The organism is Roseovarius sp. D0-M9 (genome assembly GCF_037083805.1).
In the GTDB taxonomy this organism is placed as follows: domain Bacteria; phylum Pseudomonadota; class Alphaproteobacteria; order Rhodobacterales; family Rhodobacteraceae; genus Roseovarius.
In genome coordinates this window covers 160,819-274,713 of the sequence record NZ_JBAPKZ010000001.1, presented here as the reverse complement: position 1 = coordinate 274,713, position 113,895 = coordinate 160,819, and the positions used below count along the sequence as shown (strand labels likewise).

Below are 113,895 nucleotides of genomic sequence, written 5' to 3'. Positions count from 1 at the left end.
GCGGGGCGGTGCTGGATCCGGCACAAAAAAAGAGCGGACCCGAAGGCCCGCTCTGATACTCGTTAACCAATTTCTGTAGTTCAGGCCGTCCGCGCCGCGGCGATCGATTCCTCTAGTATGTCCATCGCCTCGGCAAAGATCTCGTCCTGGATGGTGATCGGCGCAAGGAAGCGGATCACGTTACCATAGACACCGCAGGTCAGCAGGATCAACCCGCGCTTGAGCGCCTCCATACGGATGCGGTTGGTCATGTCGGGGTTGGGAGCGCTGCCATCGGGCAGGTTGAACTCGGCCGCGACCATGAAGCCGGGGCCGCGCACATCCACCATTTCGGGTGTCGTCGAGCGGATGGATTCGAGCCGCTGCTTGAGACGCGAGCCAAGCTCGTTCGCGCGGTTGCAGAGGTCTTCCTCTTCGATCACGTCCAGCACGGCGTTGGATGCCGCGATGCCCAGCGGGTTACCGCCATAGGTGCCGCCCAGACCGCCGGGATGCGCCGCATCCATGATTTCGGCGCGGCCCGTCAGCGCAGCCAGCGGCAGGCCGCCAGCCAGACCCTTGGCCATCGTGGTGATGTCGGCGGCCACGTCATAGCCTTCCATCGCAAAGAGATTGCCGGTGCGCGCAAAGCCTGTCTGCACCTCATCCGCAATCATCACGATACCATGCTCATCGCAGAGTGCGCGAATACCGCGCATCAGCTCGGCGGGCGCGGGATAGAAGCCGCCCTCGCCCTGCACCGGCTCGATGATGATTGCCGCGACGCGTTCGGGGTCGAGGTCGGCCTTGAAGAGCTTGTGCATCGACGCCATCGCATCCTCGGTCGACACGCCATGCAGGTCGATCGGGAACGGGACGTGGTAAACGTCCGGCATCATCGCGCCAAAGCCCTTCTTGTAGGGTGCGACCTTGCCCGTCATCGACATGGTCATGAACGTGCGGCCATGAAACGCGCCGCCAAAGGCGATGACCGCCGAGCGACCAGTATGGATGCGCGCAACCTTGATCGCGTTCTCGACTGCCTCGGCGCCAGTGGTGACGAAAACGGTCTTTTTCTCGAAATCGCCCGGCACCTTGTCATTCAGGCGTTCGGCCAGCCGGATATAGTTCTCGTAGGGCAGCACTTGGTGGCAGGTGTGGGTGAACTTGGCCACCTGATCGGACACGGCCTGCATCACCTTGGGGTGGCAATGGCCGGTGTTGACCACCGCAATCCCGGCGGCAAAGTCGATGTAACGATTGCCCTCGACGTCCCAGACTTCGGAGTTCTTGGCATGATCCGCATAGACTTGGGTCATCATGCCCACGCCTTGCGAAATGGCGCCGGTGCGGCGTTCAGCGATCTCGGCGTTCAACATGACGCATCCTTTCGAGAAAATGGTTCGGCTTTGGAAAAACCGTGGTTAGGCCCGGCGCGGATTCGCGCGCTCGGGTGATGGTCCCGTCTGTACGCCCTTTCATCACCGCTCAAAAGTCTGTTTCTTGTGCGGGGCAACCCGTTGATTTAATTATGACGGAAATGTAACTGTTCAGGATTGATGATATGCCCGACACCGAAGGTGATCTGGAATTGGGGCCTCGCCTCAAGGCAGTGCGCATGCAGGCGGGCCTGTCACAGCGCGCCCTGGCCAAGAAAACCGGGGTTCCCAACTCCACAATTTCGCTGATCGAGGCGGGCAAGATGAACCCGTCTGTCTCGGCCCTGAAACGCATCCTCGAGGGCATTCCCATAGCCTTGTCGGAGTTCTTTGCCTTTCAGCCAGAGGCCGAGCGCAAGGTGTTCTACGCCGCCGAAGAACTGACCGAGATCGGCAAGAACGGCGTTTCCCTGCGCCAGATCGGCGGCACGCTCTATGGCCGGGCGATGATGATTCTGGCCGAGACCTACGAGATTGGCGCCGACACGGGCCGCACCATGATCGGCCACGAGGCAGAAGAGGGCGGCATCGTCGTGCGCGGGCGCATCGAAGTCACGGTGGGCGATCAGCGCAAGGTGCTCGGCCCAGGCGATGCGTATTACTTCGACAGCCGCAATCCCCACCGCTTTCGCCAGGTCGGCCCGGAGCCTTGCGAGATCATCAGCGCCTGCACCCCGCCCACTTTCTGAGCGCGACAAAAAAAGGCGGGCACACCGGCCCGCCCTCGGATTTTTGCCGTGACATCTGCTGTTCAGAACGGATCGTCGATGCGCATCACAACCGTCATCGTGCCGCGCACCGGCTGCCCGAATTGCAGGCGGACCCAACTGCTGCTTGGCCCCTGCTTGGCCTCGTAATAGGGCGCGACATGCACGATGGCGCCGCTGGAGTTGCGCAGCGGCCCGGCGGGAATGGCCGACGTCACCGTCTGGGCAAATGCGCCGAAAGGCAGGCTGCTGCTTGCGTCGATCGTCCAGGTCTCGGTGGGCGAGGATTGCTGGTGTTCGACCAGAAGCGGGCTGGATACCGGATTGAAGATATTGCCGTAAGTATTGTCTTCAAAAGAGACGTTCTTGATCCGGTTATAGTCGAGGTCGGCAAAGGTGGTGTCGATCCGCTCGATACGGTCGATAGGATCATCGATGATGCGGAACGAATTGCCGCTGACATTGATCCCGTTCAGGAAATGCCCCGCACCATGCGGCTTGACCACGAAGAAGTTGAACCAGGGCGCCACGTTGCCGGCCAAGAACACGTTGTCGACCATGTTGAGGGCGCTGAATGAGAACTCGCTGGCAAATTCAGGCGCTGCGTCATGCTCGTTGGTCCACTCGACAAAGCAATTGTCGACATAGTTGGAGTTGATCGTCGTGCGGCAATTCGTGCGCGTCAGGATCAGACCCGCCGTGCGCGTGCCGTCATTGGACTCGTCACCCTGAAACCAGTGGTTGCCCGAGACGATGTTGCTGGACCCGGCCAGCAGCGCGAAGTGACGAAAACGCACCACACGGTTGTCGCGCAGCTTGACGTCGTTGGCATTGGCGTTGATCGCGATGGCCTTGCGGTCGACGACCAGTTGGTCGCCCTCATCCGACAGGAACTGGCAGCGATCCACGATCATGCCCTGATCGCCGACCGACGGGCTCGAGATGCCGGGATCCTTGGGGCGTGTGAAGAAACAGTCGCGAAAGTGAAATCCGGTGCCCGCACGCGGCAACATCACGCAACTGCAATCACCGCCGGCCTGAAATTCGATGTTCGAAAGGGAAAACTTGCTCAATTTTTCAAATCCGCTGAAATCCAGCATGTATTTGAACCGGCGAAAGGTGAACGTCTGAGTCCCCGCCGCGTCAAAGAGTTGCTGGCTCAAGCTCACCTCCTGCGCGGGGATATCTACCGCCGACACATAGACTTCGCGGCCCACGCCGCTGCCTTCGACCACTGCGCCCACGGGTATATTGGCCACATTGACGACGCCCGTCAGGCGCAGGCTGTTGGTCGGCGAATAGGTGGCGCGCGAGGTGACCACCTCGTCCTCCCAAGCCGCCCGATCCAGAGCCGAGAACTGTCCGTTCTTGATAAGGCGGCGCTGCGAATAGTTCGTCTTGTCAGGCACGGCGGCGGCCATGTCGATGGGCCCGGTCAACGAGATGATGCGACCCTGCATATCCAGCGACACGTGGTCCGCATTGTTCAAAAGCGCTTGGAATGCCTTGCGAAAGCCCTCCTCCTCATCGCCAAAGGCGTCGATGTAGGTAGGCAGGTTGTAGTTGCGCGTCAGTGACAGGATGTGCTCGCGCGCCATGACGACCGTGCCATCGAAGCGGACCGAGGACTGCATCGTGACGCTATCACCCAGACGGTATGTGCCATCAGGCACCAAGACATCACGCCCGTCCGCCGCCGCATCCGCCGCCTCGAAGGCTGCGGCATCATCCTGCACCCCGTCGCCGATGGCGCCATAGTCACGCACATCCACGATATCGATCAGATCGCGCATAAAGACGCGCGTGATGTCCTCGATCACCAGATCGTCGATGCGCACAATGCCACCGTTGCCCCCCGTCAGGTCCAGACCGAAGTGGCCGTATGTGGCGCCGGGGCCCCAGACCATATCGACACCGGGCCGCTGGCCGATACCCACGATTGCGCTGATCTCGACCACCTCGCCGTAGCGCGTCAATGTCACTTGCGGGCCGGTCCCTGCCACACCGGCCACCGCGCCGCCAACCGGCAGCCCCGCGCGGCCCGCGATGCGCACCGTGGGCAGGTTCCCCGAAATCGCCTTGATGCGCGCCGTCACGCGCAGGTAACAGCCCGGCAGGATCGGCGTCTGGCCCATGTAGCGCAGGCGCTGCACGGACTGCGCCTTCAGCAGCTCCAACGCGCCGCCAAAATCCTGATCGGCAGGCACAAAGGCCGCATTTGGCGCATTCAGGTAGGTATCAGACCCCGGAGTGCCATCGCCGCTGGACCAGACATCCAAGCCCTCTGCAAAGCTGGGCGGCATGAAGATAATCCCGTCGGTTACTGCCTTGTTCATCTTGTTTCCCTTTCGCATCCGGCGCGCCCGGCGGGCGGCGGACATCTCTATTGAGGCCAGACCGGGAAGCGCCCGGTTGGCTGAGGGACTTAAAGAGGGAAGGTTAACGCGTGCTGGCAGCACCGTAACGGTGGGGGGTGCAAGGCGCGGTGTCAGGCCGTCCCGGCTGGCGCGCGGCGGATATTCACGCCGTTGATTTTCCAACCGTCGTCGCCTTCTTGCATCTGGTATTCCAGAATATGCAGCGCTCCGTCCAGATCGCGCACGAGAACATCCTGATAGAGCCGCCCGCCCCGCGTCTCGAGTGCCAGAAAGCGCAAGTTATCCGGCCGCCAGACCATCGGATAGCCGCCCTTGACCATGGCGCCAAAATTTTGCGCATTGCCGAACATTCCCTGAATCGTCGGGCTGGCATAGGTGAAGGCCGTGTCGAAATCATCCGCTTCGAAGGCTTCGATCTGCGCCTCTATGACGGCCCGGATCGGCTCTTCCTGCGCGATGCCGGCGCTTGGCAGGCTGAGGGCGGCGGCAGCGCAAAGCGCCAAGATGAAATGTCTCATGTTCATGTCTCCCTGATGGGAAACATATCCCGCACGCCCCTCATGGCAAATGACAAGACCGTCAAGACCGGCTCAGGCCCAGTTCAGGCGTGCCCCGCCAGCCTCTGCAATTGCAACCAAAGCGCATCCGGCACATCGACGCGCGTCGCCTCGACGCGCCCTTGGCCGGGCATCCGCGCGCCCTCATTGGCCGCAACGCCTTCGGCCACTCGCGCCAGCCGCGCGGCGAAATGATCGGACAGGCCGGGATCAATCAGCAGGTAGAACTGGCCCAGATCGTGCGGCGCGCCCTCGGGGGCCTTCAATGGCGCCACATCCTGGCTGGCAAGGCCGCCAGTCAGACCTGCGGCGAGGATCTCGGCCATCAGGCCAAAGCCCCAGCCCTTGTAGCCGCCCATGCTCACCAGCGATCCGGCCAGCGCCGCCTCGGGGTCTGTCGTGGGGCGGCCATCCTTGTCGACGGCCCAGCCCTCGGGAATTGCCTCGCCCGCCGCCTTGGCCATCGTGATCTTGCCCAAAGCGACAGTGGTCGTCGATTGATCAAACTGCATGGCGATGCCGCCCTGCCCGTCGGGCACAGAAAACGCGATCGGATTGGTGCCGATGACGCGGGTGCTGCCGCCCGGCGGCGCAACAATGGGCGTCGCATTCGTCAGGCCCAGCCCGATCAACCCGGCGCGCGCAATCTGCCCGGTAAAATAGCCCAGAGAGGTGCAGGTATGCGCATGGCAGACCGCCAATGAGGCCGTGCCATTCTCGCGCGTGGCGGCAATCGCCTCGGGCAGCGCCCGCTGAAACGCGGCCTGCGCAAAGCCGAACTTGGCATCCACCCGCACCGAGCCGGGACGCGGGCGCGTCACCTCTGGCTGGGCGGCTCCCTTGACCCGGCCGCTTCCCAATTGCAGGCAGTAGCTTTCGAGATAATAGAGTCCGCAGATCCGGTTGCCCGTGGCCTCCGCCTCGCGAATGGCGTCAGCCACGCTGGCGGCGATCCATTCCTCGGCCCCATGGCGCATCAGCGCGGCTTTGGACAGCGCTTCGATTTCAGCGGTTTCGATGACAGGCATTGCGGCGGCTCCTTGCAGGTTTGTGGCCTTTTGCGCTTCGGGAAGGCCCCGCGTCAATCACCCCGCGACGAGGTGCCCCTGATCCAGCTTGACCACCCGGTCCATGCGCGCCGCCAGCTCGAGGTTATGGGTCGCGATCAACGCCGACAATCCGGTATCGCGCACCAGCCCCACCAGCGTGGCAAAGACCTGATCGGCGGTGGCCGGGTCCAGATTGCCCGTGGGCTCGTCGGCCAGCAAAAGACGCGGCTGGTTCGCCAGCGCCCGGCAAAACGCAACGCGCTGCTGCTCGCCGCCCGACATCGCCGATGGACGGTGGCCCGCACGCGGACCGACACCGACATGATCCAAGAGCTCCTGCGCCCGCGCGTTCGCCTTGGCGCGCGACACGCCCTCGGCAAGCTGCGGCAGCACGATATTCTCCAGCGCCGTGAACTCCGGCAGCAGGTGGTGGAACTGGTAGACGAACCCGACATCGCGCCGACGCGCGATGGTGCGACGCCGGTCGCCAAGGCCCGTCATCACCTCGCCCCCGATCGACACCTCGCCTGCGTCGGCGGTATCCAGCAGCCCCGCGATATGCAGCAGCGTCGACTTGCCTGCGCCCGAAGGCGCCACCAGCGCAACAATCTCGCCCCGCGCAATCTCCAGATCCGCGCCGCGCAGCACCGCGATCTCGGCCTCCTTGCCGCGATTATAGAATTTTTCAATGCCATTCAGGCGCAGCACGGGATCACTCATAGCGCAGCGCCTCCACGGGGTTCATCCGCGCGGCCCGGCGCGCAGGAAAGATCGTCACGATGAACGACAGCGTCAGCGACAGGGCCACCGCCGACATCACATCCGCAAATTGCAGCTTGGCGGGCAGGTAATAGATGCCCCGCACGGATGGATCCCAGATCTCGCCCCCCATCGCCCAACTCACGAAGGCGAAAAGCGGGTCGATGTAGAGGGCAAAAAGGCAGCCCAGGATAACGCCCATCGCCGTTCCGATGATCCCGGTGAAGGCGCCGCAAATGAAAAAGATGCGCAGCACCGCGCCTTCGGTCAGGCCCATTGTGCGCAGGATGCCGATATCGCGGCCTTTGTTTTTCACCAACATGATCAGGCCGCTGGTGATGTTCATCGCCGCGATCAAGACAAGGATCGACAAGATGATGAACATCACGTTGTCCTCCACCTCCAGCGCCCGCAAAAACCCGCCGGACTGATCCTGCCATGTCCATAGGAGCGCACTCGAACCCGCAGCCTGCATCAGCGGCACTGACAGCTCGCCGACCTCCTCGGGTTCACTTACCATGACCTCCAGTTCGTCCGCCGCGCCTTCGCGGTTGAAAAACGACTGCGCCTCCTCAAAGGGCATATAGACCCGTGTGCGGTCGATGTCCCAGCGCCCGGCAGTAAAGATATAGGCCACATCATAGGCATTCACGCGCGGCGTTGTGCCAAAGGCGGTCTTGACCCCGCCGGGCGAAATGATCTTGACCCGGTCGCCCACACCGACACCCAGCTCGCGCGCCACGCCCGAGCCTATGGCAATTCCCGACCCGAACTGCTCGATATCACCCTGCCCGGTCTCGGGGTCAGCGACGCGCGGAATGCCCTTGAGATCCTCCAGCGAGATGCCGAACACCTCGACGCCTGCATTGCGGTCGCGCGCATTGGCCATCACCTGCCCCTTGATGAGGGGCGCCACGCGCGTCACGCCCGGCACGGCACGCACGCGCTCGGCCATGGCCGGATAGTCTTCGATCATGCGGTCGATACGGCCTGTGGCAGAATCCACCTCTCCGGCCTCATAGACAGTGACATGCGCGTTGGAGCCGAGGATCGTATCCACGAATTCCGCACGAAACCCCGCTCTTACGGCCAAGGTTGCAATCAGCGCCAGCACCGCAAGCGTGATCCCGATCAGCGAGATCCACGTCATCACACTGACGCCGCCCTCGGCGCGCTTGGCGCGCAGATACCGCCAGGCGATCATCCATTCAAAGGGGGCGAAGGGGGCCGATTTGCCTGCCACTAGTGAAAACCTCTCATCAGATTCCGCGCAACTTGCGCCGGGGGGCTTGGCCCGTCAAGCGATGCGGGCGCCGCGCCGCCGAAAGGGCGCGCGGATCAGGGCCAGCATGGCGCCCATCAGTGCAAGACCACCCAGAAATCCCGCCCCGGCAAAGATCCCGCCCGCCGCAGTCAGCGGCAAGGCGGGCTGAAACTCGTCCCAAGCGGCAGCTGCGATTTCCCCGTCCGCCGCGCTGCGCATCAGATAGGCGCGGGTGAACGGCCCGGCGCTTCGCAGCCGCTCAAGATCTTGCGACAGCCGCTCGTGACGCAGGATGACGCCCGTCATCGTCTCGGCCCGCGCGGCGCCCATCACGCCGCCCGCGCCCAGATCGGCCAACGCTTCCTCCCGGTCCAGACCGGCTCCGGCGGCATCCGCGTCGAAATCGGCCACAAACCGGCCCAGCTCGTCCACAGCGCCGCCCAGCCGCTGCACGTATTGCTGCGAGAACTCGGGGAACTGCGAGGCCCCCACCGCCCCGGCAAGGCCGCCCACCATCGCAAGCGCACGAACCAGCACCTTAGAAGGGCGACGCGCCGCGGTGGGGCGCGTAAATCTCGGCGATGCGCTGAATGGCGTCTTCGGGGGGCATCTCTTCGCTCTCTCCGGTGCGGCGGCAGGTCAGCTCGACCACACCGTTTTTCAGGCCGCGCGGACCCACGGTAATCCGCCATGGCAAGCCGATCAGGTCCATCGTGGCGAATTTGCCGCCCGCCCGCTCGTCCCGGTCATCATAGAGCGGATCGAGGCCCAGCGCGACCAGCCCCGCATAGAGCGCCTCGCAAGCCGCATCCGCCTCGGTGTCACCCTGCTTGAGGTTGACGATACCCGCGTGAAAGGGCGTCACGCCCTCAGGCCAGATGATGCCCTTGTCGTCATGGCTCGCCTCGATGATCGCGCCGACGAGGCGGCTGACGCCGATCCCGTGGCTGCCCATGTGGACCGGCACCGATTTGCCGTCCGGCCCCTGCACCGTCGCGCCCATCGCGTCCGAATACTTGGTGCCAAAGTAGAAAATCTGGCCCACTTCGATGCCGCGCGCGGTGCGCTGGCGCTCCTCCGGGATTTCGGCAAAGAGCGCCGCGTCATGTGTCTCGTCAGTGCGCGCGTAGCGCGATGTGAACTCGTCCAGCACCGCGCGGCAGGCGTCGTGCGAATCGAAATCGACCTCGCGGTCCCCGAATCTCAGATCGGTGATCTCGGCATCATAGAACACTTCGCTCTCGCCGGTCTCGGCCAGAACCAGAAACTCATGCGTGTCATCGCCGCCGATCGGCCCGCTGTCGGCGCGCATCGGGATCGCCTGCAATCCCATGCGCTCATACGTGCGCAAGTAGCTGACAAGGTGGCGGTTATAGGCGTGCAGCGCATCCTCGCGCGTCAGATCGAAGTTGTAGCCGTCCTTCATATAAAACTCGCGGCCCCGCATCACACCAAAGCGCGGACGGATCTCGTCGCGGAACTTCCACTGAACATGATACAGTGTCAGGGGAAGATCCTTGTAGCTACCAACATGGCTGCGAAAAATGTCGGTGATCATCTCCTCATTGGTCGGCCCATAGAGCAGATCGCGCCCCTGACGGTCCTTGATGCGCAACATTTCGGGGCCATAGGCGTCATATCGCCCACTCTCGGTCCACAAATCCGCCGATTGCAGCGTCGGCATCAGCATCGGGATATGCCCCGCGCGCATCTGCTCTTCATGAACGATGGCCTCCAGCTTGCGCAGCACCTTGAAGCCCATGGGCAGCCACGAATAAATGCCGGCGCCTGCCTGTTTTATCATGCCAGCACGCAGCATCAGGCGGTGCGACACGATCTGCGCCTCGGAGGGCGTCTCTTTCAGAACGGGCAGGAAATAGCGGGACAGACGCATGGCGAACCTCTCGGGGGAACAAATACATGCCCCGTTTATGGCTTGGCGCGCGCCCCGGCAAGCACAGCGTGCAGGCGCCGCCGCCCATTTGGCGCAAACCTGCACTTGAAAGCGCCCGCTGCTTGGGCGACATGTGGATAAAGTCCACTCGAAAGGACATCATGGCCTTGCCCGTATCGACGCAACTGAAATACTGGGGGATCGCTGCGGCGATCTTTCTGGGCGTGCTTTGGGTGCTGGGCGACGTGATTTTGCCCTTCCTCATCGGGGCTGCGGTGGCCTATTTTCTCGACCCGCTCGCCGACCGGCTGGAACGTCTGGGCCTTGGCCGCGCGCTGGCGGTTGCGGTCATCACCGTGCTGAGCCTGCTGATCTTCGTTGCCACAGTGTTGGTAGTGGTTCCGACCCTGGCCAATCAGGCCACTGCCCTCGTCGAGAGCGCGCCAGAGTTGTCGCGCAAACTGCAAGAGTTCGTCACCAGAACGTTCCCCGAAATCGCAGATGCCGACAGCGCGCTGCGCCAGTCCCTCACTGCCATTGGCGAGACTGTCAAGGAGCGCGGAGGCCAGATGCTGGAGACGCTGCTCGGCTCGGTCTCATCGCTCATCAGTATCGTCGTGCTCTTCGTCGTGGCGCCCGTCGTCGCGGTCTATCTGCTCTATGACTGGGACCACATGGTCGCGCGCATCGACGACCTTCTGCCGCGCGAACATGCCCCCGTCATCCGCTATCTCGCAGGCGAGATCGACCGCACCATGTCCGGCTTTATCAGGGGCATGGGCACCGTCTGTCTGATCCTCGGCACGTATTACGCCGTTGCGCTGATGCTCGCGGGGCTTCAATTCGGCCTCGTCGTGGGCTTTGCCGCCGGTCTGTTGACCTTCATCCCGTATGTGGGGGCACTCGTCGGCGGCGCTCTGGCAATCGGGCTCGCGCTGTTTCAGTTCTGGGGGGAATGGCTGTCCATCGGGCTTGTCGCGGCCATCTTCGTGCTGGGCCAGACGATCGAGGGCAATTTCCTCACGCCCAAGCTGGTCGGATCGTCCGTCGGGCTGCATCCCGTCTGGCTGATCTTCTCGCTATCGGTTTTCGGGGCGCTATTCGGCTTTGTCGGGATGCTGATCGCGGTGCCCGTGGCGGCGGCCATTGGCGTGCTTGCCCGTTTTGCACTCGGGCAATACAAGCACAGCCAGCTTTACCGCGGAACACCCGGCCAAGACGACCGCTGATGTCGCGCCGCATCGCCCCGCCCCGCCAGCTCAGCCTTGATCTGGTCACCATGCCCGCGCAGGGCCGTGATGATTTCTACGTGTCCTCGGCCAATGCAACCGCCGTCGCCCTTATCGAGGGCTGGCAGGACTGGCCCGCGCGCAAGCTGGTGCTGAACGGCCCGCCCGGATCGGGCAAGACACACCTTGTGCATGTCTGGCGCGACCTGTGCGACGCGGTGATCGTGCCTGCCGCCGATCTGCCCGGCGCGGACATCCCCGCGCTGGCCGCCGGCCATGTCGCGATCGAGGACGCAGACACCATTGCCGGGGCGCCCGAGGCCGAAGAGGCGCTCTTTCACCTGCACAACCTGGCCCTTGCCGAAGGCAATTCGCTGCTCATCACCGCGCGCGCTGCGCCCAATCACTGGCCGCTCGCCCTTCCCGACCTTGCCAGCCGCATGCAAGCGACGCCCACCTGCACGCTCAAGGAGCCCGATGACGAGCTCTTGGCAGCCGTGCTGATGAAGCAGATGGGCGACCGTCAGATCCTGCCGACGCCCGGCACAATCCCCTATCTCGTGCGGCGGATGCCGCGCGCCTTTGGCGAGGCGAGCCGCGTTGTCGCCGCGCTCGACAAGCTGGCGCTGGAGCGGCGGCGGCCCGTGACCCGTGCGCTGGCGGCCGAGGCGCTGGACGAGCTGGGCCTCTGACCGCAAAATCTGTCATACTCGCGCCCAACTGTCATGTTCCCGTCATATCAGGACGTTATCCCGCACTCCATGAGCACCGCAGATTTCCTCTCCTCACCGTTTCCGCCTGCGCAGGAACTCCCGGATCTCGACCTCACTGGGCCGGGCCGTTTCTACAACCGCGAGCTCAGCTGGCTGGGCTTCAACTGGCGCGTGCTCGAGGAGGCGCAGAACCCCCGCGTGCCCTTGCTGGAGCGGCTCCGCTTCCTGTCGATCTCGGCGACCAACCTGGATGAATTCTACAACGTGCGCGTCGCAGGCCTGCGCGAGCTGGCCCGCGCGGGAAATACCACGCCCGCAGCCGACGGGCTGACCCCTGCCGAACAGCTGGTATTGATCAACGAGAACGCCCGCCGCCTTCTGGGGGCGCAGCAGCAGACGTTTCAACAGCTGCGCGATGAGATGGGCACGCAGAACATCACCATCCTGAGCCCGGACGATTTGACCGACGCCGATCACACGTATCTGGCCGATGTTTTCCTGAACAAGGTCTTTCCCGTCCTGTCGCCCCTCGCGATCGACCCCGCCCACCCCTTTCCCTTCATCCCGAACCTTGGCTATTCGCTGGCGCTGAACCTCATCCGCACCCGCGACAAACGCCCGCTTCAGGCCCTTTTGCCCATTCCCCAGCAGATCGACCGCTTCGTCGCGCTGCCCGCCGACGATGGCGCGCACCGGTTCCTGCCTTTGGAAGAATTGCTGATCCTGCATCTGCACAGCCTCTTTCCGGGCTACAAATACAAGGGCCACTGCGCCTTCCGCGTCCTGCGCGACAGCGATCTGGAAGTCGAGGAAGAGGCCGAGGATCTGGTGCGCGAATTCGAGGTTGCGCTCAAGCGCCGCCGCCGCGGCGAGGTGGTGCGCATGAACATCTCCGCAGGCGCACCCGAGGAATTGCGCCATCTTGTCATGCAAGAGCTGCACGTCATCCCCGATGAGGTGATCGAAGTCGATGGCATGATCGGCCTCGCCGACCTCAAGGAGTTGGTGCTGGACGCGCGCCCCGACCTCCTCTGGCCCAGCTTTTCGCCCCGTGTGCCGGAACGGGTGCAGGACTTCGACGGCGACATGTTCGCCGCGATCCGGCAAAAGGACATGCTGCTGCATCACCCCTACGAGACGTTCGACATGGTCATCCGCTTTCTTGCGCAGGCGGCCAATGACCCCGACGTGGTGGCGATCAAACAGACACTCTACCGCACGTCAAACCTGTCGCCCATCGTCGAGGCGCTCTGCGAGGCGGCCGAAAACGGCAAATCCGTCACCGCCCTTGTCGAGCTGAAGGCGCGCTTCGACGAGGCCGCCAACATTCGGCAGTCGCGCCGGCTGGAGCGCGCGGGCGCGCATGTCGTCTACGGTTTTCTCGATCTCAAGACCCACGCCAAGATCAGCACCGTGGTGCGCCGCGAGGGTGAGAATCTGGTCACCTACACGCACTATGGCACCGGCAATTATCACCCTATCACTGCGCGCATCTATACCGATCTGTCATTCTTCACCTGCAACACGGTGCTGGGCCGCGACGCGACCAAGGTGTTCAACTACCTGTCGGGCTACGCGCAGCCCGACCACCTCGAAAATCTCGCCATCTCGCCCACCACGCTCAAGCCGCGCCTGCTGGAGATGATCGCCGGCGAGATCGCCCATGCCGAGGCAGGCAGACCCGCCGAGATCTGGGCCAAGATGAACGCCTTGATCGAGCCCGACATCATTGACGCGCTCTATGACGCCAGCCGCGCGGGCGTGCGCATCAGCCTTGTCGTGCGCGGCATCTGTGGGCTGCGCCCCGGCGTTGTCGGCCTCAGCGAGAATATCCGCGTGAAATCCATCGTCGGACGTTTCTTGGAGCACAGCCGCATCGTCTGCTTTGGCAATGGTCACGGCCTGCCGCATAAGAAGGCGCGCGTCTTCATCTCGTCCGCCGACTGGATGGGCCGCAGCATGAACCGCCGTGTCGAGACGCTGATCGAGATCGACAACCCCACGGTCAAGGCGCAGATCACCAGCCAGGTCCTGGCCGCCAACATGGCCGACACCGCCCAGAGCTGGGTGATGGAGCCCGATGGTGCCTTTATCCGCGCGCCGCTGAACGAGGGTGAATTCGCGTTCAATTGCCACCGCTTCTTCATGGAAAACCCGTCCCTTTCCGGGCGTGGATCGGCGGGTGCGGCAGATGTGCCCAAATTGACCCACGCCGAGGATTGAGCCGCCTCATGTGCCAGACCTCGATCCAATGCGTTGACTGCGGGCGCCCGCGTGGCACATAAGGCGCAAAGTCATGACAAGGGCCGGTGATATATGAGCGGAGCGGTCACCCCGAAGAACACCCAACCGCGCGCGGCCACCGGAGTTGGGGCGCTCAGCCCCTTTGGCCGCTCTTTGTTCGATAAGCCATCCGTGCGAGACCTGCGCCGCGTCGGCGTGGTCGATGTCGGATCCAACTCGGTTCGGATGGTCGTCTTTGACGGCGCGGCGCGCAGCCCGGCCTATTTCTTCAACGAAAAGATCATGTGCGGCCTCGGTGCGGGCATGTCCGAAACGGGCTGCCTCAATCCCGAGGGCCGGGTGCGCGCCCTCAATGCACTGCGCCGCTTTGCATATCTCGCCCGTGCGATGGACACCGGCCCGCTGACCTGCGTTGCCACCGCCGCCGTGCGCGAGGCGATCGACGGCGATGATTTCCGCCGCGAGGTCGAAGCCGAAACCGGCCTTGTCCTGTGGGTGATCGACGGGCGCGAAGAGGCGCGGCTATCGGCGCAGGGCGTCCTCTTGGGTTGGCCCGGCGCTTACGGCCTCGTGTGCGACATCGGTGGCTCTTCGATGGAGCTGGCCGAGATCAACGGCGGCGTCGTGGGCCGGCGCGTCACATCACAGCTCGGTCCGCTCAAGCTGCGCGACATGCCCGGAGGGCGCAAGGCGCGCCGCGCCTATATCGCCAAGACCGTCGAGGCCATGACCGCAGAGCTGGGCGAACAGCGCAATCGCCTCTTTCTGGTTGGTGGCTCATGGCGTGCCATCGCCCGCATCGACATGGAGCGGCGCGCCTATCCGCTGCACGTGCTGCATGAATACAGGATGCGCGCCGCCTCGGTGCGCGACACATTGGCCTACCTTCAGGCGTCAGGCGATCTTGAGGCGCTGCGCCAGCGCGCGAACGTCTCATCGGCGCGTATGTCCCTTGTGCCGCAGGCCGCCGAGGTGCTGCGCGAGGTTGTGCGCATCTTCAAGCCCTATGATATCGCCGTATCGAGCTATGGAATCCGCGAGGGCATGCTCTATGAACAGATGCCCCAGCAACTACGCGACCGCGACCCTCTGATCGAGGCGTGTCGCTTTACCGAGCACAAGGACGCGCGGGTGCCGGGCTTCGGCAAGGTTCTGTATAATTTCATCATCCCGCTCTTCAAGACGGCCAAGCCCGAGCGCGTGCGCCTCATCAAGGCGGCTTGCCTGCTGCATGACGTGAACTGGCGCGCGCATCCCGACTACCGGGCCGATATCTGCTTTGACACCGCGACGCGCGCAAATCTGGGCGGGCTGAACCATGGCGAGCGCATCTTTCTCGGCCTTGCGTTGCTGCATCGCTACTCGAACTCCACGGGTCACACGCGGTTCGAGCACGTCAGCCGCCTTATCGACGAGCCGCAGCGACGCGAGGCTGAAATCCTTGGCAGGGCCATGCGGTTTGGCGCGATGCTGTGGCTGCAACGCGATGCCGAACCCGGAACCCTGCACTTTTATCCCAAGAAAAAGGTTTTGGAGTTGCGTCTCGCACCCGAGGCACATGCCCTCTTTGGTGAGGTCGCCCAAGCGCGGTTCGCCTCTCTTGCCTCATCGCTGGGCGCCACGACAGACGTCAAGGGCGCCTCCGATCCGCTCAGCTAGATCTCGATCTCGCCGTTTGGTTCCTGCTCCGACTCGGGCAAGTCCTGCTCCTCGACCTTGGGCACTTCATCCAGTGGCTCCTTGCGGCGGATGATGATGTCGCCATTTGGCAATTGCTCGGGCGCGGCATAGACGCTTAGATCCTCGACATCCTCCAGGATCTCTGCCAGCGCTGGTCCCATTTCTTCTGCAAACTCCCGCAGTTGCGGGCCAAACCGCTCGGCCAGCATGCGCATTTCCTCCAGTGCCGGCTGGGCCTCTTGCATCAGCCCGTCAAAGAGCATGCGCGCACCATCTTCAATCAAGGAGCGTTCCTGCCCTGGCGCGGGCGTGGGCGCGCCGTCATCCTGGGCTGCGGCGGGCATGGCAAGGCTGGTCGCCACGAGTATGGGAAAAAATATCTTCGTCATGACGGTAATATAGCACACCTGAACCGCAATTTAAGGTATCCCCTGACGTTTCGTGATCATTGAGCCTTGTCATCAGGATGAAACTGCGCGGCGCTCCGCCGGGGGCGCACCGGGACAGCATGTCTAGCGCGCCCTCTACCCTCCAAGCCGCAGGCGCCCTCACGCGCCGCGCTGGCTTTGGATACGCTCCCACGCGTGATTGATGTCCACCATGCGCTTCTCAGCCATCCGCATTGCCTCGACCGGAACGCCGCGTGCAACCATACGGTCAGGATGGGAGGCGCGCACCATCTCGCGGTAGCGCTTGCGCAGCGTCGCCAGATCGTCGTCAGGCGATGCGCCCAGCACCTGATACGGATCCTGCGCGGTTTCGGGCACAAACCGGCAGCGCATCAGTTCGAACTCCCGCCTCGGCACTTCGAATATCTCGGCCACGCGCTCGAGAAAGAGATTTTCATCGGGATGATAATGCCCATCGGCCATCGCGATATGAAAAAGCCCCTCCAGCAGATCGCTCAATGCACCGGTCTGATCGCCAAACATTGCCTTGATCCGCGACGCATACTCCTCGAACCCCGCAACATCCTGCCGCGCAAGGTTGAAGACACGCGCGGCGCCTGCCTCGTCTTCCTTTGCGATCTGGAAAACCTCGCGAAAGGCGAAAATCTCGCCGCGTGTGACCTGCCCATCGGCTTTGGCCATCTTGGCCCCCAACGCGATGACGGCGATGGCAAAGGCGACGCGCCGCTCCGGCGGGGTGCGCAGGCGCTCGAACACATGGCTCAGCCCCTCACCATTGGCGAGGGCCGACACAGCCTCGGTAATTCGGGTCCAGAGCGACATGGGATGATCCTAGTTCGTTTCGCAGGGCGGTGTGAGGGGAATGCAGCAGGCGGCAGGTAAAATGCACGTCATGACATTCACAGGATCTTTTGCAAGAGCACCAGATCCATCCATCGACCGAATTTGCGCCCGACCTCGGCCATGCGCCCGACCTCGGCAAAGCCTAGCGCCTCGTGAAACGCGATTGCGCGCGTATTCTCGCCCGTAACGCCCGCCACCAGAACATGCACGCCCTGCTCTCGCACGTGCTCCTCAAGTGCGGCCATCAGCGCGCGCCCCGCGCCGCGCCCTTGGGCCTCGGGGGCGAGCACGATGGTATGCTCGGCCGAATGGGCATAGCCCGGTCCCTTGCGAAACGGAAACCACGTGGCGAGGCCGATCACGTCGCCGCCGGTCTCGGCCACCAGAAAGGCGCGGCCCTCCTCGGCGCAGGCGGCGATCTCGGCGGCCAGCATCGCCTCGGTCTTTTCGATCGTGGTGAACGTCATGGCCGTCTCGCGGATCTGCGGGTTCCAAAAGGCCATCAGGCGCGGGACATCACCCTGCCGTGCGGGCCGGATCATCATCCAAGGAACCGGCAACCACCGGGCGTGTCGAACTCGGCACGCAATCCCTTGGCACCGGTCTCGAAAACAATGCGGCGATCATTCAAATGACCCTCGAGCCGCGCCTCAAGCGATTGCGCCTCAGGGTGCGTGACGATCAGCCTGCGCAGCGCGATGCCGTGATCGGGCAGCATGGTGGCCGGATGCGCCGGGCAATCCCATTGAATGATCGCAGGATGGCAATTATCGAAGGGCAAACGCCCGTCTTCGGGCACGGCCATCCGCCATTTCAGGTCGCCGCGCTCCAATGCCACCTGCGGCCCCATGTCCGGCAACGCAGCCTCAGCCGCCTCAAGGTCATCCGTGCGGCAAATCCAGTTGGTCAGCCGCGGCGCTCCGGAAAATCTGTCCAGATCGAACCAGCGCGCCCGGCCGGGTGCAGGCGCATCCGGATCGACCGCGATCACCTCCAGATACAGCCCCTTCGACAGCCCCAGAAGCCGGTTGTGCGTGCCGAAGCGCGCATGCTGACCACCCGGCACAGGCCCGGCGTCTACGGCCGCACTCAGCCACTCGCACCCCTCGTCCAGCGTTTCGGCAGAAATAGCGAGGTGATCGAGTTCTAGCAAAAGCCGGGCCCTTTCAAATGATGTGCCTCAGTCGCGGAACATAACCGCGTCTGGCGCGAAAGTTCAATCCCGCACGGGCACAGTTGAGAACCTGCGAAATTACCGCCGCAGAAGTCCCATTTCCGCCTTGACGGGCGCGCGCCGCTGCCTTAGCCACGCGCTCACGGCGTGGTAGCTCAGGGGTTAGAGCAAACGACTCATAATCGTTAGGTCGGTGGTTCAAATCCACCTCACGCCACCAAAACCGCCTTGTGCGGCAGCGCAAATCCCCGAAAATCTGGCAAGTGTGCCGCGCAGTTTCAACAGTCACGGCAGGCGGTCCGCTGTTCGCCTTTGCCAGCAGTGCCCGCCTTGGCACCAGTTTGACTGGCCCACATTCTTTGCATCGCAAAAATTCGGTGCAAATGATCATTTGCGCCCGCTCAGATTAGATTGGCGCGGCGATGGTCCGCCGCGCCGCACCCGCCTATGTCCGCGCATCGCGGATCATCTTGAGGATATCCTGCGCAGCAGTGGGAATGTTCGTGCCGGGGCCGAAAATGGCCTTGACGCCTGCCTTCTTGAGAAACTCGTAATCCCCTTGCGGAATGACGCCGCCGCAAATGACCAGAATGTCGCCCGCGCCCTTTTCGCGCAGCGCCTCGACCAGCTTGGGGGCCAGCGTCTTGTGGCCGGCCGCCTGGCTGCTGATACCGATCACATGGACATCATTGTCGACCGCGTCCTGCGCCGCCTCGTCCGGCGTTTGGAAAAGCGGGCCGACATCCACGTCAAAGCCGATATCGGCAAAGGCGGTCGCAATCACCTTGGCGCCGCGATCATGGCCGTCCTGGCCCATCTTGACCACCAACATTCGAGGGCGGCGGCCCTCTTCCTCGGCAAAATCCTCGACCGATTTCTGGATCGCGGCAAAGCCTTCGTCGCCCTCATAGGCGGCGCCATAAACCCCCGCCAGCGTCTTGACCTCGGCGCGGTGACGCCCGAACACCTTTTCCATGCTCATGGATATTTCTCCTACGGTGGCACGCGCGCGGGCGGCCTCGACTGCCGCCTCCAACAGATTGCCCCCCTCGCGCGCACGGCGCTCCAACTCGTCCAGCGCAGCGTTGCAGGCCGCCTCGTCACGCTCGGCGCGGATGCGCTCCAGCCGGGCGATCTGACTGTCGCGCACCTTGGAATTGTCGATGTCGAGCAGGTCGATCGGATCTTCCTTGTCGCGGCGATACTTGTTGACGCCGACGATCACCTCGGTGCCGCGGTCGATCATCGCCTGACGCGTGGCCGCCGATTCCTCGATGCGCAGCTTGGGCATGCCGCTGGCCACGGCCTTGGTCATGCCGCCCATCTCCTCGACCTCTTCCATCAGCTCCCATGCCTTTTCCGCCAGTTCAGCGGTGAGGCTTTCGACATAATAGCTACCGGCCAGCGGGTCGACGACGGCGCTGACGCCCGTTTCCTCTTGCAAGATCAGCTGTGTGTTGCGGGCGATGCGCGCGCTGAATTCGGTCGGCAGCGCCATCGCCTCATCAAGGGCGTTGGTATGCAGCGATTGCGTGCCACCTAGGACCGCGCTCATCGCCTCATAGGCGGTGCGCACGACGTTGTTGTACGGATCCTGCTCCTGCAAGCTGACACCGCTGGTCTGGCAATGGGTGCGCAGCATTTTCGAGCGTTCGTTTTGGGCACCGAACTCGGTCATGATGCGATGCCATAGAAGGCGCGCGGCGCGCAGCTTGGCCGCCTCCATGAAGAAGTTCATGCCTATGGCGAAGAAAAAGCTGAGCCGTCCCGCGAATTTGTCGACGTCCATGCCCGCCTCGATGGCCGCGCGCACGTACTCACGCCCATCCGCCAGCGTATAGGCCAGCTCCTGCACCAGATTCGCGCCCGCCTCCTGCATATGGTAGCCTGAGATAGAGATCGAATTGAACCGGGGCATGCCGTTCGAGGTGTATTCGATGATGTCGCTGATGATGCGCATGCTGGGCTGGGGCGGATAGACATAGGTGTTGCGCACCATGAATTCCTTCAGAATGTCGTTCTGAATCGTGCCCGACAGCACCGACTTGTCATGTCCCTGTTCTTCGCCGGCAACGATGAAGCTGGCGAGGATGGGGATCACCGCACCGTTCATCGTCATGCTGACGCTGACCTGATCCAGCGGGATCTGGTCAAAGAGGATCTTCATGTCCTCGACCGAATCAATCGCCACGCCCGCCTTGCCCACATCGCCCTCGACGCGGGGGTGATCGCTGTCATAGCCGCGATGCGTCGCCAGATCGAAGGCGACGCTGACACCCTGCTGTCCGGCCGCCAGGTTGCGCCGGTAAAAGGCGTTGGATTCCTCGGCGGTGGAAAAACCGGCATATTGCCGGATGGTCCAGCGGCGCCCCGCGTACATCGTTGCCTTGACCCCGCGGGTAAAGGGCGCGGCACCGGGGATGCCTCCCATATGCTCCAGCCCCTCTACATCCTCGGCGGTATAGAGCGGCTTCACGTCGATGCCCTCAATCGTGTGCCACGTCAGATCCTCCAGCGGGCGGCCCTTCAGCTCAGCCTCGGCCAGCTTGCGCCAGTCTTCTTGCACCTTCTTGGTCATTGTTTCGTCCTCTCATGTCGGCCTGAAACAGTGGTGTTGACCCCACCTGATCCCGGCCCGGTTCTTCTGTCAAAATCGCCAATCCGTCCGCGCCCGCGCGCAGCCAGTATAGATCGTCCGCATAGGCCTCGCGCAGGGCCGCACGCTCTTCGGGCCCGAAGGGCTGCCACATGCCCTCTCCCTGAGGCAGGATGGCAGGATGTCCACCCCGCTCGAAAACCAGATTGCGAAGCGCCGGCAGATCGGGCGCGCGGTTCAGCCATTCTCGCGCATGCGCCTTCGGCACATCTTGCAGCCCAGTCAGCACCTTCAGGCGCGCCTCGGGCCGCGATGCGAACGTCTCGTGCGGCATGACGATCAGCTGGGCCTCTGGCAAGGCGCAGGCCAGATCGGTGATCACATCGCGCCAGCCCCGCGGATCCGCAGCAATGCGCGCCAGCCGCTGAGACGGCGGCACCTGTGCGCTGCGCGCCACCCCATAGGCGATGCAGGAGGCCCACCAGGCATCCTGCGCACGCACCGACAGCGCGATGCGCGTGATGCGCCCGCCGAATGCCGCGGCATAGCGCGCCATCCGTTCGCCGATGGCCGGATAAAGGCGCGCATCGCGCAGTGTGCCGCGCGGTGTGCCGATCATGTTCTCGTCCGAGATGATCAGCTGCCGGATCCCGGAAGCCTCGGCATCCGCAAGCGCCAAGGCGATGCGCCCGCGCGCCCGCGCCGCCTGTTCGGCTGGGCTCAGCATGCCGGGGCGCGCCAGAACACCCTCCATCAATCCCTTGCGCGTCTGCTGCGGCCCCCAGGCGCCGATGCTCGCCGCCGCCAGGCGCGCACCGTTCTTGCGCAGGTAGTATTGAAAGCTGGTCGAGGCGCTGCGATGCGCCCCAAGGTGCAGGATTATTTCCATGTGTCGGCCCGCCTTTGGCTGCGGTGCCGCACCGGTATGGGCGGCACTGGGATATGCCAACCGTGCTAGGGAAGAATGCTGATGATGCTCTTAACGCAAAAAATTGAGGGATATGGGGCATTTTGCGCATCGCAATCGGCGCCCGTCCGCTTATATCATGCCCAAGAGGAGTGCCAATGAAACCAATACTCAGCCTTGTTTTTACTAGCCTTTTGGCCTTTCCGCTGACTGCCCAAGAGACGTCATCGGTTGAAACCGAACCAGCGCCCGAGAGCATCGTCATCGACGGGGCCGATGCGGATTTGAAACAATTTCTATGGAAAAACAGACCCCTTGTGGTCTTTGCCGACAGCCCCAATGATCCCCAGTTCGTCCGCCAGATGAACCTGTTGATGGACGATCTGGAGGAATTGAGCGAGCGCGACGTCGTGATCGTGACCGATACTGATCCCGGCGCCAACACCTCTGTGCGCACGGCGCTGCGCCCGCGCGGCTTCATGTTGGCGCTTATCGTCAAGGATGGCACCATATACCTGCGCAAACCCAGTCCATGGAGCGTGCGCGAGATTACCCGCACCATCGACAAGCTTCCGTTGCGCGAGCAGGAGATCGAAGAGCGGCGCGGACTTGGCAACTGAGACCGGCAAAGCTGAGAGGGGCACATCCTGCTCATTTCGCCCCCATGGCCGCAATCAACACGCCCGCATCCACGTCCATCAACGCCAGAATGCGCTGGTCGCGCCCGACCATCAGAACCGCACGCGGCGCGACCAATGCGGCGCCAAAAGCGCCTTGGGTCTCATCATCCATGCAGGCGCGCGCCTCAAGGCCGGCCATTCGCATCCCCATGCCGGCGGCGCGGTCAGCCTCGATCAAGGCTTCTATCGCATCCTCGGGGCTGAGGCGGACATCGTCGATCGCGACCGCGCCCTGCCCCCGCAGCACCATTGCGGCCTCACGCACACTGTCCGCCACACGCATCTTGGATGCAATGCGCCCATCCACCAACTCAAAGAGCCCTGCCGCACAGCCTCGCTCGGCCGCAAAGCTGATCGTCTCGCCAATTGGTGCCCAGCCTTGCAGCACATCGCGCATGTCGGCTTCGCTGCTGCGCTTGCATGCCGTCAGCGACAGCACTGCGAGGCACAAGAGCACTGACGCGCCATGGTATGATGCGGGCGCCCCCATGGCAGGTTATTCGAACTCCATTATGATCTCATCCACCGCCAGGCTGTCGCCCGGCCCGGCATTGACGGTGCTGACGATGCCGCGCCGCTCGGCGCGCAGGATGTTCTCCATCTTCATGGCCTCGATGGTGCAAAGGGCCTGCCCCTCCTGCACCTCATCGCCCACCGCGACGTTCATTTTCACGACGAGGCCCGGCATCGGGCAGAGCAGCATCTTGGACGTGTCGGGCGGCTGCTTCTCGGGCATCTTGGCGGCCAGTTCGGCCTGGCGCGGCGTGCGCACATGCACCTTGAGGTCCGCGCCGCGGCAGCGCACGCGAAACCCGCCCGAAATCTTGCCGACCTTGAGCACGAGGGGCATGCCCTCCACGTCGATGCGCGCCAGATGGTCGCCCGGCGTCCAGTCGCTCACCACTTCGATATTACCGCCATCGGCGAAATGCACCGTCGCGCCGCCGCGCCGGGCTTCGATGCGCAGATCATAGCTGGTGCCTTGCAGCGCCACGTTCCAATCGTCGCCCACCTTGCGCTCGTGATTGTCCATGCGGCCAGAAATGCGGGTGCGCCTGATCTCGGCAATGCGGTGCATCGCGGCACATGAGGCGGCGATACGGCGCAGCAGCGCATCGTCCAGCACAGCGCCCTCGAAGCCCTCGGGATATTCCTCGGCGATGAAGGCCGTGGTGATATTGCCCGAGACGAACTTGGGGTGGTCCATCACAGCACTCAGGAAGGGCAGGTTATGGCCGATCCCCTCGACCTCAAAACTGTCGAGCGCAGTGCGCATCCCCTCGATTGCCGCCATGCGGTCCGGCCCCCAGGTGCAAAGCTTGGCGATCATCGGATCGTAATACATCGAGATTTCGCCGCCCTCGTAGACGCCGGTATCGTTGCGCACGATAGCGCCCTCGACGGCCACCTCTTCGGGCGGGCGATACCGCGTCAGCCGCCCGATGGAGGGCAGGAAGTTGCGGTAGGGATCTTCTGCATAAAGGCGGGTTTCCATTGCCCAGCCGTTCAGCTTTACGTCGTCCTGGCGCAGGCTCAGCGCTTCGCCATTGGCGACGCGTATCATCTGTTCGACCAGATCGACGCCAGTGATCAGCTCGGTCACCGGATGCTCCACCTGAAGGCGCGTGTTCATCTCGAGAAAGTAGAAGTTGCGATCGCCATCGACGATGAATTCGACCGTGCCCGCACTGGTGTAATCCACGGCCTGGGCCAGGGCGACGGCCTGTTTGCCCATCGCAGCGCGGGTTTCAGCGTCCAGAAACGGGCTGGGTGCCTCTTCGATGACCTTCTGATTGCGGCGCTGGATGCTGCACTCCCGCTCGCCCAGGTAAATCCCGTTGCCATGGCTGTCGCACAGCACCTGGATCTCGATGTGGCGCGGCTGCGTCACGAACTTCTCGATAAAGATCCGGTCGTCGCCAAAACTGCTGGCCGCCTCATTCTTCGAGCTTTGAAATCCCTCGCGCGCCTCGTCGTCGTTCCAGGCGATACGCATACCCCTGCCGCCGCCCCCGGCACTGGCCTTGATCATCACCGGATAGCCGACCTCATTCGAGATCTTGACCGCGTCCTCGGCATCCTCAATCAGGCCCATATAGCCCGGAACGGTGCTGACGCCCGCCTCTTGGGCCAGCTTTTTCGAGGTGATCTTGTCGCCCATCGCCTCGATCGCGCCCTTGGGCGGCCCGATAAAGGCAACCCCAGCAGCCTGTAGCGCCTCGGGGAACTTTGCGTTCTCGGACAAGAAGCCATAGCCCGGATGCACCGCTTCGGCGCCAGTCTGCTTGATCGCGGCCATTACCTTGTCGATGACGATGTACGACTCGCTTGCGGGCGCGGGGCCGATATGCACCGCCTCATCCGCCATGCGCACATGCAGCGCGTTGCGGTCGGCGTCCGAATAGATGGCGACCGTCTGGATACCCATTGCACGGGCCGTCTTGATGACGCGGCAGGCAATTTCGCCCCGGTTGGCGATCAGGATCTTCTTGAACATGAGCATCTTCCCTTATGAATGGGTCTTGAAACGGCAAAGACCACCCGCGCCCGGTGGCACGGATGGTCCGATGAATGTCGTGTCGCAGATCGCGCGCCGCGCGGGCGCGTCAGTTGCAGCGTTCGGGGAAGGCCTGACAATAGGCGACATTGCCCGCAGCGCCGACAACGGCGCCCGTAGCCAGATTGCCATCAAGGATCGCCGACGCGCCAAGCCCGCCGACGCCCCCGATCGCCGCCTGCTCGACGACCGTGTCGCCGCAGGCCGCGACAGATGATAGCGCAAGGAAGGCCAATACAGCCTTTGGTTGTTTCTTGAAGTGTCGATGCATGGTGGGCCGCCTCTTTGTTGAACCGCGCGAAACGCAGTTTTATCAAAGGTCAAAAAGCGGCCCTCGTCAAAGGACGCAACCCCCGTTTTACCCCCATGCGCGACTTGCCGCGCATCCGCCCAAGCCGCTGATACAGGGCAAAAAAAGAGCGACGCTCGCAATGCTGCGACGCGCCGCCCATCAGGGGAAGGGTAACGGTTCGGGCAATATGCCCCGGACCCTTGGGGAAGGCCCGCCACTACGGAAATGACCGTGCCACCGACCAGGCACGCCGCCAAGTCATTTTGGCATGGAATACAAGCATCGGCTGTATTTCGCGCAGATGGCCGGGCAATGGGCAAATTCACGCCAAAGCCCAGCACATACGCGCAGGGCAGGCTCATGCCCCCTCCTCATCATCATCGAAGGCCGCAGGAAAGGATCGCCGCGCCGCCTCGACATCGAGCACCAAAAGCGCTTCGTAGTCCGTGGGATCAAACGGATCCGAGACCGTCAGCACCTCGCGGCCCAAAAGCCACGACAGCCTGCCGGCATCGAGATTGCCCCGCTCGAACGGCTCGTCTCCAAAACATTCGTAGAGGGCGCGGACAAAGCCGGTATCAGCGCGCCGGTCGGGCGTGCGCCGGTCTGCATATCGCTCGCGCCGGACAAGCGGCGTTGCGCCCTTGGGATTGGCGCGGCGTATCGTGAATTGGAAATCGGTCGACGGCAATCTGCCGGGAAACCCGCGATGCTTGATCATGCAGCGCCCTCCGATGCGAGGCGCTGGCGCAAGTTTATGGCATGGTTCGGGACAGGCCAAGCGGCCTGTCCCGGTATTACAATCCGAAAATTCGGATTAGTACTTGCCGCTCTCGACGGGCTCGACCGTAACGGGCTCGACCACGACGTAGTCATCTTCGGGTGCCTGCTGGCAAGCCGAGACGGCAACGACCAGGCCGAGGGCCATGAGGCTTTTGATAGCATTCGACATTGAATTCTCCTGTCACTTATTGAAGGCAGGGTCGGGCACACGCCCAGCCCCCGCCGGATCTTCGAGGTAAGGATTGCTTGGGTGCAATCCAGAGCAAGAATAGAGTAGTTTTCAGCAAAGCGATACGCTGCTGCACGAATGCGGCGCGTATGTGGCCCCAAAGCCTCACAAATCTGTGAAGGTGAGACGGACCGCGCAAGATATTGTGGATGCATCAGAATGCCTCCCAGATGCAGGTGTCGCCGTCGATGGTAAAGGCCTCAAAGCTCTGGCGCACATCGGTATCGAGCACGCCGAATTCAGCAGGCCGGTCGGCAATTGACACGGTGATGCGCGGAGATGTGCCCAGCGCTTCGGCCTCAGGTAGCACACTGTTTTCACACAGAAAAGTCATGTCAGCCAATAAGACCTCCGGGTCGACGCCCAATGGGTCGAACCCGTCCGCCACATAGCGCAGGCGCAGATGCCCTTCCTCGGGCCCGATCACCTCATGAAGCCGTGCAGAAATTCCCGAAGGAAGCACTACCGGATCAGGGGATGCTACCGCGCAGGTTGCGCCCAGCGCAAATGCGACAACCGGGCCTGAAAGCACCCGCACGGACGTCCGAAAGTTCAGTGATTTCGCAGCGCTTTGATCAATTGATCCTTGTTCATTTTCGACCGGCCACTGATTCCAATGTCCTGTGCGCGCTCGTACAGCGCGTCTTTGGTCCATTCCTCGTAGGGGCTGGCCTTGCCGCCCTTTTTGGACGGGTTCATCGCGTCGTTGGCCTGAGCGTTTGCGATCCGCGCTGCCTTCTCCTTGGACGCGCCCTGATCGCGCAGCGCCTCGTAGGTATCCGCGTCCTTGATTCTGGGTTTCGCCCGTTTGGCCATGACATGACTCCTTTACCGCAACGAACGCGGACCGAAGCGGCGCAGTTCCCTGCGCCTTCTGCCATGACGTCAAGATCACGATGATCGCCCCTGCCGCTTGCCACTGCATGTCACAGCGGGATGTTGTCGTGCTTTTTCCACGGCATCTGCGCCTTTTTCCCGCGCAGCGAGGCAAAGGCGCGCGCAACGCGCTTGCGCGTCGAATGGGGCATGATGACCTCATCCACAAATCCGCGCTCGGCGGCGACAAAGGGGCTGGCAAAGCGGTCTTCGTAATCCTTGGCGTGCGCCGCCAGCTTCTCGGGATTGCCCCGGTCGCTGCGATGAATGATCTCGGTCGCCCCCTTGGCGCCCATCACCGCGATCTCGGACGTAGGCCAGGCATAGTTGAAATCCGCGCGCAGATGCTTGGACGCCATGACCACATAGGCCCCGCCATACGCCTTGCGCGTGATGACCGTGACCTTGGGCACCGTCGCCTCGCCATACGCAAAGAGAAGCTTGGCGCCGTGCTTGATAACGCCGTTATATTCCTGCGTGACGCCGGGCAGAAAGCCCGGGACATCCACCAGCGTCAAAAGCGGGATCTCGAAGCAGTCGCAAAAGCGCACGAACCGCGCGGCTTTGCGCGAGCTGTCGATATCGAGGCACCCGGCCAGCACCATCGGCTGGTTGGCCACGACCCCCACGGTCTGCCCCTCGATGCGGATGAAACCGGTGATCATGTTTTTGGCGAATTCTTCCTGAATCTCATAGAAATCGCCCTCATCCGCGATTTTCAGGATCAATTCCTTCATGTCGTAGGGCATGTTGGGATTGTCCGGCACCAGCGTGTCGAGGCTGTCCTCGATCCGGCCAGGCCGGTCAAAGAACGGGCGCACAGGGGGCTTTTCGCGGTTGCTGCTGGGCAGGAAATCGACCAGGCGTCGCACCTCGGCCAGCGCCTCGACATCGTTCTCGAACGCGCCATCGGCGACGCTGGATTTGCGTGTGTGCGTGGTCGCGCCGCCCAGTTCCTCGGCAGTCACATGCTCGTTTGTGACGGTCTTGACCACTTCGGGGCCTGTGACGAACATATAGCTGCTGTCCTTCACCATGAAGATGAAGTCGGTCATCGCGGGGCTATAGACCGCCCCGCCCGCGCAGGGGCCCATGATGACGCTGATCTGCGGCACCACACCCGAGGCGGTGATATTGCGCTGAAACACCTCGCCGTAGCCCGCAAGGCTGTCGACGCCCTCCTGAATGCGCGCGCCGCCCGAATCGTTGATACCGATCACCGGCGCGCCATTCTGCACCGCCATATCCATGATCTTGCAGATCTTCTTGGCGTGCGTCTCGCTGACCGATCCGCCCAGCACGGTGAAATCCTGGCTGAACACATAGACCATGCGGCCATTGATCGTGCCCCAGCCGGTGACGACACCGTCGCTGTAGGGCCGCTCTTTCTCCATGCCGAAATCGGTGCAGCGATGGGCGACGAACATGTCGAATTCCTCAAAGCTGTCCTCATCCAGCAGCAGCTCGACCCGCTCGCGCGCCGTCAGCTTGCCCTTGGAATGCTGCGCGTCGACACGGGCTGCGCCGCCACCCATACGCGCCTCGGCGCGGCGATCCTCGAGTTCCTGCAAGATATCTTTCACGGCGCTCTCCCTGTCTGCATGGCCAGACAAGCCATGTCGCATTTTGGGCAAGATATACTCAATAACGCCAGATGCGACAGGGAATTTCGGCAAATTTGCAAACTCTGGCAACGCAGCACGGTGAATTTTGCAAACCTGCAAAACCGCCGCCGCCTACATGGACTCTCCGGCAGAGCGGGCCTAGCCATTGCGAATGACCAGCAAGAGCCCAGTCAAATTCCTCGACCGCAAGACGCCGCCGCATATCTCGACGTTGATCCTGATGACGGGCCTGTCGGCGCTGGCAATGAACATATTCCTCCCTTCACTGCCGAACATGGCCGATGCGTTCGACGCGCCTTACCGGCTGATGCAACTGTCGGTCGCGCTCTACCTTGCGGTCAACGCGGTTTTGCAGATCCTGATCGGCCCCATTTCGGATAAATTGGGCCGCCGCCCCGTCATTCTGGCGGGCATGATCATCTTTATCCTCGCCAGCGTCGGGTGCGCCCTGTCAACCAGCGCTGGGATGTTCCTGACGTTTCGCATGGTGCAGGCGGGCATCGTCGTTGCCATGGTCCTCAGCCGGGCGGTGGTGCGCGACATGGTCCCGCAGGACCGCGCGGCCAGCATGATCGGCTATGTCACCATGGGCATGGCCATCGTGCCGATGATCGGCCCGATGTTCGGCGGCATGCTTGAGCAAGCCTTTGGCTGGCAGGCGAATTTCTGGGCGCTGGCGGTGGTGGGCATATTGATCCTCGCGCTCACCTGGGCCGATCTGGGCGAGACGGCGCAGGGCAGCGGGCTGAGCCTTGGGCAGCAGTTTCGCGAATACCCCATCTTGCTGAGATCGCTGCGCTTTTGGGGCTATGCGGGCTCGGCGGCGCTGTCTTCGGGTGCGTTTTTCGCCTACCTCGGCGGCGCGCCATACGTGGGCGACCATGTCTTTCACCTCACCCCCGGCCAGATCGGGGTTTACTTTGGCGCGCCCGCCTTGGGCTACTTCGCAGGCAATTACCTGTCGGGGCGCTACTCGGTCGAGATCGGGGTCAACCGGATGGTTTACTGGGGCACGATCGCCAACGCGGTCGGCATCGCCCTGAATCTGGCGCTGTTTTACGCAGGCTACGGCACCGCGATCAGCTTCTTCGGCCTCATGATCCTCATGGGGCTTGGCAATGGCATGACCATCCCCAACGCCACCGCAGGCGCCCTTTCGGTGCGCCCCGAACTGGCCGGTACGGCCAGCGGCCTTGCGGGCGCACTGATGATTGGCGGGGGCGCGGCGCTGTCGGCGCTGGCGGGCGCGTGGCTGACGCCGCAATCGGGGGCCTACCCTCTCTTGTGGATTATGCTGGTCACCGCCATTGGCGCGGTCGTGACGATCGTGCTGGTGATGCGCCGCGAGGCGCGGCTTGCACGCGCGGGTTTGCAAACATAGTCTGCGCTTTAGGCTAACTTGCAAATGAGGCGCATATGGCAACCAGAAAGCTCTATGCCGGGGCCAAACTGCGCGAGACGCGCCAGCGCGTCGGCCTGACCCAGAAGGATTTCGCGGCCCGTCTGGGCATATCCCTGCCCTATCTGAACCAGATGGAGAACAACAATCGCCCCGTCAGCACAACCGTCGTGCTGGCACTGGCGCAGGAGTTCGGCTTTGACGTGACCGAGCTCGGCTCGGGCGAGGCCGAGCGCATGGTGGGTGACATCCGCGAGGCGCTGGCGGATCCCGTCTTTGGCGATCCGCCGGGGCTGGCCGATCTGCGGCTGGTGGCCTCGAACGCCCCCGCCGTTGCGCGCGCGTTTCTGGAACTGCACGCCGCCTACCGCCAGACGCATGAGCGGCTTGCCTCACTCGATGAGGCGCTGGGGGCGAATGATGCCTATGCCCAGCAAAGCCCCTGGACCGAAGTGCGCGATTTCTTTCACTATTGCGACAATTACATCGACGCGGTCGATCGCGCCGCCGAGCGTTTCGCAGGGGCGTCGGGCGCGCCCGAGGGCGCCGGCGAGGCGCTCGCGCGGATCGGGATCACCGTCGTCAAAACGGACGACGGCCCGCTGAGGCGGCTCGACCGGGACAGCGGCATTCTTTATCTCAGCGCGCAGGCCGCACCTGAGACCCGAAGATTTCAGATGCTTCTGCAACTCGCGCTCTTGACGCAGGACAAGCTGCTTGAGGCGACGCTGGATCTGGCGCGATTCCAGTCAGGCGAGGCGCGCGCCATCGCCAAGATCGGGCTGGCCAATTACTACGCGGGGGCCGCGCTGATGCCCTACACCGCCTTCTTGAAGGCCGCGCGTGACTGCCGCCATGATCTGGAGGTGCTTGCCCATCGCTTTGGCGCGTCGATCGAGCAGGTGTGCCACCGCCTCTCGACGCTGCAACGCCCCGGTGCAAAGGGCGTCCCGTTCTTCTTTGTCAGGGTGGATCAGGCAGGCACGATCACCAAGCGGCACTCGGCCACGCGGATGCAATTCGCACGCTATGGCGGTGCGTGCCCCTTGTGGAACGTGCATGCCGCCTTCGAGACGCCGGGGCGATTCTTGCGCCAACTGGCCGAGACGCCGGACGGTGTGCGCTACATCAACCTTGCGCGCGATGTCTCCAAGCCCGGTGGACATTTCGGTGCCCCCGTGCGCCGCTTTGCCATAGCGCTGGGATGCGAGGTGAAACATGCCCCCGCCCTCGTCTATGCCGACACGCTCGATCTCAGCAGTCCCGCCGCGTTCGAGCCCATCGGAATCTCATGCCGGATCTGCGAACGGACAGAGTGCCATCAGCGCTCCATCCCCCCGCTCGAGCGGCGCCTGACCATTCGGCCAGACGCGCGCGGTGTGCTGCCCTACGAGGTAGGCTGAGCGGGCTTGGTCAGCATCGCGTAGATCTCGTCCTTGAGCGCGGCGCGCTTGCGGCGCTGCTCGCTCTCGGCCAACTCGTCCATGGGAGCGATATTCGTCTCGGCCTTGTGGATGGTGCGGTTTACCGCGTCATATTCAGCCGCCAGCTTGGCGAAATGCGCGTTCGACTGCTCCATCTGGGCGATCTGATCAGCCTTGTCGGGAAATTCGGCGCTGAGTTGGTGAGGGACATGGGTCATCGGCTTGGCTCCTTTTATTGCAAGTTGCCAGCATCATGCGCGGGCCGCACCGCCCGCGCATTGACCCGGATCAAACCGCGCTAGTCGCCGCGCGGAAAACGCGCGTTTTCCTCGACCACATTCAGATCCATGTGATTGCGCATATAGCGTTCGGACGCCTTTTTCAGCGGCTGATAGTCCCACGGATAATAACCTCCCTCGCGCAGCGCCTCGTAGACGACCCAGCGGCGCGCCTGACTTTCGCGGACCTGCGCGTCGAACGCTGCCAGATCCCAGCGCGAATCTGCCATATCGCTGAACGCCTCAACCGTTTTGGCATGGGCCGGATCGGCGGCCAGATCGTTCAACTCATGCGGATCGGCCTCCAGATCAAAGAGTTGATCAGGGTCGATGGCGCAGCGATTGAACTTCCACTTGCCCTGGCGCAGCGACACCAGCGGCGCGTAGGATGCCTCGGCCGCATATTCCATCGCCACCGGCGCCTCGCGCGCGGCGCCCTGCCCCAGCGTGACCAGCGATTGCCCGGTCGTCCAAGGCGCGACCTCTTCCATGGACACCCCTGCCAGATCACACAATGTCGGACAGACGTCGATAGTGCTGACCGGGGCGTCGATGCGTCCCGGCACCATGCCGGGGGCGGCGATCATCATCGGCACGCGGGCCGAGCCTTCGTAGAAGCTCATCTTGAACCAAAGACCCCGCTCGCCCAGCATGTCGCCATGATCCGACACAAAGAGGATGATCGTGTCTTCTGTCTGGCGCGTGCCGTCGAGCGCCTCCATCACCTCGCCGATCTTGTCATCGAGATATGAGATATTGGCGAAATAGGCACGGCGCGCGCGGCGAATGTGATCTTCGGTGATGTCATAGCTGCGCCAGTCGTTGGCATCGAAGATGCGCTGCGAATGGGGGTCGTGGTCGGCGTAATCCATCGCCGGAACCTCGGGCAGCAGATGTTCGCAATCCTCGTAGAGATCCCAGTATTTCTTGCGCGCGAGATATGGATCATGCGGATGGGTAAAGCTGACGGTCAGGCACCATGGGCGATCATCCTTGCCGCGCGCCAGATCATAGACCTTGCGGGTGGCCTCATAGGCGACTTCGTCGTCATATTCCATCTGGTTCGAGATTTCTGCAACGCCCGCGCCCGTGACGCTGCCCATGTTGTGATACCACCAGTCGATCCGCTCGCCCGGCTTGCGATAATCTGGCGTCCAGCCAAAATCAGCCGGATAGATGTCGGTCGTCAGGCGCTCTTCGAAACCGTGCATCTGGTCGGGACCGACAAAATGCATCTTGCCGGAAAGGCACGTCTGATAGCCCGCGCGGCGCAGGTGATGCGCATATGTCGGAATATCGGCGGCAAATTCGGCGGCGTTGTCATAGACGCGGCCCCGCGACGGCAACAGCCCCGACATGAAGCTGGCGCGCGCCGGCGCACAAAGGGGGCTGGCAGTATAGGCATTGGCGAACCGGGTGGAACGGGCGGCGAGGCGCTTGAGGTTTGGCGCGTGCAGCCATTCGGCCGGACCGTCGGGAAAGAACGTGCCGTTCAGCTGATCGACCATGAAAATCAGGATGTTGGGGCGGCTCATGAGGGTGCTCCTGTCTTGGGGTGGGATGGGCGTTCGTCCAGCGCCAGTGCGACGTAATGCAATAGCGTCTCGACCGCGCGGGCCGAGACATGCGCATCCGCGCCGGTTGCGTGGCGGCAGTAGAGACCGTCGATCATCGCGGCGGCCCCGCGTGCCAGCATGTCGGCGCGGGCGGGCGCGATCTGGGCAAAGGCGTGATGCAGGTTTGATTGCAGCCGTCGGTGATAAATCGCCAACAGGCGCGCCGTCTCGGGGGATTTGCGGGCCTGCACGTAAAAATTCAGCCAGGCGGCGATATGCTCGGGCCGGGTGCTCATCGCGGTAAAGCTGGCGCGGATGATTGCCTCGATCCGGGTGCGCGGGCATGTCGCCATGACGAGCGCACCGCGCACCTGCGCCGCATACAGCGTCAGGATATGGCGCATCGCAGCGGCAAATATCTGCTCTTTGGAGCCGAAGTAATGATGCGCCAGACCCGCCGAAACGCCCGCCCGGCGGGCGATTTGCGCAACCGTCACATCCAGTGAGCCGCGTGCGCCGATTTCGCTGATCGTGGCGCTGACGAGGGCGGCGCGGCGAATGGGCTCCATCCCGATCTTGGGCATATTGGCGGCCTTTGCTGTGTCACACAAACTTCATTCCCGCGCTATTGGATTTTGATTGACTCGTCAATCAACAACGCAAATGATCCAGTTTACCTTAGCTGGCCGTTTGCAGTGGCCATTAGCGGTTGCAACGCGGCCCCGGCCCATAATACCCTTCGACTGCGCACAACAGTCTGCCTGCCCCGGATCGGGGCACCTGCGGGCGGCGGACCCGGAAACCGCCCCGGCGCAGAAAAACCGGAACTGCAAGGCACGTCCCGTCCAACATGGCGGGACGACGAACAAGACCTTGAGAGAAACGATAAAAGGGAAGATATACATGTCGCTCATCACGAATGGCCGCCTCGACAGGCGCGGATTTCTGAAAACCACCGCCGCTGGCGCCATCGCGGCTTCTCTGCCGCTCGGGGGCGCCTATGCCTCCACGCCCAAACGCGGCGGACATCTGCGCTGTGGCAAGGGCCACGGCCAGACCACCGACACGCTGAACCCCGGCCAGTGGTCGAACGGCTATATGCTGGCGATCACCTTTGCCAAGGACGGGCACATCACCGAAGTGCTGCCCGATGGCACGGTCGGCCCCGAAATCGCCGAAAGCTGGGAGGCGTCTTCCGACGCCAAGACCTGGCGTTTCAAGATCCGCAAGGGCGTGATGTATCACTCGGGCAAGGAAGTGACGCCCGAGGATGTCGCGGCATCCGTCGATTTTCACCGCAGCGAAGGCTCCACGTCCGCCGCGGCGCCCATCGTGGCCCCGATCGAGGACATCAAGGTCGAAGGCGACACGGTCGTCTTCACGCTCGAAGGCGGCAACGCCGACTTCCCCTTCATCCTCAGCGACTATCACCTGCCCGTTCTGCCGGTCACGGACGACGGAATCGATTGGCGATCCGGTGATGGTTGCGGCAGCTATGTGCTGGCGGATTTCAATCCCGGCGTCAGCTCGAGCCTTGAGCGCAACGAAAACCATTGGCGCGACGATGTAGGGTGGTTCGACAGCATCGAATTGCTGTCCCTGACCGACCAGAACGCGCGCACCACGGCGATGGTCTCGGGCGATGTCGACACCGTCGACAAGCTGGACCTCAAGACCATTGGGCTGCTTGCGCGCAACCCCGACCTCGACATCAGCTCGATCGCAGGCACGCAGCACTTCACCTTCGCGATGGATTCCCGTGCGGACCCCTATACCGACAACAACGTGCGCCTTGCGTTGAAATACGCAATCAACCGTGAAGAGCTGGTGGAAAAGATCCTCTTTGGCTACGGCTCGGTCGGCAACGACATTCCGATCGGGCAAGGTCAGCAGTTCTACAACACCGAGCTGGAGCAGAAGACCTTCGATCCCGAAAAGGCCAAGTTCTACCTCAAAGAGGCAGGCATGGATTCGCTCGACGTCAGCCTCTCGGCGGCGGATGCGGCCTTCGCGGATGCGGTCAGTGCGGCGACGCTCTATCAGAACTCGGCCAAGGAGGCTGGCATCAACCTCAAGGTCGTGCGCGAGCCGAACGATGGCTACTGGTCGGATGTGTGGATGAAGAAACCCTTCACCGCCGTCTACTGGGGCGGACGCCCGACGCAGGACCAGATGTTCTCGACAGCCTTCACCTGCGGTGCGGACTGGAACGATGGCTTCTGGTGCAACGAGAAATTCGACGCGCTGCTGAAAGAGGCCCGCGCCGAACTCGATCAGGACAAGCGCCAAGAGCAGTATTTCGAGTTGCAAGAGATCGTCAGCACCCAAGGCTCCATCGTCATCCCGATGTTCGCCAACTACGTGTTTGCCTCGTCCAAGAAAATCGGCAAGCCCGAGCAGATCGCGTCCAACTGGGACATGGACGGCGAGCGTTGGGCCGAGCGCTGGTGGTTCGTCTAAATTCTTCCTCCGGGGCGCCGTTGCGCCCCGGACCCCGCGAGATCCAGAATGCTGCCGGGCGCCCTGCCCGGCAGCATTTGTCGTCTTTGGCCTATCCTGCGACGTCTCAGGCGCTTGCGCGGGCAAAAGGCTTTGTGGTTCAACTTTTGGCAACCCGTACAACATGCCGAAAGTCCACGAGATGAGCGAAGACACGCCCCCCGCAACGACCGGCGCCGCAGACGACACTCAGACGGGCGCATCCGGTGCCATTGGCGCACATTCCGAGGCGCAGCGCCTGACGGACAACCCCGACTGGCTCTATCTGCTGCGCGAGTTCGATTCGCTCTACCGATTTGGCTCGGACGGGGGCAGTTCCGAGATCCGCAGTCATCGCAAGCGGGTGCGCGATAGCCTGTCCGCGACGATTGCGTCCAACCCCCCGATATTGCCACGAACGCCCGAAGCGCGGCCCGTCACGGCCCACCTGCCCCGCGCCCTCGATCTGGGCGAACGGGCTGCAATGCAGGGAATGGCCCGCGCCCTGCGCGAAGTGCGCGGCGCCCTGACGTGGGAGTACGGCTATGAGCAGCTGCCAAAGGCGCTGGCCCGCAAGTATGCATTCTGCGAGATCGTGGGCCACAAGGGGCCAGTTCAGTCAGACCGGCTGAACCTGGGGTTCGTCCTGTTTGCACCGAACACGACCTATCCGCAACACAGCCATCAGGACATCGAGGAAAGCTATATCTCGATCTCGGGCGCGTGGTCGGAAAACAACGGGGCCGTTTATGCTCCCGGTTCGCTGATCTTCAATCGCTCGGGCGCCGAGCATCGCATCACCACGGGCGACCGCGATCCCTGCCTGCTGGCATATGCCTGGGTCGGCCCTGCAAACCGTCTCGCCGCGCCGGGGATGAAACTGTCGCCGACGCGCAGGCCAAAGGCGGTCTGACGCAGGGGGCCGCCATCCCGGCGCATTACACCTTGGTTGCAGTGCTGTTTGGCGTGATCGCCCGGCGTTTAAGCACAGCCTCGCGCCAAGTGATGAAGCTGACCGAGCCGACGATGACAAGCCCGCCCAGCACCACGTAGGGGTCGACCGCCTCGCCAAAGACCAACGCCCCCACAAGCACCGCCCAGACCAGTTGCAAGAACGTCACCGGCTGCGTTACCGCCAGCGGCGCGGCGCGAAACGCCAGCATCATGGTGTAATGTGCGGCAGTGGCCAGAACCGCCACGACAAAGAGCGTCACCAGCTCCATCATGGTGGGCGTGACCCAGTTCAGGGCGGCAAATGGCGCAAGACCAATGGTCACCGTCACCGACAGCATGGTGACGACGACAGCGGGCGACACCTCGTCCGTCGCCAGCTTGGCCAGAAGGTAGGACGCACCAAAGCTGATGGCGGTCAGCAGCATGGCCAGATGCCCCGGCCCAATCTCGCGCATGCCGGGCCGCAGGATGATGACCGCGCCCAAAAGGCCGATCAGCACCGCGATCATGCGGCGCAGCGCCAGACGCTCGCCCAGAAAGAGCGCCGCACCAATGGTGACATAGATCGGCGCGAGATAGTTCATCGCCGTGACATCCGCGATGGGGATATGCGCCATCGCAAAGAACCACATCGCGACACCCACCGTATGCACAGCGCCGCGAATCCCGAAGATCGACCAAAGGCGCGGCGTCAGGCGTGCGCGGCGCATGGCCGGGATCACGGGGATCAGCAGGACCAGCCCCAGACCATACCGCAGGAACGCCGTCTCGGCAGCCGGCAGGCGTGGCCCAATCGTCTTGACCAGTGCGGTGACAATGACGAACAAGAGGCCGGTCACCACCATCCAGAAAACGCCCCAGCCGGGCCGTGAATTGATCTCGCTGTTCATTCGGGCATTGAGAAATCAAACGGCCCGGAATGTCGAGTGCATAAAGCGTCATGCCTTCAACCTGAGCCATCGGCCAGAGGCGCGGCGCGCGGATCGCTATTGATGAACACTGCGGCTGGCCAAAAGAAATGATCCAGACTTGTGGCGCACCGCTTTGACTGCCGCCATGACACGCACCGCTTGCCTAGCGGCCCTCGATGCTGATGGTGAAACTGCGCTGCGCGCCGGGCGGCGGCGGCGGAAACGGTGCGGCGCTCTGGATGATGCGCAGCGCGGCGCCGTCCAGAGCGCCCGACCCCGAAGAGGCGGCGATGGTGGCACTGGCCAGCCCGCCGTTTGCCGCCACGGCAAAAGTGACCACCGCAGTGCCGCGCGCGGCCATGCGCGGGCGGGGCACGCGCGCGATGCGCTCCATGACGAGGCCGGGATAGGAGCTGGCCGCCGCATTTCCCGCCGCGCTGGACGCTGGCGCATCGGCTCCACTGCTTGGCGCGGCTGCCTCCGCGGTGCCCGTGGCGGCGCCCGCTGCCGCAACTTGCGCCGCGTTGCCGCGAGGGGCGGGCTTGGCCTCGGGCACGGGATCGGGCGCGGGTTCAGGGTCAGGCACAGCTCTGGCGCGCTGATGGGTCGCCTCGAACTCGGGCGTGCGGCGCTTGGGGCGCAGGGATCTGGTGACTTCGGCACTGAGCTCAGCACTTGGCTCGGCAGGCGATTTCAAAACCTCGGCAGGCCGAACCGCCTCGGCAGTGTTTGCTTCAGCCTGCGCCTCACTGGTCGGCTCTGGCGCGACCGGCCTCACAGGCTCTGCGGGCACCGGCTGTGCGGGCACAGGCGCGGCGGTCACAGCTTCGAGCCGCGCGGCCGGCGGCGGGGTGACGGCCGTGGGCGCGCGCTCAGCCCGCTCCACCGCCTGCAGGGCCGTTTGCGTGCCCGCAACCATATCGGCAAAGCTGGTGCCCAGCCGCATTTCGGACGCACCTGCGCCGCCCTCGATCTGCGCCTCTTCGCTCTCAAGCAAGAACACCGCCAAGGCCGCGTGGATCAGAAGCGCCGCGCCCAGCGCCCCAAGGGCAATACCGCGCGAGGCGGTCATCATGCGGCGCGTCCTTGCGCAGGGCAGGCACTCATCGCACTCTCCTTCGGGCAAGGTGGGCCTGTGTTTCAGGCTGTCAGAACACCCCGAAGTTTCACCATATCCGACAGTCAGGCGCAATGCTGGCACACCGGCCAAGACGTCTGGACAATGCGCCCCCGCCTGCGCCAAATGCGCCGCATGAGCCATGACACATCCTATCCCGCGATCAGCGATCTCAAGGCCCGCGCCCGCGCGCGTCTGCCCAGATTTGTCTGGGAGTATCTCGACAGCGGCACCGGGACCGAGCGCGCGCGCCGCGCCGGCTCCGAGGCGTTGCAAGAGATCGAGATGATGCCCTCGATCCTTCATGGTGAATTCACACCGGATCTCGGCACCACCCTTTTCGACCGCGCGCATCCCCTGCCCTTCGGCATCGGCCCCGTGGGCATGTCCGGTCTCGTCTGGCCGGACGCCGAGCGGCATCTGGCGCGCGCCGCCGCCGCTGCGCGCCTGCCCTACACGCTCTCGACCGTGGCCGCGCAGACGCCCGAGGATATCGGCCCGCTCGCGGGCAAGGACGCGTGGTTCCAGCTCTATCCACCGCGCGACGAGGGCATTCGCCTCGATATGCTGAAGCGTGCACGCGACGCGGGCTTCAAGGTGCTGGTGCTGACCGTCGATGTGCCCGTGGCCTCACGGCGCGAGCGCCAGACGCGTTCGGGCCTGACACAGCCGCCGCGCCTGACCCCGCGCCTGATGGCGCAGGTGGCACTGCGCCCCGCATGGGCGCTGGGCATGGCGCGCATGGGCCTGCCGCGGATGCGCATGATCGACGGTTATTCGGGCGACACTTCGGGCCTGCCCTCAACGGCGCACGCAGGCTATCTGCTGCGCACCTCGCCCGATGCGGCCTACCTTGACTGGCTGCGCGCGCATTGGGACGGGCCGCTGGTGGTCAAGGGCGTGCTCGATCCCGCCGACGTGCCCATGCTTGAAGCGGCGGGCGTCGATGGCATCTGGATCTCGAACCATGGTGGGCGCCAGTTCGACGGTGCCCCGGCCAGCGCGCGCCAACTGCCGTTGATCCGCAAGGCGACCAGGCTGCCGCTGATCTTCGACGGGGGCATCACCGGCGGGCTCGATATCCTGCGCGCGCTCGCACTCGGGGCGGATTTCGTGATGATGGCGCGGCCCTGGCACTATGCGCTTGCGGCGCTTGGCCCAGAAGGGCTGCCCTATCTGGTGCGCATCCTCACCGCCGACATGAGCGCGAACATGGGCCAGTTGGGCGCGCGCCACTTGGGCGACCTGCCCGAACGGCTGATCCCGCCCCGGCGCGGGTAGCATTTTTTCCAAACGGGTGGTCCCGGCGTGCCCGGTCATTGCATGGTACCGCCGCATGGGACAAGCTGAGAAAAAAGTTGCGCCGCGCTGCGGCAATTTGCACTCTCTCGCCAATCGGGCCAAGCCCCGCAAAGACATCAAACGGGGATAGGCCATGCCAGACTTCAAGAAGATCCTGATCGCCAATCGCGGCGAGATCGCCATTCGCATCATGCGCGCCGCCAATGAGCTGGGCAAGCGCACCGTTGCCGTCTTTGCCGAAGAGGACAAGCTGGGCCTGCACCGCTTCAAGGCGGATGAGGCGTATCGCATCGGCGCGGGCCTTGGCCCCGTCGCGGCCTATCTGAGTATCGACGAGATCATCCGTGTCGCACGGCAATCGGGCGCGGATGCCATCCACCCCGGCTATGGCCTGCTGTCCGAGAACCCCGATTTCGTGGATGCCTGCGTGGCCAATGGCATTACCTTCATCGGCCCCCAGGCCAAGACCATGCGCCAATTGGGCGACAAGGCGAGCGCCCGGCGCGTCGCCATCGAGGCAGGCGTGCCCGTCATCCCCGCGACCGAAGTTCTGGGCGAGGATATGGACGCCATCCGCGCCGAGGCCGCCGAGGTGGGCTATCCTTTGATGCTCAAGGCGTCCTGGGGCGGCGGCGGGCGCGGCATGCGCCCCATCCACGGACCGGACGAGCTGGAGGAAAAGGTGCTGGAGGGTCGCCGCGAGGCCGAGGCCGCCTTTGGCAATGGCGAGGGCTATCTGGAAAAGATGATCCTGCGCGCGCGCCACGTCGAGGTGCAGATCCTCGGTGACAAGCATGGCGGCATGTATCACCTCTTCGAGCGCGATTGCAGCGTCCAGCGCCGCAACCAGAAGGTGGTCGAGCGTGCGCCCGCCCCCTATCTGACCGACGCCCAGCGCGCCGAGGTCTGCGAGCTGGGTTACAAGATCTGCAAGCATGTGGACTACGAATGCGCGGGCACCGTCGAATTCCTGATGGATATGGACAACGACCAGTTCTATTTCATCGAAGTGAACCCCCGCGTGCAGGTCGAGCATACCGTGACCGAAGAGGTCACCGGCATCGACATCGTGCAGGCCCAGATCAAGATCGCCGAGGGCAAGACGCTGGCCAAAGCCACGCGCAAGGACAGCCAGGATGAAATCCGGCTGCATGGCCACGCGCTCCAGACACGCATCACGACCGAAGATCCGCAGAACAGCTTCATCCCCGATTACGGCCGCATCACCGCCTATCGCAGCGCGACAGGCATGGGCATCCGCCTCGATGGGGGCACGGCTTATGCAGGCGGCGTCATCACGCGGTTCTACGACAGTCTGCTGGTCAAGGTCACGGCCCACGCGCAGACGCCCGAGGCGGCGATTGCCCGGATGGACCGCGCGCTGCGCGAGTTTCGCATCCGGGGCGTCAGCACCAACATCGCCTTTGTCGAGAACCTGCTGAAACACCCCACGTTTCTCGACAACACCTACACGACCAAATTCATCGACGACACGCCCGAGCTGTTCAATTTCCGCAGCCGCCGCGACCGCGGCACCAAGGTGCTGACCTATATCGCGGACATCACCGTGAACGGGCACCCCGAAACCAAGGACCGTCCGCGTCCGCGTGCCGATCTCAAGGATCCGGTGCCGCCAAAACCACGCGGCGCACCGCAGCCCGGCACGCGCAACCTGCTGGAAGAAAAGGGACCGCAAGCCGTTGCCGACTGGATGAAGGCGCAAAAGCAGCTGCTGATTACCGATACCGCGATGCGCGACGGGCATCAGTCGCTGCTGGCAACGCGCATGCGCAGCCGCGACATGATCCGCGTCGCGCCCGCCTATGCCGCGCATCTGCCACAGCTCTTTTCGGTCGAATGCTGGGGCGGCGCGACCTTCGATGTGGCCTACCGCTTCTTGCAGGAATGCCCTTGGCAGCGCCTCCGCGATCTGCGCGCGGCCATGCCCAATGTGATGACGCAGATGCTGCTGCGCGCCTCAAACGGCGTGGGCTACACCAATTATCCCGACAACGTCGTGCGCGAATTCGTGCGCCAGGCCGCCGTGACGGGGGTCGATGTGTTTCGCGTCTTCGATTCGCTGAACTGGACCGAGAACATGCGCGTGGCGATGGATGCGGTCATCGAGTCGGGCAAGATCTGCGAAGGCTCGATCTGCTACACCGGCGATATCCTGAACCCCGACCGCGCCAAATACGACCTGAAATATTACGTCGGCATGGCCCGCGATCTGGAGGCGGCGGGCGCGCATGTGCTGGGCCTCAAGGATATGGCCGGCCTGCTGAAACCCGCCGCGGCGCGCAAGCTGATCGGCGCGCTCAAGGAGGCGGTGGACCTGCCGATCCACTTTCACACCCATGATACCGCCGGCATCGCCAGCGCGACGATCCTCGCCGCCGCCGATGCCGGCGTCGATGCGGTCGATTGCGCGATGGACGCCTTGTCGGGCAACACATCGCAGGCCACGCTCGGCTCGGTGGTCGAGGCGCTGGCCCATACCGAGCGCGACACCGGCATCGACATCGCTGCCGTGCGCGAGATTTCGGACTATTGGGATACCGTGCGCGCGCAGTATGCTGCCTTCGAATCTTCAATGCAGGCGCCCTCGTCCGAGGTTTATCTGCACGAGATGCCCGGCGGTCAGTTCACGAATCTCAAGGAACAGGCCCGCTCGATGGGCCTCGAGGATCGCTGGCCCGAGGTGGCGCAGACCTATGCGGATGTGAACCGGATGTTCGGCGATATCGTCAAGGTCACGCCCTCGTCCAAGGTGGTGGGCGACATGACGCTGATGATGGTCAGTCAGGGCCTCACGTGCGCCGAGGTCGAGGACCCGTGCCATGATACCTCGTTCCCGGACTCGGTTCTCGACATGCTGCGGGGCAATCTGGGCCAGCCTCCCGGAGGGTTCCCCGCGCCACTGGTGGCCAAGGCGCTCAAGGGCGAGGCACCCAGCACCGATCGCCCCGGCGCGCATCTGCCCCCCGTCGATCTGGAGGCGACCCGCGCCGAGGTGACCGCGATGCTGGAGGGCCGCCGCGTCGATGACGAGGATCTGAATGGCTACCTGATGTATCCCAAGGTCTTTCTCGATTACATGGGCCGCCACCGTGTCTATGGCCCAGTGCGCGTGCTGCCGACGCGCACGTTCTTCTACGGGATGGAGCCTGGCGAGGAGATCACGGCCGAGATCGACCCCGGCAAGACCCTTGAGATCCGCCTTCAGGCCGTGGGCGAAACCGGCGAGGATGGCGACGTCAAGGTCTTCTTCGAGTTGAACGGCCAGCCCCGCGTGATCCGCGTGCCCAACCGTCTGGCCAAAGCCACGACAGCGGCGCGGCCGAAGGCCGAGGCAGGCAACCCCTGCCACATCGGCGCCCCCATGCCGGGCGTCGTGGCCAGCGTGTCGGCCACACCCGGCAAGCGCGTCAAGGCGGGGGATCTCTTGCTGACCATCGAGGCGATGAAGATGGAGACCGGCCTGCATTCGGAGCGCGACGCGGTGGTCAAGGCCGTCCATGTCACGCCCGGCGGGCAAATCGACGCCAAGGACCTGCTGATCGAGTTGGAAGACGGGTGAGCGCCTCGGCTCTGCCGCCGCATGGGCCGGCAGGCCCGCTGCCAGACCGCCAGACGCCGCGGCGAAAAGCCATAACAATATCGGCCACAGGGACGAAAGGGACATGACATGCGCAAGATCCTGATCTTTACCGATCTGCACTACGTCGCGCCGGGTGCGCGTATCGGCCATCTGGACCCGGACGCGCGCTTTCGCGAGGGGCTTGCCCACGCGCTGGCGCAATTCCCGGAGGCCGAGCGCATCGTCATCACCGGCGATCTGACCCATCATGGCCGCCCCGAGGAATACGCAAGGCTGCGCGAGGCTTTGGCGGGCTGCCCCCTGCCCGTGCATCTGATGATCGGCAATCACGACTGCCGCACGCCCTTTGCCGCCGTTTTTCCCGACACGCCGCGCACCCCCGAAGGACACGTGCAGCACGTGGTCGATACCGGCGACACGCGGCTGATCCTGCTCGACACGGTCGATGAGGGGCGCCACGAAGGGCTGCTGTGCGATGCGCGCCTGCGCTGGCTGGACGCCGCATTGGCCGGGGCCGAAGGGCGGCGCACGGTGGTGTTCCTGCATCATCCGCCCATGCCCGTCGGGTTTGAAGCGATGGACGCGATCGGACTGGCGAATCGGACCGAACTTCTCGCCCTGCTGAACCGGCGGGGCAACACCTGCCTGCTCATGGCGGGGCATGTGCACCGCACCGTATCCGGCGTGGCGGGCGGCATCGCCACCACGCTTCTCAAGAGCACCTGCCACCAATGTCCCATCATGCAGCCGGGCATGGACGCGCACACCTCGATCGACGAGCCGGGCGCCTATGGCATCCTCTACCTTGGCGACGAGGGCCCGATTGTCCATTCGGAGGATTTCGGGACCGGCGCGCGGCGAAATCTGAGCTACGCGTGACAGGCGGCGAGCGGGGGTTTCACCCCCGCACCCCCAGAGTATTTTTCAGAACAATGAAAGAGAGCCAGCGTGCTGATCTGAGTGCTGCCGCAGCGGCAAGCCGAGGTCCTGCGACTTTTTTCGCCAAGGCGCGAAATTTCTCCTTGCGGCCCCCGCCCGCAATTTGTAGATACCCCTCAATCGGTGCGGGCGTAGCTCAGGGGTAGAGCATAACCTTGCCAAGGTTAGGGTCGGGCGTTCGAATCGCCTCGCCCGCTCCAATTAAACCATTTTTCGGAATGGACCGGCCGCCACCCACGGCCACGGGATCAAGGTCGCCTTCGGGCGGCCTTTTCTGTTTTTGGCGTGTGGGTTGCCGCGCGGCCCTTGGCGGGGCGGCGCGATCTGCCTATAAGCGCGGCAGAGTTCAGGGAGAGCGATATGCGCAGCGCCACCATTACCCGCAAGACCGCCGAGACCGATATCAGCGCCACAGTGGCGCTGGACGGCACGGGCAGCTACGATAACCGCACCGGCGTCGGATTTTTCGATCACATGCTGGACCAGTTGGCGCGCCATTCGCTGATCGACATCACCATCACCTGTGCGGGCGATCTGCATATCGACGATCACCATACGGTCGAGGATGTGGGAATCGCCCTGGGTCAGGCGTTGGCCGAAGCGCTGGGGGACAAGCGCGGGATCCGCCGCTATGGCGCGTGCCTCTTGCCGATGGACGATGCGCTGGTGCGCGCGGCGCTGGATCTGTCGGGACGCCCCTATCTGGTGTGGAACATGGAACTGCCCACGGCCAGGATCGGCACATTCGACACCGAGTTGGTGCGCGAGTTCTTCCAGGCGTTTTCAACGCATTCCGGCATGACACTGCATGTCGATGCGCTGCATGGCATCAACAGTCACCACATGGCCGAGGCGGCGTTCAAGGCCGTCGCCCGCGCACTGCGTGAGGCGGTCGAAACGGACCCGCGCAAGGGCGATGCGATTCCCTCGACCAAGGGGATGCTCTGAGGCCATGCGCACCGTCATCGTCGATTACGAGAGCGGCAACCTGCACTCGGCCGAAAAGGCCTTTCAGCGCGTCGCGCGCGAGGTGGGTGCGGGCGAGGTGATTGTAACCTCGGACCCCGAAACCGTGCGCGCGGCCGATCGCATCGTGCTGCCGGGCGACGGCGCCTTTGCCGCCTGCCGGGCCGAGCTTTATGATCACCGCGGGCTGTTCGAGGCCATGCGCGAGGCGGTTCTGGACCGCGCGCGCCCCTTCATGGGTATCTGCATCGGGATGCAGATGCTGGCGACGCGCGGCCTCGAGCATGGCGAGACGGCTGGGTTTGACTGGATCGGCGGCACGGTCGAGGCCATCGCACCCAACGATGCCGCGCTGAAAGTGCCGCATATGGGCTGGAACGATCTGGTTCTGGATGCCGCGCATCCGATATTTGACGGTATCCAAAGCGGCCAGCACGCCTATTTCGTCCATTCCTACCAGTTTCAGGTCGCCGACCCGGCGCATCTGCTGGCGCATGTGGACTATGGCGGGCAGGTCACCGCCGTCGTGGGCCGCGACAACATGGTCGGCACACAGTTTCATCCCGAAAAGAGCCAGGCCACGGGCCTGCGCATGATATCCAACTTCCTGCGCTGGGCGCCCTGACCTCAAATTTGCGAGTAAACTCATGATCCTCTACCCCGCCATCGACCTCAAGGACGGCCAGGCCGTGCGCCTTTTGCGCGGCGAAATGGACGCGGCCACCGTCTTCAACGACGACCCTGCCGCACAGGCCGAGGCGTTTGTGGCGGCTGGCTGCGAATGGCTTCATCTGGTCGATCTGAACGGCGCCTTTGCCGGGGCCCCCGTCAATGCCGCGCCCGTCGAGGACATCCTCAAGCGCTGCCGCGTGCCCGCACAGCTGGGCGGCGGCATCCGCGACATGGCCACCATCGAGGCATGGCTGTCCAAGGGGCTTGCCCGTGTGATCCTGGGGACTGTCGCCGTGGAAAATCCCGCGCTGGTGCGCGAGGCGGCGCGCGCCTTTCCGGGGCAGGTGGCCGTGGGCATCGACGCGCGCAATGGCCGGGTGGCGACCAAGGGCTGGGCCGAGGAGACCGAGGTGATGGTCACTGACCTTGCGCGCAGCTTCGAGGATGCGGGCGTTGCCGCGATCATCTACACCGATATCGAGCGCGACGGCGCCATGCAGGGCCCCAACATCGAGGCGACGGCGGCGCTGGCCCATGCGGTCAGAATTCCGGTCATTGCCTCGGGCGGTGTCAGCTCGCTGGAGGATCTCATTGCGCTGCGCGACTGCGGCGCGCCGCTGAACGGGGCGATTTCGGGCCGCGCGCTCTATGATGGGGCGCTGGACCTGCGCGGCGCATTGGCCGCACTGGCCTGAGCGCTACATTCCCGACGCCTTGCCTGTGAGGGCCTTGAGCGCGCCCTGCATCTTGGAGATGTAGTCCGCATCGGGGGCGACGCCGCCCAGATCGGCCATCATGTCGGCCGGATCCTCGTAGGCAAGCCAGACCTGACCGTCGCCGCCCTGATAGACCAGCACCCGCAGCGGCAGATAGAGCCCCGCCAGCGCATCATCCTGCATTGCGGGCGTGCCCAGCGCGGGATTGCCAAAGATCAACAGCTGCGCCGGAGAAAGCTCCATATCCACGTCTTGTGCGCCCGCCGCGTGATCGACCCGCGCAAAGACCGTTGCACCGGCCTCTGTCACCGCCGCCTCGAGGGCATCCATCGTCACGTCTACGTCGCCAGCCGCCTTCACGCGCGTCACCGCGCCCTCGCCAGCCAGCGCACCCGTGCCCAACAGCGCGATCAACGCCACCATTGCCAGTCTTTTCATCTGCTGCACTCCCGGTCTGATTTCGCACCCTATCCTCTGGCATGTCTTGCAGATTGCCCATAAACAATCGCGTGACGATGAAAGGTCCGGTCCAGACATGCTGAAAACCCGCATCATTCCCTGCCTCGACGTCGCCGATGGGCGCGTCGTCAAGGGCGTCAATTTCGTCGATCTGCGCGATGCAGGCGATCCGGTGGATGCCGCGCGCGCCTATGATGCCGCCGGCGCGGACGAGCTGTGTTTCCTCGACATTCACGCCACGCATGAGAATCGCGGCACCATGTTCGACGTGGTGCGCCGCACGGCCGAGCAGTGCTATATCCCCCTGACCGTGGGCGGCGGCGTGCGCACGCCGGCTGATGTGCGGGCACTCTTGTTGGCGGGGGCCGACAAGGTCAGCTTCAATTCCGCCGCCGTCGCCCGCCCCGAGGTCGTGCGCGAGGCATCCGACCAGTTCGGCAGCCAGTGCATCGTGGTTGCTATCGACGCCAAGACAGTCTCGCCCGGCAAGTGGGAGATTTTCACCCACGGCGGGCGCCGCGAGACGGGCATCGACGCGGTGGAATTTGCGCAACTTGTCGCGGGCTATGGCGCGGGCGAGATCCTTTTGACCTCCATGGACCGCGACGGCACGCGCGCGGGGTTCAACCTGCCCCTGACGCGCGCGATTTCGGATGCGGTCGATGTGCCGGTCATCGCCTCGGGCGGGGTTGGCACGCTCGATCATCTGGTTGCCGGCGTGCGCGAGGGCGGCGCGAGTGCGGTGCTGGCCGCGTCGATTTTTCACTTTGGCGAATTCACCATCGCCGAGGCCAAGGCGCATATGGCCGCCGCAGGGATACCAATGAGGACAGGCCTATGACGCAACCCATGACGCTGAGTGATCTGGAGGCAATCGTCGCCGCGCGGGCGGGTGCCGATCCGCAGAGCAGTTGGACCGCGAAACTCCTCGCCAAGGGGCCAGAAAAATGCGCCGAGAAATTCGGCGAAGAGGCTATCGAGGCAATCATCGAGGCGGTCAAGGGCGACCGGGAGGCGCTGACCAGCGAGGCGGCGGACGTGCTCTTTCATCTCATGGTCATGCTGCGCGCGCGCGGCGTGGACTTGGCCGACGTGATGGCCGAATTGCAGCGCCGCCAGTCGCAATCGGGCCTCGCGGAAAAAGCCGGCAGACAAGGAGGCTGACATGATCCGTCACATCGTATTTTTCTCCGCAGGCGCGGATCATTCGGTTGAAGAGGTCCGCGAGGGTCTGATGATGCTGGCGAGCATCCCCCATGCGAATCATTTCGAGGTCGGCCGCAACTTTCAGAGCGATGCAATTTCGCAGGACGCGCCCGATGTCGTGGTCTATGCCGAATTCGCAGACGAGGCCGCGCTGGCCGCGTTCAAGGCGCATCCCACATATGCCGCCTGCACCGCCCGCGTGCGCCCCATGCGCGAGATGCGCATTGCCGCCGATTTCAAAGCAAGCTGACAGGCGGGCGGCAAGCCACCGAGTGCACAAGGCCATCAGGCCATCAGGCGCGGATACTCAATCGCGGGGCAGCGGTCCATGATCACATCGACGCCGCGCGCGCGTGCCGTATCAGCGGCGCCCTCATGCACCACGCCGAGTTGCATCCAGATCGTGCCAAGATCGGGGAATCGCACCAGTGCCTCGTCCACGACGCCCGGCACATGCTCGGACGCGCGAAACACGTCGACCATGTCCACATCGCCTTCGATATCGGCGAGGTGTCCGACCACCTGCTGGCCCAGCAGGCTCTGGCCCGCGAGGCCGGGATTGACCGGCACAACGTCATAACCCTTTGCCAGCAAGAAGCGCATGACACCGTGGCTGGGCCGCGCGGGATTGGCCGACGCCCCTACCAGCGCGATGCGCCGCGTCCGCTGCAAAATCTTGTGGATCATGTCATCGGTCATTCTCTTTCCTTCCGGCCTTGGCCCATATGTCGCCGCTTGCGCAGGCTGCATAAAAAAACGCCCGAAGTATAGACTTCGGGCGCAGTCACGGAACGAGGGACAGTGATAAAAGGCACCGAAGTTCCGGTCCGGCGCCTGTACTTCTTAATTTAGGGTTGGATGCGCGATTAGAAAGAGGCGGTAATACACCTGTGATCGAGCTGTGACGTTTCGTACCGGGCCGCGGCCGTTCCGTTTTCGCCATATCGTGGCTGTCATCGCGCATTCAATCGAGGATGTCCTCAACCACGTCCCAGATTTCCTCAAACGCCTTGCGCAGAAACGGTTTGCGCCGTTTGCGGCGGCGCGCAGGCAGGCGGTCTTGTTCCTGTTCGGCGCGGCGGCGGTCTTCGTCATCGCGGCTGACGTCAAAGGGATGGGGCGCGGCCCGGCGGCTTTTTGCGGGCCTTGGCTGAGGCATGCCACGCTCCTGCATCGCTGCGGGGATCGACTTCATCTCATGCAAAGGCGCGCCGCAGGCTGCGCAGGACAGCTCGTGACGGCTATTGCCGCGCAGGACAAGGGCCGCGCGGGTTCCGCAATAACAACATGTGGCGATCTTTTGCATCCGCTCTCCCGCTTGGGCGCACGGCCTAGTCCCGCGCCTGCGTGGCATATAGGGCCACCGCTGCCGCATTTGAGACGTTGAGCGAGCCGAAGCCGCCAAAATACGGAATTTTCACCAAAATGTCGCAGGTCTCGCGCGTTTTCTGGCGCAGTCCCGGCCCTTCGGCCCCCAGCACCAGCGCAACGGGGCGGTCCCGCCGCCCCTCCAATGCCTGCTCCACGGTCTGCTCGGCCTCGCCGTCGAGGCCCAGCACCAGATAGCCCATTTTCTGCAACTGCTGCATCGCGTCGGACAGGTTGCGCACCTGCTTGTAGGGCTGCCGCTCCAGCGCGCCACTGGCGGTCTTGGCCAGCGCGCCGGTCTCGGGGGCGCTGTGATGGCGCGGGGCGATGACCGCGCAGGCGCCAAACACTTCGGCCGAGCGCAGGATCGCACCAACATTATGCGGATCGGTCACACGATCCAGCAGGATGATGCGCGGGGGGCGCGTCTCTTCGCCCGCTTGGCTACCGCCCAGCGCCAGCGTCTCGAGGTCGCCCCAATCCAGCGGCTTGACCTCCATCGCCGCGCCCTGATGCACCGAGCCGGGATCGAGCGGGGCCGAGAATTTGCGCGGATCGACCTCCTCGGGCGTCATGCCGGATGCAGCGATCGCCTCCTCCAGCTTGTTGCGGGCATTCAGCGTCACGATCAGGCGCAGCTTTTCGCGCGCGGGGTTCAGCAGCGCATCGCGCACCGCGTGCAGACCAAAGAGCCAGACGGTCTCGGCGTCTGCCGCCTTCTTGGCCTGCTCTTTTTCGACCACCCATTTCGGTTTTTTCATCTCGCGCCGCCCCTTGATGCATTGGCCGCGCATAATCGGGTGCCCCCGCCCCACGTGCAAGGCGTTTTCGGGGCCCGTCTCAGAGGCGGGTTTTCAGGACCGTCACACGACTATTTTTCCGTTACATTTTCCGGTTGACGCCTCAGGGGTGCAACTGTAATCAGCCCCACGTCAGGCGCCTTGCGCAACTGGCAAAGTGGGCGACAGGCCGCAAGGTGTGGCAGGGGACTGTAACTCCCTCGCGGAGACGCACGCCAGGTTCGATTCCTGGGTCGCCCACCACTTTAATCCCCATACCAGTCCTTATTATTTCTGCTTGGGAAACAATGCTGCGTATTTTGCGCATCTTTCCCTTCTGCATCGAGTCACCGCGGCCTATAGTCCCCAAAAAAACAAGACTAATACTATGCATCAGCAGGATGGACATGGCCGGGCAGCCTGAGACACCACAGCAGTTCAACGTCGTGATCGTCGCCCAAGGCGGACGCCTGCAATATGAGGCGCTGCTCTTTGCGCTCTCCTTGCGCAGCTATTGCCCTGATTTCACGGGCCGCCTGCTGATCGCCGAGCCACAGCCCGGCCCGCTTTGGCCGAATGATCCGCGCATCGACAACGACGCGCTGCGCGCCATGCTGGTCGAACTGGGCGCCGAGATCATCCCCTTCGACAGCCAGCATTTCGGCGCGCGCTATCCCTACGGCAACAAGATCGAGGCACTGGCCGCCTTGCCCGAAGGCGAGCCATTCGTTTTCTTCGATACCGACACGCTGATCACCGGCGATCTGGCGACCGTGCCCTTTGACTTTACCCGGCCCTCGGCATCGCTGCGCCGCGAGGGGACATGGCCCAAGCCGGAGCTTTATGGCCCCGGCTACGGCGCGATCTGGAAATCGCTCTACGACAAGTTCGGTCTGGATTATGACGCCTCGCTCGACCTGTCGCAGCCCGATGAATACTGGAAGCGGTATCTCTATTTCAACGCCGGGTTCTTTTACTATCAGTGCCCCCACGTCTTTGGCCGCCGCTTTCTGGACTATGCGCTGGCCATCCGGGATGACGCGCCCGACGCGCTGATCTGCCAGGAGCTTGATCCCTGGCTGGACCAGGTCGCACTGCCGCTGGTGATCCACAGTCTTGGCGGCGGGCGCGATGCGCTGCCGGGCGGCTACCTCGACGGGGCAGTCAGTTGCCATTACCGCCTTCTGCCCCTGCTCTATGCGCGTGAGGGCGATCACGTGATTGCGGCGCTGGACCATATCACCGACCACAACCGTGTGAAAAAGGTGCTCAAGGAATACGAGCCCATCAAGCGGATGGTGTATCAGGGGCGCGGCCTCAAGGTCAGGGCGCTCTTCGATCAGGATGATCTGCCCCGGCGCGAGCAGGCGATCCGAAACACGATCAAGCGTAACGGGTTCTGGATGCGCTGAGCGCCCTAACGCCCTTGCAGCCCCCGGCCTGCGCAGCATCGTCATTGCCGGATCGCGCCGCATCGCCTACAAATCCGCGCAACGCGTAATTTCAGGAGGGCACCCCCAATGACACTCGGCTTCGATACTTTGCAGGTTCACGCGGGCGCACGCCCCGATCCGGCCACCGGCGCGCGGCAGGTGCCGATCTATCAGACCACCGCCTATGCCTTTCGCGACGCCGAACACGCGGCCAAGCTCTTTAACCTTGAGGAAGTCGGATACATCTATTCGCGGCTGACCAACCCCACCGTCGCCGCGCTGCAAGAGCGTGTCGCGACGCTCGAAGGCGGCGCGGGCGCCGTTTGCTGCTCATCGGGCCACGCGGCGCAGATCATGGCGCTCTTTCCGCTGATGGCGCCGGGCCGCAATGTCGTCGTCTCGACCCGCCTTTACGGCGGCTCGGTCACGCAGTTCAGCCAGACGATCAAGCGCTTCGGTTGGTCGGCAAAATTCGTCGACATCGACGACATGGACGCGATCGCGAATGCCATCGACGACGACACCCGCGCGGTGTTCTGCGAATCCATCGCCAATCCCGGCGGGCATATCGCCGATCTGCGCAGCGTCGCGGATGTGGCAAAGAAGGCCGGTCTGCCGCTGATCGTGGATAACACCACGGCCACGCCCTATCTGTGCCGCCCAATCGAGCATGGCGCGACACTGGTCGTGCATTCGCTGACCAAATACCTCACCGGCAATGGCACGGTGACCGGCGGCGCGGTGGTGGATTCGGGCACGTTCGACTGGTCCGCCTCGGACAAGTTCCCGTCGCTCAGCCAGCCCGAGCCAGCCTATCATGGCCTCAAGTTTCACGAGACCTTTGGGGCGCTGGCCTTCACCTTTCATGGCATCGCCATCGGCTTGCGCGATCTGGGCATGACGCTGAACCCGCAGGCGGCACATTACACGCTGATGGGTATCGAGACGCTGAGCCTGCGCATGGACCGCCACTGCGCCAATGCGCAGAAAATCGCCGAATGGCTCGAGGGGCACGAGGCCGTCGCGGGCGTGACCTACGCGGGCCTCAAAAGCTCGCCCTACCACGCTCGCATGGCGCAGGTCTGCCCCAAGGGGGCCAGCGGGCTTTTCACCGTAGCGCTGAAGTCGGGCTATGAGGGTTGCGTCAAATTCGTCGGCGCGCTCGAGCTTTTCAGCCATGTGGCAAACCTTGGCGACACGCGTAGCCTGGTGATTCACCCCGCATCAACCACCCACCGCCAGCTGAACGAGGATCAGCAGCGCGCGTCAGGCGCAAGCCCCGACGTAGTGCGCATCTCGATCGGGATCGAGACGGCCGAGGATCTGATCGCGGATCTGGATCAGGCCCTGGCCAAGGCGGGCTGAAGGTCGCATCTGTGCAGGCAGCATTCTCGCGGGGCCTTCCGGCAGGGGCCTCGAACGGGCATTGGCGACCGGGCTTTCCCTTTTGTTCGGCGAGAACCTGCTATAGAATTAAGAGGCGTGGCGGAGGACTCCCGCCGCGCCTCCATGGGTGCTAGAGACGTGCAATGAAACCGAATTTCTCCATGATCCTGTCCAGTGAGGGCCTGTCGCTCCTCCATCGCACGTATTCTGGCTGGGCGCCTGTCGGCGATGTCGCGTTCGATGCACCCGATCTGCCCGGCGCCATGACCGCCCTGCAAGAGCGCGCCTCGAACCTGCCCGGTGATGCCACCTGCAAGCTGGTCATCCCCGACGATCAGATCAAATACCTTTCGCTCGAAACTTCGGGCGACCCGGATGAGGCCGTGCGGGGCGCACTCGAAGGCGCGACACCCTACGCCGTGGACGATCTGGAGTATGACTGGACCGCCGAGGGCGGCACGATCCGTGTCGCCGCCGTTGCGATCGAAACACTGGGCGAGGCCGAAGACTTTGCGGTCCAGCATGGGTTCAAGCCCGTCAGTTTTGCCGCGATGCCGGCAGACGGCGCCTTTGGCGGCGAGCCCTTCTTTGGGGCAACGCGCTGGGCGGCGGACAACCTGCCCAAAGGCACCAAGATCGAGCGCGATACTGTGCCCACTCGCATCACCGGCGAGGCCGAAATGCCCGGCAGCGATACACCGGAGGGCGACGCCGAGGAGATCGACGCCGAGGACGACGATGCCCCCGTCGCCGCCGCAGCGGCAAAAGCCGTGGCCGAAGCTGGCCCGGCCCCGCGCAAGCAGACGCCCGCCAAGACGGATCAGGGCGATCCGTCCAAGGAGGCACCAGCCACCGCGGCACCCCGCCCTGCCACCGCACCGGTGAGCGCCAAGCCAAAGACCCCGTCTGCCACCCCTGCCGACGCGCCCTCCGCCCCTCCGTCCACTTCTCCCGCCGCCGCCCCTTCAACCGTCGCACCTGCCGCTCCGGCTGCCTTCACGTCGATCCGCGCCAGCCGTACGCTTGAGGTGCCTGCGAAGTCCTCAGGCGATTCCCTGGCAAGATCATCGGACCAACCCCCGCTCGTTTCGGGGGAGGAGCGGCTTAGCCGCCTCGGCGGCGCGGATCCTGCCGCGAAGTCCGGCGACGCCAGTGCACAGAACGACGCCGCACCATCCTTGCCCAGCCCCGCCAGTGACGGCGTCACCGACCCGGCACTGATGGCCGAACTTGCCGCCAGTCTGCGCCCGGATCCCGAGGCGCGTCTTGACCGCGACGCCCAAGCCGATCCAACCGATCCGGCCGCGCCCGAGATGCCCCCTGCCACTGGCGCCGCCCTGCCCGGCCTTTTCGGTTCGCGCGCGCCCAAAGAGGCCGCACCTGCCAAACCCAAGGGCGCGCCCTCCCGGAATAGACACGACGAAAAACAGCGCATGACTGTCTTTGGCGCGCGTCAGAACGACGTGCGCGGCAAGCCGCGCTTCCTGGGATTGATCCTGACAGCGATCCTGCTGCTCTTCCTCGTGGGCGTCGCGGCCTGGGCCTCGGTCTTTCTCGATGATGGGCTCGCGCGGCTGTTCCGCGGCAGCGAGAGCAGGCAGGCGGATGTGCCCGCCGCCAGCGAGATTGAGAATGACCCGATTACTCAGGAAAGCAACGAAGCAGCGCCAGCCCTGATCGCGCCCCTGCCCAGCGGTGATGCCGAAGATACCGATGAGCCGCGGATCGCTGCCCTGCCCGAAGACAATTCGCCGCGCCCCGAAGTTGCCGCCCTGCCCGACAACCCGATGCCCCTGTCCCCCAACGAAGCGCTGACGCGCTATGCGGCGACCGGCATCTGGCAAATGGCGCCCGCACCGCCCGAGACGCCCGGAGCAGGCGCGCCGATCACCGATCTTTACGAGGTCTCGCTCGATCCGGGCATCGACCTTGGTCTGCCCGCGACGCTGCCGCGCCGCACACCCGACGCACGCGACACCGCGCCCGAGAAGCCCTCCGATCCGCCCCCTGCCGGGGTGCGCTTTGATTTTGACGATCGCGGGTTCGTGCGGGCCACGCCCGATGGCGCAATGACGCCCGAAGGCGTGCGCGTCTTTGCGGGGCGCCCGTCCCTGACGCCGCCCGCCGAGATGCCGCAGACCGTGCCCGTGGTTGCCGAGATCCCCGTCCTTGAGGCCGAGGAAGGCATCGCGGCCGAGACGGAAACCATCATCTTTACCGGCGATCCTGCCTTGGCTGCAATCCGCCCGCGGGCACGGCCCGAAAGCGCGCTTGCCGGCGAGACCGGCACCGAGGAGGAATCCGACGCAGGCCAGTTGCCCGACCTGCCCGGCACGCGCGTCACCGAGGCCGATACAGACACAGGCCTTGCCGATACAGACACGGGCCTTGCCAGCAACCCTTCGCTGGCCGCCCTGCGCCCACAGCCGCGTCCACAGGACATGACAGCCGCCGCCGCAACGCTCCAGACGGCCTCTGCCGCATCAACCGTGCCGCTGGTCGATGGGGCCGCGCTGAACAGCGCCATCGCGGCCGCATCAGCAGAGCCGGAAGCCTCGTCCGACGCAGAAGAGCTGGCCGAAGCAGCGTTCGAGAATGCCACGCCCCAAGCCGTCACCGCATCGCTGACCCCCCTTCACCGGCCCGGCGATTTCGAAACGATCGTCAAGCGCACCCAGACCGAGGCAGCGGCCCAACCGGTGCCGCAGGCCGAAAGGATGCAGGTTTCGCTACCGTCCAGCGCAACGGTGGCCAGTCAGGCAACCGAAAAGGACGTGCTGAACCTGCGCGATGTCAACCTGATCGGCGTCTATGGCTCGGCCTCGAACCGCCGCGCCCTCGTGCGCCTGAGCAATGGGCGCTATGCAAAGGTGCGCGTTGGCGACAGGCTGGATGGTGGCCAGGTCGCGGCCATTGGCGAGGGCGAGCTGCGCTACATCAAGCGGGGCAGAAACGTCGTGCTGAAGATGCCCAAGGGCTAGGCGCACCGCGCCCGACGCGACCCCGGCCTCCACCCCCTGTTCGCTGCAGAAATGCAGTGCGGCGGCGCCAAAAACTTCCCTCTTGCGTCCCTGACGGCCCGCTTCGGCGTTGCGGCATTCTGCTGCGCCACTATGCTTGATGCAAAGCGGTCCGGAGGCCGCGCGCCCGCGCCGATCCGTGGTAGTGCTGCGCTGCGGCACCGTCTCCCGGCCCTATCCACCCCCCAGCGGGCAAGCGGCAGCCCTCCGCCGCGCGCGCCGCCCGCCGAAGGAGACCGCGATGGACGCCTTTCTTTACCAGGCCTCGATCTATCTGGCTGCCGCCGTGATCGCCGTTCCGATCGCGGCCCGGCTGGGTCTGGGCTCGGTGCTGGGTTATCTCGCGGCGGGCATTCTGATCGGGCCGGTGCTGGGCCTTGTCGGGCAGGAGATGGCAGAGCTTCAACATTTCGCCGAGTTTGGCGTGGTGATGATGCTGTTCCTCATCGGGCTCGAGCTTGAGCCGCGCGCGCTTTGGGATATGCGTCATCGCCTTCTGGGCCTTGGCGGGATGCAAGTGGTACTGACGACGCTGGCCATCATGCTGGGCGCGATGGCGATGGGACATGACTGGAGCGTCAGCCTGGCCATCGGCATGATCTTTGCCCTCTCGTCGACCGCCATCGTGCTGCAAACGCTGTCCGAGAAGGGATTGATGCAGACCAAGGGCGGGCGTTCGGCCTTTTCCGTGCTTTTGACGCAAGATATTTCGGTCATCCCGATGCTCGCGCTTCTGCCGCTTCTGGCCCTGCGCAAGCCGCCCGATACGGTTCTGGACGACGCGCTGCACAGGCCGCTGGGCGCCGCAGGCGAGGCGGCTGGACATACTGCCGGGGGCGGTCATCATGAGGCGGGTCTGTCCCTCGTGGCCGGGCTGCCGGGATGGGGTGTCACGCTGGTCACGCTGGGCGTCGTGGGGGCCATCATCATCGCGGGCATTTATCTGACGCGGCCTGTCTTTCGCTACATCCATCTGGCGCACCTTCGCGAGATGTACACAGCGCTCGCCCTGCTCATCGTCTGCGGCATCAGCTTCCTGATGTATCTGATCGGCCTCTCGCCCGCACTTGGCGCGTTCCTTGCCGGTGTGGTTCTGGCCAACAGCGAATTCCGCCACGAACTGGAAAGCGATATCGAGCCTTTCAAGGGATTGCTCCTGGGTCTTTTCTTTATCACCGTCGGGGCGGGCATCAATTTTGCGCTGCTCTTTGGCTCGCCGTTTCTCATCATGGGGCTTGCGCTCTTGGTGATCGTGATCAAGGGCACGATCCTTTATGTGCTTGGCCGCGTGTTCGATCTACGGGGCGGCGACCTGTGGCTTTTCACCCTGTCACTGGCGCAGGCGGGGGAATTCGGCTTCGTGCTCATCTCGTTTTCGGGGCAGCAGAACGTCCTGCCGCCCGACATGATCGAGATGCTGCTTCTGGTCGTTGCCATCTCCATGCTGATCACGCCGCTTCTGTTCATTCTCTACGAATGGCTGTCAAAGCGGATGGTGGAAACGGGCGAGCACACGGAGCATGACGATGTGGACGCGCAGGCGCGCATCATCATCGTCGGCATCGGGCGCTTTGGCCAGATCGTGAACCGCCTCGTGCGCTCGTCAGGCTATGAAACGGTTGTGCTCGACCACGACCTGAGCGCGATCCAGCGGATGCGCCGCTTTGGGGTCAAGGGCTTTTTCGGTGATCCAACGCGCCCCGAAATGCTGATCGCGGCGGGGCTGCGCGATGCCAAGGTGCTGGTCGCGGCGCTCGACGATCCCGATGCTGCCGTGCGCCTTGTCACCTTCGCCCGGCGCGAGCGGCCGGACCTGCACATCATTGCGCGCGCGCGCGACCGCAACCATGTCTTTCGCCTCTACAAGGCCGGCGCGGACGACATCGTGCGCGAGATGTTCGATGCCTCGCTGCGTGCTGGCCGCTATGTCCTTGAAAACATGGGGCTGACCGAGTTCGAGGCCGCCGAGCTGGAGGATATGTTCTATCACCATGACCGCAATTCCGTGCGCGAATTGGCCAAGCTCTGGGATCCGGATGTGCCAACGGTCGAGAACGCAGCCTACATCGCCCGCGCGCGCGAGCTGGAAAAGGAACTGGAGACAATGCTGCTGTCGCAAATCGAGGAATCAGGGGAGCATTCGTCCAACAACCGCGCCTGACAGATGCCGCGCGCGTCAGCCTCCGCTGACGCCGGCCTCCTCGAACGTGGCCATCCCCGAATGACAGGCCAGCGCAGCCTGCACGATACCGATCGCCAGCGCGGCGCCCGACCCCTCGCCAAGGCGCATCCCCAGCGACAGAAGCGGCGCCTTTCCCAACTGGTTGAGCAGGCGCGGATGCGCGACCTCCGAGCTGAGATGACCCGCCACGCAGTGATCGAGCGCACCGGGCGTCTGGGCCTCGAGGCAGGCTGCCGCCGCGCAGCAGATGAACCCGTCGAGGATCACGGGAATCCGGTTGTGGCGCGCGCAGAGGATCGCCCCTGCCATCGCGGCAAGCTCGCGCCCGCCGAGCGCGCAAAGCACCTGAAGCGGGGCGCGGCGCAGGGCGGCATGGCGGCGCACCGCTTCGGCCACCACGCGCGTCTTGATCGCCATCGCCTCGGCACCAAGGCCCGTGCCCTTGCCCGTCCAATCCACCGCCTGCCCCCCATAAAGCGCATGGGCGATGGCCGAGGCGGAGGTGGTGTTGCCAATGCCCATCTCGCCCGTCACCAGCAGATCCGCCGCCGGATCGACGGCCTCCCATCCGGTGCGGATGGCGGCCATGAACTCGGCCTCGTCCATCGCGGGGGCGCGGGTGAAATCGGTGGTCGGGCGCTCTAGCTCGAGCGCGTGAACGTCCATGCGCGCCCCGAACTGGCGCGCCAGCTGATTGATCGCCGCGCCCCCCGCCTCGAAGTTGGCAACCATTTGCGCCGTGACCTCTGGCGGAAAGGCCGAGACGCCCTGCGACGTCACGCCATGATTGCCCGCGAAAATGACGATCTGCGGCGCGCTGATACGCGCTCGCGCATCCCCTCGCCAGCCACAATACCACGCCGCCACATTTTCAAGCTGGCCCAACGCGCCGGGCGGTTTCGTCAGGCTGGCATTGCGCGCCTGCGCAGCAACCACGGCAGCCTCGATCGGTTCAGGCAAATCCTTGAGCTGTGCGGCCAGATCCGTGATTGTTCGCAAACTTGCCTGCATGACCTGTGCTCCTGTCGTTCTGTTGCTTGCCTTCCGTGCCCCGTGTATCGCAGGGATGACCAAGCTCGGCATCTGGAAAAGGCCCGACCATGCGCAAAAGCGATATCTTTCAAACCTATATCGACGACATTCATGGGGTATTGGGCCTTTTGACGCGGCTGCCCCTCTCCGGCGCGCCGATACGCGGGGCCGAGGCGGCTTGGGCCTATCCTGTGGCAGGTGCGCTGGTGGGCCTGATCGGCGGGCTGATCGGGCTGCTTGCGCATTGGTGCGGCCTGCCCTCTGCGCTGGCGGCTCTGATGGCTCTTGCGGCGCAGGTGGTTGTCACGGGCGCGATGCATGAAGACGGGCTGGCCGACAGCGCCGATGGCCTCTGGGGCGGCTGGACGCGCGCCCGGCGCCTCGAAGTCATGAAGGACAGCCATATCGGCGCCTACGGCGTCCTCGCGCTGATCCTGTCGATCGCCGCACGGTGGAGCGCGCTTTGGCTGATGTTTCAGATAGATGCAGGCTGGGCACTGGCCGCGATGATCACCGCCGGGGCCGTCTCGCGCGCGGCGATTCCGGCGCTGATGTGGGCGCTGCCCCATGCGCGCGGCGCGGGCCTGTCGCACGGCACGGGGCGGCCGACTGCGCGCATCTGCGGCGCGGCCGTTGGGATCGCCGCAGGGGCAGCGCTGCTGCTCGTGGGCTGGTCGGCCTTTGGCGCGGTGTTCTGGGCGGCGCTGGTGGTGATCACCATCGCGCTGATCGCCAAGGCCAAGATCGGCGGCCAGACGGGCGATACCCTTGGCGCGGTTCAACAACTGGCCGAGATCGCGGTGCTTTTGTCGATCATCGCCTGAAACGCAAAAAGGGCCGCAATCCCGGTGGGATGCGGCCCTCATTTAATCCTTGGCTGCCGATCAGGCGGCGCGCGAAACCAGAACGTCACCCACCTGACGGGCGGCCTCGACCTCATCATCTCCGCTGACGGCGGCAACTTCGCGGGTCAGACGCTCCAGCGCGGCCTCATACAGTTGGCGCTCGGAATAGCTCTGCTCGCGCTGGTCGTCGGTGCGATGCAGGTCGCGCACGACCTCGGCGATGGCGATCAGGTCGCCCGAGTTGATCTTTTGCTCGTATTCCTGCGCGCGGCGCGACCACATGGCTTTCTTTGCCTTGGCCTTGCCCTTGAGCGTCGTCATCGCCTTTGACACGATGTCCGGGCTCGACAGCGAACGCATGCCGATCTCGGTCGCCTTGTGCGTGGGCACCCGCAGCGTCATCTTGTCCTTTTCAAAGGAGATGACAAACAGCTCCAACTCGATACCGGCGATTTCCTGGCTTTCGATCGACACGATCCTGCCGACGCCATGTGCGGGATAGACGACAAAATCATTGGGGCTGAATTCGGACTTCTTGGACTTGCTCATTCAGTGCTTCCTTTCGAGGCTCACCCAAATGTCATGAACACATGACTTGCTGCCCGGCGTAGCGCCAGACGAACATGTCACACTGTCTTGGCACAGAAAAATCCACACCCGAGCGGCAGCAGGGGAAAGTGGATATTGGGCGATGGCGTTACATTGATGTTACCATACCACGAATCACCCCTCAGCGGAAGGGTGCGCATCACCGGGGGCTGATTATTGCCCGAAATTCCGCGATTTACCCGGCCCTAGCCAAATGCCGCTGCTGCGGACTGGCGCGATTTGGCCCTTCAGCCCCCCTCGCCGGGTGCCTCCGAGAAATACTTCTCAAGCTTGCCGGCCTCGCCGTCATGCTCTGCGGCATTGGGCATCTCGTCTTTCTTGGTGACGATGACGGGCCACATCTCGGAATATTTGCGGTTGAACTCGACCCATTTTTCCATGTCCGGCTCCGTGTCCGGGCGGATCGCGTCGGCGGGGCACTCAGGCTCGCAGACGCCGCAATCGATGCACTCGTCAGGGTGAATGACCAGCATGTTCTCACCCTCGTAAAAACAATCCACCGGGCAGACTTCGACGCAGTCGGTGTATTTGCAGGAAATGCATGCGTCGTTCACGATATAGGTCATCTGGGCCTCTCGAAGGTGGGTCGCGAGACACTTAGATCAGGCCCCAGTATCATTCAAGCGCCCCGGGATGATTGAGGTCCAGTTTGCGTCGGTCGCGCTTGGTCGGACGCCCTTTTCCCTCGTATCGCGGGTTCGGCGAAACAGGCGTTTCGGGCGTGGCCTCGGGGGCTGGCGTCAGATCATCATATAGCGTCTGGGCCTCGGGGGCCGGGCCGCGCCGCGTGCCAGGCGCGATCACACGCACGACGCGAACGGCCTTGGCTTGGGTAAACGTCAGGACATCTCCGGAGCGCACCATCTGCGCCGGTTTCCCGGCGCGGTTGCCATTGACGCGCACATGACCGGATTTGACCACCGATGCCGCCAACCCGCGCGTCTTGAAGAAGCGGGCCTGCCAGAGCCATTTGTCGAGGCGGATCGGACCCCCCTCGACCATGTCGCCGGCTTGCGTCACTTGTCCTTTTTGAAGCCCATGAGGGCTGCTGCAAAGGGATTGTCGGGATCGATGCGGTCCTTCTTGGGCGCGGGCTTGGCCTCGAAGCTCTTGGCACCGGCACCACCGGGTTTGCCGCCCCGCTCGCCGCCGCGCGCCGCGCCCTTGGGCTTGCCGCGTGCGCCTTGGGGTTTGCCACGTGGTTTGCCCCGGCCCTCCTGAGGCTTGCCGCGCGATGCGTCTCCCCCCTCGTGCGCACCGGCATCGCGCGCACTCGTGTCGCGTCCTTTGGCAGGCGCGCCGCCGCGGCGGGCACGTCCGGCCCATGTGAAGGTGTAGTAGATTTCGGGCTCGGCCGAGGGCGCGATGGGATCTGCCGGGGTGCCGGGGGCGACCTCGGTCTCGCTCATTTCCGGGATTTCGGCCGGAACTTCTGCGTCAGGTTCGGGCGTCTCGCTGACTGGCGCAATACCTTCGGCCTCGATCTGCTCCACCACATCCTCGGCGGTCTCAGGCTCGGGCTCCACGCCCGGCGCCTCTTCCATGATCTGATCGACCGGTTTGACCTTGGTCCGCTCGCCGCGCTCGGCTTTGTAGCCGAGGCCCTGCATCAGATCGGCGAATTGCTCCAATGTCATGCCGGTGATCGACAGCATGTCTGCCTTGGCCTCGAAACCGCCCCGGCTGTCCTCGCTGCGCAGCATGTCGGCCAGTCGCTCCAGCATGTCGATGCGAATGGCGCGGGCACCAGCGGCGCGGTAGCCGGCCATGGTGTAATAGCCCTGAGGCATCTTGGTAGCCGGCACGGTGACGAGACCCGGAGGTGGCGCCTCGGGAAATTCGTCCATCCCGCCCGCCAGCCCCCAGAGCACGAGGCGCAGGCGCGTCGGTGCGGGTTTCAGCAGCAGCGGCATGAAGATGGTGAACTGGCCAAAGCGCACGCCATGCTTGCGCAGCGCGCCGCGTGCGTCCTGCTCCAGCGCCTTGACCTCATCGGCCACGTCGCCGCGCGGGATGACGCCCATCGTCTCGACCATGCGAAAGCCGAAGCCGCGTGCAAGGCCGGTCAGCGTCTCGTCACGGCTGATGTTCAGCAGCGGCTCGAAAAGGGTGGCAACCTTGCGGTCGATGAAATGCTGCAACCGGCGCTCGACCTTTTGCACCACATCGGGGCCTGCCTCCTCGTCGACGAAGGCCTTGACGCCCGGCTTCATCACATCGGATCCGGGCACCAGCTTGCCCACCGCATCCTTGCCCCACATGAGGCCGCCCTGCTCGGTAAAGTCGATCTCGGTGTCGGGCGCATTGTAAAAGCGATCGGCGCGGAGGTTGAAATGAGGGGCCAGCGCCTGAAGGCTGGCCTGACCGAGTGTCTTGGCCTCCTGCCCCGACGCTGTCTTGTCCTGCACAAAGCGGAACCCGTCCAGACGGCCGACAAATTCGCCTTCGACCGTCACTTCACCAGTATCGTTAACCTCTGCCACGATGGCTTCCTTCTGCTTGAGCCGGCGCAAGAGCACGGATGTGCGCCGATCCACAAATCTCTGCGTCAACGCCCCATGCAGCGCGTCCGACAATCGGTCTTCTACAGCGCGCGTCGCCTCGCGCCAATGCGTTTCGTCATCTACCCAGCCTTTTCGCTGCGCGACGTAGGTCCAAGTACGAATATACGCCAGACGTTTCGACAACGTGTCAATGTCGCCATCGGTTCGATCAATTCTCTTGATTTGTCGCGCCAGCCAGTCATCGGGGATGCGGCCCCACTCATGAAGATCGCAAAAAATGGTTTCGAGCAGGCTGGCGTGTTCGGCCTGACTGATGCCGCGAAAGTCGGGGATGCGGCAGACATCCCAAAGCAGTTTCACCGCCGGACCGCCGATGGCACGGGCGCGCACATCCGGGATATCGGACAGTGTGCGCAGCGCGGTCAGATCGTCGGCTTGGCGCGCGCGCACAAGGATGTCGTGTTGTGGCTTGGCCTCGAGAGAGGCGATCAGCGCGCCGGTCGAGCCCATTTGCAGGGCCGCGTTGCGCCACTCCAGCTTGCGGATCGGCGTAAAACGGTGATCCATGATCGCCTCTGCCACCTCGGGCGCCAGCTCGGGCGCCTCGCCGGTGACGCCGAAGGTGCCATGGCTCATCCCCCGGCCGGCACGCCCCGCGATCTGCCCCAGCTCGTTGGGCATGAGTTGGCGCATGCGGCGCCCGTCGAACTTGGTCAGCGACGAGAAGGCAACGTGATCGATATCAAGGTTCAGGCCCATGCCGATGGCATCCGTCGCCACGAGGTAGTCGACATCGCCGTTTTGATACATCTCGACCTGCGCGTTCCGTGTGCGCGGGCTGAGCGCGCCCATCACGACCGCCGCGCCCCCCTTCTGGCGGCGCAGCACTTCGGCGATGGCATAAACATTATCGACTGAAAATCCGACGATTGCGCTGCGCGGAGGCATCTTGCTTATTTTCTTAGAACCCGAGTAGGTCAGCTCCGACATTCGGCTGCGCGGCACGAATTCTGCCTCGGGAATCAGTGATGCAATCATGCTGCGCATCGTCCCGGCGCCCAGAAACTGCGTCTCGCGCAGGCCGCGCATCCGCAAAAGGCGGTCGGTAAAGACATGGCCCCGCTCAGGATCGGCACAAAGCTGTATTTCGTCCACCGCGACAAAATCGGCGCCGATACCCTCGGGCATCGCCTCGACCGTGCAGACCCAGTATTTGACGCGCGGCGGCACGATCCGCTCTTCGCCTGTAACCAATGCCACCACCGACGGGCCGCGCGCACGCACGATCTTGTCATAGACCTCGCGCGCCAGCAGGCGCAGCGGCAGGCCGATGACGCCAGTCGGATAGCCCAGCATCCGCTCGATCGCAAAATGCGTCTTGCCGGTATTGGTAGGGCCCAGAACCGCAAGGATCCGCGCGTGATCGGCCATGGGCCTCGCCTCCGGTCAGTCGGGATTACGTCAGAGGTCAGCGCCCCGGGTTTCGGCTTCGATCCGGGCCATCGCGGCCTCGGTATCGTCGAAATGCGGGTGGATCTCGGCCACGCGTTGATATGCCTCGAGCGCGAGCGCCTGCTGGCCAACCTGCTCCAGCAGGGCGGCAAAGCTGTAGATCGCGGCGAAGTTGCGCGGATCAAGGGCCAGCGCATATTCCAGATCGCCCATCGCAGGGCCCAGCATCCCAGCGCGCGCATAGGCGACCGACCGCGCATGCCAGCCTTCGGAGAAGTCCGGCGCATGATCGGTCAGCGCGCTCAACAGGTCGATGGCCAGGTCCGTATCGCCCGCCTCCATCGCATCACGCCCCCGCTTGAGCAGAAGGTTCATCGCGGGCGATCCGGATTTGGACAGCTCGAGCCGTATTTCGCGGCCAAGGCGCGTCGCCTCGGACTTTGGCGCAGACTTCAGCGACTCGAACATGTCATCAAGGCGCGATGACTCCTGCGCGCCCGCGACGTCCGGCGCGGCCAGCGCGATGCAGAGCGCCAAGACAGGATTGAGGTTGAATTGAAGAGTGACCATAACAGGACGGAGTTTAGCGCTGCTGCGGGGAAAGCACACCCCCCGAAGTATTGCAGTGGATCAAAAAGGCGGGAGCAGCGCATGAATGACAGGATCAACCAGGCGGTCGAGGCGCTGAATGCGCGCATGACAGGGGATGCGATGACCGGATCGGCCAAATTCGTCGTCACGGGCGAGGGCACGATCGTCATAGATGCCTCCGGCGCGCGCGCCGCGGATGAGGAAACAGACGTGACACTGATCGCCAAGGCCGAGGTGTTCGAGGCGATCGTCGAGGGCAACATCAACCCCGCAACCGCCTTCATGACCGGCAAGCTCGACATCAAGGGCGATGTGAGCGTCGCGATGCAGCTGGGCCGGGTCATCAATTGATCGAGGAGGCGCCCCTGCTGGAGGACATCGCGGATGGCCCGCCGGGCGGCCGCGCGGTCTGGGTCGAGGCGCGGGACGGCGTGCGGCTCCGCGTGGCGCATTGGCCTGCGGACGCAGGTCGGGGAACGATCCTGCTTTTCCCGGGCCGCACTGAATTCATTGAGAAATACGGGCGCGCGGCGCGCGATCTGGGGGCGCGCGGCTATGGCACACTCGTCATCGACTGGCGGGGTCAGGGGCTCTCGGACCGGCTGACCGGAGACACGGCGACCGGGCATGTCGGCAGCTTTGACGACTATCAGGCGGATGTCGCCGGGATGATCGGCGCGGGCAAGGCTCTGGGCGCACCCGGACCGTGGCACCTTCTGGCCCATTCCATGGGCGGTGCCATTGGCCTGCGGGCGGCGCTCAAGGGCCTGCCCGTTGTCAGCTGCGCATTTTCGGCGCCGATGTGGGGGATTCGCCTGCGCGCCGCGCTGCGCCCACTGGCCTGGAGCATCGGCTGGGCCAGCCGCCACGTCGGTCTCGGCCATCGCTACGCGCCCAGCACCGGGCCGGAAAGCTATGTTCTGACCGCCCCCTTCGAGACGAATGACCTGACGCGCGATGCGCAGATGCACCGGCACATGCGCGCTCAACTGACCGCGCACCCCGAGTTGTCGCTTGGCGGGCCCAGTCTGCACTGGCTCTTTGCCGCGCTACAGGAATGTCGGCGCCTGCACGCCCTGCCCTCGCCCGATCTGCCGTGCCTGACCCTTCTTGGCACGGATGAGCGTATTGTCGATACGGGCCGCATCGAGGGCCGCATGGCCCGCTGGCCGGGCGCGCAGTTGGTGCGGATCGAGGGCGCGCTGCACGAGCCGATGATGGACACGCCCGAGACGCGCGAGGCGCTCTGGGACAGGCTCAACCATTTCTGGCAGGCCAGCACCTGAAGCGCCGCGCCTTTGCCCTGAGACACCAGCCGATGGCGCGGCGGGCGCCCTAAATGCTGCACACGGCCGCTCCGGCAGAGTCTGTGATCCCGGTTTCGGTGGCACGCGCTTCAGCTGTCCTGCCGCACCTCCTGGCGCTGCGTGCCAAGCCCACTGATGGCCAGCGTCATCACATCGCCCTCGCGCAGGAAACGCGGCGGCTTCATCCCCATGCCGACGCCCGGCGGCGTGCCCGTCGCGATGATGTCGCCGGGATGCAGCGTCATCATCTGGCTGAGATAGGCAATCACCTCGGCCACGCCAAAGATCATCGACGCACTGCTGCCGCGCTGCGCCGCATCGCCATTGAGGTCCAGCACCATATCAAGCGCCTGCACATCGCCCAGCTCATCGGGCGTGACCAGCCAAGGGCCGATGGGGCCAAAGCTGTCGCAGCTTTTCCCCTTAGTCCATTGCCCGCCCCGCTCATTCTGAAAGGCACGCTCGGACACGTCGTTGACGATGGTATAGCCCGCGACATGGCTCATCGCATCCTGCACGCTGACGTATTTGGCGGCCCGCCCGATCACCACGCCCAGCTCGACCTCCCAATCGGATTTCTCGGACCCACGCGGCAGATAGACCGGATCGTTCGGCCCGGTGATCGACGAGGTGGCCTTCATGAAGACGATCGGCTCTTTCGGCGGCGCGAGGCCCACCTCGGCGGCGTGATCATAGTAGTTCAGCCCGATCCCGATCAGCTTGCCCACCCGGCCCACCGGCGGGCCAAGGCGCGGCGCGCCGGGCACCACGGGCAACGTTTCGGGCGCGATCTGCGGCAGCGCCGCCAGCACATCCCCGGCGATATCATCGACCGTGCCCGACAGATCGCGCAAGCCGCCTGCCCCGTCCAGAACACCAGGACGCTCGGCGCCCGCCTCACCATATCGCACGAATTTCATAGCACTCTCCCACACCTGATCTGGCCGCACCCTAGCGGCATCCCCCCTCTGCGCAAGAGGCTGGCAAAGCCTGCGGCGCGGTCTATCCTTCCCTTCATGGTCCTCCAATTCAAACCACAGGGCATTTACTGCCCCGCCGGCGATTTCTACATCGACCCATGGCGTCCCGTGGATCGCGCCCTCATCACCCATGGCCACGCCGATCACGCGCGCGGCGGTCATCGACGCTACCTTGCCACCGATATTACGGGGCCTGTCATGCGCCACCGCCTCGGCGAGATTGACCTCGATTCGATAAAATACGGTGAACGCCGGACCATCGGCGGCGCCGCGGTCTCGTTTCACCCCGCAGGCCATATCCCCGGCTCGGCCCAGATCCGCGTCGAGGTGGGCGGCGAGGTCTGGGTCGTCTCGGGGGACTACAAAACGACGCCCGATGCCCTCACCACCCCGTTCGAGAGCGTCAGGTGCCATAGCTTCATCACCGAATGCACCTTTGGCCTGCCGGTCTTCGAGTGGCCGTCCGAGGCGGAAGCCGCGCGCCAGATCAACGACTGGTGGGCCGCCAATGCCGCCGAGGGGCGTTTCAGCCTGCTGGGCGCCTATTCACTGGGCAAGGCGCAGCGCGTCATGTCCCTGCTGGATGCACAGATTGCGCCGATCCTGACCCATGGCGCGGTCGAGAACACCAACGCCATCCTGCGCGGTCAGGGTTTTGATCTGCCCGCCACGATCCACGTGACGCCAGACCTTGACCCCAAGGGGTATCCCGGCGCCATGATCGTCGCGCCCCCCGGCGCCCTTGGCAGCGATTGGGCGCGCCAGTTTCGCCCCGGCGCCACCGGGTTTGCCAGCGGATGGATGCGGATGCGCGGCGTCCGGCGGCGGCGCAGCGTCGACCGCGGCTTTGTCGTGTCGGACCATGCGGATTGGAACGGCCTCAATGAGGCGATCAAGGCGACTGGCGCTGAAAATATATATGCAACACATGGTTACACGGACATCTTCGCACGTTGGTTGAAGTCTGAAGGCTATAATGCCGAAGCGTTGAAGACCGAATTCACCGGCGAATCAGAGAGCGAGCCAGAGGGCGAGGCGCCAAGCGCAGAGGAGGCCGGATGAAACGGTTTACCGCGCTCTATGCCACCATCGACCAGACGACAAAAACCAACACCAAGGTCGCCGCGCTCGCCGCCTACTTCGGCGCGGCGCCCGAGGCGGACTGCCTTTGGACGATCGCGCTCTTCTCGGGCCGCCGGCCGCGCCGGGCCATCACCACGACCAAGCTGCGCGTCTGGGCCGCCGAGCGCGCGGGCATACCGCTTTGGCTCTTCGAGGAGGCCTACCCCATCGTTGGCGATCTGGCCGAGACGATTGCACTGGTCCTGCCGCCCCCCGCGCGCCAACAGGACCGCAGCCTGAAGAATTGGATCGGCTATCTGCGCAGCCTCGATGGCGCTGATGAAGAGACGCGCAAGGCGGCGATCTTGGACGCATGGGACCAGATGGATGCCTCCGAACGGCTTGTCTTCAACAAGCTGCTGACGGGCGGTTTCCGCGTCGGCATCAGCCGCAAGTTGATGACGCGCGCGCTGGCCCAAGCCACCGGGCATGACGAGGCGGAGCTGGCGCACCGCCTGATGGGCGACTGGACACCCGACAGCACCACCTACACCGCCCTGATCGAGGCGCCCGACCCCGAGGCGGCGCAGTCGCGCCCCTATCCCTTCTGCCTTGCCTACGGGCTGGAGGAAGGGCCTGAAACCCTCGGCCCGCCCGAAAACTGGCTTGCCGAATGGAAATGGGACGGCATCCGGGGCCAGCTGATCGCGCGAAAGACGGCGACCGGCACCGCGCATTTCGTCTGGTCGCGCGGCGAAGAGTTGATGACGGATCGATTCCCCGAATTTGCAAAGGCGGCCGACTTCCTGCCCCCAGGAACCGTCCTCGATGGCGAGATCGTGGCATGGGACGGCACCGCGCCGCTGCCCTTCAACGACTTGCAAAAGCGGATCGGGCGCAAGACGGTGCCCAAGGCACTGCTCAAGAGCGCGCCCGTGATCCTTCTGGCATATGACCTTCTGGAGGAGAACGGCGAGGATCTGCGCAGCCTGCCCTTTGCAGTGCGCCGCGCGCGCATGGATGCGCTGGTGGGTGCGCTGCCTCGGGATGCGCCGGTGCGCCCCTCGCCGTTGATCGATATCGACAGTTGGAACGCCTTGGCGCGCATCCGCTGCGCTGCGCGCGAAAATCGCGCCGAGGGATTGATGCTGAAATCCAGCGCCAGCCCCTATCACGCGGGCCGCAAGAAAGGTGATTGGTGGAAATGGAAGCTCGATCCGCTGACCATCGACGCGGTGATGATCTATGCGCAGCAAGGCTCGGGGCGGCGCGCCAATCTCTTTACCGATTTCACATTCGCCGTCTGGAACGGAAATGATCTGGTGCCATTCACCAAGGCATATTCCGGCCTGACGGATGCCGAGTTTCGCAAGATCACCGCGTGGGTGCGCAAAAATACCCAGGAACGATTTGGCCCGGTGCGGCGCGTCACGCCCGAGCATGTTTTCGAGATCGCCTTCGAAGGGATCGCCCCGTCGCCGCGCCATAAGTCCGGTGTCGCCCTCAGGTTTCCACGGATGAAGCGTTGGCGCCATGACAAGCCGCTGCAAGAGGCCAACAGTCTCGATGACCTGCACGACATGCTACGCCAATACGGCTGAGCCACGCCTTGGGGGCGCCCGCCCTTGAGGGCCAACCCCGCGCCGACTATGTCTAGCACAATGCATATTTCAGGAGCACGCCCCATGATCCACCTTACCCAGCCCGTCCATGACGCCAACGCGAACGCCAAGGGAAAGGATCTGGGCAATCTGCCGGACTGGGACCTGAGCGATCTCTACACCGCCCCGGATGCGCCGGAACTGAGCCGTGACATGGACTGGCTCGAGGCGGAATGTGCTGCATTTGCCGCAGACTACGAGGGCAAGCTCGACACGCTGGACGCAGATGGTTTGCTGAAATGCATCCACCGCGACGAGGCCATCAGCAATATCGCCGGGCGCATCATGTCCTACGCTGGGCTGCGCTATCATCAGCTGACGACCGATCCGGCGCGCACGAAGTTCCTCTCGGATGCGCAGGAAAAGATTACCACTTTCACCACACCGCTGGTGTTCTTCACGCTGGAATTGAACAAGCTGGACGAGGATCACCTCGCCGGTCTTCTGGCGCAGAACGCCGATCTGGCGCGCTACAAGCCCGTGCTGGACCGCATCCGCGCGATGAAGCCCTATCAGCTCAGCGACGAGATGGAGAAATTCCTTCACGACATGGGCGTCGTCGGCGACGCGTGGGAGCGGCTCTTTGACGAGACGATCGCAGGGCTGACCTTCCACGTCGACGGCGAGGAGCTGGGCATCGAGGGCACGCTGAACCTTCTGACCGAGCAGGACCGCGCCAAGCGCGAGGCCGCCAGCCGCGAGCTGGCTCGCGTCTTTGGCGAGAATATCCGCACGTTCAGCCGCGTCCACAACACCTCTGCCAAGGAAAAAGAGGTGATCGACCGCTGGCGCGGCATGCCCAGTGCGCAGGCCGGGCGCCACCTTGCCAATGATGTGGAGCCTGAGGTGGTCGAGGCGCTGCGCGACGCCGTTGTCGCCGCCTACCCCAAGCTGAGCCACCGCTATTACGAGCTGAAACGCAAATGGCTGGGACTTGAGCGGATGCAGGTCTGGGACCGCAACGCCCCCCTGCCGATGGAGGAAACCAAGGTGGTCGGCTGGGACGATGCGCGCGAGACGGTGATGAACGCCTACACCGCCTTCGATCCGCGCATGGGCGATCTGGCGCAGCCCTTCTTTGACAAGGGCTGGATCGACGCGGGCGTGAAAAAGGGCAAGGCCCCCGGCGCCTTCGCGCACCCCACCGTCACGAACGTCCACCCCTACGTGATGCTCAATTACCTTGGCAAACCGCGCGACGTGATGACGCTGGCGCATGAATTGGGCCATGGCGTGCATCAGGTTCTGGCGGCCGGTCAGGGCGAGTTGCTGTCGTCGACCCCCCTCACCTTGGCCGAAACCGCCTCCGTCTTTGGCGAAATGCTGACCTTCCGGCGGATGCTGGACGGGGCCAAATCGGATGCAGAGCGCAAGGTGATGCTGGCGGGCAAGGTCGAGGACATGATCAACACGGTGGTCCGCCAGATCGCCTTTTACGATTTCGAGTGCAAGCTGCACGAGGCGCGGCGCGGCGGAGAGCTGACGCCGGATGACATCAATGCCCTGTGGATGTCGGTTCAGGGCGAATCGCTGGGACCGGCATTCGACTTCATGGACGGATATGAGACCTTCTGGGCCTATATCCCCCACTTCGTCCACTCGCCCTTCTACGTCTATGCCTATGCCTTCGGCGACGGCCTCGTGAACGCACTCTATGCCGTCTACGAGGAAAACCCCGAAGGGTTTCAGGACAAGTATTTCGAGATGCTCGAGGCGGGCGGCTCCAAACATCACTCCGAGCTTCTCAAGCCCTTCGGTCTCGATGCCAGCGATCCCAAGTTCTGGGACAAGGGCCTCGACATGATTTCGGGCATGATCGACGAATTGGAAGCGATGGAGGACTGACCCTCGGCCATTGAGACCCACGCAAACGGGGCGCCTTGGCGCCCCGTTTTTTCATGAGCCATCAGTTATTTGCCCGATATACTTGATCTGACGTGCCGCCAGTCCTGCGCCAGTGTCAGTCGCACGCCGCGCATGCCCTCGCGCCGCGCAGAAATGTCTCAGACTGCACAAATGTCTCAGCCAATTGCCGCCTGCCCGCTTGCTCTTCTGCGCATGGTCCCTATTTTAAGCACAAGCAATCACTGGGGGGTCGCACATGTCCGAATCCGGTCGCAGTTACGCACATCACGCAGCAACAGGTTTTGCCATGGCCGCACTTCTGGTCGCACTGCTGTTTTGGCTCGATACAGGGCAGCTGAGGCAGATCGTGGCCCTGTCTGGCAATGAATGGACGGCAGCCGCCCTGATGTGGCTGGCAATCGGCGCCGTTTTCGCCGGCCTGAAGTGCGCACTGGCGCGCAACGGCGGCGGTGACGACGATGACGACGGCCCACGCGGCGGCGGAGGCGGTCATGGAATGCGCCATCAGGAAGAGATGATTCCGATCCGCGTCGAGGCACCCAGCCGCCATCGGCGCTGACTTCAACTCATCGGACAACTGACTTCGGGGATAAAAGTGGCGGGCCCGCACGCAGCCGTTTGGTTTGCTCATTCCCGAGAGCCTGTATATACAGGTGGGCGCCGGATAACCTGACCAGGGCCAGGACAGAGCCAGCTCCCTCGGAATTGATTAAGGCCACTGGAATGCAACCGATCACGAGAAGGGCAGAACCCGCCACTCCCTGAGATAGGCTCCATTGCGCCGTTCGGCAAGGGGTTGCGTGTGTTCATTCTTTGTTCATAATTGCAGACATGCAAGAGTCATCCCTTCTCCTTCGACAGCCCGGCCAGATCCTGGCGCGCGGCGTGTGCCGATATCTGGCCGAGATGAACTTTGCCGCGCTTGAGGAATACTGCCCGCAAAGAGGACGCCGCGTCGATGTCATGGCACTGGGCCCCAAGGGCGAGCTATGGGTGGTCGAATGCAAATCCAGCCGCGCGGATTTCATGGCCGATGCCAAATGGCAGGGGTATCTCGAGTGGGCCGACCGGTTTTTCTGGGCGGTCGATGCGGATTTTCCGGCAGAAATACTGCCCGAAGGCACCGGGCTGATGATCGCCGACGGCTACGGTGCTGAAATCATCCAGATGGCGCCTGAAACGCGGCTGCCCGGCGCGCGGCGAAGTGCCATCACGCGCAAGTTCGCACGCGATGCGGCGCGGCGCCTGCAAGGCTGGCGCGATCCACAGGTTTGAAACATCTTGAACCGGCTCAGGAGTTGGCAGCGCCCTTGGCGGCGGCCATGATCTCGGATGCGATCTCTTCGGCCTCTTCGGGTGTGAAATCCATCGGAATTTCGACGCCCTGCGATTCGACATAGATCCGAACCATCCCCTGATCGGTCGGGCCGATCTGCAAGTTGGCTTCGACGTCGCGTTCGCTGTTGATGCCCATGATCCCGCTCCTTCTGGCTGGGCGTGGGGATAGCCCGCTGCGCCCCGCTTGGCAAGACGCATCACCCGCTGGCGCACGATCAAGGCTGCGCAGAGGTGGCCGCAAAATCGCGCTGTTTTGGGTTGCAATCGCCCGGCACGGCGGCTAAATCGACGATCAGTGCCGCCTTAGCTCAGTTGGTTAGAGCGCTTGATTGTGGATCAAGAGGTCCCCCGTTCGAGCCGGGGAGGTGGTACCACCCTCACTTCATTCGGAAATATCGACGCGGATCGTCTGGCGCAATTGCCCGCTGCTGCGATCATAGACGAGGATCCGGTCGTCGGTCGTGACCACCGCATACCAATCCGCGCCTTGAGTAAAGGCTGCGGGCGCGGCCCCTTCGGGCAGGGTGATCGCCTCGGGCAGCGCCACACCGCCCCCTTGCGCGAAGCGGGTGACAAAGAGCGCAACGATGATTATGAACCCGATGATCATCGTCGCGGACAGCACGGTAACCAAAACGCGTAGATATCGCACCATCGCCGGATCAATCGGCTGCATCTGGGGATCTTCATTCATGGCTTCGACCTCTTTGACGCTTCGGATCGGTATGGACCCGCCACCGCGCCTTGACAAGGCGCTGGCCCGCGATGTGCCGCCGGATGCGGCGCTGTCGCGCACGCGCCTCGCCCGGCTGATCGAGGACGGGCAGGTGCGCATCAACGGCGCGGTCGTCACCGATGCCAAGGCACGCGTGCAGATGGACGACGAGGTCGCCATCACCGTGCCCGTGGCCGAGGATACCCATATCCTGCCCGAGGATATTGCCCTCGATATCCTCTATGAGGACGCCGACCTTCTGGTCGTCAACAAGCCTGCGGGCATGGTCGTGCATCCCGCTCCCGGCACGCCGGGCGGCACACTGGTCAACGCGCTGCTGCATCACTTCGGGGGTGACCTGTCGGGCGTCGGCGGACAAAAGCGGCCCGGCATCGTTCACCGCATCGACAAGGACACCAGCGGGCTGTTGGTCGTCGCAAAATCCGACGCTGCCCATCACGGCCTCGCCGAGCAATTTGCCAAGCACACGGCCCAGAGGCGTTACATCGCGCTCTGCCATGGCACGCCAGAGGCCTCGGATCCGCGTCTGCGCGGACTGCGCGGCGTTACGTTCGAGCCGGGCAACATCCTGCGGATCACCTCGCATCTTGCCCGCCACCGCACCGACCGCCAGAAACAGGCCGTCTGCTGGGCCGGGGGGCGCCATGCGGTGACGCGCGCGCGCCCGGTTCAAAGGTTCGGCACGCCGGGGGCCTGCGCGTTGATGGAATGCTGGCTGGAGACCGGGCGCACGCATCAGATCCGTGTGCATATGGCCTATGCCGGGCATGGTCTGATTGGCGATCCGGTCTATGGCGCGGGCCGCAAACTGGCGCAAAAGGCGCTGCCACCCGTGGGCGCCGCCATGGCGCAGGGCTTTGGCCGGCAGGCGCTGCATGCCGCCAGCCTCGGCTTCGTCCATCCGCTGACCGATGAGGAATTGACGTTCGAGGCACCCCTGCCCGAGGATATGACGGCGCTGATCGCCGCGCTCACGCCCGATCCCGAGCCCAGCACGGTTGCGTGAGAACGCTGACACATGGCTGGCAGAAGGAACGGCGCAGCTTCATGATACGTTAACAAGTTGATGCGACACGCATTGAAACAATGTGAAACAGCGCCTAGATAAATGTTAACGTCGTAAACATACGCGACATTAAAGGGGCAATGAGATGGCAAATTATGCAAATCTTCCGGCACCGACGCCGGAAGGCGGACTGAACAGGTACATGCAGGAAATCCGCAAGTTTCCGCTGCTTGAGCCCGAAGAGGAATACATGCTCGCCAAACGCTGGGTCGAGCAGGAGGATACGGAAGCGGCGCACCGGATGGTGACGTCGCACCTGCGCCTCGCGGCCAAGATCGCGATGGGATATCGCGGCTACGGCCTGCCGCAGGCCGAGGTCATCTCAGAGGCAAACGTAGGCCTGATGCAGGCCGTGAAGCGCTTTGACCCGGAAAAGGGCTTTCGCCTTGCGACCTATGCGATGTGGTGGATCCGCGCGAGCATTCAGGAATACATCCTGCGCTCGTGGAGCCTTGTGAAACTGGGCACCACCTCGGCGCAGAAAAAGCTGTTCTTCAACCTGCGCAAGGCCAAGAACCGCATCGGCGCGCTTGAGGAGGGCGATCTGCGCCCCGAGAACGTCAAGCGAATCGCCACCGATCTTGGTGTGACAGAGGCCGAGGTCGTCTCGATGAACCGGCGCATGTCGGGGGGCGATGCGTCGCTCAACGCCACGGTCGGCTCCGAGGGCGAGGGCACGATGCAATGGCAGGACTGGCTCGAGGATGAGGGCGCCGATCAGGCCACCGACTATGAGGAGCGCGACGAGCTGACCGCGCGCCGCGAGATGCTGGCCGAAGCGATGGATGTGCTGAACGAGCGCGAAAAAGACGTGCTGACCCAGCGCCGCCTGAGCGATCAGGCCGTCACCCTCGAAGAGCTGAGCGGTCAATATGACGTCAGCCGCGAACGGATTCGCCAGATCGAGGTGCGCGCCTTTGAAAAGTTGCAGGAGCGGATGCGCACACTTGCGCAGGAAAAAGGCATGATGGCCGACGCCGAGTGAACCCGATCCCGACAAGAATGCAAAACGCCGCGTCTGAAACAGGCGCGGCGTTTTTCAATTCAAGGGCTATAAGCCGATCAAAGAGTATCAGCCCACCTCAAAACGCCTCGGGCCGCACCTCGCGCGCCATGTGATCCAGCACCGCGTTGACGAACTTCGGCTCCTTCCCGTCCGGGAAAAAGCTGCTGGCGACATCCACATACTCGGTAATGACGACCCGTGGAGGCGTCTCTTCGCCCATCAGTTCGGCCCCGGCCGCACGGAACAGCGCGCGCAGCGTTGGATCGATCCGCGCAATGGGCCATTTGGCTACCAGCGCCCGGTCCGTCATTTGGTCAATCGGGCGCTGTTGATCGACAGCGCGGTCCAGCACCATGCGAAAGAGATCCTCATCCCCCTCGATCATGTCCGTCCCCTCGTCCACTTCGGCGCCAAAGCGGTGGTCGAGAAACTCGAGATAGACCGCATTCACGCTCTGGTCCGAATGCTCCATCTGAAACAGGGCCTGCACGGCATAGAGCCGCGACGCCGAGCGCATCTTGCGCCTTTGATTGCCGGATATGGGGGCCGCAGTGCTTGTCATGCGTTTGGGTTATCCTTGGGTTTGCCCGCGATATGCATCTCGTCCGCGCCGGGGATGAAGCCGACGCCTTTGCGCGGAGCGCCCCATTTACGGGTCAGCGCGATCAGATGCAAGGCAGCGGCGGCGGCCCCTGCCCCTTTGTTCATCTGGGCCGGATCGGCCCGCACCTCGGCCTGGTCGCGGTTTTCCACCGTCAGGATACCGTTGCCGATGCAAAGCCCCTGAAGGCCCAGCAGCGTGATGCCCCGGCTGGAATCGTTGCAGACTGTCTCGTAATGGGTCGTCTCGCCGCGAATGACGCAGCCCAGCGCGACGTAGCCGTCGAAATTGCTGAGCCGCTCTGCGATGCCGATGGCGCTCGGCAGCTCCAGCGCGCCGGGCACTTCGACCAGATCGTGACTTGCGCCGGTCGCCTCGATTTCAGCGATGGCGCCCGCGATCAGATTGTCGGCGATGTCACGGTAGAACGGCGCGACGACGATCAGCAGTTTCGCGGGCTTGTCCAGCTCGGCGCGGGGCATGGTGTATTCGGTGCCGGCCATGGCGTTATCCTTTGGTCAGGGGGCGGGTACCCGTGATGGAAATGCCGTAGGCATCAAGGCCCAGATAGCGCGTCTCGGGGTTGTCCGTCACCAGCACCAGCTCGTGAATGCCCATGGTCGACATGATCTGCGCGCCAAGGCCGGTGTGCTTGACCGTGCGGGGGCCGTCCTCGTCCAGCTCTTCGGCCAGTTCCGGGCGCGGCTGGCGGAACAGGAAGATCGCGCCGCGGCCCTCGTCGGCAATGATCTGCATCGCGCTGCGCAGCTTGCCCGCAGGGGCGCCGCCGATGCCCAAGACATCCTCCAGCGCGTTCAGCGCGTGGGTCCGCGCCAGCACCGGCGCGCCATCGTTCAGATCGCCCTTGACCAGCACGACATGCTCGGTCCCGGTGATCTGATCGGCAAAGATGCGCATCTCCCATGCGCCGCCGATATGGGCCGTGACCTGCTCGCGGCGCAGCTCGCGCACGAGGTTGTCGTGCTTGTGGCGGTAGGCGATCAGGTCGCTGATAGTGCCGATCATGAGGCCATGTTCCTGGGCGAATTCAATCAGATCAGGCAGGCGGGCCATCGTGCCGTCGGCCTTCATGATTTCGCAGATCACGCCTGCGGGGTTCAGCCCGGCCAGCCGCGCGATGTCGACGGCGGCCTCGGTATGGCCCGCGCGCATCAGAACGCCGCCCTCGCGGGCGCGCAGCGGAAAGATGTGCCCGGGTGTCGCCAGCGACGCCATCGTGTTCTGCTCGTTGATGGCGGTGGCGACCGTATGGGCGCGGTCAGGGGCCGAAATCCCGGTGCTTACACCCTCGCGCGCCTCGATCGACACGGTAAAGGGTGTCTCGTGGCGCGACGAATTGTTGACGGCCATCATCGGCAGGCCAAGACGGTCCACCCGCTCGGCCGTCATCGGCAGGCAGATCAGGCCGCGCCCATGGGTGGCCATGAAATTGATCGCCTCGGGCGTCGCAAACTCGGCCGCGACGACCAGATCGCCCTCATTCTCGCGGTCCTCGTGATCGACCAGGATAAAGATGCGGCCAGCGCGCGCCTCGGCGATGATCTCTTTGGTGGGGGACATTGCAGAACGCAGGTCCGCCTCGACCGGTCCGGGTGTGCTATAGGTTGTGCTCTCGGCCATGTGACCCCCCAACGGTTTCTGCGGTTTGACGAATGGTATCATTCGCCGCCCAGATAGCGCGGGGCGGCGCTATTGACCAGAGGCGAGTGCTGCCGCCACGCAGGCGGCGAAGTCTTCGCCGCGCCGCTCGAAGCTGTCGTATTGATCGAAGCTGGCCGCCGCCGGGGCCAAAAGCACCGTGTCTCCCGGTTGCGCATCGGCATGGGCACGGCGCACGGCCTCTTCCATGGTGGTGCAGACCTGCGCGTCGGCCCCCTCAAGCTGCATGGCGAAATGCGCGGCCTCGCGCCCGATGACATAGGCGCAGGCAACATTGGCCAGCGCGGGGGCCAGCGCGCTCAGCCCGCCCTCCTTCTCCAGCCCGCCGCAGATCCAGCGGATGTTCTTGAACGCTTGCAGCGCCTTGAGCGCGCTATCCACATTGGTTGCCTTGCTGTCATTGACGTAAGTGACGCCGTTCGCCTCGGCGATCACCTGACTGCGGTGCGGCAGCCCCGGATAGCTGTGCATGCCCGCCTCGATCACCCGCGGCGCGAGGCCCATGGCGCGGCAGGCGGCATAGGCAGCGCAGGCGTTCTGATGGTTATGCGCGCCCGGCAGACCCTTGATGGGACGCAGATCAATGCTGCCCGCCTGGCGCCCCTTGCGGTATTCGGACAAAAACCCCTTGCGCGCGAACACCTGCCATCCCGGCCCGGTCAATTTTTCGGCAACGGAGATGCGCATGACGCGGTCATCCGCCGCCCCCTGGCTCAACTGCCCGGCAAGGAAACGGCCCTCGGCCTCGTCCACGCCGATGATGGCGCGATCCGGACCGCCCTCGGCAAACAGGCGACGCTTGGCCGCGAAATAGCCGCCAACGCCGCCGTGCCGGCCCAGATGGTCCGGGCTGAGATTGGTAAATATCGCGATATCGGGCGTCAGGGCGCGGGCCAACTCGGTCTGATAGCTGCTCAGCTCCAGCACGACCGCGCCGCCATCCTCGGGCGGGTCGATATCCAGAACGCCGCGGCCAATGTTGCCGGCCAGCTGCGCATCGCGCCCTGCTTCGCGCAAAATGTGATGGATCAGCGCCGAGGTCGTCGACTTGCCGTTTGATCCGGTCACCGCGATGACGCGCGGCGGCTGCGCGAAATCGGCCCAGTCCCCCGATGCAAAAGAGCGAAAGAAGAGCCCGATGTCATTATCCACCGGCACGCCCGCAGCCTGCGCCGCCGCCACGATGCGGTTGGGCGCCGGGTAGAGATGCGGAATGCCGGGGCTGACGATCAGGCAGGCGATGCCATGAAACGCGCCCTCGCGAGCAAGGTCCAGCACCTCCAGCCCGTACTCCTCGGCCTTGGCGCGGGCCGCCTCGTTGTCGTCCCAGCAGACCGGCTCGGCCCCGCCCGCCTCAAGGCTGCGCGCCGCCGACAGGCCCGAGCGGCCAAGCCCGAGCACCGCGACCCGCGCGCCCTCAAATCCTTGCACTGGTATCATGGATGCCCCCCGGCCATTGGCGCCTAGCGCACCTTCAGCGTTGCAAGGCCGATCATTGCCAGGATCAGCGCAATGATCCAGAACCGGATGACGATCTGCGGCTCGGCCCAGCCCTTTTTCTCGTAATGGTGGTGGATCGGGGCCATCAGGAACACGCGCTTGCCCGTGCGTTTGAAGTAAATCACCTGGATGATGACGCTAAGCGCCTCGACCACAAAGAGGCCGCCGACGATCGCCAGCACGATCTCATGCTTGGTCGCCACAGCAATCGCACCCAGCGCCCCGCCAAGGGCAAGGCTGCCGGTATCACCCATGAAGACGGCGGCGGGCGGCGCGTTATACCACAAAAACCCAAGACCGCCCCCGACAAGGCCCGCGACAAAGACCAGGATTTCGCCCGTTCCATCGACGTAATGCACGTCGAGATACTCGGTGAAATCGACGCGGCCCACGACATAGGCGATCACGCCCAGCGTCGCCGAGGCGATCATGACCGGCATGATAGCAAGCCCGTCAAGCCCATCGGTCAGGTTCACCGCATTGGCCGCGCCGACGATGACGATCATCGAAAACGGCACGAAGAAGAGGCCCAGATTGATGAGCGTATCCTTGAACACCGGCAGCGCCAATTGATACTGAAGCTCAGCCGGATGATAGGCCGCTGCCCAATAGGCGGCGACGGCAGCAATCGCGAAGCCAAGCGCGAGGCGCAGCTTGCCCGGCACGCCCTTGTGGTTCTGCTTGGACACCTTGGCGTAATCATCGGCAAATCCGATGATACCGAAGCCAATGGTGACGAAAAGAACGATCCAGATAAAGGGGTTGTCCAGCCGCGCCCAGAGCAGTGTCGAGGTCAGCAGCGCGCCCACGATCAGCAGACCGCCCATCGTCGGCGTGCCCACCTTCGAGATATGCCCCTCAGGCCCATCGGAGCGGATCGGCTGCCCCTTGCCCTGCCGCTTGCGCAGCACGTTGATGAGGGGCGGACCAAACAGAAAGCCAAAGATCAGCGCGGTCATGAAGGCGCCGCCCGTGCGAAACGTGATATAGCGGAACAGATTGAAAAAATCGCCACCATCGGACAGGGCGGTGAGCCAGTAGAACATTCAATCATCCCTCGTCTGAGGGCGCCCAGCGCGCCCCGATTTGCGCAGCGCATCGACGATGACACTGACCTTGCTGCCCTTTGATCCCTTGATCAGCAGCACATCGCCAGCGTCTATCACGCCATGCACCTTATGCGCCAGATCCTCTGCGCGCTCGTACCACTGGCCCCGCTGCACCCGTGGCAGGGCCTCCCACAGGGCCCGCATGCGCGGGCCGACGCAGTGGATCGTGGTGATGCACGCCAGATGCGGCAGATCCACCAGCGCGCGGTGCATCTCGGCCTCGTCCGGCCCCAGTTCCAGCATGTCGCCCAGGATCGCGATGCGGCGGCCCTTGGCGATGCGCCCGATATTGTCGCGCGGGGCGGCGGCGGCCAGCACCTCGACGGCGGCGGCCATCGAGGTAGGGTTTGCGTTGAACGCATCGTCGATCAGGTCGAGCGTCCAGTCCTCATCCCCGCTGTCGAGTTGCAGCACCTCGCGCGTGCCGCGCCCGGCGGGCGGTTGCCAGCGGGCCAGATCGGGCGCCGCAAGGCCGGTATCGCCGCCCAGCGCCTCGCAAGCGGCCAGCACGGCAAGACCGTTCATCGCAAAATGGCGCCCCGCCGTACTGATCTTGAAGATCACCGGCGCGCCGCCAATCGTCGCACTGACGATGGTGCGGTCATCGGCAAGGCTGACGGCCCCGAGGCGATACATGTCGCTGCCGGTGCCAAAGGTGACGATGCGCGCGCCCGCCCGCTTGGCCGCCTCGACCAGAATGGGCGTGGTGGGAAGGTCCGCATTCACGATCGCAGCACCGCCCGGCTCGAGGCCCTCGAAGATCGCCGCCTTTTCCCGCGCGATCCCCTCGATATTGTCGAACGCCTCAAGGTGAGCCGCGGCGATCGTCGTGATCATGGCCACATGAGGGCGTGCCATGCGCGCCAGCGGCGCGATCTCGCCGGGGTGGTTCATGCCGATCTCGATCACGGCGAATTCCGTATCGGCGGGCATCCGCGCAAGCGTCAGCGGAACGCCCCAATGGTTGTTGTAGCTGGCCTCGGCGGCGTGGGTGCGTCCCTGCCCCGACAGCACATCGCGCAGCATCTCCTTGGTCGATGTCTTGCCCACCGATCCGGTCACGGCGACAACGCGGGCCTGCGTACGTGCGCGGCCCGCGCGGCCCAGATCCTCGAGCGCCTTCAGCACATCGGGCACGATCAAAAGCGGCGCATCCGGCGCGACATCTTCGTGAACGCGGCTGACCAGCGCGGCGGCGGCGCCCGCCTCCAGCGCCTGCGCCACGAAATCATGGGCGTCGCGCGCCGCGCTCAGCGCAACGAATAGATCACCGGGAACCAGCGTGCGGGTGTCGATGGAGACGCCACTTGCCCGCCAGTCACCCTGCGCGCGACCGCCTGTTGCGGCGGCGGCCTCGGCGGCGGTCCAAAGACTCACGCGCCCTCCCCCGCTTCGGCGGCATCCAGCGCCATGACCGCGACGCTGGCCTGCTCGGCATCGTTGAAGGGCAGAACGTCGGTGCCCACCGTCTGGCCCGTCTCATGCCCCTTGCCGAGGATCAGCAGCGCATCGCCCGGCCCCAACGCATCAACGCCGCGCAGGATCGCTTCGGCGCGATCGCCCACATTCGCGGCATCGGGGCAGCCTTCCATGACAGCGGCGCGAATCGCGCCCGGATCTTCGCTGCGCGGGTTGTCATCGGTGACGATCACGAGGTCGGCGTGGCTGGCGGCGGCCTGCCCCATCAGCGGCCGCTTGCCCGGATCGCGGTCGCCGCCCGCGCCGATGATGGCAACGAGGCGGCCCATGACATGCGGGCGCAGCGCCTCGATCGCGGTTGCGACCGCATCGGGCGTATGGGCAAAATCGACAAACACCGCCGCGCCGCTGCGCCGTGTTGCGGCCAGTTGCATCCGCCCGCGCACCGTCTCCATCTCGGGCAGCACCTGAAACACGCGCGCGGCATCCGCGCCCGCGCCAATGGCGAGGCCCGCCGCGAGGAGCAGATTCTCGCCCTGAAACCCGCCGATCAGCGGCAGATCGACCTGTTGGATTTCATCGAGCCATGAGAACCGCAGGCTCTGCCCCGTGGGGTTGAAGCGCTGGCTCAGCAGGCGCAGCTGCGCAGTATTGTGCCGCCCGACGCGCAGCACGTCCTGCCCGCGCGCCTCGGCCAGATCGGCCATTTCGGCGCCGCGTTCGTCGTCCATGTTGATGACCGCGACACCGCCCTCGGGCAGAACGCGGGTGAAAAGCGCGGCCTTGGCGCCCCAATAGGCCTCGAAAGTATGGTGATAGTCGAGGTGGTCCTGACTGAAATTGGTGAAGGCGGCCGCCAGCAGTTGCACCCCGTCTAGGCGGCGCTGATCGAGGCCGTGGCTCGACGCCTCCATCGCCGCATGGGTCACGCCCGCATCGGCGGCATCGGCCAGCACCTTGTGCAAGGTGATCGCATCGGGCGTGGTATGCGCCAGCGGCGCGGCATAGCTGCCCTCGACGCCGGTGGTGCCCACATTGATCGCCTCAAGGCCCATCGCCTGCCATATCTGGCGAGTAAAGCTGGCAACCGAGGTCTTGCCGTTGGTCCCGGTCACGGCCACCATAACCTCCGGCTGTGCGCCGAACCAGAGCGCGGCAGCGCAGGACAGCGCGGCGCGCGCATCCTCTGTCACGACCAGCGCGGCGCGCGCGCCCTCCAGCGCCTCCTTGGCGATCCGCGAGCCCTCGGCATCGGTCAGAATGGCCGAGGCGCCCATGCGCAGCGCATATTCGATGAATTCGGCGCCATGCACCCGCGTGCCCGGCAGGGCAGCAAAGAGTGTGCCCTCCTCAACCTTGCGGCTGTCGATCGCCAGCCCGGTCACCCGTGCCTGCGCCGCACCCGTGGCCGCAAGGCCCAGCTGCGCCAATGTCCGTGCCTGCCCGCCGCTCATATCCGCCTCGCCTGCTGCCTAGTCGCCATCTGCCATGGATGTCAGCGTTATATCAGCCAACGGCGTGTGTTCAATCTTGGGCCGCAGCCCCAGCAGTGGCGCGATGCGCGCGACGATTTCCGACGCCACCGGCACCGCCGTCCAGCCCGCTGTGCGGCGCGGTTTGTCGCCAGATGTCTCGACCGGCTCGTCAAGTGTGACGATCAGCACGTATTTCGGATCATCCGCCGGGAACATCGAGGCGAAAGTGGCGATCACCTTGTCCTCGTAATAGCCGCCGCCGTTTTCCTTGGGCTTGTCGGCTGTTCCCGTCTTGCCGCCCACGGCGTAGCCCGGCACCTCACCCATCGACGCGGTGCCTTCGGTCACGACCCCGCGCAGCATCTTGCGCGATTCGGAGGCAACGGCGGCCGACATGACACGCACGCCCTCTTGCGGCCGGTCCTGCTTCAGAAGCGTCGGCTTGACGTAGCGCCCCCCGTTGGCGATGGCCGCATAGCCCGCCGCCAGATGCAGCGGGCTGGAGGAAAGGCCATGGCCGTAGGAAATGGTCACCGTCGACAACTCCGTCCAGCGCTTTGGCAGCAGGGGCTTGCCGCCGCTGGCCTCGATCATCTCAAAATCCACGGGGTCGAAAAAGCCAAGCGATTTCAGGAACTCCTGCTGACGTTCGGCCCCGATGCCCAGCGCAATGCGCCCGGTTCCCCGGTTCGAGCTCTGCACGATCACGTCCGAGACACTGATCTGGCCATAGTTCTTGCGGTTGAACTCGCCAATCGGAAAGCCGCCCACGCGCATCGGCGGAGACGCGTCGATGATGGTCGTGGGGCTGACCATCCCCAGCTGCATTGCCTGCGCGGTGGCGAAAATCTTGAAGGTCGAGCCAAGCTCGTAGACGCCCTGCACCGCGCGATTGAAAAGCGGGCTGTCGGCCGCATTGCCCTGAATCAGCCCGCGCGGGCGGTCATTGGGGTCGAAATCCGGCAAGGACGCAATCGAGATGACCTCGCCCGTCTGCACATCCATCAGCACGGCGGCAGCGCCCTTGGCGTTCATCAGGCTCATGCCGCCCGCCAACACCCGCTCGACCGCCGCCTGCACCGGCAGGTCCAGCGACAGTGTCAGCGGCTCGTGATTCTGTGCCGGATCGCGCAGGCGGTCGTCGAAATACTTTTCGATGCCCGCGACGCCGATGACCTCGGCGGCATGCACCCCCTCGCGACCAAAGCCCGCGCCGCCCATCACATGCGCCGCCAGCGTGCCGTTGGGATAAAGACGCATCTCGCGCGGCCCGAACAGAAGGCCCGGCTCGCCAATGTCATGCACGGCCTGCATCTGCTCGGGGCTGATCTTCTTCTTGACCCAGAGGAACTTGCGCTTGCCCGTGAAATCCTTGAGCAGGCGCTCTTCCTTCAGGTCGGGAAAGATCTCGACCAGCGCCTTGGCCGCGCGCTCGGGCTCGATCATTTCATGCGGCTGGGCATAGAGGCTGTGTGTGTCGAAATTCGTGGCCAGAATGCGCCCGGCGCGATCCACGATGTCGGCGCGCTGCGCAAGAATGCCCGCGCCCGCCGCGCTGGTGCGCGGCTCGGCAGGCTCGGTCTGGGCCAGCACGCCCATGCGCAGGCCAATGACGGCAAAGGCGCAAAAGAACGTCGCCCCCAGCACCAGCAGGCGTCCCTCGGCACGTCGGCGCGCCTTGTCGCGCATCTCTTCATGGCGCAGGCGGATGTTCTCGCGCTCGATCGCGTCGGGGTTTTCGCCCTTGGCGCGGGCTGGCAGGATGCGCGCAAGCGGGCGCAGCGGCGTGCGGATCATTCTGCGGCCTCCTCTGAGGATTGGTTGGTCACCGCGACGAGGCCCGAGAGGTCCATGCGCAGATCCTCCTCGGGCGGATAGTCCACATCGTCGATCCGCCCGAATTGCTGCGCGTCGAGCGGCATCAGGCGCAGACGGTCAAAGTTGAGGTCCGCCAGCTCGCGCAGGCGCGACGGCCGGTTGAGATAGGCCCACTCGGCATTGAGAACGCGCAACCGCTGGCGCGCGGTTGAAATCTGGTCTTCCAACCGCTCGGCGTGGCTGATGGCGGCCTGCGTTCGGTAATTCTCGTAATAGGCCCAATAGGCAAGGCCGATGACCGCCAACGCACTAAAAACAAAGAACAGACTGCGCATCACTTTCCCCCTTTGAGCAGTGGCATACCCAGTGCCTTGCGATCCGTCACCCCGGGCGCGGCATCGGTGCGAATGGCCACGCGCAGCTTGGCGCTGCGCGCGCGCGGGTTGGCTGCCAACTCGGCCTTGTCCGCCGTGATCGCCTTGCGGCTCGCTTGGGTGAACTGGCGCGGCTGCGCGGCCTGTGCGGGCGCATGACGGCTGCCGCCGCCGCCGCCATCGGTGCGGTCCTGCAAGAAGCGTTTGACCATGCGATCCTCGATCGAGTGAAAGGTGACCACAGCCAGCGCACCGCCGGGCCGCAGCGCGCGCTCGGCCGCCTCGAGGCCGCCGATCAGCTCGCCGTATTCGTCATTCACGGCAATGCGGATCGCCTGAAAGCTGCGCGTCGCGGGATGTGCCTGACCGGGCTTTGAGCGCGGCAGGCATTTCTCGACGATCCCCGCGAGGTGCAACGTGGTGGTGATCGGCGCGATGGCCCGCTCACGCAGGATCGCCTTGGCAATGCGGCGGCTGGCGCGTTCTTCACCGTAAAGATAGAGAATATCGGCCAATTCGCCCTCTTCGGCGGTATTGACCAGATCGGCGGCAGTGGGGCCATGCTGGCTCATCCGCATGTCGAGCGGCCCGTCGCGCATGAAGGAAAAGCCGCGCTCGGCCTGATCCAGCTGCATCGAGCTGACGCCGAGGTCCAGCACCACGCCGTCGAGATCGCGCGCATAGTCGTCCAGCCGGGAGAACACGCCCTCCACCAGTTCGACCCGCGCGCCGTAGGGCGCGGCCCACTCTTTGGCCAGCGCCAGAGCCGCCGGATCGCGGTCGACGCCGATCACCTTCGCCGCGCCCGCCTCGAGCAGCGCACGCGCATAGCCGCCCGCACCCAAGGTGCCGTCCAGCCAGATGCCTTCAATGGGCGACGCCGCCGCGATCAGCGGGTTGAGCAGAACAGGAATATGGGGGGCATCGTCAGGGGATTTATCTGAGGGACCGGCAGCATCGGACATCGCCTATTCCCCCTTGGCGCCATCCAGGAGGATCAGCGGATCGAAATCTTCGTGCTGCTCGTCCAGCCACTCTTCGGTCTCAGCCGCCTCAAGCGTTTCATAGGTTTCCGGCTTCCAGATCTGGAAGGTGTCGCCCGCCGCGATGAAGAACGCCTCGTTCTCGAGGCCGATCTTGGCGCGCAGCTTGGCCGGCAGCACAAGGCGGCCCGTATCGTCGATCGTGGTGGGAAAGGACTGGCCGTGGAACAGGCGCTGAAGGATCTTGCGGTCCTTGGAGCCGCGCGGAAGCGCGTCGATCTTGGAATCGACCTCTTCGATGGCCTCGACCGTGTAGCATTCCAGGTAATTGCGGCGATGATCGCCATAGACGATGACCAATTCGGGCGCGAGGCCCTCTTTCCAATTGGGGTCCGAGGCCTCTATCACACGGCGAAACAGGGCCGGGATCGAGACCCTGCCCTTCGTGTCGACCTTGTGATGGCTTTCGCCTCTGAACCTGCGTGCCACGCGTGCGGCCCCTCGCCTTGCCCCGTTTGAAAAGTCGGCCCCTCAAACGAAAACGACGGATTGAGCTGCTGCCACTGCCCAATCCGCCGCCCTCGTCCCGCTGAGCGGGGTGTCCAGCTACGCGCGCCACCTGGGGGGATGTCTGCTCGCTGCGCGCCGGATCTCTTCGTTTCGGATGAAGGCGGATGCCTGTATGAAACCTGACTTTGGTTATTTTATTCGGGATCGTTTGGTGTCCCTTGTCTTCGTTCCGTCCTCATCACGCTTATAGGGATGACATGGGAATTCATGGCACGCAACAAAAAAATGCAGGCATCAGGTACAGGATGTAGTTATCCACACGAGTACAAAACAAGATCATGTGACACGAAAATGTGAGAGAACGCAGCACCTAGCTTACTATTAGGTCAAAAACACTATATTTAGCGTCAGCAATAGTGACGCAAAAAAGTGCCGTGAATTCCCACTTTTTTGCAGCCAACCCAGAACCAACGGCACATACACCACCATCAAGCACCAGAAAAAGCGAAGTAGAAGGGCGGCGCGGCGGCGATTCATTCAGGATTCGGGGCGAACGGCGCGGGCAGCCCCCCTATGCGCGGGTCATAGCCTCAGCCCAGACACCGCCCGTCCCATGAAATCCCACGGACCGGGCAGCTACAGGCGCCTCAGGCGCGTCCAGCCCTTTGGACGCTGCCGGATTTCATGTCTTGGATGATGTTTGGCGGCGGCGCAGGGCCATCAGGCCCAAACGGCCCCATGGCGCGCCACCTGCAAAAGGCACATTGTTTTATCGGCAGGCTGCGCGTCTCACGACATCAGCAGCCATTTTTTTCTCGGTAAAAACGCCCAACAGATTGCGCGATCAGCCAGCGCCACCTTCTTGGTCGGGCGCATCGGGGTCCGCTTGACCGATGCCAAGGAAAACGAATTTCAGAGGCACCATCCAGGCAAAGCCCAGAATGACATAGACAAAGAACGTCACCCATCCGGGCAGATCCGGCAGCCATGCGATCAGGCTGATCGCCGCAACGATATAGGCGGGCAGCCCGATCAACAGGATCACCAGCGACCAGCGCCGCCGCGCCTTGTAACTCAAACCCGTATCCGCCATGGCGTGTCTCCTTCTTCGCTGAAATCAGTCGGCGAAAGGATCCGTCACCAGAATGGTGTCCTCCCGCTCGGGCGAGGTGGAGAGTAGCGCGACCGGACATTCGATCAATTCCTCAACTCGTCGCACGTATTTGATCGCGCCCGCGGGCAGATCCGCCCAGCTGCGCGCGCCTTCGGTGGACTCCGACCAGCCCGGCATTTCTTCATAGATGGGCTTGCAGCGGGTCTGTTGGTCGGCGGCGGTCGGCAGGTAGTCGAGGCGCGCACCGTCCAGCTCGTAACCCGTGCAGATGCGCAGGGTCTCGAACCCGTCGAGCACGTCCAGCTTGGTCAGCGCGATGCCCTTGACGCCGGATGTGGCGCAGGTCTGGCGCACGAGGGCGGCATCGAACCAGCCACAGCGCCGCTTGCGGCCCGTCACGGTGCCGAACTCCCGGCCCCGCTCGCCAAGCCGCTGGCCGTCATCGTCATCCAGCTCGGTCGGAAACGGGCCCTCGCCGACGCGGGTCGTATAGGCCTTGACGATGCCCAGCACGTAATTGATCGCGCCCGGACCCACGCCGACGCCCGTTGCCGCCTGCCCTGCGATCACGTTCGACGAGGTGACAAAGGGATAGGTGCCAAAGTCGATATCCAGAAGCGCGCCCTGTGCACCCTCGAAAAGGATACGCTTGCCCGCCTTGCGCTTGTCGTTCAGCACCTTCCAGACGGGGGCGGCGTATTGCAGGATCTCGGGCGCGATATCCTTCAGCTGCTGGATCAGCGCGTCGCGGTCGATCGCGTCGATTCCAAGGCCCTTGCGCAGCGGATCGTGATGTTGAAGCGCGCGGTCCACCCGCGCCTCCAGCGTGGCGTCATCCCCCAGATCCGCCACCCGGACCGAGCGGCGGCCGACCTTGTCCTCGTAGGCGGGGCCGATGCCGCGCCCGGTGGTGCCGATCTTGGTGCCCTTGCTCGCGGCCTCTTCGCGGGCGCGGTCCAGCTCACCGTGGATGGGCAGGATCAGGGGCGTGTTCTCGGCGATCATCAGCGTCTGCGGGTTGATCTCGACGCCCTGCTCGCGGATCTTCTCGATCTCGGCGACCAGATGCCAAGGGTCAAGGACAACGCCATTGCCGATCACCGACAGCTTGCCGCCCCGCACCACGCCCGACGGCAGCGCGTTCAGCTTGTAGACCTTGCCATCCACGACCAGCGTGTGACCGGCATTGTGACCGCCCTGAAAGCGTGCGATCACATCGGCGCGCTCGCTCAGCCAATCGACAATCTTGCCTTTGCCTTCGTCGCCCCACTGGGCGCCCACGACGACCACGTTTGCCATGCCGGACCTCTTGTCATTACGGATTGAAACCGGCGCCCGGTATAGACGCGGTGCGCGGCGGGCGAAACCTCTAAATCGGGGGATGCACTGGACAGGCGCGGCGCGGCGTGCCTCTGTGGCGGGAACGCCCTTTTGCCACCTGACAGGAGAAACACATGGGATTCGCGCTGCGCTGGCTGATCGCATTCGCCCTTCTGGCCGTCACCTTCAATCCGACACCCTGGAATTATGTCCAGTGGGCGCGGCAGAACCATACCGAGCAATTACCGCTCGTGGTGCTGGCGGGCCTCGTGCTGCTGGTGTTCTATGTCGTTTATCTGCGCGCCACGCTGCGCTCGATCGGGGGATTTGGCATGACGATGGTGCTGGCGATCACGGCCGCCGGCCTATGGGTGCTCTATGATTACGGGTTGCTGACGCTGCGCGATACAAGCCAGATGATATGGCTGGCGCTGATCGCACTGTCGCTGGTCCTTGGCATCGGCCTGAGCTGGAGCCATGTGCGCCGGCGTCTGGCGGGCCAGTCGGACATGGATGACGTCAGCGAGTAGGCCGTCATGCGCAATGGCGCGCACACACGCCGAAGGCGGGTTGCGGGGAGGACTGAAATTCCCTAGATACCGAGGCAGATTTTCAGATTTCCCTATCCGGCAGGCCGCTCAATGGAAAACGTCGTTCTCATCGTCCATCTGCTTTTGGCGCTTTCGCTGATCGTGGTTGTGCTGCTCCAGCGCTCCGAGGGGGGCGGGCTTGGCATGGGCGGTGGCGGCGGCGGCGCTGCGGGAGGCCGCGTTGCAGGCCGCTCGTCCGGTACGGCCATGGGCAAGCTTACATGGGTTCTGGCAGGCGCCTTCATCTGCACATCCATGGTGCTGACGGTCATTGCGGCCAGCAGTTCCTCGAACTCTTCGGTTCTCGACCGGCTGATCGACGCGCCAGCGCGCGACGAGGCGCCTCTGGATGAGGGGCTGACCGCACCGCGGGCCCCCGAGGCCGGCGACGATGCGCCGGTTCTGCCGACCGCCGACTGATCAGACACCGCCGATCGGGGCGCCGAGCGCGTCCCGCCGCGACCATGTGCAGCGCAGTTGCGCGCCGCATACGAATCCTCTATGGCTCAAGTCCCGTGGTGCTGCGGTTTCTTGAGACCCAGATGGCACATTTTCCGGCCCATGTTGCGGGCCTCAAAACACGGGGGATCGCCGCCCAATGGCTAGATATATCTTCATCACCGGCGGCGTTGTCTCCTCCCTCGGCAAGGGGCTGGCCTCTGCGGCGCTCGGGGCGCTCTTGCAGGCGCGCGGCTTCTCGGTGCGGCTGCGCAAGCTGGACCCCTATCTGAACGTCGACCCCGGCACGATGTCGCCTTTCGAGCATGGCGAGGTGTTCGTCACAGATGACGGCGCCGAGACCGACCTCGATCTGGGCCATTACGAACGGTTCACGGGCGTCCCGGCGCGCATGACGGACAGCGTCAGCTCGGGCCGGATCTATTCCAATGTTCTGGAGAAGGAGCGCAGGGGCGACTACCTCGGCAAAACGATTCAGGTCGTCCCGCATGTCACCAACGAGATCAAGGAATTCCTGAGCATCGGCGAGGATGAGGTCGACTTCATGCTCTGCGAGATCGGCGGCACCGTCGGCGACATCGAAGGGCTGCCGTTTTTCGAGGCCATCCGACAGTTCAGCCATGACCAGCCGCGCGGGCAATGCATCTTCATGCATCTGACGCTGCTGCCCTACCTTGCGGCCAGCGGCGAGTTGAAAACGAAACCCACGCAGCACAGCGTCAAGGAGTTGCAATCCATCGGCATCGCACCCGACATCCTCGTCTGCCGGTCCGAGCATCCGATCCCGGAAAAGGAGCGCGAAAAGATCGCCCTTTTCTGCAATGTGCGCAAGGAGGCGGTCGTCGCCGCCTATGACCTCAAATCCATCTACGAGGCGCCTCTGGCCTATCACCGCGAGGGGCTGGATCAGGCGGTGCTCGACGCGTTTCAGATCGCCCCGGCGCCGCGTCCCGACCTTACCATCTGGCAGGACGTGGCCGATCGCATCCATAACACCGATGGCGCGGTCAGCGTCGCCATCGTCGGCAAATACACCCAGCTTGAGGATGCGTATAAATCCATCAAGGAGGCGCTGACGCACGGCGGCATGGCCAACCGGGTCAAGGTGAATGTCGAATGGGTCGATGCCGAAGTCTTCGATACCGAAGATCCTGCGCATCACCTCGAAGGCTTTCACGCGATCCTCGTTCCCGGCGGCTTTGGCGAGCGCGGCACGGAAGGCAAGATAAAGGCCGCACAATTCGCGCGCGAGCGCAAGATCCCCTACATGGGCATCTGCCTGGGGATGCAACTGGCCGTGATCGAGGCCGCGCGCAATGTCGCGGGCATCAAGACCGCCGGATCGGAGGAGTTCGACCACGAGGCGGGCGCGCGCCGGTTCGAACCGGTGATCTACCACCTCAAGGAATGGGTGCAGGGTAACGAAAAGGTCAAGCGCAAGGTCAGCGATGACAAAGGCGGCACGATGCGCCTTGGCGCCTATGACGCCACCCTCAAGGACGGCAGCCGCGTCGCCGAGATCTACGGCAGCACGACGATCGAAGAGCGCCACCGCCACCGCTATGAGGTGGATACCAAATACCGCGACAAGCTGGAGGAATGCGGCCTGCATTTTTCGGGAATGTCGCCCGATGGCCGCCTGCCCGAAATCGTGGAATGGGCAGATCACCCGTGGTTCATCGGCGTGCAGTTCCACCCCGAGCTGAAATCCAAGCCCTTCGCGCCGCACCCCCTCTTCAGCGATTTCGTGCGCGCTGCGGTCGAGACATCCCGCCTCGTCTGAGGCCCCGCGCCCGCTGCACCGACGGATCTTCGGGTATTTGCATCCGAGAAAAGCCCGGCCCAGGTGCGGCGCTGAAGGCAGCTGGCCAGCGCAGACCTAAGGCCAGAAATCTGGTGTCCGTGCAGTCGGGCACCCGCGGCGCGCTGTGATGTCTCAGAACCGAGCCGCCCTGACGCCACATTCCCCTCGTCCTGACACTGGAAAAACCCTGTTGCGAGCACGCGACCTTCAGAGTGCCGCACTACGCCCGTAGGCCGCGCGTATGTTTTTGCCCTGTCCGGCACATGGCCGCTGGACGGAGCACTGGCCTCTCGCGCATGGTGACGCGCAATACCGCCCATGCGACCGCCGGCTGTGATGGATCAAGGCCGGCGCCGCGCCATTTGGCAAAAAATGACTTTCGCAGCGCGTCAGGACAAGGCAGAGACCCATGCAATACATCGAGAACCGAACCTTCGACGAGATCAAGCTGGGCGAGACGGCCGAGCTGACCCGCACGCTGAGGCCCGAGGACATCGAGCTGTTCGCCGTGATGTCGGGCGACGTGAACCCGACGCATGTAGATGCCGAATACGCCAACTCAGACATCTTTCACCATGTCATCGCCCATGGCATGTGGGGCGGCGCGCTGATCTCGGCCGTCTTGGGGACCGAACTACCGGGGCCGGGCACAATCTATCTGACCCAGAGCTTCTGCTTTCGCGCGCCGGTCGGCGTGGGCGATACCGTGACGATCCGCGTGACCGTCGTGGAAAAGGACGACCAGCATCGGCACGTGACGCTGGATTGCCTTTGCACCAACCAAAGGGGCGAGACGGTGATCGAGGGCCGCGCGCTGGTCATCGCCCCTGACGTCAAGGTCCGCCGCCCCCGTGTCATCCTGCCCGAGGTGCATTTGCATGAGCGCGGCGCCCGGTTTAACGATCTGATCAAGGCGACCGCCGCTCTGACGCCCGTGCGCACCGCCGTGGTGCATCCCTGCGATACCCTGTCGCTGGAAGGCGCGCTCGAGGCGGGGGCCAAGGCGCTGATCGTGCCCGTTCTGGTCGGCCCCCGCGCCCGGATCGAGGCCGCCGCCGCCGAATTCGGCGGCGATCTGAGCGGGGTAGAGATCGTCGATACGCCACACAGCCATGCCGCCGCCGAGACCGCCGTGGCGCTGGCACGCGCGGGCGAGGTCGGCATGCTGATGAAGGGCAAGCTGCATACCGATGAGCTGCTTGCGCCCGTCGTCAACCGGGACATGGGCCTGCGCACCGAACGCCGGATGAGCCATGTCTTTGCGCTCGATGTGCCGAACTACCCCAGACCGCTACTGATCAGTGACGCGGCGATCAACATCTCGCCCGATCTGGAGACCAAGCGCGACATCGTGCAGAACGCGATCGACCTTGCCCTCGCCCTCGGGATCACGCTGCCCAAGGTGGCGATCCTGTCGGCTGTCGAAACGGTGACGCCCACCATTCCCTCGACGCTGGACGCCGCCGCGCTGTGCAAGATGGCGCAGCGCGGTCAGATCACGGGGGGCGAAATCGACGGGCCGCTTGCCTTCGACAATGCGGTGTCCAAGCTGGCCGCCGAGGCCAAGGGCATCCAGTCGGGCGTGGCCGGCGAGGCCGACATCCTGATCGTGCCGGATCTGGAGGCGGGCAACATGTTGGCCAAGCAGCTGATATACCTCGCAGGCGCGGATGCCGCCGGGATCGTTCTGGGCGCGCGGGTGCCCATCGTGCTGACCAGCCGGGCCGACGGGGTGATGTCGCGCCTCGCCTCGGCGGCAATGGCGCAGCTTTTGGTGCATCACCGCGCGCGCGGGTTGCCGCTATGAGCGGCGTTTACCTGACCCTCAACGCAGGATCGTCCAGCATCAAGTTCGCCGTCTTCGACGCAGGCGACGCATCCTCAAAGCCGCTCATCAGGGGCAATGTCGCCGGGATTGGCAGCACGCCTGCCTTTTCAGCGCGGAGCGCAGATGGCAGGGCGCTGGACGCGGGTGCGCTGGCCACGCTGGAGGGGGCGACCGACCATGAGGCGGTGATCGCCTTGCTGCTGCCGTGGCTTGCGGCGCAGACCGCGGATCAGCCGCTGCGCGCCATCGGGCACCGCGTGGTGCATGGCGGCAGGGATCTGGCGGCGCCCACGCGGATCACTCCCGAGGTTCTGCGCCAGATCGAAACGCTCATCCCGCTTGCCCCGCTGCACCAGCCGCACAACGCCGCCGCCATCCGCGCGGTCGCGAAATGGCGGCCGGACGTGCCGCAGGTTGCCTGTTTCGACACCAGCTTTCACCGCAGTCAGGACAGGCTGGCGCAGCTCTTTGCGCTGCCCCGCGCCCTCTCGGACGAGGGGATCATCCGCTATGGATTTCACGGCCTCTCCTACGAGTATATTGCCAGCGTCCTGCCCGATCATCTGGACGGGGCGGCGCGCGCCCGCGTGATTGTCGCACATCTGGGCAACGGCTCCAGCATGTGCGCGATGACGGGCGGCAAGAGCGCAGCGACCAGCATGGGGTTTACCGCGCTTGACGGGTTGATGATGGGGCGGCGCTGCGGCGCGCTCGACCCCGGTGTGATCCTCTACCTGATGCAGCAAAAGGGCATGACCGCCGAGGACATCGGCACGCTTCTGTACAAGCAATCGGGCCTTTTGGGCGTCTCGAACCTCAGCAACGACATGGAGGTTCTGCAAGCCAGCGCCGAGCCTCACGCTGAGGAGGCGATCCGCCTGTTCTGCTACCGCGCGGCAAGCAGTCTGGCCGGTCTCATCCCGGCGATCGGCGGGCTGGACGCCATGGTGTTCACCGCAGGGATCGGCGAGAATTCGGCGCTGGTGCGCGGTATGATCTGCGAGCGGCTGAAATGGCTGGGTGTCGAGCTGAGCGATACCGCAAACGAAGGCCATGCCATCACCATCAGTTCCGCGACATCGCGCGTGAAGGTTCTGGTGATCCCCACCAATGAGGAGGCCGTCGTGGCAGATGCCTGCCGCGCAGTGCTGACCACGGCGCAGGGCGGGTCTGCCTTGGATTGATCGGGGTCCGTGGCCGGCACTGTCTGCCGGATCATAACACATAGGACCACGCACCATCCGCGTGCGGCACGGCGACGCGCCCTGCCCCCACCACCATCGGTTCTGCCCATCCCTAGGTCACGCACGCCGCTCCGCCAGTTGATACGGGTCAATCCAACGAGCGTGCAAAGTGGTAGTATTCGGTGCATCTGAGCAAGGAATCACACCATGAGTCCCACCATGAAAAACAGCACGGTCCTGATCGTGATCGGCGACGACGCCCCTCTGAGCGAGCTTGCCACCAAGCTTGAAACCCTGCGCCCCCTGTCGGCCCGCGCGATCGTTCTCATCCTGGGGGAGATACCGGTTTTTCCCTATTACGCGTCCGGAATGCCGCTCTATGGGACAACGGATGTCCCGCTTGATTGGCAATCCGACGTTGCTGAGAAGAAGGCTGCGGTCGAAGCGAGGGCCAAGGAAGTCGAGGCGCTGTTGCAGCAGCACGGCGTCTCGGGCGAGGTGTCGGCCGCCGCCTGCGAGCCGCCGAAGGTGGCCGAACTGGTCGCGCGTCACGCCATGCTGTGTGATCTTGTGCTGGTCGGGCACGACCTGCGCCAGCGCGAAACACTGTTTCAGCAAAGCGTCTTTGGCGTGCTTTTTCAATCACCGGTCGCAGCCCTGCTGAATGATCCGGACGCCATTGCGCTGAACGGACCTCGCCGGGTTTTCGTTGCGTGGAATTCCCACCTGTCCTCGGCGCGGGCCGTGCATCTGGCCCTGCCCCTGTTGCGCGCGGCGGAGGAGGTCATCGTCGGCACCGTCGATCCGGTCAAGACCGAGTTCCGCGAGGGCGAAGATCCCGGCGTCGATGTCGCCAAGTGGCTTACCCACCACGGGTGCAAGGTGACGGTGCAGCAGTATCCCAGCGGCGGTCAGGACGTGGGGCAGTGCATTCTGGACAGATCGAACGAGGCCGGAGCGGAATTGATCGTCATGGGATCCTACGGGCATTCCAGAATGCGGCAGGCCATTTTCGGCGGCACGACCCGCACGATGATCGAGCAGACAGGCCAAGCGGTGCTTCTGGCACATTAGGCCCCAAGGGCTATCGTGCGCACCGCCTGTTTCACGGCGCGGGCGCACTAGGGGGCAAGGCGTGGCCTAGCCCGCCATCAACGCCTCGGCAGCGGCGCGCGCAGCGGGCGTGATGGTGTCGCCCGAAAGCATGCGGGCGATCTCGTCGATGCGGTCGCCCGGTGCGAGGGGCGTCACCGTCGACAGGGTCATGCCATCCTCGACCCGTTTTTCCACCCGCCAGTGATGCGCGGCAAGGGCCGCGACCTGCGGGCTGTGCGTGACGACCAGCACCTGACCGCCCGCAGCCAGATCCGCAAGGCGCCGGCCCACCGCATCCGCCGTGGCGCCGCCGACGCCGCGATCGATCTCGTCGAAGATCATCGTCAGGCCCGGCTGGCTGCCGGTCAGGCAGACCTTGAGCGCGAGCAGGAACCGGCTCAGCTCGCCGCCCGATGCGATCTTGGCCAAGGGCCCGGAGGGCGCGCCGGGATTGGTGGCCACGCGAAATGCGACCTCGTCGATGCCCTCGGGGCCGGGCGGCTGCTCGGTCATCGTCGTCTCGAAGACCGCGCGCTCCATCTTGAGCGGGGCCAGCTCGGCCATGACGGCGGTGTCGAGACGGCCCGCCGCCTCGGCGCGCGCGGCGCTGAGATCGCTGGCGGCATCGTCATAGACCTTGCCCGCATGTTTCAAGGCGGCGCGCAGACCCTCCAGTTCGGCGTCGCCCGCATCGAGCGCGGCCAGACGGCTTTCCAGCCCTTCGGCAAAGCTGCCGAGCTCGTCGGGGCTGACGTCATGCTTGCGCGCGAGGGCGCGAATGGCAAAGAGACGCTCTTCGGTCTCCTCCAGTTCGGCGGGGTTGAAGGCCAGCGCCTCAAGACAGTCCTGAACGCCGCGCGCGGCCTCGTCCAGCTCGACCATGGCGCGATTGAGTGCGCCGATCGTCGCGTCCAGCTGGCCATCCACCTGCACACTGGCATCCTCGAGCCAGCGCAGCGCGTCGCCCGCCGCGCCTTCTGCGCCATCATTGCCGAGGGCCTGAGCCGCCTTGCCGATGTCGCTGCGCACCCGCTCGGCCGCCTGCATCATGCGCCGGCGCGCGTCGAGGGTGGCATCTTCGCCCGGTTCGGGGCTGAGGCTGCGCATCTCGCCCACGGCGTGGCGCAGGTATTCCTCTTCGCTGCGCACCGCGTTCAGCGCCGCGTCGGCCCGGTCCAGCGCCTTCTGCGCAGTCTGCCGGGCGGTCCACGCGCTGCGCACATCGCCGCGCAGCGCATCGAGTTGGCCGTATTCATCCAGAAGGCTGCGGTGGCCGCGCGGGTTCAGAAGGCCGCGATCATCGTGCTGGCCATGCAGTTCGACCAGCGTTTCGCTGAGGCTGCGCAGCACCTCCCCCGAGCAGCGGCGGTCATTGACCCAAGCCGTCTTGCGCCCGTCTGCCGTGTTGATGCGGCGCAGGATCAGCTCTTCGGCGGCAGGCAGCCCCGCCTCGTCCAGCACGGCATGGGCGGCATGCCCGTCGGGCAGATCAAAAACCGCCGTCACCTCACCCTGCTCGGCACCGCTGCGCACCAGTTCGGCGCGGCCGCGCCATCCCAGCACAAATCCGAGGCTGTCCAGAAGGATCGATTTGCCCGCGCCCGTCTCGCCCGTAAGCGCATTGAGGCCCGGCTGAAACCCCAGTTCCAGCCGGTCAATGATCAGCATGTCGCGAATGTCCAGACTGCGCAGCATCGCCCCGACCTGTCCGGCAGGCCTCAGCCCGCCGCCCTAGTTACAGCCACAAGTTACAGCCATTGGCCCTTGATCATCTGGCGATAGACCTGCGCCAGCCAGCTGTCGCCGCGCGCCTCGAGCGCAAGGCCCCGCCGCGTGAGCAACTCGTAACTGTCCTCATACCAACTGGTGCCCCGGAAGTTGTAGCCTAGGATTGCGCCCGCCGTCTGCGCCTCATCCGTGAGGCCCAGCGACAGATATGCTTCGACAAGACGGTGCAGCGCCTCGGCGGTATGCGTGGTGGTCTGGAAATCCTCGACCACGACGCGGAACCGATTGATCGCAGAGGTGAAGTGATCCCGGCGCAGGTAGTAACGCCCAACCTCCATCTCCTTGGCGGCCAGATGGTCAAATGCCAGATCGAACTTCAGCATCGCCGTGCGGGCGTATTCGCTCTCGGGATAGACTTCGACCACGCGGCGCAGCGCTTGCAGCGCCTGAAACGTCAGTCCTTGGTCGCGGCCCACTTCGTCAATCTGATCATAATAGCTGAGCGCCAGAAGATACTGCGCATAGGCGGCATCCTCATCCGTCGGGTAAAAATCGATGTAACGCTGCGCAGCGCTGCGGCTGGCCTCGTAATCGGCGTCGCGGTGATAGGCATAGGCCTGCATGATGACGGCGCGCTTGGTCAGGTCCGAATAGGGGTAAAGACGCTCGATCTCGGCAAAGCTCTGTGCGGCCAGCGCCGGCTTGTTGGCTGCAAGGTCATACTCGCCCCGCTCGAAAATCTGCTGGGCGGTGAAACTTTCGTAATCGACATCGCCGCGCTCGACCTCGCTGTTGATACCGCCGCAAGATGCGATTGCAGCCGTCAACAGAAGTGCGCCCGCCGTCTTGCCCAGCGTCTTCCTGCCCAGCGTCTCCGGAATAGTCTTGGCTGCCAGAAATCTTGCCTGTTTTGCCGCCAGTCTTGCGCAATGCATCGCGCCCTGTCTGCCAAACGTCATGCCTGATATGCCCTTCTTCGCCTCTGACCGGGTTGTAGCCCAATCATCCGGTCTGTGCCAGCACGGAATCCGGCAGCACCGCGTGGTGGATCTGTTGTGATTGCAGGGCAGTGCGTGGCAACGCTCAGGCGACTTGGGGCACTTCGCCCCAATGCACACCCGCGCCCGGCAGCTTGGACGCAAGCGCCGCATCGCATGTCACCCATTCGACCGCACCCGGCTGATCGAAGAGCGCGCGCAGCAGGTCGTTGGTCAGCGCGTGACCGGCCTTGTGCCCGTGATAATGCGCCAGAAGGGGCGCGCCGGCCAGCGCCAGATCCCCCAGCGCATCCAGCATCTTGTGGCGCACCGCCTCGTCCCTATAGCGCAGACCGCCGGGGCTGAGCACGTTGTCCCCATCGACCACCACGGCATTTTCCAGCGAGCCACCCAGCGCAAGGCCGTTGGCGCGCATCACGTCCACATCGGACTTGCGGCAGAATGTTCTGCTGCTGCTCAGCTCGCGCACAAAGCTGCCGTTGGCCATGTTCAGCACCTTTGTCTGCGTGCCGATGGCCGCATCGTCAAAGGCGATGTCGAATTCGATGGTCAGGGTATCGCTTGGCGTCAGCCGGGCCCATGCGTCGCCGCGCTGCACCATGACCTCGCGCAGCACCCGCAAGGCGCGCACAGGGTGCGACTGGCGGCGAATGCCGGCAGCCAGAATCCCGCGCACGAAACCAAGCGCGCTGCCATCAAGGATAGGCACTTCGGGGCCATCGACCGTGACGAGCGCATTGTGGATGCCGCAGCCCATGAGCGCGGCCATGACATGCTCGACCGTAGAGAGTTGCAGGCCGTTCTCATTCTCTAGACGGGTGCAAAGAGGCGATTGATGCACAAGATCCCAGCGCGCCGGGATGTCGCCCACGCGGCCGCGTCCTGCGCGGTCAAGGCGACGGAACACGATGCCGCTGTCCACATCCGCAGGGTGGATCACCAACCGCGCGGGCTGGCCTGAATGAAGGCCGACACCGTCGAAGGTGATGGGAGTGGATACGGTATTTTGCACGTGTTTCCTCGGATGCCTCTGGTCTCATGACACTTATGTAATGCCTTAACGAGGGTTTAAGGATGACGGTCCGAAGGCTCAACTCAATCTTTGTAACCGTTTGAAACATGGTACCACTTACCGTGGGCGGTATTTCGCCTGAGCGCTGTTATTGTCATGAAACCAAGCGCTTACCCCGGCACCTTCGCACATTTGATCACGAAAAAAGGCCACCCGAGGGTGACCTTTTTGTATCATTTGTGACGGATGCGACGTATCGGGCTCAGTTGGCCTGACGGCGCAGGAACGCGGGGATCTCGATCTGTTCGTCGCGCTCGTCTTCGGGCTCGGCTTGGGTCGAGTGCTGCGCGCTCGCCTGGCCCTGTACGCTGGGCTGTTGGCGCGGCTGGCGCGGCGCCTCGCTGTCCTGACCATGGCCCGTCATCCGGTTGAGCAGCGAATTGATGCCAAAGCGCGGGCGTTCGGCCTGCGGCTGAGCTTCGCGCGGCTGCTGGTGGGATGCGCGCTGCTGCGGTGTCTGCGCGCCCTCGGGGCGCCGCGATGCGGCATTGCCAACGGCATGCTGAAGGCGGGCCATCGCTTCGGGCGAGGGAGTGCCGGGTGCGGGTGCGCGCGGCGCGACATAGGCGTTCAGATCTTCCTCTTCCTCGTCTACCGCGCGGGGTGTGTAGGCGGGGGGCGGCAGATCATCGTCGGCACGTGCCGCAGGGCGCGGCGCGGGCGCACGCTCTTCGCGCGGCTCGAAGATGTCCTCCATCTGGTCCTCGGCGGCGGCGCGCTCGGCCTCGATCGAGGTAAAGAGCGACGGCTCCTGCTGCGGCTCCTCTTCGGCGCGAGCGGCGACAGGCTCGGGCGCAGGCGCCGGAGCGGCAGGCTTGGCAGCCGCCTCTTCCCGATCCTCGACGCTGGACGTCTGGCGCAGCGGCTCGGCCAGCGAGCGGCGCGGCACGGGAACATCCGATGTCGCGGGGGCGGCGTCGATGCCGGTTGCCACGACGCTGACGCGCATCATGCCTTCCATCGACGGATCCAGAGTGGAGCCGACGATGATGTTTGCCTCGGCGTCCACTTCCTCGCGAATGCGGTTTGCGGCCTCGTCCAGCTCGAACAGGGTCAGATCGTGACCACCGGTGATGTTGATCAGAACACCCTTGGCGCCCTTGAGGCTGATTTCGTCCAGAAGCGGATTCGCGATGGCCTTTTCGGCGGCCTGGATCGCGCGATCCTCGCCCTCAGCCTCGCCTGTTCCCATCATCGCCTTGCCCATCTCGTCCATCACGGCGCGCACGTCGGCAAAGTCAAGGTTGATGAGGCCCGGACGGACCATCAGGTCGGTCACACCCTTGACGCCCTGATAAAGAACGTCGTCGGCCAGCGAGAATGCCTCGGTGAAGGTCGTCTTTTCGTTCGCAAGGCGGAACAGGTTCTGGTTGGGAATGATGATCAGCGTATCAACGACCTTTTGCAGCGCATCGACGCCGTCCTCGGCCTGCTTCATCCGCTTGGCGCCCTCGAACTGAAAGGGCTTGGTCACGACGCCAACGGTCAGAACACCCAGCTCGCGCGCAGCCTGCGCGATGATCGGCGCGGCGCCAGTGCCGGTGCCGCCGCCCATGCCCGCAGTGATAAAGCACATGTGCGCGCCCGCGAGGTGATCGACAATCTGTTCGATGCTCTCTTCAGCCGCCGCAGCGCCGACCGAGGCGCGGGCGCCCGCGCCCAGACCTTCGGTCACTTTCACGCCCAGCTGAACGCGGCTTTCTGCGTTGGATTGCTGCAACGCCTGGGCGTCCGTGTTCGCAACGACGAAATCGACCCCATCCAGCTGCTTTTCGATCATGTTGTTGACCGCGTTGCCACCTGCGCCGCCGACACCGAAAACGGTGATACGAGGCTTCAGATCTTCGCGTCCGGGCATGGTGAGATTCAATGTCATTGCTCTGTCCGCCTGTGCTTGCGCCCACATTCGCGGGCCATTTTTCTGCCTTAATTCGCATTATTACCGAGAACTGCCCGGATCGTCACCTAAAAAACGCTTTATTTCTACCAAATATAGTCACTTTTCCCCACCTTTTCGCGGGATTTCGCCGATGGCACCCGATCTTGCGGTCACCAGTTGTCCTTGAACCATTTCACTGCGCGCTTCAGCGAGCGCTGGGGATAGCGGTCGACAGGCAATTCAAAGTCCCACCATTCGTCCTGCGGGTTCGCCGCAAAGAGGCACATGCCAACCGAGCTGGCAAAGCCCGCCCCCGTCGCGGCCTGCGGCAGGCCGTGCACGCGCAAAGGCCGTCCAAGGCGCACCTGCTGGCCCAGAATGCGGCTGGCCAGCCCGTCGAGGCCGGGGATCTGGCTGCCGCCGCCGGTCAGAACGATCTGCTGGCTGGGCAGGCAGTCAAAGCCTGCGGCATCGAGCCGTGCGCGCACCTCTTCGAGGATCTCCTCGACGCGGGGGCGCATGATGCCGATCAGTTCGGCGCGGCTGACGCTGCGCCTGTCATGGTCCCAATCGCCGGTGTCGCCGTGAATTTCGATCATCTCGCGGTCATCCATCCCGGTCGCAACAACGCCGCCGTAGAAGGTCTTGATCCGCTCGGCGGTGGCCGTGGGCACAGAAAGACCCATGGAAATGTCGGAGGTCACATGCTCGCCGCCCATGCGGACGCTGTCGCAATAGATCATGTGTTTCTTGATGAAGATCGAGATGCCGGCACTGCCGCCGCCCAGATCGATACAGGCGGCGCCCAGCTCCTGCTCGTCCTCGACGAGGCTGGAAATGCCGCTGACATAGGCCGAGTTGGCGACTCCGGCGAGCTCCAGATCGCAGCGCTTGACGCAATGGGCGAGGTTCTGGATCGCGGCGGCATCGACCGTCAACATGTGCATGTCGGTGCTCAGCGTGTTGCCCATCTGCCCGCGCGGATCAATCAGGCCCGAGCGATGGTCGAGCGCGAAGTTCACCGGCTGCGCATGGAGCACCTCGCGCCCATCGCCAAAATCGGGAACCTCGCAGGAGGACAGCACCCGGCTGACGTCCTGCTCGGAGACCATGTGGCTTTCCAGCTCGACCTGTCCGGCAAGGCCGTAGCTGCGCGGGGACGCACCGGAAAAACAGGCGATGACGTGATCGACGCGCATGTTGGCCATCTTCTGCGCCGCCTGAACAGAGGTGCGAATGGCGCGCTCGGTCTCGGCCATGGCGTCGATTTCGCCAAAGCGCACACCGCGCGAGCGGGTCGTCGCCGCGCCGATGACGCGGAAGCCCGCCTGCCCCGCCATGGCGCCGATCCCGTCGTCGCCGCGCGTCGCGGTCCCGTCGAAGCGCAGCACGAGGCAGGCGATCTTCGATGTGCCCACATCAAGCACAGCCACGACGCCCCGCTGCATTGCTGCGCGGCGCATGTTGCGCATCGCGCGCTGGGATTCATAAAGTTCGATCATTCTGCGCTCATCCCCGCCTGTTCGTTTCTCACACGCCAAAATTCATTTGTGGCCCGCTCTTTCATCCGCAGCGTCGGGCGATCCGACAGCCGCATGTCCACTGCCGCGATATCGCGTTCCAGCATGTCCTGCGCCTCGCTCAGCACGATGACGCGCTCCAGCGCGCGCACCGGGTCATCCTCGGGCAGCAGGATGCGCTGATCGCGGTCCAGCACCACATCCCAGCGCCGCTCGCCCATCCGCACAAGGCCGCGCAGACGCCCGGCCAGTGGTGCGGCGGCGGCGCGAATGGCCAGCGCCTCGGTCACCACCTCATCGGCGCCGGTCCCGGTCAGCACCGGCAGGCCCGGCCACTCGCCGCGATGCACGGCGACATCGAGCGCAACGCCCGCCTCATCGACCACGATCAGACCCTTGGACACCCGGATCAGGGCCGCAGGCTCGCGTTCGCTGACGCGGATTTCCAGAACGCCGCCCTGACGCACGCGCACCGCGGCGGCGGCGACGGCTGGGATATCCTCGACCGCGGCGCGCACCGCATCCAGATCCATGTCAAACGAACTGGCGGGAAGCGTATAGGCAAAGCTGTCGCGCACCTCTTCGGCGACGCGGTCGCTGGCGCCCTCGACGGACATCAGCTTGACCATGAATTCAGGGCGCGTCTGCACCTGGTGGCGAATATCGGCGATCGCCAGTTGCAGGCGCTGCTGCACTGCGGGGTCGGACAGATACCAGGACGCGACGCCAAAGGTCAGGCAGAACGGAATGCCAAAGCGCAGCATCCGGCGATACATCGGCGTCAGCAGGACGCGCTGCATCCGGTAGGACCAGCGCGACGGCGCGGGATCGGCCTTGGGGGTTGCCTGCCGGAATTTCGACGGCTTGGCGCCGGTGCGGGGGGTCTTCACCTGTCGCATGATGCATCCTCCACCATCCAGCGGCAGAGCGCGCCAAAGCTCATGCCCGTCGCCTGCGCCTGCTCGGGGCTGAGCGATGTGGGCGTCATACCCGGCTGCGTGTTCGTCTCGAGCAGGATCAGACCCGCCTGCCCCTTGCTCTCGTCCCAGCGAAAATCGGTACGGCTGACACCGCGGCAGCCCAAGACGGCATGGGCGCGCAGGGCGTATTCCATGCAAAGATCAAAGATGTCCTGAGGGATCTCGGCCGGCACGACGTGGCGCGATCCGCCGATCTCGTATTTGGCCGAATAGTCATACCAGCCGTCGGTGACGATGTCGGTCACGGTCAGGGCGCGGTCTCCGACAACCGTGGTCGTCAGCTCGCGGCCCGGCGCGTAGGCTTCGACCATGACGCGCTGCGGCATGTCAGCCGAGAGTTGCGCAGGCCCATTGGCGCCATCAAGGACGATATAGACGCCAACCGACGAGCCCTCGTTATAGGGTTTGACCACATAGGGCGGCGCCATCGGGTGCGCCGCACGTACGTCGTCGCGGTTTGCGATGACGCTGGGCACGACCGGCATGTTCGCGGCGCGGTAGGCGGCCTTGGTCGCCTCCTTGTCCATCGCCAGGGCCGAGGACAGAACGCCCGAATGGGTGTAGGGAATGCGGAGCCATTCCAGAAGGCCCTGCACGCAGCCATCCTCACCCCAGCGGCCATGCAGCGCGTTGAAGACGACATCGGGTGCGATTTCGGACAGGTCTTGCGCCAGCTCCGCGCCAGCGTCCACCATGGCTACATCGTAGCCTTCATCCCTCAGTGCGGCGGCGCATTCACGCCCGGAGGAGAGCGACACGTCGCGCTCTGCCGACGATCCGCCCATGATTACCGCGACTTTGGGGCTTGTTCTGCTCGAACGAACCACCGATCTGCCTCAATGTCCCGGGCCGTTTACGGCCCTGTTTTTAAGTATCAGGCCGTTTGCCGGCCCTTTTTATATGTCTCAGGCCGTTTGCCGGCCCTTTTTATATGTCTCAGGCCGTCATCTCGGCCCTGCCTTGTCGTTCACCCGGCCTAAACCGGCCAAATTCAGCTGTCTTGATCTGTGCCTGAAGCGGTTTTTCCATCCGCAGGGGCCGCGATACCGACCCTCTTGATTTCCCACTCTAACTCTATTGCGCTGGTTTGAAAAACCTTTTTTCTGACATCTTCACCCAATCCTTCCAGATCGGCGGCGGTGGCGCCACCCGTGTTCACCAGAAAGTTCGGATGCATCGGGCTCATTTGCGCCCCGCCGCGCCGTGCGCCGCGCATACCGGCGTCGTCGATCACCTTCCACGCTTTCAGCTCGTGCGTGTCACCTTCTGCCCCGGTGCTGCTGAACCCTGCGGGATTGCGAAAGGTGCTGCCAGCGGTGCGGTCCTTGGTCGGCTGCGTCTCGTCTCGTTTCTTCAGCTGCGCCTGCATCCGCGCGGCCAGCTCGCCCGGATCGCCCTCGGGGCCGGTGAATGTGCCCGAGACCAGCACCCAGCCCTCGGGCAGATCGGTCTGGCGGTAGCGAAAGTTCAGATCCTGCGCGCTCAATGTCACGATCTCGCCCTGCCGGGTGATCGCGCGGGCCGAAACGAACGCATCGGCGGTATAGGTGCCATAGCAGCCCGCATTCATCCGCAGCGCACCGCCGATGGCGCCCGGGATCGTGCGCAGGAACGTCAGGTCCACCCCCGCCTCCGCCGCCCGCTTGGCCACATGCGCATCCAGCGCGGCGGCACCAGCGGTGACGTGCGTGCCGTCCACCTCGATGCTGTTGAAGCCGCGCCCAAGGCGAATGACCACCGCGCGCAGCCCGCCATCGCGCACGATCAGATTGCTGCCGACCCCCATGGGAAAGACGGCGATGCCGGGGGCGAGCGCTGCAAGGAAGTCGGCCAGATCCGCCTCATCGGCAGGTTGAAACAGCCAATCCGCAGGCCCGCCGACACGCAGCCACGTGAGATCGGCCAGAGGGCGCTGCGGGGTTAGCCGACCGCGCGGCGTGGGCATCGGCGGCAATGTCTGGGTCGGCTCGCTCATTTCTGCACGGCCCGCCGCACCAGCCCGATGACCATCCCGACCAGCGCACCGCAGAGCCAGACCGGCAGGATCAGCCCGGTAAAGATCGCGGTCGTGGGCCCTGCCTGCACAGCGTAGGCGCCCCAACCCAGCAGGAGGACCAGCGCCCCACAGACGCCCCAGCCAATAAGCGCGGCCGCGCGGCCGCGGCGCATCGCGAGGCCGTAGAACACCCCTGCGCCCACGCAGAAGGCCGCAATCATGAACAGTGTCAAAAGGGGTGGCAGACCCGTCATGTCAGCGCGCGCCCGGCATCAATCTTCCGCCAGTTCCGGCGTGCTTGTTGGCGCGCTGTCGCTGCGCACCCAGCGCCAGAGGTAGATCACCGGAAAGCGCAGCACCGACATCGCGCCCAAGAGGCACAACAACCCGATGAGCGGACCGTTTTGGTAGGTCACGAAACCGACGATCGGGATACCGACTGCAATCAGGCCAAAGGCGGCGCGCCAATGCTTGTCCCGGCTGGGGGTCATCGCCAGGACATTGGCACCCAGCGCCCAGAGGCAGGCCAGTATGAGCGAGAGGGGCATGGGCTATCCTTCCTGCAATTCCGAAATCTTGAGCGCTTCCGGCAGGCGGTTGGCCCAGCCGCTGATCGTGCCCGCGCCGAGGCAGACCACCAGATCGCCGGGGCGGGCATGGGCGCGGACAAGCCGCGCCAGATCCTCTTCGCCCTCGATGGCATGGGCGTCGCGGTGGCCCCGATCGATCAGGCCCGCAACCAGATCGTCGCGGCTGGCGCCGTCGATCGGCTCTTCGCCCGCCGCATAGACGGGGGCGATGGCGACCACGTCGGCCTCGTTGAAGCAGGCGCAGAACTCCTCGAAATGATGATGCAGGCGCGTGTAGCGGTGCGGCTGATGCACGGCGATCACGCGGCCCGTCGTCGCGTGGCGCGCGGCCCTGAGCACGGCTGAAATCTCGGTCGGGTGATGGCCGTAGTCATCGATGATGGTCACCCCGTCCACTTCGCCCACACGGGTAAAGCGGCGGTTGACGCCCCCAAAGCTGGCCAGCGCATCGCGGATTTCGGCGGTCTTCATGCCCAGATGGCGCGCGACGGCCACCGCACTGAGTGCGTTCGAGACATTGTGATCGCCCGGCATCGGCAGGGCGCAGCCCTCGATCATCTTGCCCTCGGCCTGCAAGGCCACGTCGAAATGCGCGACCCCCTTGTCATAGCGCAGGTTGACCGCGCGCACATCGGCCTGCGCATTGAACCCATAGGTGATGACGCGCCGGTCCGTGATCTTGCCCACCAGCCGCTGGACATCAACGTCATCGGTGCAGCAGACGGCAAGGCCATAGAAGGGAATATTGCTGACGAAATCCTCAAAGCCCTTGTGCAGGGCTGCCTCGGTGCCCCAGTGATCCATATGCTCGGGGTCGATGTTGGTCACGATGGCGATGGTCGCGGGCAGCCGGTTGAAGGTGCCGTCGCTCTCATCGGCCTCGACGACCATCCATTCGCCGCCGCCGACGCGCGCGTTGCTGCCATAGGCGTGGATGATACCGCCGTTGATGACGGTCGGGTCGAACTGGCCGTGATCCAGCAGCGCGGCGACCATGGTGGTGGTCGTCGTCTTGCCATGGGTGCCGGCGACCGCGATGTTGGATTTGAGGCGCATCAACTCGGCCAGCATCTCGGCCCGGCGCACCACGGGCAGGCCCCGGCGACGCGCCTCGTCCAGTTCGGGATTGCCCGGCTTGATGGCGGAGGAGATGACGACCACCTCGGCATCGGCCAGATTGTCGGCCCGCTGCCCTTCGAAGATCAGCGCACCATTGGCCTCCAGACGGTCGGTCAGCGGCGAACGCTTGAGATCGCTGCCCTGCACGACATAGCCGTGGTTCAGCAGCACCTCGGCGATGCCCGACATGCCGATCCCGCCGATCCCGACAAAGTGAATGGGGCCGACATCGCCGGGAAGTTTCGTGGCTGCGTTCATCTAGCCTTCGCCTTTCTGTGCAATCGTCTCGATCAGCTCCGCCAGCGCCTGAGTGGCATCGGGGACCGCGCATTTCAGGGCGGCTCGCGCCATCTGGCCCGCACCCTCGGGATGCGTCATCACCGTCTCGATCTGCTGCGCCAGCGCAGTATGGTCAAGCCGGCTTTCGGGCACGATGATGGCCGCACCCGCCTCTTTCAGTCCTTGCGCATTGGCGGTCTGATGATCGCCCGCCGCCGCGCCATATGGGATCAGGATCGAAGGGCGCCCGATCATGGCGATATCGGCAATGCTCGAAGCGCCCGCACGGCTGATGACCAGCTGCGCCTCGCTCATCCGGCGCGGCACGTCGCGAAAGAATTCCTGCACATCGGCATCAATGTCATGCTCGGCATAATAGCGGCCCACACGCTCCAGATCCTCGCCGCGTGCCTGATGGGCAACGCGGATGTTGCGCAGGATCTCCATCGGCAGGCTGGCAATCGCGGGCGGGACCACATCGCTGAGGATCCGCGCGCCCTGACTGCCCCCGATCACCAGGATCGATATCGGGTAGTCGCCGGGGGGAATATAACCCGCCCCCGCCCGCTCGGCCACGGCGGCACGCACCGGGTTGCCGACGTAATGGCCTTGGACACCTTCCGGCAGATCCGTGGGCCATGTGCCGCAAGCGACCGCATCGACGTGCTTTGCAAACAGGCGATTGACGCGGCCCAGCACGCCGTTTTGCTCGTGCACGGCCCGCGGGATGCGCAGGATCCACGCCGCCGCAAGCGCAGGAATGGTCGGATAGCCGCCAAAGCCGATCACCACATCGGGCCGTTCGCGCAGCATCCGCCATGTCGCGGCCAGCGTGCCCGCCGCGATGCGCAGCGGCGCCATCAGCTTGGCAGCGATGCCGCCCCGCGCAAAACTGGCGCTAGCGATCTGCTCGATCTGGGTAGAATGGGGAAAGCCGCCGGTGTAGCGCGCGCCGCGCGCATCAGTGCTCAGCTTGACGCGCCAGCCCTGCCGCAGCATGTGCTCGGCCAGCGATTGCGCGGGGAACATATGCCCGCCCGTGCCGCCGGCGGCCATAACGATGAGGGGCGCGCGCGCGCTCACCTCGAGCGTCCGCGCAGCAGTTCCCCGATTTCGCCCTGCGGACGCGACCGGGTAAAGGCAAAGAGCATGCCCACCGCGATACCGCCCGCAATCAACGACGATCCGCCGTAGCTCACAAAGGGCAGCGTCATGCCCTTGGCGGGCAGAAGACGCACTGCGACACCCATGTTGATCATTGCCTGCACACCGAACATGCAGGCAAGGCCCGTGCCCGCCAGTCGGATGAACGGATCACGCTCGCGCATCAGCCGCATCAGCGACCGCACGACGACAGTGCCATAAAGCGCGATGATGCAAAGCACGAGCACCAGCCCGTATTCCTCGGCGGCCACCGCGATGATGAAATCGGTATGCGCATCGGGCAGCGACCACTTGACGGTCCCCTCGCCCACGCCAACGCCAAAGAACCCACCTTCCTGAATGGCATTGGTGGCAAAGCCCAGCTGCGTCGTCGGGTCCACATCGGGGCTGAGAAAGCCGTCGATGCGGCGCGCGAAATGCTCGGAATTGGAATAGGCCAGCGATCCGACCAAAACGACCGCCCCGGCCATCAGCGCCAGCAGCAAGATGGGCGCCCCGGCGACGAAATACATCACGCCCCAAGCAAAAAGCACCAGCGCCGCCTGTCCGAAGTCGGGCTGAAGCGCAAGGAACGCCACGATGATCACGGTCAGCACGAAGGACCAGCTAAGGCCGGGCGGCCCGCCGATCTCGCGGCTGGCGGCCATCATCCAGGCCACCGCCACCACGAAACCGGGCTTGAGAAATTCCGAAGGCTGCACCGAGGCAAAGCCGAGGCTGTACCAGCGCACCGCGCCCTTGCCGAAATCCGTCCCCAAAAATGGCAGCAGCATCAGCGCGGCCAACGCGGCCAGAAATCCCAGCACCGCAAGGCGCCGCACCACCTGCGGGCTCATCATCGAGGTCAGCAGCATGGCGATCATCGCCAAACCGCCAAAGAACATCTGGCGCTGCACGTAATGGAACGGAGTGAACCCGTTCTTTTCGGCAAGAGGCGGCGAGGCCGCAAATCCCAGAAGCAAGCCGACGCCAAAGAGCATCAGCACGCAGGACATCGACCATTTGTCGATGGTTCGCCACCATTTGGGGAGGACCGGCTCGACATCCCTCACCGGGGCCGATCCATAGACCATTTCTGTCATTTAAGCCGCCGCTTCTGCCTCGAAAATCGCCCCTTTGCGGGGTCTATCACTCGATCGTAGCAGCAAAGCCAACTTCTGGGAAGCCTCGACTGTGCGGAAACCGCCCGAATCTGGAGCGCCCAAGTGTCAGCCGCGCCGGATGCGCCTGAAATCCGCCTCCAGCGGCGCCGGGCACGCGGCGGATCCGGCGACATCAAGATGAGCCGTCTTGACCGCGCCGCCATCCTCGGGCAGGGCGTGGAGCATGCATGTCGATACGTTGATCTTGGGCGCCGGTGCCGCCGGCATGATGTGCGCGGCGCATGCTGCGGGCCGCACGCTGGTGATCGACCACGCCCGTGCGCCGGGCGAAAAGATCCGCATCTCGGGCGGCGGGCGCTGCAATTTTACCAATATGTATACGGAGCCGGAAAACTTCCTTTCGGCCAACCCGCATTTCTGCAAGTCCGCGCTCGGGCGCTATACCCCATGGGATTTCATCGCGCTGGTGGATGCGCATGGCATCAAATGGCACGAAAAGACGCTCGGACAGCTTTTCTGCGACACCTCCGCAAAAGAGATCATCACCATGCTGCGCGCCGAGATGACACGCGCGGGCGCCGAGCTGTGGCTGCAAACGCAAGTCGCCAACCTCAGCCACGACGGCAGCCATTTTCGCGCGGCACTCACCCGCGAGGGCAAGACGCATGACATCACCGCGCGCCACCTCGTGCTGGCCACGGGCGGCAAGTCGATCCCCAAGATGGGTGCCACGGGTTTTGCCTATGACGTCGCGCGCCAGTTCGGCATGGATGTGACAGAAACGCGCGCGGCGCTTGTGCCCTTCACCTTTCCCGAGGGCCGCTTTGCAGACCTTTCGGGTACCGCCCTGCCCGTCCGCGCCAGCGCCGGGGATGGCCAGTTCGACGAAGCGATGCTCTTCACCCATCGCGGCCTTTCGGGTCCTGCCATGCTCCAGATCTCGTCCTACTGGCAAGAAGGCGCGCCCATCACGCTCGACCTCGACCCCGGCGGCAGGTTACTGGACACCCTGCGCCAGCAGCGCGCCCAGTCGGGCCGCCGCGCCCTCAAGACCGAGCTGGGCCGCCATCTGCCTGCCCGCCTCGTTGCCGCCCTGGCGGACCACACCGGATGCGTGCTGACAGGCAATCTCGCTGATCAAAGCGATGCCGCCCTCGCCGAGCTTTGCGACCGCCTGCGCCACTGGCAGTTGACCCCCGGCGGCACCGAAGGCTACCGCACCGCCGAGGTGACGCTGGGGGGCATCGACACCGGCGGCGTCAGCTCGAAAACGATGGAGGCCCGCAGCCAGCCTGGCCTTTATGTCATCGGCGAGGCGCTGGACGTGACCGGCTGGCTGGGCGGCTACAACTTCCAATGGGCCTGGGCCTCGGGTGTCGCAGCAGGCCGCGCCATCGCGCAGCGACAGCAACAGGCCCCACTGGCGTAGGGGCCGGCCCGCGCCATAACCCGGCCTCGAGCTTCATCTTGGTAAAAATACTCAATTCGCCAAGATTTTTGCAAAAAATCTTGGCACCGCGCGCCGCGAAGGCGGCGCGC

106 protein-coding genes and 4 tRNA genes are annotated in these 113,895 nt (G+C 64.3%); 45 read left to right on the top strand and 65 right to left on the bottom strand.

Translation table 11 applies throughout. The annotated features are described in order from the left end of the window. Positions 1-80: 80 nt before the first annotated feature. A complete protein-coding gene (locus V8352_RS01380; RefSeq protein WP_336422449.1) occupies positions 81-1,358 on the bottom strand; it encodes a 4-aminobutyrate--2-oxoglutarate transaminase in 1,278 nt (425 codons plus the stop codon). 185 nt (positions 1,359-1,543) lie between these two features. Between V8352_RS01380 and V8352_RS01375 the strand changes: the two genes are divergently transcribed. After that, complete coding sequence (locus tag V8352_RS01375; RefSeq protein ID WP_336422448.1) at positions 1,544-2,107, top strand: cupin domain-containing protein; 564 nt, start codon at positions 1,544-1,546, stop codon at positions 2,105-2,107. A 62-nt stretch (positions 2,108-2,169) separates the two neighbouring features. On the opposite strand, the gene V8352_RS01370 is transcribed toward V8352_RS01375, so the two are convergent. The 7 genes from V8352_RS01370 to proS all read right to left on the bottom strand — a co-directional run bounded on the left by V8352_RS01370 (position 2,170) and on the right by proS (position 10,026). Then, entirely contained in the window at positions 2,170-4,461 is a 2,292-nt protein-coding gene (locus V8352_RS01370) for a glycosyl hydrolase family 28-related protein (RefSeq protein ID WP_336422447.1), read from the bottom strand. 152 nt (positions 4,462-4,613) lie between these two features. Next, positions 4,614-5,021, bottom strand: a complete 408-nt coding sequence (locus tag V8352_RS01365; RefSeq protein ID WP_336422446.1) for a DUF4864 domain-containing protein — start codon at positions 5,019-5,021, stop codon at positions 4,614-4,616. 83 nt (positions 5,022-5,104) lie between these two features. Beyond that, complete coding sequence (locus V8352_RS01360) at positions 5,105-6,088, bottom strand: Ldh family oxidoreductase (RefSeq protein WP_336422445.1); 984 nt, start codon at positions 6,086-6,088, stop codon at positions 5,105-5,107. Positions 6,089-6,145: 57 nt separating this feature from the next. Beyond that, entirely contained in the window at positions 6,146-6,829 is a 684-nt protein-coding gene (locus tag V8352_RS01355) for an ABC transporter ATP-binding protein (RefSeq protein WP_336422444.1), read from the bottom strand. Beyond that, a complete protein-coding gene (locus V8352_RS01350; protein WP_442970925.1) occupies positions 6,822-8,111 on the bottom strand; it encodes a lipoprotein-releasing ABC transporter permease subunit in 1,290 nt (429 codons plus the stop codon). Before V8352_RS01350 ends, V8352_RS01355 begins: the two co-directional genes overlap by 8 nt. A gap of 54 nt (positions 8,112-8,165) precedes the next feature. Further along, positions 8,166-8,669, bottom strand: a complete 504-nt coding sequence (locus V8352_RS01345) for a DUF2937 family protein (RefSeq protein ID WP_336422443.1) — start codon at positions 8,667-8,669, stop codon at positions 8,166-8,168. Between the two features lies 1 nt (position 8,670). After that, complete coding sequence (gene proS / locus V8352_RS01340; RefSeq protein ID WP_336422442.1) at positions 8,671-10,026, bottom strand: proline--tRNA ligase; 1,356 nt, start codon at positions 10,024-10,026, stop codon at positions 8,671-8,673. 161 nt (positions 10,027-10,187) lie between these two features. On the opposite strand from proS, the gene V8352_RS01335 reads away from it, so the two are divergent. From V8352_RS01335 to V8352_RS01320, 4 genes are all read left to right on the top strand, one after another. Beyond that, complete coding sequence (locus V8352_RS01335; protein WP_336422522.1) at positions 10,188-11,255, top strand: AI-2E family transporter; 1,068 nt, start codon at positions 10,188-10,190, stop codon at positions 11,253-11,255. Then, complete coding sequence (locus tag V8352_RS01330) at positions 11,255-11,947, top strand: chromosomal replication initiator DnaA (protein WP_336422441.1); 693 nt, start codon at positions 11,255-11,257, stop codon at positions 11,945-11,947. The genes V8352_RS01335 and V8352_RS01330 overlap by 1 nt, the downstream gene beginning before the upstream one ends. A gap of 69 nt (positions 11,948-12,016) precedes the next feature. Beyond that, positions 12,017-14,191 (top strand): RNA degradosome polyphosphate kinase, encoded by a 2,175-nt coding sequence (locus V8352_RS01325; protein WP_336422440.1) that lies wholly within the window; start codon positions 12,017-12,019, stop codon positions 14,189-14,191. Positions 14,192-14,284: 93 nt separating this feature from the next. Beyond that, on the top strand, positions 14,285-15,871 hold the full coding sequence (locus V8352_RS01320) for a Ppx/GppA family phosphatase (RefSeq protein WP_336422439.1): 1,587 nt from the start codon (positions 14,285-14,287) through the stop codon (positions 15,869-15,871). Here the strand turns inward: V8352_RS01320 and V8352_RS01315 are convergent. From V8352_RS01315 to V8352_RS01300, 4 genes are all read right to left on the bottom strand, one after another. Beyond that, the gene (locus V8352_RS01315) at positions 15,868-16,281 is read right to left on the bottom strand and encodes a hypothetical protein (protein WP_336422438.1); all 414 of its coding nucleotides are present in this window, start codon (positions 16,279-16,281) and stop codon (positions 15,868-15,870) included. The genes V8352_RS01320 and V8352_RS01315 overlap by 4 nt on opposite strands. Before the next feature lie 159 nt (positions 16,282-16,440). Continuing rightward, a complete protein-coding gene (locus V8352_RS01310; protein WP_336422437.1) occupies positions 16,441-17,124 on the bottom strand; it encodes a molecular chaperone DjiA in 684 nt (227 codons plus the stop codon). Between the two features lie 77 nt (positions 17,125-17,201). Beyond that, positions 17,202-17,687: a GNAT family N-acetyltransferase gene (locus tag V8352_RS01305; RefSeq protein WP_336422436.1), complete on the bottom strand. Its 486-nt coding sequence runs from the start codon at positions 17,685-17,687 to the stop codon at positions 17,202-17,204. Continuing rightward, positions 17,687-18,298, bottom strand: coding sequence for a VOC family protein (locus tag V8352_RS01300; protein ID WP_336422435.1), 612 nt, complete (start codon positions 18,296-18,298; stop codon positions 17,687-17,689). Before V8352_RS01300 ends, V8352_RS01305 begins: the two co-directional genes overlap by 1 nt. A gap of 165 nt (positions 18,299-18,463) precedes the next feature. Here V8352_RS01300 and V8352_RS01295 point away from each other — a divergent pair. Next, positions 18,464-18,539: transfer RNA gene (locus V8352_RS01295), tRNA-Met, on the top strand. A 225-nt stretch (positions 18,540-18,764) separates the two neighbouring features. Here the strand turns inward: V8352_RS01295 and scpA are convergent. Beyond that, positions 18,765-20,897: a methylmalonyl-CoA mutase gene (gene scpA, locus V8352_RS01290; RefSeq protein WP_336422434.1), complete on the bottom strand. Its 2,133-nt coding sequence runs from the start codon at positions 20,895-20,897 to the stop codon at positions 18,765-18,767. Next, positions 20,851-21,804: a hypothetical protein gene (locus V8352_RS01285; protein WP_336422433.1), complete on the bottom strand. Its 954-nt coding sequence runs from the start codon at positions 21,802-21,804 to the stop codon at positions 20,851-20,853. Before V8352_RS01285 ends, scpA begins: the two co-directional genes overlap by 47 nt. A gap of 176 nt (positions 21,805-21,980) precedes the next feature. On the opposite strand from V8352_RS01285, the gene V8352_RS01280 reads away from it, so the two are divergent. After that, entirely contained in the window at positions 21,981-22,442 is a 462-nt protein-coding gene (locus V8352_RS01280; RefSeq protein WP_336422432.1) for a DUF4174 domain-containing protein, read from the top strand. 31 nt (positions 22,443-22,473) lie between these two features. On the opposite strand, the gene V8352_RS01275 is transcribed toward V8352_RS01280, so the two are convergent. Next, a complete protein-coding gene (locus V8352_RS01275) occupies positions 22,474-22,992 on the bottom strand; it encodes a hypothetical protein (RefSeq protein WP_336422431.1) in 519 nt (172 codons plus the stop codon). A 6-nt stretch (positions 22,993-22,998) separates the two neighbouring features. Then, positions 22,999-24,999: an acetyl/propionyl/methylcrotonyl-CoA carboxylase subunit alpha gene (locus tag V8352_RS01270; RefSeq protein WP_336422430.1), complete on the bottom strand. Its 2,001-nt coding sequence runs from the start codon at positions 24,997-24,999 to the stop codon at positions 22,999-23,001. On the opposite strand from V8352_RS01270, the gene V8352_RS01265 reads away from it, so the two are divergent. Further along, complete coding sequence (locus V8352_RS01265; protein ID WP_336422429.1) at positions 24,998-25,276, top strand: hypothetical protein; 279 nt, start codon at positions 24,998-25,000, stop codon at positions 25,274-25,276. The two genes, V8352_RS01270 and V8352_RS01265, sit on opposite strands and share 2 nt — an antisense overlap. A 433-nt stretch (positions 25,277-25,709) precedes the next feature. Here V8352_RS01265 and V8352_RS01260 read toward each other — a convergent pair whose 3' ends face one another. From V8352_RS01260 to V8352_RS01240, 5 genes are all read right to left on the bottom strand, one after another. After that, on the bottom strand, positions 25,710-26,072 hold the full coding sequence (locus V8352_RS01260) for a hypothetical protein (protein ID WP_336422428.1): 363 nt from the start codon (positions 26,070-26,072) through the stop codon (positions 25,710-25,712). Between the two features lie 96 nt (positions 26,073-26,168). After that, positions 26,169-26,303 carry a hypothetical protein gene (locus V8352_RS01255; RefSeq protein WP_336422427.1) on the bottom strand — a complete coding sequence of 45 codons (135 nt, stop codon included), beginning with the start codon at positions 26,301-26,303 and terminating at the stop codon, positions 26,169-26,171. A gap of 214 nt (positions 26,304-26,517) precedes the next feature. Then, on the bottom strand, positions 26,518-27,018 hold the full coding sequence (locus V8352_RS01250; RefSeq protein WP_336422426.1) for a DUF6497 family protein: 501 nt from the start codon (positions 27,016-27,018) through the stop codon (positions 26,518-26,520). Then, the gene (locus V8352_RS01245; protein ID WP_336422425.1) at positions 26,916-27,179 is read right to left on the bottom strand and encodes a DUF7218 family protein; all 264 of its coding nucleotides are present in this window, start codon (positions 27,177-27,179) and stop codon (positions 26,916-26,918) included. The genes V8352_RS01250 and V8352_RS01245 overlap by 103 nt, the downstream gene beginning before the upstream one ends. Positions 27,180-27,289: 110 nt before the next feature. Then, a complete protein-coding gene (locus tag V8352_RS01240; protein WP_336422424.1) occupies positions 27,290-28,822 on the bottom strand; it encodes an acyl-CoA carboxylase subunit beta in 1,533 nt (510 codons plus the stop codon). A gap of 193 nt (positions 28,823-29,015) precedes the next feature. Between V8352_RS01240 and V8352_RS01235 the strand changes: the two genes are divergently transcribed. Both V8352_RS01235 and V8352_RS01230 read left to right on the top strand, forming a co-directional pair. Further along, positions 29,016-30,245 (top strand): multidrug effflux MFS transporter, encoded by a 1,230-nt coding sequence (locus V8352_RS01235; RefSeq protein WP_336422423.1) that lies wholly within the window; start codon positions 29,016-29,018, stop codon positions 30,243-30,245. Positions 30,246-30,280: 35 nt separating this feature from the next. Then, positions 30,281-31,666: a helix-turn-helix domain-containing protein gene (locus tag V8352_RS01230; RefSeq protein WP_336422422.1), complete on the top strand. Its 1,386-nt coding sequence runs from the start codon at positions 30,281-30,283 to the stop codon at positions 31,664-31,666. On the opposite strand, the gene V8352_RS01225 is transcribed toward V8352_RS01230, so the two are convergent. The 3 genes from V8352_RS01225 to betI form a co-directional block, all read right to left on the bottom strand. Further along, entirely contained in the window at positions 31,651-31,905 is a 255-nt protein-coding gene (locus V8352_RS01225; RefSeq protein WP_336422421.1) for a YdcH family protein, read from the bottom strand. The genes V8352_RS01230 and V8352_RS01225 overlap by 16 nt on opposite strands. An 80-nt stretch (positions 31,906-31,985) precedes the next feature. Beyond that, positions 31,986-33,500: a choline-sulfatase gene (gene betC, locus V8352_RS01220; RefSeq protein ID WP_336422420.1), complete on the bottom strand. Its 1,515-nt coding sequence runs from the start codon at positions 33,498-33,500 to the stop codon at positions 31,986-31,988. Next, complete coding sequence (betI, locus tag V8352_RS01215; protein ID WP_336422419.1) at positions 33,497-34,105, bottom strand: choline-binding transcriptional repressor BetI; 609 nt, start codon at positions 34,103-34,105, stop codon at positions 33,497-33,499. The genes betC and betI overlap by 4 nt, the downstream gene beginning before the upstream one ends. Positions 34,106-34,424: 319 nt before the next feature. On the opposite strand from betI, the gene V8352_RS01210 reads away from it, so the two are divergent. Together V8352_RS01210 and V8352_RS01205 are read left to right on the top strand one after the other, a co-directional pair. Then, positions 34,425-35,981 carry an ABC transporter substrate-binding protein gene (locus tag V8352_RS01210; protein ID WP_336422418.1) on the top strand — a complete coding sequence of 519 codons (1,557 nt, stop codon included), beginning with the start codon at positions 34,425-34,427 and terminating at the stop codon, positions 35,979-35,981. A gap of 163 nt (positions 35,982-36,144) precedes the next feature. Continuing rightward, the gene (locus tag V8352_RS01205; protein ID WP_336422417.1) at positions 36,145-36,912 is read left to right on the top strand and encodes a dimethylsulfonioproprionate lyase family protein; all 768 of its coding nucleotides are present in this window, start codon (positions 36,145-36,147) and stop codon (positions 36,910-36,912) included. 25 nt (positions 36,913-36,937) lie between these two features. Here the strand turns inward: V8352_RS01205 and V8352_RS01200 are convergent, their stop codons facing one another. Continuing rightward, positions 36,938-37,843 (bottom strand): DMT family transporter, encoded by a 906-nt coding sequence (locus V8352_RS01200; RefSeq protein ID WP_336422416.1) that lies wholly within the window; start codon positions 37,841-37,843, stop codon positions 36,938-36,940. Positions 37,844-38,027: 184 nt separating this feature from the next. Beyond that, positions 38,028-38,939, bottom strand: coding sequence for an energy transducer TonB family protein (locus V8352_RS01195; RefSeq protein WP_336422415.1), 912 nt, complete (start codon positions 38,937-38,939; stop codon positions 38,028-38,030). 177 nt (positions 38,940-39,116) lie between these two features. On the opposite strand from V8352_RS01195, the gene V8352_RS01190 reads away from it, so the two are divergent. From V8352_RS01190 to hisA, 7 genes are all read left to right on the top strand, one after another. Further along, positions 39,117-40,262 carry an alpha-hydroxy acid oxidase gene (locus V8352_RS01190; protein WP_442970924.1) on the top strand — a complete coding sequence of 382 codons (1,146 nt, stop codon included), beginning with the start codon at positions 39,117-39,119 and terminating at the stop codon, positions 40,260-40,262. 154 nt (positions 40,263-40,416) lie between these two features. Then, entirely contained in the window at positions 40,417-43,863 is a 3,447-nt protein-coding gene (locus V8352_RS01185; RefSeq protein WP_336422414.1) for a pyruvate carboxylase, read from the top strand. Positions 43,864-43,971: 108 nt separating this feature from the next. Continuing rightward, a complete protein-coding gene (locus V8352_RS01180; RefSeq protein WP_336422413.1) occupies positions 43,972-44,763 on the top strand; it encodes a phosphodiesterase in 792 nt (263 codons plus the stop codon). 185 nt (positions 44,764-44,948) lie between these two features. Beyond that, positions 44,949-45,023: transfer RNA gene (locus V8352_RS01175), tRNA-Gly, on the top strand. Positions 45,024-45,183: 160 nt separating this feature from the next. Continuing rightward, complete coding sequence (gene hisB / locus V8352_RS01170; protein ID WP_336422412.1) at positions 45,184-45,771, top strand: imidazoleglycerol-phosphate dehydratase HisB; 588 nt, start codon at positions 45,184-45,186, stop codon at positions 45,769-45,771. A 4-nt stretch (positions 45,772-45,775) separates the two neighbouring features. After that, positions 45,776-46,414, top strand: a complete 639-nt coding sequence (gene hisH / locus V8352_RS01165) for an imidazole glycerol phosphate synthase subunit HisH (protein ID WP_336422411.1) — start codon at positions 45,776-45,778, stop codon at positions 46,412-46,414. A gap of 22 nt (positions 46,415-46,436) precedes the next feature. Then, positions 46,437-47,156 carry a 1-(5-phosphoribosyl)-5-[(5-phosphoribosylamino)methylideneamino]imidazole-4-carboxamide isomerase gene (gene hisA / locus V8352_RS01160; protein WP_336422410.1) on the top strand — a complete coding sequence of 240 codons (720 nt, stop codon included), beginning with the start codon at positions 46,437-46,439 and terminating at the stop codon, positions 47,154-47,156. Between the two features lie 3 nt (positions 47,157-47,159). On the opposite strand, the gene V8352_RS01155 is transcribed toward hisA, so the two are convergent. Next, positions 47,160-47,615, bottom strand: coding sequence for a DUF302 domain-containing protein (locus tag V8352_RS01155; protein WP_442970923.1), 456 nt, complete (start codon positions 47,613-47,615; stop codon positions 47,160-47,162). 97 nt (positions 47,616-47,712) lie between these two features. On the opposite strand from V8352_RS01155, the gene hisF reads away from it, so the two are divergent. From hisF to V8352_RS01140, 3 genes are read left to right on the top strand one after another with little or no spacing between them, the layout of a single operon-like run. After that, positions 47,713-48,477 carry an imidazole glycerol phosphate synthase subunit HisF gene (gene hisF / locus V8352_RS01150; protein WP_336422409.1) on the top strand — a complete coding sequence of 255 codons (765 nt, stop codon included), beginning with the start codon at positions 47,713-47,715 and terminating at the stop codon, positions 48,475-48,477. An 8-nt stretch (positions 48,478-48,485) separates the two neighbouring features. Continuing rightward, positions 48,486-48,800, top strand: coding sequence for a phosphoribosyl-ATP diphosphatase (locus V8352_RS01145; protein ID WP_336422519.1), 315 nt, complete (start codon positions 48,486-48,488; stop codon positions 48,798-48,800). 1 nt (position 48,801) lies between these two features. Next, positions 48,802-49,092: a Dabb family protein gene (locus tag V8352_RS01140; RefSeq protein ID WP_336422408.1), complete on the top strand. Its 291-nt coding sequence runs from the start codon at positions 48,802-48,804 to the stop codon at positions 49,090-49,092. Positions 49,093-49,127: 35 nt separating this feature from the next. Here V8352_RS01140 and V8352_RS01135 read toward each other — a convergent pair whose 3' ends face one another. From V8352_RS01135 to rlmB, 3 genes are all read right to left on the bottom strand, one after another. Further along, positions 49,128-49,541, bottom strand: coding sequence for a CoA-binding protein (locus V8352_RS01135; RefSeq protein ID WP_336422407.1), 414 nt, complete (start codon positions 49,539-49,541; stop codon positions 49,128-49,130). Positions 49,542-49,806: 265 nt separating this feature from the next. Beyond that, the gene (locus tag V8352_RS01130; protein ID WP_336422406.1) at positions 49,807-50,148 is read right to left on the bottom strand and encodes a hypothetical protein; all 342 of its coding nucleotides are present in this window, start codon (positions 50,146-50,148) and stop codon (positions 49,807-49,809) included. Between the two features lie 25 nt (positions 50,149-50,173). Further along, the gene (rlmB, locus tag V8352_RS01125; RefSeq protein ID WP_336422405.1) at positions 50,174-50,971 is read right to left on the bottom strand and encodes a 23S rRNA (guanosine(2251)-2'-O)-methyltransferase RlmB; all 798 of its coding nucleotides are present in this window, start codon (positions 50,969-50,971) and stop codon (positions 50,174-50,176) included. Between the two features lie 198 nt (positions 50,972-51,169). Between rlmB and V8352_RS01120 the strand changes: the two genes are divergently transcribed. From V8352_RS01120 to V8352_RS01100, 5 genes are all read left to right on the top strand, one after another. Then, positions 51,170-51,253: transfer RNA gene (locus tag V8352_RS01120), tRNA-Tyr, on the top strand. Positions 51,254-51,390: 137 nt separating this feature from the next. Further along, the gene (locus V8352_RS01115; protein ID WP_336422404.1) at positions 51,391-52,401 is read left to right on the top strand and encodes a hypothetical protein; all 1,011 of its coding nucleotides are present in this window, start codon (positions 51,391-51,393) and stop codon (positions 52,399-52,401) included. Between the two features lie 108 nt (positions 52,402-52,509). After that, the gene (locus V8352_RS01110) at positions 52,510-53,787 is read left to right on the top strand and encodes an O-acetylhomoserine aminocarboxypropyltransferase/cysteine synthase family protein (RefSeq protein ID WP_336422403.1); all 1,278 of its coding nucleotides are present in this window, start codon (positions 52,510-52,512) and stop codon (positions 53,785-53,787) included. A gap of 164 nt (positions 53,788-53,951) precedes the next feature. Further along, positions 53,952-56,789, top strand: coding sequence for a hypothetical protein (locus V8352_RS01105; RefSeq protein WP_336422402.1), 2,838 nt, complete (start codon positions 53,952-53,954; stop codon positions 56,787-56,789). 280 nt (positions 56,790-57,069) lie between these two features. After that, positions 57,070-58,989 (top strand): cation:proton antiporter domain-containing protein, encoded by a 1,920-nt coding sequence (locus V8352_RS01100; RefSeq protein ID WP_336422401.1) that lies wholly within the window; start codon positions 57,070-57,072, stop codon positions 58,987-58,989. A gap of 15 nt (positions 58,990-59,004) precedes the next feature. Here V8352_RS01100 and cobT read toward each other — a convergent pair whose 3' ends face one another. Then, positions 59,005-60,021, bottom strand: coding sequence for a nicotinate-nucleotide--dimethylbenzimidazole phosphoribosyltransferase (cobT, locus tag V8352_RS01095; RefSeq protein ID WP_336422400.1), 1,017 nt, complete (start codon positions 60,019-60,021; stop codon positions 59,005-59,007). A gap of 89 nt (positions 60,022-60,110) precedes the next feature. Here cobT and cobS point away from each other — a divergent pair, with 89 nt between their 5' ends. After that, complete coding sequence (gene cobS / locus V8352_RS01090; protein ID WP_336422399.1) at positions 60,111-60,866, top strand: adenosylcobinamide-GDP ribazoletransferase; 756 nt, start codon at positions 60,111-60,113, stop codon at positions 60,864-60,866. Between the two features lie 60 nt (positions 60,867-60,926). Here cobS and V8352_RS01085 read toward each other — a convergent pair whose 3' ends face one another. The 5 genes from V8352_RS01085 to V8352_RS01065 all read right to left on the bottom strand — a co-directional run bounded on the left by V8352_RS01085 (position 60,927) and on the right by V8352_RS01065 (position 66,022). After that, complete coding sequence (locus tag V8352_RS01085) at positions 60,927-61,436, bottom strand: CarD family transcriptional regulator (protein ID WP_336422398.1); 510 nt, start codon at positions 61,434-61,436, stop codon at positions 60,927-60,929. A gap of 287 nt (positions 61,437-61,723) precedes the next feature. After that, positions 61,724-62,062 (bottom strand): ferredoxin FdxA, encoded by a 339-nt coding sequence (fdxA, locus tag V8352_RS01080; RefSeq protein WP_336422397.1) that lies wholly within the window; start codon positions 62,060-62,062, stop codon positions 61,724-61,726. 49 nt (positions 62,063-62,111) lie between these two features. Further along, a complete protein-coding gene (locus tag V8352_RS01075) occupies positions 62,112-62,498 on the bottom strand; it encodes an RNA-binding S4 domain-containing protein (RefSeq protein WP_336422518.1) in 387 nt (128 codons plus the stop codon). 14 nt (positions 62,499-62,512) lie between these two features. Further along, positions 62,513-65,431, bottom strand: coding sequence for a helicase-related protein (locus V8352_RS01070; protein WP_336422396.1), 2,919 nt, complete (start codon positions 65,429-65,431; stop codon positions 62,513-62,515). A 30-nt stretch (positions 65,432-65,461) separates the two neighbouring features. Then, positions 65,462-66,022, bottom strand: a complete 561-nt coding sequence (locus V8352_RS01065; protein ID WP_336422395.1) for a hypothetical protein — start codon at positions 66,020-66,022, stop codon at positions 65,462-65,464. An 81-nt stretch (positions 66,023-66,103) separates the two neighbouring features. On the opposite strand from V8352_RS01065, the gene V8352_RS01060 reads away from it, so the two are divergent. Both V8352_RS01060 and V8352_RS01055 read left to right on the top strand, forming a co-directional pair. Continuing rightward, entirely contained in the window at positions 66,104-66,394 is a 291-nt protein-coding gene (locus V8352_RS01060; protein ID WP_336422394.1) for an SCP2 sterol-binding domain-containing protein, read from the top strand. Continuing rightward, positions 66,391-67,329 (top strand): alpha/beta hydrolase, encoded by a 939-nt coding sequence (locus tag V8352_RS01055; protein WP_336422393.1) that lies wholly within the window; start codon positions 66,391-66,393, stop codon positions 67,327-67,329. Before V8352_RS01060 ends, V8352_RS01055 begins: the two co-directional genes overlap by 4 nt. Positions 67,330-67,439: 110 nt before the next feature. Here V8352_RS01055 and V8352_RS01050 read toward each other — a convergent pair whose 3' ends face one another. Then, positions 67,440-68,270: a fumarylacetoacetate hydrolase family protein gene (locus tag V8352_RS01050; protein WP_336422392.1), complete on the bottom strand. Its 831-nt coding sequence runs from the start codon at positions 68,268-68,270 to the stop codon at positions 67,440-67,442. Positions 68,271-68,366: 96 nt separating this feature from the next. On the opposite strand from V8352_RS01050, the gene V8352_RS01045 reads away from it, so the two are divergent. The 5 genes from V8352_RS01045 to V8352_RS01025 all read left to right on the top strand — a co-directional run bounded on the left by V8352_RS01045 (position 68,367) and on the right by V8352_RS01025 (position 74,194). After that, a complete protein-coding gene (locus tag V8352_RS01045) occupies positions 68,367-69,392 on the top strand; it encodes a ligase-associated DNA damage response exonuclease (protein ID WP_336422391.1) in 1,026 nt (341 codons plus the stop codon). Then, positions 69,389-70,993 (top strand): ATP-dependent DNA ligase, encoded by a 1,605-nt coding sequence (locus V8352_RS01040; protein WP_336422390.1) that lies wholly within the window; start codon positions 69,389-69,391, stop codon positions 70,991-70,993. The genes V8352_RS01045 and V8352_RS01040 overlap by 4 nt, the downstream gene beginning before the upstream one ends. A gap of 84 nt (positions 70,994-71,077) precedes the next feature. Beyond that, the gene (locus V8352_RS01035) at positions 71,078-72,898 is read left to right on the top strand and encodes a M3 family oligoendopeptidase (RefSeq protein WP_336422389.1); all 1,821 of its coding nucleotides are present in this window, start codon (positions 71,078-71,080) and stop codon (positions 72,896-72,898) included. Positions 72,899-73,154: 256 nt separating this feature from the next. Beyond that, a complete protein-coding gene (locus tag V8352_RS01030) occupies positions 73,155-73,478 on the top strand; it encodes a hypothetical protein (protein ID WP_336422388.1) in 324 nt (107 codons plus the stop codon). Between the two features lie 272 nt (positions 73,479-73,750). Next, entirely contained in the window at positions 73,751-74,194 is a 444-nt protein-coding gene (locus tag V8352_RS01025) for an MmcB family DNA repair protein (RefSeq protein ID WP_336422387.1), read from the top strand. 16 nt (positions 74,195-74,210) lie between these two features. Here V8352_RS01025 and V8352_RS01020 read toward each other — a convergent pair whose 3' ends face one another. Continuing rightward, positions 74,211-74,393: a DUF6324 family protein gene (locus V8352_RS01020; RefSeq protein ID WP_336422386.1), complete on the bottom strand. Its 183-nt coding sequence runs from the start codon at positions 74,391-74,393 to the stop codon at positions 74,211-74,213. Between the two features lie 161 nt (positions 74,394-74,554). Between V8352_RS01020 and V8352_RS01015 the strand changes: the two genes are divergently transcribed. Further along, positions 74,555-74,631, top strand: a tRNA-His gene (locus V8352_RS01015). An 8-nt stretch (positions 74,632-74,639) separates the two neighbouring features. Here the strand turns inward: V8352_RS01015 and V8352_RS01010 are convergent. Beyond that, a complete protein-coding gene (locus tag V8352_RS01010; RefSeq protein ID WP_336422385.1) occupies positions 74,640-74,951 on the bottom strand; it encodes a DUF6476 family protein in 312 nt (103 codons plus the stop codon). Between V8352_RS01010 and V8352_RS01005 the strand changes: the two genes are divergently transcribed. Together V8352_RS01005 and rpoH are read left to right on the top strand one after the other, a co-directional pair. Next, entirely contained in the window at positions 74,950-75,999 is a 1,050-nt protein-coding gene (locus V8352_RS01005; RefSeq protein WP_336422384.1) for an RluA family pseudouridine synthase, read from the top strand. The genes V8352_RS01010 and V8352_RS01005 overlap by 2 nt on opposite strands. A gap of 145 nt (positions 76,000-76,144) precedes the next feature. Beyond that, complete coding sequence (rpoH, locus tag V8352_RS01000) at positions 76,145-77,044, top strand: RNA polymerase sigma factor RpoH (RefSeq protein WP_336422383.1); 900 nt, start codon at positions 76,145-76,147, stop codon at positions 77,042-77,044. A 97-nt stretch (positions 77,045-77,141) separates the two neighbouring features. On the opposite strand, the gene nusB is transcribed toward rpoH, so the two are convergent. The 13 genes from nusB to V8352_RS00935 all read right to left on the bottom strand — a co-directional run bounded on the left by nusB (position 77,142) and on the right by V8352_RS00935 (position 90,947). Continuing rightward, on the bottom strand, positions 77,142-77,627 hold the full coding sequence (nusB, locus tag V8352_RS00995; protein ID WP_336422382.1) for a transcription antitermination factor NusB: 486 nt from the start codon (positions 77,625-77,627) through the stop codon (positions 77,142-77,144). Continuing rightward, positions 77,624-78,169, bottom strand: a complete 546-nt coding sequence (locus V8352_RS00990; protein ID WP_336422381.1) for a 6,7-dimethyl-8-ribityllumazine synthase — start codon at positions 78,167-78,169, stop codon at positions 77,624-77,626. The genes nusB and V8352_RS00990 overlap by 4 nt, the downstream gene beginning before the upstream one ends. A gap of 4 nt (positions 78,170-78,173) precedes the next feature. Continuing rightward, entirely contained in the window at positions 78,174-79,307 is a 1,134-nt protein-coding gene (gene ribB / locus V8352_RS00985; protein ID WP_336422380.1) for a 3,4-dihydroxy-2-butanone-4-phosphate synthase, read from the bottom strand. A 69-nt stretch (positions 79,308-79,376) separates the two neighbouring features. Continuing rightward, the gene (gene murD / locus V8352_RS00980) at positions 79,377-80,786 is read right to left on the bottom strand and encodes a UDP-N-acetylmuramoyl-L-alanine--D-glutamate ligase (protein ID WP_336422379.1); all 1,410 of its coding nucleotides are present in this window, start codon (positions 80,784-80,786) and stop codon (positions 79,377-79,379) included. Positions 80,787-80,809: 23 nt separating this feature from the next. Further along, positions 80,810-81,892 carry a phospho-N-acetylmuramoyl-pentapeptide-transferase gene (mraY, locus tag V8352_RS00975; protein WP_336422378.1) on the bottom strand — a complete coding sequence of 361 codons (1,083 nt, stop codon included), beginning with the start codon at positions 81,890-81,892 and terminating at the stop codon, positions 80,810-80,812. Further along, the gene (locus V8352_RS00970) at positions 81,893-83,332 is read right to left on the bottom strand and encodes a UDP-N-acetylmuramoylalanyl-D-glutamyl-2,6-diaminopimelate--D-alanyl-D-alanine ligase (protein ID WP_336422377.1); all 1,440 of its coding nucleotides are present in this window, start codon (positions 83,330-83,332) and stop codon (positions 81,893-81,895) included. After that, the gene (locus V8352_RS00965; RefSeq protein ID WP_336422376.1) at positions 83,329-84,828 is read right to left on the bottom strand and encodes a UDP-N-acetylmuramoyl-L-alanyl-D-glutamate--2,6-diaminopimelate ligase; all 1,500 of its coding nucleotides are present in this window, start codon (positions 84,826-84,828) and stop codon (positions 83,329-83,331) included. Before V8352_RS00965 ends, V8352_RS00970 begins: the two co-directional genes overlap by 4 nt. Positions 84,829-84,846: 18 nt before the next feature. Further along, the gene (locus V8352_RS00960) at positions 84,847-86,646 is read right to left on the bottom strand and encodes a peptidoglycan D,D-transpeptidase FtsI family protein (protein ID WP_336422375.1); all 1,800 of its coding nucleotides are present in this window, start codon (positions 86,644-86,646) and stop codon (positions 84,847-84,849) included. Next, positions 86,643-87,002: a cell division protein FtsL gene (gene ftsL, locus V8352_RS00955; protein WP_336422374.1), complete on the bottom strand. Its 360-nt coding sequence runs from the start codon at positions 87,000-87,002 to the stop codon at positions 86,643-86,645. Before ftsL ends, V8352_RS00960 begins: the two co-directional genes overlap by 4 nt. Further along, positions 87,002-88,006 carry a 16S rRNA (cytosine(1402)-N(4))-methyltransferase RsmH gene (gene rsmH / locus V8352_RS00950; protein ID WP_336422373.1) on the bottom strand — a complete coding sequence of 335 codons (1,005 nt, stop codon included), beginning with the start codon at positions 88,004-88,006 and terminating at the stop codon, positions 87,002-87,004. Before rsmH ends, ftsL begins: the two co-directional genes overlap by 1 nt. A gap of 3 nt (positions 88,007-88,009) precedes the next feature. Continuing rightward, positions 88,010-88,513, bottom strand: a complete 504-nt coding sequence (gene mraZ / locus V8352_RS00945; RefSeq protein ID WP_336422372.1) for a division/cell wall cluster transcriptional repressor MraZ — start codon at positions 88,511-88,513, stop codon at positions 88,010-88,012. Positions 88,514-89,378: 865 nt separating this feature from the next. Further along, positions 89,379-89,627, bottom strand: coding sequence for a DUF2842 domain-containing protein (locus V8352_RS00940; RefSeq protein ID WP_336422371.1), 249 nt, complete (start codon positions 89,625-89,627; stop codon positions 89,379-89,381). Between the two features lie 24 nt (positions 89,628-89,651). Next, positions 89,652-90,947: an adenylosuccinate synthase gene (locus V8352_RS00935; RefSeq protein ID WP_336422370.1), complete on the bottom strand. Its 1,296-nt coding sequence runs from the start codon at positions 90,945-90,947 to the stop codon at positions 89,652-89,654. A gap of 155 nt (positions 90,948-91,102) precedes the next feature. Between V8352_RS00935 and V8352_RS00930 the strand changes: the two genes are divergently transcribed. The 6 genes from V8352_RS00930 (at position 91,103) to V8352_RS00905 (ending at position 97,907) form a co-directional block, all read left to right on the top strand. Further along, on the top strand, positions 91,103-91,498 hold the full coding sequence (locus V8352_RS00930) for a DUF6524 family protein (protein ID WP_336422369.1): 396 nt from the start codon (positions 91,103-91,105) through the stop codon (positions 91,496-91,498). Between the two features lie 111 nt (positions 91,499-91,609). After that, positions 91,610-91,978 carry a preprotein translocase subunit SecG gene (secG, locus tag V8352_RS00925; RefSeq protein ID WP_336422368.1) on the top strand — a complete coding sequence of 123 codons (369 nt, stop codon included), beginning with the start codon at positions 91,610-91,612 and terminating at the stop codon, positions 91,976-91,978. A gap of 178 nt (positions 91,979-92,156) precedes the next feature. Then, entirely contained in the window at positions 92,157-93,800 is a 1,644-nt protein-coding gene (locus V8352_RS00920; RefSeq protein ID WP_336422367.1) for a CTP synthase, read from the top strand. A gap of 430 nt (positions 93,801-94,230) precedes the next feature. Further along, positions 94,231-95,628, top strand: coding sequence for a bifunctional enoyl-CoA hydratase/phosphate acetyltransferase (locus tag V8352_RS00915; RefSeq protein WP_336422366.1), 1,398 nt, complete (start codon positions 94,231-94,233; stop codon positions 95,626-95,628). Further along, the gene (locus V8352_RS00910; RefSeq protein ID WP_336422365.1) at positions 95,625-96,833 is read left to right on the top strand and encodes an acetate/propionate family kinase; all 1,209 of its coding nucleotides are present in this window, start codon (positions 95,625-95,627) and stop codon (positions 96,831-96,833) included. Before V8352_RS00915 ends, V8352_RS00910 begins: the two co-directional genes overlap by 4 nt. Positions 96,834-97,040: 207 nt before the next feature. Continuing rightward, a complete protein-coding gene (locus tag V8352_RS00905; protein WP_336422364.1) occupies positions 97,041-97,907 on the top strand; it encodes a universal stress protein in 867 nt (288 codons plus the stop codon). 66 nt (positions 97,908-97,973) lie between these two features. On the opposite strand, the gene recN is transcribed toward V8352_RS00905, so the two are convergent. The 13 genes from recN to ftsW all read right to left on the bottom strand — a co-directional run bounded on the left by recN (position 97,974) and on the right by ftsW (position 112,335). Next, the gene (recN, locus tag V8352_RS00900) at positions 97,974-99,623 is read right to left on the bottom strand and encodes a DNA repair protein RecN (protein ID WP_336422363.1); all 1,650 of its coding nucleotides are present in this window, start codon (positions 99,621-99,623) and stop codon (positions 97,974-97,976) included. A gap of 53 nt (positions 99,624-99,676) precedes the next feature. Beyond that, the gene (locus V8352_RS00895) at positions 99,677-100,615 is read right to left on the bottom strand and encodes an outer membrane protein assembly factor BamD (protein ID WP_336422362.1); all 939 of its coding nucleotides are present in this window, start codon (positions 100,613-100,615) and stop codon (positions 99,677-99,679) included. Positions 100,616-100,739: 124 nt separating this feature from the next. Next, a complete protein-coding gene (lpxC, locus tag V8352_RS00890; protein ID WP_336422361.1) occupies positions 100,740-101,666 on the bottom strand; it encodes a UDP-3-O-acyl-N-acetylglucosamine deacetylase in 927 nt (308 codons plus the stop codon). A 262-nt stretch (positions 101,667-101,928) separates the two neighbouring features. Beyond that, entirely contained in the window at positions 101,929-103,602 is a 1,674-nt protein-coding gene (gene ftsZ, locus V8352_RS00885; RefSeq protein WP_336422360.1) for a cell division protein FtsZ, read from the bottom strand. Between the two features lie 173 nt (positions 103,603-103,775). Beyond that, entirely contained in the window at positions 103,776-105,107 is a 1,332-nt protein-coding gene (gene ftsA, locus V8352_RS00880; RefSeq protein ID WP_336422359.1) for a cell division protein FtsA, read from the bottom strand. Further along, the gene (locus V8352_RS00875) at positions 105,104-106,024 is read right to left on the bottom strand and encodes a cell division protein FtsQ/DivIB (protein ID WP_336422358.1); all 921 of its coding nucleotides are present in this window, start codon (positions 106,022-106,024) and stop codon (positions 105,104-105,106) included. The genes ftsA and V8352_RS00875 overlap by 4 nt, the downstream gene beginning before the upstream one ends. After that, entirely contained in the window at positions 106,012-106,932 is a 921-nt protein-coding gene (locus V8352_RS00870; RefSeq protein ID WP_336422357.1) for a D-alanine--D-alanine ligase, read from the bottom strand. Before V8352_RS00870 ends, V8352_RS00875 begins: the two co-directional genes overlap by 13 nt. A 164-nt stretch (positions 106,933-107,096) precedes the next feature. Further along, positions 107,097-108,080 carry a UDP-N-acetylmuramate dehydrogenase gene (murB, locus tag V8352_RS00865; RefSeq protein WP_336422356.1) on the bottom strand — a complete coding sequence of 328 codons (984 nt, stop codon included), beginning with the start codon at positions 108,078-108,080 and terminating at the stop codon, positions 107,097-107,099. Beyond that, positions 108,077-108,355, bottom strand: a complete 279-nt coding sequence (locus V8352_RS00860; RefSeq protein WP_336422355.1) for a hypothetical protein — start codon at positions 108,353-108,355, stop codon at positions 108,077-108,079. The genes murB and V8352_RS00860 overlap by 4 nt, the downstream gene beginning before the upstream one ends. Positions 108,356-108,373: 18 nt before the next feature. Then, complete coding sequence (locus V8352_RS00855; RefSeq protein ID WP_336422354.1) at positions 108,374-108,649, bottom strand: DUF2484 family protein; 276 nt, start codon at positions 108,647-108,649, stop codon at positions 108,374-108,376. A 3-nt stretch (positions 108,650-108,652) separates the two neighbouring features. Then, entirely contained in the window at positions 108,653-110,068 is a 1,416-nt protein-coding gene (gene murC / locus V8352_RS00850; RefSeq protein WP_336422353.1) for a UDP-N-acetylmuramate--L-alanine ligase, read from the bottom strand. Further along, positions 110,069-111,145: a UDP-N-acetylglucosamine--N-acetylmuramyl-(pentapeptide) pyrophosphoryl-undecaprenol N-acetylglucosamine transferase gene (locus tag V8352_RS00845; RefSeq protein WP_336422517.1), complete on the bottom strand. Its 1,077-nt coding sequence runs from the start codon at positions 111,143-111,145 to the stop codon at positions 110,069-110,071. A gap of 23 nt (positions 111,146-111,168) precedes the next feature. Continuing rightward, positions 111,169-112,335 carry a putative lipid II flippase FtsW gene (gene ftsW, locus V8352_RS00840; protein ID WP_336422352.1) on the bottom strand — a complete coding sequence of 389 codons (1,167 nt, stop codon included), beginning with the start codon at positions 112,333-112,335 and terminating at the stop codon, positions 111,169-111,171. Positions 112,336-112,579: 244 nt separating this feature from the next. On the opposite strand from ftsW, the gene V8352_RS00835 reads away from it, so the two are divergent. Beyond that, positions 112,580-113,785 carry an NAD(P)/FAD-dependent oxidoreductase gene (locus V8352_RS00835; protein ID WP_336422351.1) on the top strand — a complete coding sequence of 402 codons (1,206 nt, stop codon included), beginning with the start codon at positions 112,580-112,582 and terminating at the stop codon, positions 113,783-113,785. The last annotated feature ends 110 nt before the right edge of the window (positions 113,786-113,895 follow it).

Bases quoted from the DNA above. Each gene is read 5' to 3' on its own strand.
- V8352_RS01380 (WP_336422449.1), bottom strand. From the start codon at position 1,358: ATGTTGAACGCCGAGATCGCTGAACGCCGCACCGGCGCCATTTCGCAA.
- V8352_RS01375 (WP_336422448.1), top strand. From the start codon at position 1,544: ATGCCCGACACCGAAGGTGATCTGGAATTGGGGCCTCGCCTCAAGGCA.
- V8352_RS01370 (WP_336422447.1), bottom strand. From the start codon at position 4,461: ATGAACAAGGCAGTAACCGACGGGATTATCTTCATGCCGCCCAGCTTT.
- V8352_RS01365 (WP_336422446.1), bottom strand. From the start codon at position 5,021: ATGAGACATTTCATCTTGGCGCTTTGCGCTGCCGCCGCCCTCAGCCTG.
- V8352_RS01360 (WP_336422445.1), bottom strand. From the start codon at position 6,088: ATGCCTGTCATCGAAACCGCTGAAATCGAAGCGCTGTCCAAAGCCGCG.
- V8352_RS01355 (WP_336422444.1), bottom strand. From the start codon at position 6,829: ATGAGTGATCCCGTGCTGCGCCTGAATGGCATTGAAAAATTCTATAAT.
- proS (WP_336422442.1), bottom strand. From the start codon at position 10,026: ATGCGTCTGTCCCGCTATTTCCTGCCCGTTCTGAAAGAGACGCCCTCC.
- V8352_RS01335 (WP_336422522.1), top strand. From the start codon at position 10,188: ATGGCCTTGCCCGTATCGACGCAACTGAAATACTGGGGGATCGCTGCG.
- V8352_RS01330 (WP_336422441.1), top strand. From the start codon at position 11,255: ATGTCGCGCCGCATCGCCCCGCCCCGCCAGCTCAGCCTTGATCTGGTC.
- V8352_RS01325 (WP_336422440.1), top strand. From the start codon at position 12,017: ATGAGCACCGCAGATTTCCTCTCCTCACCGTTTCCGCCTGCGCAGGAA.
- V8352_RS01320 (WP_336422439.1), top strand. From the start codon at position 14,285: ATGAGCGGAGCGGTCACCCCGAAGAACACCCAACCGCGCGCGGCCACC.
- V8352_RS01315 (WP_336422438.1), bottom strand. From the start codon at position 16,281: ATGACGAAGATATTTTTTCCCATACTCGTGGCGACCAGCCTTGCCATG.
- V8352_RS01310 (WP_336422437.1), bottom strand. From the start codon at position 17,124: ATGTCGCTCTGGACCCGAATTACCGAGGCTGTGTCGGCCCTCGCCAAT.
- V8352_RS01305 (WP_336422436.1), bottom strand. From the start codon at position 17,687: ATGATCCGGCCCGCACGGCAGGGTGATGTCCCGCGCCTGATGGCCTTT.
- scpA (WP_336422434.1), bottom strand. From the start codon at position 20,897: ATGACCAAGAAGGTGCAAGAAGACTGGCGCAAGCTGGCCGAGGCTGAG.
- V8352_RS01285 (WP_336422433.1), bottom strand. From the start codon at position 21,804: ATGGAAATAATCCTGCACCTTGGGGCGCATCGCAGCGCCTCGACCAGC.
- V8352_RS01280 (WP_336422432.1), top strand. From the start codon at position 21,981: ATGAAACCAATACTCAGCCTTGTTTTTACTAGCCTTTTGGCCTTTCCG.
- V8352_RS01275 (WP_336422431.1), bottom strand. From the start codon at position 22,992: ATGGGGGCGCCCGCATCATACCATGGCGCGTCAGTGCTCTTGTGCCTC.
- V8352_RS01265 (WP_336422429.1), top strand. From the start codon at position 24,998: ATGAGCATCTTCCCTTATGAATGGGTCTTGAAACGGCAAAGACCACCC.
- V8352_RS01270 (WP_336422430.1), bottom strand. From the start codon at position 24,999: ATGTTCAAGAAGATCCTGATCGCCAACCGGGGCGAAATTGCCTGCCGC.
- V8352_RS01260 (WP_336422428.1), bottom strand. From the start codon at position 26,072: ATGATCAAGCATCGCGGGTTTCCCGGCAGATTGCCGTCGACCGATTTC.
- V8352_RS01255 (WP_336422427.1), bottom strand. From the start codon at position 26,303: ATGTCGAATGCTATCAAAAGCCTCATGGCCCTCGGCCTGGTCGTTGCC.
- V8352_RS01250 (WP_336422426.1), bottom strand. From the start codon at position 27,018: ATGGACCAAAGACGCGCTGTACGAGCGCGCACAGGACATTGGAATCAG.
- V8352_RS01245 (WP_336422425.1), bottom strand. From the start codon at position 27,179: ATGGCCAAACGGGCGAAACCCAGAATCAAGGACGCGGATACCTACGAG.
- V8352_RS01235 (WP_336422423.1), top strand. From the start codon at position 29,016: ATGACCAGCAAGAGCCCAGTCAAATTCCTCGACCGCAAGACGCCGCCG.
- V8352_RS01230 (WP_336422422.1), top strand. From the start codon at position 30,281: ATGGCAACCAGAAAGCTCTATGCCGGGGCCAAACTGCGCGAGACGCGC.
- V8352_RS01225 (WP_336422421.1), bottom strand. From the start codon at position 31,905: ATGACCCATGTCCCTCACCAACTCAGCGCCGAATTTCCCGACAAGGCT.
- betC (WP_336422420.1), bottom strand. From the start codon at position 33,500: ATGAGCCGCCCCAACATCCTGATTTTCATGGTCGATCAGCTGAACGGC.
- betI (WP_336422419.1), bottom strand. From the start codon at position 34,105: ATGCCCAAGATCGGGATGGAGCCCATTCGCCGCGCCGCCCTCGTCAGC.
- V8352_RS01210 (WP_336422418.1), top strand. From the start codon at position 34,425: ATGTCGCTCATCACGAATGGCCGCCTCGACAGGCGCGGATTTCTGAAA.
- V8352_RS01205 (WP_336422417.1), top strand. From the start codon at position 36,145: ATGCCGAAAGTCCACGAGATGAGCGAAGACACGCCCCCCGCAACGACC.
- V8352_RS01200 (WP_336422416.1), bottom strand. From the start codon at position 37,843: ATGAACAGCGAGATCAATTCACGGCCCGGCTGGGGCGTTTTCTGGATG.
- V8352_RS01195 (WP_336422415.1), bottom strand. From the start codon at position 38,939: ATGATGACCGCCTCGCGCGGTATTGCCCTTGGGGCGCTGGGCGCGGCG.
- V8352_RS01190 (WP_442970924.1), top strand. From the start codon at position 39,117: ATGAGCCATGACACATCCTATCCCGCGATCAGCGATCTCAAGGCCCGC.
- V8352_RS01185 (WP_336422414.1), top strand. From the start codon at position 40,417: ATGCCAGACTTCAAGAAGATCCTGATCGCCAATCGCGGCGAGATCGCC.
- V8352_RS01180 (WP_336422413.1), top strand. From the start codon at position 43,972: ATGCGCAAGATCCTGATCTTTACCGATCTGCACTACGTCGCGCCGGGT.
- hisB (WP_336422412.1), top strand. From the start codon at position 45,184: ATGCGCAGCGCCACCATTACCCGCAAGACCGCCGAGACCGATATCAGC.
- hisH (WP_336422411.1), top strand. From the start codon at position 45,776: ATGCGCACCGTCATCGTCGATTACGAGAGCGGCAACCTGCACTCGGCC.
- hisA (WP_336422410.1), top strand. From the start codon at position 46,437: ATGATCCTCTACCCCGCCATCGACCTCAAGGACGGCCAGGCCGTGCGC.
- V8352_RS01155 (WP_442970923.1), bottom strand. From the start codon at position 47,615: ATGAAAAGACTGGCAATGGTGGCGTTGATCGCGCTGTTGGGCACGGGT.
- hisF (WP_336422409.1), top strand. From the start codon at position 47,713: ATGCTGAAAACCCGCATCATTCCCTGCCTCGACGTCGCCGATGGGCGC.
- V8352_RS01145 (WP_336422519.1), top strand. From the start codon at position 48,486: ATGACGCTGAGTGATCTGGAGGCAATCGTCGCCGCGCGGGCGGGTGCC.
- V8352_RS01140 (WP_336422408.1), top strand. From the start codon at position 48,802: ATGATCCGTCACATCGTATTTTTCTCCGCAGGCGCGGATCATTCGGTT.
- V8352_RS01135 (WP_336422407.1), bottom strand. From the start codon at position 49,541: ATGACCGATGACATGATCCACAAGATTTTGCAGCGGACGCGGCGCATC.
- V8352_RS01130 (WP_336422406.1), bottom strand. From the start codon at position 50,148: ATGCAAAAGATCGCCACATGTTGTTATTGCGGAACCCGCGCGGCCCTT.
- rlmB (WP_336422405.1), bottom strand. From the start codon at position 50,971: ATGAAAAAACCGAAATGGGTGGTCGAAAAAGAGCAGGCCAAGAAGGCG.
- V8352_RS01115 (WP_336422404.1), top strand. From the start codon at position 51,391: ATGGACATGGCCGGGCAGCCTGAGACACCACAGCAGTTCAACGTCGTG.
- V8352_RS01110 (WP_336422403.1), top strand. From the start codon at position 52,510: ATGACACTCGGCTTCGATACTTTGCAGGTTCACGCGGGCGCACGCCCC.
- V8352_RS01105 (WP_336422402.1), top strand. From the start codon at position 53,952: ATGAAACCGAATTTCTCCATGATCCTGTCCAGTGAGGGCCTGTCGCTC.
- V8352_RS01100 (WP_336422401.1), top strand. From the start codon at position 57,070: ATGGACGCCTTTCTTTACCAGGCCTCGATCTATCTGGCTGCCGCCGTG.
- cobT (WP_336422400.1), bottom strand. From the start codon at position 60,021: ATGCAGGCAAGTTTGCGAACAATCACGGATCTGGCCGCACAGCTCAAG.
- cobS (WP_336422399.1), top strand. From the start codon at position 60,111: ATGCGCAAAAGCGATATCTTTCAAACCTATATCGACGACATTCATGGG.
- V8352_RS01085 (WP_336422398.1), bottom strand. From the start codon at position 61,436: ATGAGCAAGTCCAAGAAGTCCGAATTCAGCCCCAATGATTTTGTCGTC.
- fdxA (WP_336422397.1), bottom strand. From the start codon at position 62,062: ATGACCTATATCGTGAACGACGCATGCATTTCCTGCAAATACACCGAC.
- V8352_RS01075 (WP_336422518.1), bottom strand. From the start codon at position 62,498: ATGGTCGAGGGGGGTCCGATCCGCCTCGACAAATGGCTCTGGCAGGCC.
- V8352_RS01070 (WP_336422396.1), bottom strand. From the start codon at position 65,431: ATGGCCGATCACGCGCGGATCCTTGCGGTTCTGGGCCCTACCAATACC.
- V8352_RS01065 (WP_336422395.1), bottom strand. From the start codon at position 66,022: ATGGTCACTCTTCAATTCAACCTCAATCCTGTCTTGGCGCTCTGCATC.
- V8352_RS01060 (WP_336422394.1), top strand. From the start codon at position 66,104: ATGAATGACAGGATCAACCAGGCGGTCGAGGCGCTGAATGCGCGCATG.
- V8352_RS01050 (WP_336422392.1), bottom strand. From the start codon at position 68,270: ATGAAATTCGTGCGATATGGTGAGGCGGGCGCCGAGCGTCCTGGTGTT.
- V8352_RS01045 (WP_336422391.1), top strand. From the start codon at position 68,367: ATGGTCCTCCAATTCAAACCACAGGGCATTTACTGCCCCGCCGGCGAT.
- V8352_RS01040 (WP_336422390.1), top strand. From the start codon at position 69,389: ATGAAACGGTTTACCGCGCTCTATGCCACCATCGACCAGACGACAAAA.
- V8352_RS01035 (WP_336422389.1), top strand. From the start codon at position 71,078: ATGATCCACCTTACCCAGCCCGTCCATGACGCCAACGCGAACGCCAAG.
- V8352_RS01030 (WP_336422388.1), top strand. From the start codon at position 73,155: ATGTCCGAATCCGGTCGCAGTTACGCACATCACGCAGCAACAGGTTTT.
- V8352_RS01025 (WP_336422387.1), top strand. From the start codon at position 73,751: ATGCAAGAGTCATCCCTTCTCCTTCGACAGCCCGGCCAGATCCTGGCG.
- V8352_RS01020 (WP_336422386.1), bottom strand. From the start codon at position 74,393: ATGGGCATCAACAGCGAACGCGACGTCGAAGCCAACTTGCAGATCGGC.
- V8352_RS01005 (WP_336422384.1), top strand. From the start codon at position 74,950: ATGGCTTCGACCTCTTTGACGCTTCGGATCGGTATGGACCCGCCACCG.
- V8352_RS01010 (WP_336422385.1), bottom strand. From the start codon at position 74,951: ATGAATGAAGATCCCCAGATGCAGCCGATTGATCCGGCGATGGTGCGA.
- rpoH (WP_336422383.1), top strand. From the start codon at position 76,145: ATGGCAAATTATGCAAATCTTCCGGCACCGACGCCGGAAGGCGGACTG.
- nusB (WP_336422382.1), bottom strand. From the start codon at position 77,627: ATGACAAGCACTGCGGCCCCCATATCCGGCAATCAAAGGCGCAAGATG.
- V8352_RS00990 (WP_336422381.1), bottom strand. From the start codon at position 78,169: ATGGCCGGCACCGAATACACCATGCCCCGCGCCGAGCTGGACAAGCCC.
- ribB (WP_336422380.1), bottom strand. From the start codon at position 79,307: ATGGCCGAGAGCACAACCTATAGCACACCCGGACCGGTCGAGGCGGAC.
- murD (WP_336422379.1), bottom strand. From the start codon at position 80,786: ATGATACCAGTGCAAGGATTTGAGGGCGCGCGGGTCGCGGTGCTCGGG.
- mraY (WP_336422378.1), bottom strand. From the start codon at position 81,892: ATGTTCTACTGGCTCACCGCCCTGTCCGATGGTGGCGATTTTTTCAAT.
- V8352_RS00965 (WP_336422376.1), bottom strand. From the start codon at position 84,828: ATGAGCGGCGGGCAGGCACGGACATTGGCGCAGCTGGGCCTTGCGGCC.
- V8352_RS00960 (WP_336422375.1), bottom strand. From the start codon at position 86,646: ATGATCCGCACGCCGCTGCGCCCGCTTGCGCGCATCCTGCCAGCCCGC.
- ftsL (WP_336422374.1), bottom strand. From the start codon at position 87,002: ATGCGCAGTCTGTTCTTTGTTTTTAGTGCGTTGGCGGTCATCGGCCTT.
- rsmH (WP_336422373.1), bottom strand. From the start codon at position 88,006: ATGTCCGATGCTGCCGGTCCCTCAGATAAATCCCCTGACGATGCCCCC.
- V8352_RS00940 (WP_336422371.1), bottom strand. From the start codon at position 89,627: ATGGCGGATACGGGTTTGAGTTACAAGGCGCGGCGGCGCTGGTCGCTG.
- V8352_RS00935 (WP_336422370.1), bottom strand. From the start codon at position 90,947: ATGGCAAACGTGGTCGTCGTGGGCGCCCAGTGGGGCGACGAAGGCAAA.
- V8352_RS00930 (WP_336422369.1), top strand. From the start codon at position 91,103: ATGGGATTCGCGCTGCGCTGGCTGATCGCATTCGCCCTTCTGGCCGTC.
- secG (WP_336422368.1), top strand. From the start codon at position 91,610: ATGGAAAACGTCGTTCTCATCGTCCATCTGCTTTTGGCGCTTTCGCTG.
- V8352_RS00920 (WP_336422367.1), top strand. From the start codon at position 92,157: ATGGCTAGATATATCTTCATCACCGGCGGCGTTGTCTCCTCCCTCGGC.
- V8352_RS00915 (WP_336422366.1), top strand. From the start codon at position 94,231: ATGCAATACATCGAGAACCGAACCTTCGACGAGATCAAGCTGGGCGAG.
- V8352_RS00910 (WP_336422365.1), top strand. From the start codon at position 95,625: ATGAGCGGCGTTTACCTGACCCTCAACGCAGGATCGTCCAGCATCAAG.
- V8352_RS00905 (WP_336422364.1), top strand. From the start codon at position 97,041: ATGAGTCCCACCATGAAAAACAGCACGGTCCTGATCGTGATCGGCGAC.
- recN (WP_336422363.1), bottom strand. From the start codon at position 99,623: ATGCTGCGCAGTCTGGACATTCGCGACATGCTGATCATTGACCGGCTG.
- V8352_RS00895 (WP_336422362.1), bottom strand. From the start codon at position 100,615: ATGACGTTTGGCAGACAGGGCGCGATGCATTGCGCAAGACTGGCGGCA.
- ftsZ (WP_336422360.1), bottom strand. From the start codon at position 103,602: ATGACATTGAATCTCACCATGCCCGGACGCGAAGATCTGAAGCCTCGT.
- ftsA (WP_336422359.1), bottom strand. From the start codon at position 105,107: ATGATCGAACTTTATGAATCCCAGCGCGCGATGCGCAACATGCGCCGC.
- V8352_RS00875 (WP_336422358.1), bottom strand. From the start codon at position 106,024: ATGCGACAGGTGAAGACCCCCCGCACCGGCGCCAAGCCGTCGAAATTC.
- murB (WP_336422356.1), bottom strand. From the start codon at position 108,080: ATGAGCGAGCCGACCCAGACATTGCCGCCGATGCCCACGCCGCGCGGT.
- V8352_RS00860 (WP_336422355.1), bottom strand. From the start codon at position 108,355: ATGACGGGTCTGCCACCCCTTTTGACACTGTTCATGATTGCGGCCTTC.
- V8352_RS00855 (WP_336422354.1), bottom strand. From the start codon at position 108,649: ATGCCCCTCTCGCTCATACTGGCCTGCCTCTGGGCGCTGGGTGCCAAT.
- murC (WP_336422353.1), bottom strand. From the start codon at position 110,068: ATGAACGCAGCCACGAAACTTCCCGGCGATGTCGGCCCCATTCACTTT.
- V8352_RS00845 (WP_336422517.1), bottom strand. From the start codon at position 111,145: ATGGCCGCCGGCGGCACGGGCGGGCATATGTTCCCCGCGCAATCGCTG.
- ftsW (WP_336422352.1), bottom strand. From the start codon at position 112,335: ATGACAGAAATGGTCTATGGATCGGCCCCGGTGAGGGATGTCGAGCCG.
- V8352_RS00835 (WP_336422351.1), top strand. From the start codon at position 112,580: ATGCATGTCGATACGTTGATCTTGGGCGCCGGTGCCGCCGGCATGATG.